The sequence below is a fragment of the Arthrobacter sp. Y3222053 genome, from assembly GCF_059092805.1.
The window spans coordinates 337,588-448,847 of the sequence record NZ_JBNHIA010000003.1; the positions used below are offsets into that span (position 1 = coordinate 337,588).

At 69.4% G+C, this 111,260-nt stretch carries 109 protein-coding genes, 1 tRNA gene, 1 pseudogene and 1 riboswitch (1 of these 112 running past the window's edge); of the genes and pseudogenes, 37 read left to right on the plus strand and 74 right to left on the minus strand.

Annotated features, from left to right (window positions below):
- Positions 1-135: 135 nt before the first annotated feature.
- From AC5RUW_RS09580 to AC5RUW_RS09665, 18 genes and pseudogenes are all read right to left on the minus strand, one after another.
- Positions 136-209: transfer RNA gene (locus AC5RUW_RS09580), tRNA-Leu, on the minus strand.
- 133 nt (positions 210-342) lie between these two features.
- Entirely contained in the window at positions 343-1,740 is a 1,398-nt protein-coding gene (locus AC5RUW_RS09585; RefSeq protein WP_494160481.1) for an NAD(P)/FAD-dependent oxidoreductase, read from the minus strand.
- A gap of 84 nt (positions 1,741-1,824) precedes the next feature.
- Complete coding sequence (locus AC5RUW_RS09590; RefSeq protein WP_494160482.1) at positions 1,825-3,195, minus strand: S8 family serine peptidase; 1,371 nt, start codon at positions 3,193-3,195, stop codon at positions 1,825-1,827.
- Positions 3,196-3,203: 8 nt separating this feature from the next.
- A complete protein-coding gene (locus tag AC5RUW_RS09595; protein WP_494160801.1) occupies positions 3,204-4,166 on the minus strand; it encodes a Ppx/GppA phosphatase family protein in 963 nt (320 codons plus the stop codon).
- A 102-nt stretch (positions 4,167-4,268) separates the two neighbouring features.
- Positions 4,269-4,838 (minus strand): annotated as a pseudogene (locus tag AC5RUW_RS09600) (DUF501 domain-containing protein); the annotation flags it as partial.
- Between the two features lie 158 nt (positions 4,839-4,996).
- On the minus strand, positions 4,997-5,758 hold the full coding sequence (locus AC5RUW_RS09605) for a septum formation initiator family protein (RefSeq protein WP_494160483.1): 762 nt from the start codon (positions 5,756-5,758) through the stop codon (positions 4,997-4,999).
- 113 nt (positions 5,759-5,871) lie between these two features.
- On the minus strand, positions 5,872-7,152 hold the full coding sequence (gene eno, locus AC5RUW_RS09610; protein ID WP_494160484.1) for a phosphopyruvate hydratase: 1,281 nt from the start codon (positions 7,150-7,152) through the stop codon (positions 5,872-5,874).
- Between the two features lie 110 nt (positions 7,153-7,262).
- A complete protein-coding gene (locus tag AC5RUW_RS09615; protein ID WP_494160802.1) occupies positions 7,263-8,042 on the minus strand; it encodes a MazG nucleotide pyrophosphohydrolase domain-containing protein in 780 nt (259 codons plus the stop codon).
- Positions 8,029-9,186 carry an adenosine deaminase gene (locus tag AC5RUW_RS09620; RefSeq protein WP_494160485.1) on the minus strand — a complete coding sequence of 386 codons (1,158 nt, stop codon included), beginning with the start codon at positions 9,184-9,186 and terminating at the stop codon, positions 8,029-8,031. The genes AC5RUW_RS09615 and AC5RUW_RS09620 overlap by 14 nt, the downstream gene beginning before the upstream one ends.
- A 38-nt stretch (positions 9,187-9,224) precedes the next feature.
- On the minus strand, positions 9,225-9,878 hold the full coding sequence (locus AC5RUW_RS09625) for a DedA family protein (RefSeq protein WP_494160803.1): 654 nt from the start codon (positions 9,876-9,878) through the stop codon (positions 9,225-9,227).
- A gap of 147 nt (positions 9,879-10,025) precedes the next feature.
- Positions 10,026-11,315, minus strand: a complete 1,290-nt coding sequence (locus tag AC5RUW_RS09630) for a thymidine phosphorylase (protein WP_494160486.1) — start codon at positions 11,313-11,315, stop codon at positions 10,026-10,028.
- Positions 11,312-11,728 carry a cytidine deaminase gene (locus tag AC5RUW_RS09635; RefSeq protein ID WP_494160487.1) on the minus strand — a complete coding sequence of 139 codons (417 nt, stop codon included), beginning with the start codon at positions 11,726-11,728 and terminating at the stop codon, positions 11,312-11,314. Before AC5RUW_RS09635 ends, AC5RUW_RS09630 begins: the two co-directional genes overlap by 4 nt.
- Before the next feature lie 83 nt (positions 11,729-11,811).
- Positions 11,812-13,104, minus strand: coding sequence for an ABC transporter permease (locus tag AC5RUW_RS09640; protein ID WP_494160488.1), 1,293 nt, complete (start codon positions 13,102-13,104; stop codon positions 11,812-11,814).
- Complete coding sequence (locus tag AC5RUW_RS09645) at positions 13,101-14,381, minus strand: ABC transporter permease (protein WP_494008091.1); 1,281 nt, start codon at positions 14,379-14,381, stop codon at positions 13,101-13,103. The genes AC5RUW_RS09640 and AC5RUW_RS09645 overlap by 4 nt, the downstream gene beginning before the upstream one ends.
- A gap of 74 nt (positions 14,382-14,455) precedes the next feature.
- The gene (locus AC5RUW_RS09650) at positions 14,456-16,015 is read right to left on the minus strand and encodes an ABC transporter ATP-binding protein (RefSeq protein WP_494160489.1); all 1,560 of its coding nucleotides are present in this window, start codon (positions 16,013-16,015) and stop codon (positions 14,456-14,458) included.
- Positions 16,016-16,138: 123 nt separating this feature from the next.
- Entirely contained in the window at positions 16,139-17,173 is a 1,035-nt protein-coding gene (locus tag AC5RUW_RS09655; RefSeq protein WP_494160804.1) for a BMP family lipoprotein, read from the minus strand.
- A gap of 264 nt (positions 17,174-17,437) precedes the next feature.
- Positions 17,438-18,628 carry an amidohydrolase gene (locus AC5RUW_RS09660; protein WP_494160490.1) on the minus strand — a complete coding sequence of 397 codons (1,191 nt, stop codon included), beginning with the start codon at positions 18,626-18,628 and terminating at the stop codon, positions 17,438-17,440.
- A gap of 135 nt (positions 18,629-18,763) precedes the next feature.
- On the minus strand, positions 18,764-19,900 hold the full coding sequence (locus AC5RUW_RS09665) for a mannose-1-phosphate guanylyltransferase (protein ID WP_494007713.1): 1,137 nt from the start codon (positions 19,898-19,900) through the stop codon (positions 18,764-18,766).
- A 227-nt stretch (positions 19,901-20,127) separates the two neighbouring features.
- On the opposite strand from AC5RUW_RS09665, the gene sdhC reads away from it, so the two are divergent.
- The 5 genes from sdhC to AC5RUW_RS09690 all read left to right on the plus strand — a co-directional run bounded on the left by sdhC (position 20,128) and on the right by AC5RUW_RS09690 (position 24,458).
- On the plus strand, positions 20,128-20,508 hold the full coding sequence (sdhC, locus tag AC5RUW_RS09670; RefSeq protein WP_494007714.1) for a succinate dehydrogenase, cytochrome b556 subunit: 381 nt from the start codon (positions 20,128-20,130) through the stop codon (positions 20,506-20,508).
- Between the two features lie 3 nt (positions 20,509-20,511).
- Positions 20,512-20,979, plus strand: coding sequence for a succinate dehydrogenase hydrophobic membrane anchor subunit (locus AC5RUW_RS09675; RefSeq protein ID WP_494160491.1), 468 nt, complete (start codon positions 20,512-20,514; stop codon positions 20,977-20,979).
- A gap of 60 nt (positions 20,980-21,039) precedes the next feature.
- Entirely contained in the window at positions 21,040-22,806 is a 1,767-nt protein-coding gene (gene sdhA / locus AC5RUW_RS09680; RefSeq protein WP_494007716.1) for a succinate dehydrogenase flavoprotein subunit, read from the plus strand.
- Positions 22,806-23,582, plus strand: a complete 777-nt coding sequence (locus AC5RUW_RS09685) for a succinate dehydrogenase iron-sulfur subunit (protein WP_494007717.1) — start codon at positions 22,806-22,808, stop codon at positions 23,580-23,582. The genes sdhA and AC5RUW_RS09685 overlap by 1 nt, the downstream gene beginning before the upstream one ends.
- Before the next feature lie 78 nt (positions 23,583-23,660).
- Positions 23,661-24,458 carry an alpha/beta hydrolase gene (locus AC5RUW_RS09690; RefSeq protein WP_494160492.1) on the plus strand — a complete coding sequence of 266 codons (798 nt, stop codon included), beginning with the start codon at positions 23,661-23,663 and terminating at the stop codon, positions 24,456-24,458.
- A 53-nt stretch (positions 24,459-24,511) separates the two neighbouring features.
- On the opposite strand, the gene AC5RUW_RS09695 is transcribed toward AC5RUW_RS09690, so the two are convergent.
- From AC5RUW_RS09695 to AC5RUW_RS09715, 5 genes are all read right to left on the minus strand, one after another.
- The gene (locus tag AC5RUW_RS09695) at positions 24,512-25,081 is read right to left on the minus strand and encodes a 2'-5' RNA ligase family protein (protein ID WP_494160493.1); all 570 of its coding nucleotides are present in this window, start codon (positions 25,079-25,081) and stop codon (positions 24,512-24,514) included.
- Between the two features lie 3 nt (positions 25,082-25,084).
- Positions 25,085-26,119: a tryptophan--tRNA ligase gene (gene trpS / locus AC5RUW_RS09700; protein WP_494160494.1), complete on the minus strand. Its 1,035-nt coding sequence runs from the start codon at positions 26,117-26,119 to the stop codon at positions 25,085-25,087.
- A gap of 10 nt (positions 26,120-26,129) precedes the next feature.
- Complete coding sequence (locus AC5RUW_RS09705; protein WP_494160495.1) at positions 26,130-26,993, minus strand: exodeoxyribonuclease III; 864 nt, start codon at positions 26,991-26,993, stop codon at positions 26,130-26,132.
- A 44-nt stretch (positions 26,994-27,037) separates the two neighbouring features.
- Positions 27,038-27,556, minus strand: a complete 519-nt coding sequence (locus tag AC5RUW_RS09710) for a hypothetical protein (RefSeq protein WP_494160496.1) — start codon at positions 27,554-27,556, stop codon at positions 27,038-27,040.
- 81 nt (positions 27,557-27,637) lie between these two features.
- Positions 27,638-28,024: a VOC family protein gene (locus tag AC5RUW_RS09715; protein ID WP_494160497.1), complete on the minus strand. Its 387-nt coding sequence runs from the start codon at positions 28,022-28,024 to the stop codon at positions 27,638-27,640.
- A gap of 82 nt (positions 28,025-28,106) precedes the next feature.
- Between AC5RUW_RS09715 and AC5RUW_RS09720 the strand changes: the two genes are divergently transcribed.
- Complete coding sequence (locus AC5RUW_RS09720; RefSeq protein ID WP_494160498.1) at positions 28,107-28,628, plus strand: O-acetyl-ADP-ribose deacetylase; 522 nt, start codon at positions 28,107-28,109, stop codon at positions 28,626-28,628.
- Positions 28,629-28,667: 39 nt separating this feature from the next.
- On the opposite strand, the gene AC5RUW_RS09725 is transcribed toward AC5RUW_RS09720, so the two are convergent.
- The 5 genes from AC5RUW_RS09725 to glyA all read right to left on the minus strand — a co-directional run bounded on the left by AC5RUW_RS09725 (position 28,668) and on the right by glyA (position 33,721).
- Positions 28,668-29,501, minus strand: a complete 834-nt coding sequence (locus AC5RUW_RS09725; RefSeq protein WP_494160499.1) for an ABC transporter permease — start codon at positions 29,499-29,501, stop codon at positions 28,668-28,670.
- On the minus strand, positions 29,498-30,397 hold the full coding sequence (locus tag AC5RUW_RS09730; RefSeq protein WP_494160500.1) for an ABC transporter permease: 900 nt from the start codon (positions 30,395-30,397) through the stop codon (positions 29,498-29,500). Before AC5RUW_RS09730 ends, AC5RUW_RS09725 begins: the two co-directional genes overlap by 4 nt.
- Entirely contained in the window at positions 30,390-31,367 is a 978-nt protein-coding gene (locus AC5RUW_RS09735; protein WP_494160501.1) for an ABC transporter ATP-binding protein, read from the minus strand. The genes AC5RUW_RS09730 and AC5RUW_RS09735 overlap by 8 nt, the downstream gene beginning before the upstream one ends.
- Before the next feature lie 65 nt (positions 31,368-31,432).
- Positions 31,433-32,329 (minus strand): bifunctional methylenetetrahydrofolate dehydrogenase/methenyltetrahydrofolate cyclohydrolase, encoded by an 897-nt coding sequence (locus AC5RUW_RS09740; protein ID WP_494160805.1) that lies wholly within the window; start codon positions 32,327-32,329, stop codon positions 31,433-31,435.
- Positions 32,330-32,437: 108 nt separating this feature from the next.
- A complete protein-coding gene (gene glyA, locus AC5RUW_RS09745; RefSeq protein WP_494007728.1) occupies positions 32,438-33,721 on the minus strand; it encodes a serine hydroxymethyltransferase in 1,284 nt (427 codons plus the stop codon).
- A gap of 89 nt (positions 33,722-33,810) precedes the next feature.
- Positions 33,811-33,900, minus strand: a riboswitch (ZMP/ZTP riboswitch).
- Positions 33,901-33,963: 63 nt separating this feature from the next.
- Here glyA and AC5RUW_RS09750 point away from each other — a divergent pair.
- Positions 33,964-35,109, plus strand: a complete 1,146-nt coding sequence (locus AC5RUW_RS09750; protein WP_494160502.1) for an FAD-dependent oxidoreductase — start codon at positions 33,964-33,966, stop codon at positions 35,107-35,109.
- On the opposite strand, the gene AC5RUW_RS09755 is transcribed toward AC5RUW_RS09750, so the two are convergent.
- Entirely contained in the window at positions 35,022-35,576 is a 555-nt protein-coding gene (locus AC5RUW_RS09755) for a GNAT family N-acetyltransferase (RefSeq protein WP_494007730.1), read from the minus strand. The two genes, AC5RUW_RS09750 and AC5RUW_RS09755, sit on opposite strands and share 88 nt — an antisense overlap.
- Before the next feature lie 46 nt (positions 35,577-35,622).
- Here AC5RUW_RS09755 and purU point away from each other — a divergent pair, with 46 nt between their 5' ends.
- The 3 genes from purU (at position 35,623) to AC5RUW_RS09770 (ending at position 38,320) form a co-directional block, all read left to right on the plus strand.
- Positions 35,623-36,510 carry a formyltetrahydrofolate deformylase gene (purU, locus tag AC5RUW_RS09760; protein WP_494160503.1) on the plus strand — a complete coding sequence of 296 codons (888 nt, stop codon included), beginning with the start codon at positions 35,623-35,625 and terminating at the stop codon, positions 36,508-36,510.
- Positions 36,511-36,573: 63 nt separating this feature from the next.
- Positions 36,574-37,116, plus strand: a complete 543-nt coding sequence (locus tag AC5RUW_RS09765; RefSeq protein ID WP_494160504.1) for a gamma carbonic anhydrase family protein — start codon at positions 36,574-36,576, stop codon at positions 37,114-37,116.
- 109 nt (positions 37,117-37,225) lie between these two features.
- Positions 37,226-38,320 carry a Gfo/Idh/MocA family protein gene (locus AC5RUW_RS09770; protein WP_494160505.1) on the plus strand — a complete coding sequence of 365 codons (1,095 nt, stop codon included), beginning with the start codon at positions 37,226-37,228 and terminating at the stop codon, positions 38,318-38,320.
- Between the two features lie 76 nt (positions 38,321-38,396).
- On the opposite strand, the gene AC5RUW_RS09775 is transcribed toward AC5RUW_RS09770, so the two are convergent.
- The 4 genes from AC5RUW_RS09775 to AC5RUW_RS09790 are packed head-to-tail and all read right to left on the minus strand — an operon-like array spanning position 38,397 to position 40,600.
- Positions 38,397-38,675, minus strand: coding sequence for a hypothetical protein (locus AC5RUW_RS09775; protein WP_494160506.1), 279 nt, complete (start codon positions 38,673-38,675; stop codon positions 38,397-38,399).
- Positions 38,676-38,709: 34 nt separating this feature from the next.
- Positions 38,710-39,306, minus strand: coding sequence for a DUF3618 domain-containing protein (locus AC5RUW_RS09780; RefSeq protein ID WP_494160507.1), 597 nt, complete (start codon positions 39,304-39,306; stop codon positions 38,710-38,712).
- Positions 39,303-39,725, minus strand: a complete 423-nt coding sequence (locus tag AC5RUW_RS09785; RefSeq protein WP_494160508.1) for a phage holin family protein — start codon at positions 39,723-39,725, stop codon at positions 39,303-39,305. Before AC5RUW_RS09785 ends, AC5RUW_RS09780 begins: the two co-directional genes overlap by 4 nt.
- Entirely contained in the window at positions 39,722-40,600 is an 879-nt protein-coding gene (locus tag AC5RUW_RS09790) for a hypothetical protein (protein ID WP_494160509.1), read from the minus strand. Before AC5RUW_RS09790 ends, AC5RUW_RS09785 begins: the two co-directional genes overlap by 4 nt.
- 223 nt (positions 40,601-40,823) lie before the next feature.
- Here AC5RUW_RS09790 and AC5RUW_RS09795 point away from each other — a divergent pair, with 223 nt between their 5' ends.
- Positions 40,824-42,293: a glutamate-cysteine ligase family protein gene (locus tag AC5RUW_RS09795; RefSeq protein WP_494160510.1), complete on the plus strand. Its 1,470-nt coding sequence runs from the start codon at positions 40,824-40,826 to the stop codon at positions 42,291-42,293.
- 171 nt (positions 42,294-42,464) lie between these two features.
- On the plus strand, positions 42,465-43,034 hold the full coding sequence (locus tag AC5RUW_RS09800; RefSeq protein WP_494160511.1) for an Hsp20/alpha crystallin family protein: 570 nt from the start codon (positions 42,465-42,467) through the stop codon (positions 43,032-43,034).
- Between the two features lie 104 nt (positions 43,035-43,138).
- Here the strand turns inward: AC5RUW_RS09800 and AC5RUW_RS09805 are convergent, their stop codons facing one another.
- From AC5RUW_RS09805 to purH, 3 genes are all read right to left on the minus strand, one after another.
- Positions 43,139-44,125, minus strand: a complete 987-nt coding sequence (locus tag AC5RUW_RS09805) for a bile acid:sodium symporter family protein (RefSeq protein WP_494160512.1) — start codon at positions 44,123-44,125, stop codon at positions 43,139-43,141.
- A gap of 119 nt (positions 44,126-44,244) precedes the next feature.
- A complete protein-coding gene (locus AC5RUW_RS09810; protein ID WP_494007741.1) occupies positions 44,245-45,465 on the minus strand; it encodes an NADP-dependent isocitrate dehydrogenase in 1,221 nt (406 codons plus the stop codon).
- Positions 45,466-45,664: 199 nt separating this feature from the next.
- On the minus strand, positions 45,665-47,266 hold the full coding sequence (purH, locus tag AC5RUW_RS09815; RefSeq protein ID WP_494160513.1) for a bifunctional phosphoribosylaminoimidazolecarboxamide formyltransferase/IMP cyclohydrolase: 1,602 nt from the start codon (positions 47,264-47,266) through the stop codon (positions 45,665-45,667).
- A gap of 221 nt (positions 47,267-47,487) precedes the next feature.
- Here purH and AC5RUW_RS09820 point away from each other — a divergent pair, with 221 nt between their 5' ends.
- Positions 47,488-48,840: an MFS transporter gene (locus AC5RUW_RS09820; protein WP_494160514.1), complete on the plus strand. Its 1,353-nt coding sequence runs from the start codon at positions 47,488-47,490 to the stop codon at positions 48,838-48,840.
- Positions 48,841-48,871: 31 nt separating this feature from the next.
- On the opposite strand, the gene purN is transcribed toward AC5RUW_RS09820, so the two are convergent.
- A complete protein-coding gene (gene purN / locus AC5RUW_RS09825; protein ID WP_494160515.1) occupies positions 48,872-49,450 on the minus strand; it encodes a phosphoribosylglycinamide formyltransferase in 579 nt (192 codons plus the stop codon).
- Between the two features lie 39 nt (positions 49,451-49,489).
- Here purN and AC5RUW_RS09830 point away from each other — a divergent pair, with 39 nt between their 5' ends.
- Positions 49,490-49,918, plus strand: coding sequence for a hypothetical protein (locus AC5RUW_RS09830; protein WP_494160516.1), 429 nt, complete (start codon positions 49,490-49,492; stop codon positions 49,916-49,918).
- Positions 49,919-49,960: 42 nt separating this feature from the next.
- On the opposite strand, the gene AC5RUW_RS09835 is transcribed toward AC5RUW_RS09830, so the two are convergent.
- Both AC5RUW_RS09835 and AC5RUW_RS09840 read right to left on the minus strand, forming a co-directional pair.
- Complete coding sequence (locus AC5RUW_RS09835; RefSeq protein WP_494160517.1) at positions 49,961-51,244, minus strand: cell division protein PerM; 1,284 nt, start codon at positions 51,242-51,244, stop codon at positions 49,961-49,963.
- Between the two features lie 122 nt (positions 51,245-51,366).
- Positions 51,367-52,119 (minus strand): TSUP family transporter, encoded by a 753-nt coding sequence (locus AC5RUW_RS09840; protein WP_494160518.1) that lies wholly within the window; start codon positions 52,117-52,119, stop codon positions 51,367-51,369.
- A 22-nt stretch (positions 52,120-52,141) separates the two neighbouring features.
- Here AC5RUW_RS09840 and AC5RUW_RS09845 point away from each other — a divergent pair, with 22 nt between their 5' ends.
- Positions 52,142-52,783: a DUF1684 domain-containing protein gene (locus tag AC5RUW_RS09845; protein ID WP_494160519.1), complete on the plus strand. Its 642-nt coding sequence runs from the start codon at positions 52,142-52,144 to the stop codon at positions 52,781-52,783.
- Positions 52,784-52,823: 40 nt separating this feature from the next.
- Positions 52,824-53,627, plus strand: coding sequence for an MSMEG_6728 family protein (locus tag AC5RUW_RS09850; protein ID WP_494160520.1), 804 nt, complete (start codon positions 52,824-52,826; stop codon positions 53,625-53,627).
- A 13-nt stretch (positions 53,628-53,640) separates the two neighbouring features.
- On the opposite strand, the gene AC5RUW_RS09855 is transcribed toward AC5RUW_RS09850, so the two are convergent.
- Both AC5RUW_RS09855 and AC5RUW_RS09860 read right to left on the minus strand, forming a co-directional pair.
- Positions 53,641-54,702: a LacI family DNA-binding transcriptional regulator gene (locus AC5RUW_RS09855; RefSeq protein WP_494160521.1), complete on the minus strand. Its 1,062-nt coding sequence runs from the start codon at positions 54,700-54,702 to the stop codon at positions 53,641-53,643.
- Between the two features lie 5 nt (positions 54,703-54,707).
- A complete protein-coding gene (locus AC5RUW_RS09860; RefSeq protein ID WP_494160522.1) occupies positions 54,708-56,432 on the minus strand; it encodes a glycoside hydrolase family 13 protein in 1,725 nt (574 codons plus the stop codon).
- 278 nt (positions 56,433-56,710) lie between these two features.
- Between AC5RUW_RS09860 and AC5RUW_RS09865 the strand changes: the two genes are divergently transcribed.
- From AC5RUW_RS09865 to AC5RUW_RS09875, 3 genes are all read left to right on the plus strand, one after another.
- The gene (locus AC5RUW_RS09865) at positions 56,711-58,000 is read left to right on the plus strand and encodes a sugar ABC transporter substrate-binding protein (protein WP_494160523.1); all 1,290 of its coding nucleotides are present in this window, start codon (positions 56,711-56,713) and stop codon (positions 57,998-58,000) included.
- Between the two features lie 72 nt (positions 58,001-58,072).
- Complete coding sequence (locus AC5RUW_RS09870) at positions 58,073-59,680, plus strand: ABC transporter permease subunit (protein WP_494160524.1); 1,608 nt, start codon at positions 58,073-58,075, stop codon at positions 59,678-59,680.
- On the plus strand, positions 59,677-60,594 hold the full coding sequence (locus AC5RUW_RS09875) for a sugar ABC transporter permease (protein WP_494160525.1): 918 nt from the start codon (positions 59,677-59,679) through the stop codon (positions 60,592-60,594). The genes AC5RUW_RS09870 and AC5RUW_RS09875 overlap by 4 nt, the downstream gene beginning before the upstream one ends.
- A 113-nt stretch (positions 60,595-60,707) precedes the next feature.
- Here the strand turns inward: AC5RUW_RS09875 and AC5RUW_RS09880 are convergent, their stop codons facing one another.
- The 5 genes from AC5RUW_RS09880 to AC5RUW_RS09900 all read right to left on the minus strand — a co-directional run bounded on the left by AC5RUW_RS09880 (position 60,708) and on the right by AC5RUW_RS09900 (position 64,460).
- Entirely contained in the window at positions 60,708-61,382 is a 675-nt protein-coding gene (locus AC5RUW_RS09880) for a DUF6318 family protein (protein WP_494160526.1), read from the minus strand.
- A gap of 12 nt (positions 61,383-61,394) precedes the next feature.
- A complete protein-coding gene (locus AC5RUW_RS09885; protein ID WP_494160527.1) occupies positions 61,395-62,084 on the minus strand; it encodes a DUF6318 family protein in 690 nt (229 codons plus the stop codon).
- A gap of 2 nt (positions 62,085-62,086) precedes the next feature.
- Positions 62,087-62,482: a hypothetical protein gene (locus AC5RUW_RS09890; RefSeq protein ID WP_494160528.1), complete on the minus strand. Its 396-nt coding sequence runs from the start codon at positions 62,480-62,482 to the stop codon at positions 62,087-62,089.
- A 481-nt stretch (positions 62,483-62,963) separates the two neighbouring features.
- Complete coding sequence (locus AC5RUW_RS09895; protein ID WP_494160529.1) at positions 62,964-63,827, minus strand: DUF6318 family protein; 864 nt, start codon at positions 63,825-63,827, stop codon at positions 62,964-62,966.
- 30 nt (positions 63,828-63,857) lie between these two features.
- Positions 63,858-64,460 (minus strand): hypothetical protein, encoded by a 603-nt coding sequence (locus AC5RUW_RS09900; RefSeq protein WP_494160530.1) that lies wholly within the window; start codon positions 64,458-64,460, stop codon positions 63,858-63,860.
- A gap of 199 nt (positions 64,461-64,659) precedes the next feature.
- Here AC5RUW_RS09900 and AC5RUW_RS09905 point away from each other — a divergent pair, with 199 nt between their 5' ends.
- Positions 64,660-66,261 (plus strand): stealth family protein, encoded by a 1,602-nt coding sequence (locus tag AC5RUW_RS09905; RefSeq protein ID WP_494160531.1) that lies wholly within the window; start codon positions 64,660-64,662, stop codon positions 66,259-66,261.
- On the opposite strand, the gene AC5RUW_RS09910 is transcribed toward AC5RUW_RS09905, so the two are convergent.
- A complete protein-coding gene (locus tag AC5RUW_RS09910; RefSeq protein ID WP_494160532.1) occupies positions 66,239-67,015 on the minus strand; it encodes a gamma-glutamyl-gamma-aminobutyrate hydrolase family protein in 777 nt (258 codons plus the stop codon). The genes AC5RUW_RS09905 and AC5RUW_RS09910 overlap by 23 nt on opposite strands.
- 143 nt (positions 67,016-67,158) lie before the next feature.
- Positions 67,159-68,832 (minus strand): catalase, encoded by a 1,674-nt coding sequence (locus tag AC5RUW_RS09915; protein ID WP_494160533.1) that lies wholly within the window; start codon positions 68,830-68,832, stop codon positions 67,159-67,161.
- Positions 68,833-68,973: 141 nt separating this feature from the next.
- Between AC5RUW_RS09915 and AC5RUW_RS09920 the strand changes: the two genes are divergently transcribed.
- Positions 68,974-69,405, plus strand: coding sequence for a pyridoxamine 5'-phosphate oxidase family protein (locus AC5RUW_RS09920; protein ID WP_494160534.1), 432 nt, complete (start codon positions 68,974-68,976; stop codon positions 69,403-69,405).
- Here the strand turns inward: AC5RUW_RS09920 and AC5RUW_RS09925 are convergent.
- The gene (locus AC5RUW_RS09925; RefSeq protein WP_494160535.1) at positions 69,393-70,313 is read right to left on the minus strand and encodes a phosphodiesterase; all 921 of its coding nucleotides are present in this window, start codon (positions 70,311-70,313) and stop codon (positions 69,393-69,395) included. The two genes, AC5RUW_RS09920 and AC5RUW_RS09925, sit on opposite strands and share 13 nt — an antisense overlap.
- A gap of 181 nt (positions 70,314-70,494) precedes the next feature.
- Between AC5RUW_RS09925 and AC5RUW_RS09930 the strand changes: the two genes are divergently transcribed.
- Complete coding sequence (locus AC5RUW_RS09930) at positions 70,495-71,043, plus strand: hypothetical protein (protein WP_494160536.1); 549 nt, start codon at positions 70,495-70,497, stop codon at positions 71,041-71,043.
- A gap of 125 nt (positions 71,044-71,168) precedes the next feature.
- Here the strand turns inward: AC5RUW_RS09930 and AC5RUW_RS09935 are convergent, their stop codons facing one another.
- Genes AC5RUW_RS09935 through AC5RUW_RS09950 form a run of 4 tightly spaced genes read right to left on the minus strand, consistent with a single transcriptional unit; the run spans position 71,169 to position 75,926 of the window.
- Positions 71,169-72,794, minus strand: a complete 1,626-nt coding sequence (locus tag AC5RUW_RS09935) for a glycoside hydrolase family 13 protein (RefSeq protein WP_494160537.1) — start codon at positions 72,792-72,794, stop codon at positions 71,169-71,171.
- 8 nt (positions 72,795-72,802) lie between these two features.
- Positions 72,803-73,648: a carbohydrate ABC transporter permease gene (locus tag AC5RUW_RS09940; protein WP_494160538.1), complete on the minus strand. Its 846-nt coding sequence runs from the start codon at positions 73,646-73,648 to the stop codon at positions 72,803-72,805.
- A complete protein-coding gene (locus AC5RUW_RS09945; RefSeq protein ID WP_494160539.1) occupies positions 73,645-74,598 on the minus strand; it encodes a carbohydrate ABC transporter permease in 954 nt (317 codons plus the stop codon). The genes AC5RUW_RS09940 and AC5RUW_RS09945 overlap by 4 nt, the downstream gene beginning before the upstream one ends.
- Positions 74,598-75,926, minus strand: coding sequence for an ABC transporter substrate-binding protein (locus AC5RUW_RS09950; RefSeq protein WP_494160540.1), 1,329 nt, complete (start codon positions 75,924-75,926; stop codon positions 74,598-74,600). Before AC5RUW_RS09950 ends, AC5RUW_RS09945 begins: the two co-directional genes overlap by 1 nt.
- Before the next feature lie 173 nt (positions 75,927-76,099).
- On the opposite strand from AC5RUW_RS09950, the gene AC5RUW_RS09955 reads away from it, so the two are divergent.
- From AC5RUW_RS09955 to AC5RUW_RS09985, 7 genes are all read left to right on the plus strand, one after another.
- Positions 76,100-77,149: a LacI family DNA-binding transcriptional regulator gene (locus tag AC5RUW_RS09955; RefSeq protein ID WP_494160541.1), complete on the plus strand. Its 1,050-nt coding sequence runs from the start codon at positions 76,100-76,102 to the stop codon at positions 77,147-77,149.
- 71 nt (positions 77,150-77,220) lie between these two features.
- Positions 77,221-77,523 (plus strand): urease subunit gamma, encoded by a 303-nt coding sequence (locus AC5RUW_RS09960; RefSeq protein ID WP_494160542.1) that lies wholly within the window; start codon positions 77,221-77,223, stop codon positions 77,521-77,523.
- An 8-nt stretch (positions 77,524-77,531) separates the two neighbouring features.
- A complete protein-coding gene (locus AC5RUW_RS09965; RefSeq protein ID WP_494160806.1) occupies positions 77,532-77,864 on the plus strand; it encodes an urease subunit beta in 333 nt (110 codons plus the stop codon).
- Between the two features lie 3 nt (positions 77,865-77,867).
- On the plus strand, positions 77,868-79,574 hold the full coding sequence (locus tag AC5RUW_RS09970; protein ID WP_494160543.1) for an urease subunit alpha: 1,707 nt from the start codon (positions 77,868-77,870) through the stop codon (positions 79,572-79,574).
- A 2-nt stretch (positions 79,575-79,576) separates the two neighbouring features.
- A complete protein-coding gene (locus AC5RUW_RS09975) occupies positions 79,577-80,272 on the plus strand; it encodes an urease accessory protein UreF (protein ID WP_494160544.1) in 696 nt (231 codons plus the stop codon).
- Positions 80,265-81,005 carry an urease accessory protein UreG gene (ureG, locus tag AC5RUW_RS09980; protein WP_494160545.1) on the plus strand — a complete coding sequence of 247 codons (741 nt, stop codon included), beginning with the start codon at positions 80,265-80,267 and terminating at the stop codon, positions 81,003-81,005. The genes AC5RUW_RS09975 and ureG overlap by 8 nt, the downstream gene beginning before the upstream one ends.
- Positions 80,986-81,915 carry an urease accessory protein UreD gene (locus AC5RUW_RS09985; RefSeq protein WP_494160546.1) on the plus strand — a complete coding sequence of 310 codons (930 nt, stop codon included), beginning with the start codon at positions 80,986-80,988 and terminating at the stop codon, positions 81,913-81,915. Before ureG ends, AC5RUW_RS09985 begins: the two co-directional genes overlap by 20 nt.
- 140 nt (positions 81,916-82,055) lie before the next feature.
- Here the strand turns inward: AC5RUW_RS09985 and AC5RUW_RS09990 are convergent, their stop codons facing one another.
- Positions 82,056-82,706, minus strand: a complete 651-nt coding sequence (locus AC5RUW_RS09990) for a hypothetical protein (RefSeq protein ID WP_494160547.1) — start codon at positions 82,704-82,706, stop codon at positions 82,056-82,058.
- Positions 82,707-83,018: 312 nt separating this feature from the next.
- Between AC5RUW_RS09990 and AC5RUW_RS09995 the strand changes: the two genes are divergently transcribed.
- Positions 83,019-83,963 (plus strand): alpha/beta fold hydrolase, encoded by a 945-nt coding sequence (locus tag AC5RUW_RS09995; RefSeq protein ID WP_494160548.1) that lies wholly within the window; start codon positions 83,019-83,021, stop codon positions 83,961-83,963.
- Between the two features lie 32 nt (positions 83,964-83,995).
- On the opposite strand, the gene AC5RUW_RS10000 is transcribed toward AC5RUW_RS09995, so the two are convergent.
- The 14 genes from AC5RUW_RS10000 to AC5RUW_RS10065 all read right to left on the minus strand — a co-directional run bounded on the left by AC5RUW_RS10000 (position 83,996) and on the right by AC5RUW_RS10065 (position 97,729).
- On the minus strand, positions 83,996-85,456 hold the full coding sequence (locus AC5RUW_RS10000) for an SLC13 family permease (protein ID WP_494160807.1): 1,461 nt from the start codon (positions 85,454-85,456) through the stop codon (positions 83,996-83,998).
- A gap of 174 nt (positions 85,457-85,630) precedes the next feature.
- The gene (locus AC5RUW_RS10005; protein WP_494160549.1) at positions 85,631-86,650 is read right to left on the minus strand and encodes a zinc-binding dehydrogenase; all 1,020 of its coding nucleotides are present in this window, start codon (positions 86,648-86,650) and stop codon (positions 85,631-85,633) included.
- 264 nt (positions 86,651-86,914) lie between these two features.
- A complete protein-coding gene (locus tag AC5RUW_RS10010) occupies positions 86,915-87,970 on the minus strand; it encodes a zinc-dependent alcohol dehydrogenase family protein (protein ID WP_494160550.1) in 1,056 nt (351 codons plus the stop codon).
- A 179-nt stretch (positions 87,971-88,149) separates the two neighbouring features.
- Positions 88,150-88,557 (minus strand): YchJ family protein, encoded by a 408-nt coding sequence (locus tag AC5RUW_RS10015; RefSeq protein ID WP_494160551.1) that lies wholly within the window; start codon positions 88,555-88,557, stop codon positions 88,150-88,152.
- Between the two features lie 41 nt (positions 88,558-88,598).
- Positions 88,599-90,281: a serine/threonine-protein kinase gene (locus AC5RUW_RS10020; RefSeq protein WP_494160552.1), complete on the minus strand. Its 1,683-nt coding sequence runs from the start codon at positions 90,279-90,281 to the stop codon at positions 88,599-88,601.
- Positions 90,173-91,483 (minus strand): Nramp family divalent metal transporter, encoded by a 1,311-nt coding sequence (locus AC5RUW_RS10025; RefSeq protein ID WP_494160553.1) that lies wholly within the window; start codon positions 91,481-91,483, stop codon positions 90,173-90,175. The genes AC5RUW_RS10020 and AC5RUW_RS10025 overlap by 109 nt, the downstream gene beginning before the upstream one ends.
- A gap of 209 nt (positions 91,484-91,692) precedes the next feature.
- Entirely contained in the window at positions 91,693-92,145 is a 453-nt protein-coding gene (locus AC5RUW_RS10030; protein ID WP_494160554.1) for an HhH-GDP family DNA glycosylase, read from the minus strand.
- Between the two features lie 112 nt (positions 92,146-92,257).
- Complete coding sequence (locus AC5RUW_RS10035) at positions 92,258-92,461, minus strand: cold-shock protein (RefSeq protein WP_494007793.1); 204 nt, start codon at positions 92,459-92,461, stop codon at positions 92,258-92,260.
- Between the two features lie 363 nt (positions 92,462-92,824).
- Positions 92,825-93,028 carry a cold-shock protein gene (locus AC5RUW_RS10040; RefSeq protein ID WP_494007794.1) on the minus strand — a complete coding sequence of 68 codons (204 nt, stop codon included), beginning with the start codon at positions 93,026-93,028 and terminating at the stop codon, positions 92,825-92,827.
- A 223-nt stretch (positions 93,029-93,251) separates the two neighbouring features.
- Positions 93,252-93,797 (minus strand): DUF421 domain-containing protein, encoded by a 546-nt coding sequence (locus AC5RUW_RS10045; RefSeq protein ID WP_494160555.1) that lies wholly within the window; start codon positions 93,795-93,797, stop codon positions 93,252-93,254.
- Between the two features lie 143 nt (positions 93,798-93,940).
- Positions 93,941-94,411, minus strand: coding sequence for an acyl-CoA thioesterase (locus tag AC5RUW_RS10050; RefSeq protein WP_494160556.1), 471 nt, complete (start codon positions 94,409-94,411; stop codon positions 93,941-93,943).
- A 112-nt stretch (positions 94,412-94,523) separates the two neighbouring features.
- Positions 94,524-95,513, minus strand: coding sequence for an LLM class flavin-dependent oxidoreductase (locus tag AC5RUW_RS10055; RefSeq protein WP_494160557.1), 990 nt, complete (start codon positions 95,511-95,513; stop codon positions 94,524-94,526).
- 147 nt (positions 95,514-95,660) lie between these two features.
- Positions 95,661-96,158, minus strand: a complete 498-nt coding sequence (locus AC5RUW_RS10060; RefSeq protein WP_494160558.1) for an SRPBCC family protein — start codon at positions 96,156-96,158, stop codon at positions 95,661-95,663.
- Positions 96,159-96,172: 14 nt separating this feature from the next.
- Positions 96,173-97,729: a DUF4389 domain-containing protein gene (locus tag AC5RUW_RS10065; protein WP_494160559.1), complete on the minus strand. Its 1,557-nt coding sequence runs from the start codon at positions 97,727-97,729 to the stop codon at positions 96,173-96,175.
- A 243-nt stretch (positions 97,730-97,972) separates the two neighbouring features.
- Between AC5RUW_RS10065 and AC5RUW_RS10070 the strand changes: the two genes are divergently transcribed.
- A complete protein-coding gene (locus AC5RUW_RS10070; RefSeq protein ID WP_494160560.1) occupies positions 97,973-98,434 on the plus strand; it encodes a universal stress protein in 462 nt (153 codons plus the stop codon).
- A 9-nt stretch (positions 98,435-98,443) separates the two neighbouring features.
- Here the strand turns inward: AC5RUW_RS10070 and AC5RUW_RS10075 are convergent, their stop codons facing one another.
- The 4 genes from AC5RUW_RS10075 to AC5RUW_RS10090 are packed head-to-tail and all read right to left on the minus strand — an operon-like array spanning position 98,444 to position 102,538.
- Positions 98,444-99,247, minus strand: a complete 804-nt coding sequence (locus tag AC5RUW_RS10075; protein ID WP_494160561.1) for an ABC transporter permease — start codon at positions 99,245-99,247, stop codon at positions 98,444-98,446.
- A 2-nt stretch (positions 99,248-99,249) separates the two neighbouring features.
- Positions 99,250-100,179, minus strand: coding sequence for an ABC transporter permease (locus AC5RUW_RS10080; RefSeq protein ID WP_494160562.1), 930 nt, complete (start codon positions 100,177-100,179; stop codon positions 99,250-99,252).
- The gene (locus tag AC5RUW_RS10085) at positions 100,179-101,324 is read right to left on the minus strand and encodes an ABC transporter ATP-binding protein (protein WP_494160563.1); all 1,146 of its coding nucleotides are present in this window, start codon (positions 101,322-101,324) and stop codon (positions 100,179-100,181) included. Before AC5RUW_RS10085 ends, AC5RUW_RS10080 begins: the two co-directional genes overlap by 1 nt.
- Positions 101,324-102,538 carry an ABC transporter substrate-binding protein gene (locus tag AC5RUW_RS10090; RefSeq protein WP_494160564.1) on the minus strand — a complete coding sequence of 405 codons (1,215 nt, stop codon included), beginning with the start codon at positions 102,536-102,538 and terminating at the stop codon, positions 101,324-101,326. The genes AC5RUW_RS10085 and AC5RUW_RS10090 overlap by 1 nt, the downstream gene beginning before the upstream one ends.
- Positions 102,539-102,770: 232 nt before the next feature.
- Between AC5RUW_RS10090 and AC5RUW_RS10095 the strand changes: the two genes are divergently transcribed.
- From AC5RUW_RS10095 to AC5RUW_RS10105, 3 genes are read left to right on the plus strand one after another with little or no spacing between them, the layout of a single operon-like run.
- Positions 102,771-103,244, plus strand: coding sequence for an Lrp/AsnC family transcriptional regulator (locus tag AC5RUW_RS10095; RefSeq protein WP_494007805.1), 474 nt, complete (start codon positions 102,771-102,773; stop codon positions 103,242-103,244).
- On the plus strand, positions 103,241-104,638 hold the full coding sequence (locus AC5RUW_RS10100) for an aspartate aminotransferase family protein (RefSeq protein ID WP_494160565.1): 1,398 nt from the start codon (positions 103,241-103,243) through the stop codon (positions 104,636-104,638). Before AC5RUW_RS10095 ends, AC5RUW_RS10100 begins: the two co-directional genes overlap by 4 nt.
- Positions 104,635-106,050, plus strand: coding sequence for an NAD(P)/FAD-dependent oxidoreductase (locus AC5RUW_RS10105; protein ID WP_494160566.1), 1,416 nt, complete (start codon positions 104,635-104,637; stop codon positions 106,048-106,050). The genes AC5RUW_RS10100 and AC5RUW_RS10105 overlap by 4 nt, the downstream gene beginning before the upstream one ends.
- A gap of 57 nt (positions 106,051-106,107) precedes the next feature.
- Here the strand turns inward: AC5RUW_RS10105 and AC5RUW_RS10110 are convergent, their stop codons facing one another.
- Together AC5RUW_RS10110 and AC5RUW_RS10115 are read right to left on the minus strand one after the other, a co-directional pair.
- Positions 106,108-106,416, minus strand: a complete 309-nt coding sequence (locus AC5RUW_RS10110; protein WP_494160567.1) for a cupin domain-containing protein — start codon at positions 106,414-106,416, stop codon at positions 106,108-106,110.
- A 9-nt stretch (positions 106,417-106,425) separates the two neighbouring features.
- On the minus strand, positions 106,426-108,051 hold the full coding sequence (locus AC5RUW_RS10115) for a PucR family transcriptional regulator (protein ID WP_494160568.1): 1,626 nt from the start codon (positions 108,049-108,051) through the stop codon (positions 106,426-106,428).
- Between the two features lie 149 nt (positions 108,052-108,200).
- On the opposite strand from AC5RUW_RS10115, the gene AC5RUW_RS10120 reads away from it, so the two are divergent.
- The 3 genes in view from AC5RUW_RS10120 to AC5RUW_RS10130 are tightly spaced (at most 27 nt apart) and all read left to right on the plus strand, a layout consistent with a single transcriptional unit that may run on beyond the window.
- The gene (locus AC5RUW_RS10120; protein WP_494160569.1) at positions 108,201-109,691 is read left to right on the plus strand and encodes a CoA-acylating methylmalonate-semialdehyde dehydrogenase; all 1,491 of its coding nucleotides are present in this window, start codon (positions 108,201-108,203) and stop codon (positions 109,689-109,691) included.
- A 27-nt stretch (positions 109,692-109,718) separates the two neighbouring features.
- Positions 109,719-111,098 (plus strand): aspartate aminotransferase family protein, encoded by a 1,380-nt coding sequence (locus AC5RUW_RS10125; protein ID WP_494160570.1) that lies wholly within the window; start codon positions 109,719-109,721, stop codon positions 111,096-111,098.
- A gap of 3 nt (positions 111,099-111,101) precedes the next feature.
- On the plus strand, positions 111,102-111,260 hold the 5' end (the start) of the coding sequence (locus tag AC5RUW_RS10130; RefSeq protein WP_494160571.1) for an NAD(P)/FAD-dependent oxidoreductase. 1,287 nt of this gene lie beyond the right edge of the window; 159 of the gene's 1,446 nt are visible here — the first part of the coding sequence; the start codon lies at positions 111,102-111,104; its stop codon lies beyond the right edge, outside the window.

The window sequence follows — 111,260 nt, forward strand, 5'->3', positions numbered from 1 at the left end:
ACACCAGCAACTTGCGCAATGACGGAGGACGGGGCGCGAAGGGCGCGGACACAGGGCGCGCGCCACGGACAGAGGCCGGGCGCACGGGCCCGGGAGGGCGACCAGGGCGGCCCAAAGGCAGCCACGGCTCAGGGGTACCCCAGGTGGGACTCGAACCCACAACACGCGGATTTTAAGTCCGATGCCTCTGCCAATTGGGCTACTGGGGCGTGCCGTCCGGGCATCTGCCGGACATCAGTCCAGCCTAATGTACGGCTGCGGGCCGGGGAAAAGCGGGGCTGGAAACGGCAGCGGCGGCGGCCCCCGAAGGGAACCGCCGCCGTCAACAACCGGCCGGGGCCGTTACTTCTTTTCGGCGGGCTTCTTCGCCGGAGTCGCCGCCGCTTCGAACGCCGCGCGCGGGGTCTTCAGGTGCAGCAGCTGGGTGAGGTCGCGGCCGAAGGCCACGTTCAGCAGCCAGCCGGAGATGACCCGGGCCTTGCGCTCGTACATCGGCATGGCCAGGCCGTGGTAGCCGCGGTGCGCCAGCCAGGCCGGGAAGCCCTTCAGGCCGATGGCCTTGCCGAACGGCTTGAGGTTGGCCACGCCCTTGTACTGGCCCATGCCGGCCACCGCACCGAGGTTCTCGTGGCGGTATTCCTTCACGGTGCCCTCGCCGAAGCGTGCGGCGTAGATGTTCTTCGCCAGCAGCTTGGCCTGGCGGACGGCGTGCTGGGCGTTCGGCACGCAGAAGCCGCCCACGCCGCCGCCGGTGAGATCCGGCACGGCCGCGACGTCGCCGGCGGCCCAGGCGCCCTCAAGGGGGCCGTCGTCGCCGGTGATCCGCAGCTCGGCGTTGGCACGCACGCGGCCGCGGTCATCGATCGGGAAGTCGGTGGCGCGCACCATGGGGTTGGCCTGCACGCCGGCGGTCCAGATCAGGGTGTCGGTGGCGAACTCCCCGGCCGGGGACTTGTCGGCCATGTTGATGAGCTTCAGCTCACCGTTCTCGGCGGAGGCGAGGGAGGTGTTCAGCAGCACCTCGATGCCGCGGGAGCGCATGTCGGAAACAACCCACTCGGCCTGTTCCTGGGTCACCTCGGGCATCACGCGGCCCATGGCCTCGATCATGACGAAGCGCAGGTCCTCGCGCTTGAGGCGGTCGTTCTCGCGGACGGCGGCGCGGGCCATGTCCTCGATCTCGGTGAGGGTTTCGATGCCGGCAAAGCCGCCGCCGACGACGACGAAGGTCAGCGCGCGCTTCCGGGCGGCTTCGTCCTCCATCAGGGAGGCGGTTTCGATCCGCTCGAGGATCTTGTTGCGCAGCGAGAGGGCTTCCTCGATGGTCTTCAGGCCGATGCCGCTCTCCGCCAGGCCCGGAATCGGGAAGGTGCGGGTGATTGAGCCCGCTGCCATCACGACGTCGGTGTAGGGCAGCTGGAAGGACGGGCTGCCGTCGGCCGGCTCGACGGTGGCGGTACGCGCGGCGTGGTCGACGCCGGTGACCTTGCCTGCGATCAGCTCGGTGTCCTTCAGGTGCATCCGGTGCGAGACCACGGCGTGGCGGGCCTCGATGGTGCCGGCTGCCACCTCGGGCAGGAAGGGCTGGTAGGTCATGTACGGCAGCGGATCCACTACCGTGACAATGCCGCCCTGGGCCTTGACCTTCTTCTGGAGGTTCTTGGCCACGTAGAGACCAACGTATCCGCCGCCGACCACAAGGATCCGCGGGCGATCAGAGAACTGGGTGTTCGATGCCATGAGTCCAATCCTAACGCTATTTGTGAAAAGCTTCACGAGCTGTGTCGGCGCCGTCCCGGCGCTGCTTTTCGTGCCGCCCGCCGGTCAGCTGCCGCCGCCGTCCGGGCCTGCTCCGGGCAGGGTTTCCGGCGCTTCGCCTCCATCCCGGCGTACCCGGCGGATGCGGACCGCTCCGGCCGCCGCGATGCCCGCCGTCAGGGCGCCGAACCCCAGTACCAGCACGGCGGGGAGCGCCTCGGATTCCAGTCCGGAGGCCTTCGGCTCGGGTGCCGCGGCGGCGGGGATGTCCGGCGCCGGCTCGCCCACCGGCGGGGGTACCGCGGCGTCGTCCGGGGTGCTGCCGCGGCGGTGGATGCGGATCCACTCTTCGATGGTACCCAGCGGATTCACGGCCGCGCCGGGCAGGCCCGGGCCCACCGCGGCTGCGGCGTCCAGGACGCCGTAGCCGTAGATCGGATCCAGGCCCGGATCCCCCCGATCCTCTGCGGTGGTGATGATCCGGTTGATGACATCGGCGGCGCTGAGCTCGGGGTAGGCCGAGCGGATCAGGGCCGCGACGCCGGCGACGATGGGCGCTGCGGCGCTGGATCCGCTCCACCGCGCGTAGCGGGAGGCGCCCTCGGGCATCCCGCCGATCAGCTCCTCCGCCGGGGCGGCCACGGCAATGCTGATGCCCTGAGCCGAGGAGTCCACGCTGGCTTCGCCCCCGCGGTCCAGGCCGGCGACGGTCAGCACGCCCGGAATGGTCGCCGGAGCGCCCACCTGGGTGATGCCGCCGCCGCGGTTGCCTGCGGCGGCCACAATCACGACGTCGTTCTGTTCGGCGTAGAGGAAGGCGTCGTCCCAGCTTTCGGGCCAGGCGGTGCTGGTGCTGCCCAGGGACATGTTGATCACCTTGGCGCCGCTGTCCACCGCCCAGCGCACGGCCTGCGGTATCTGCTCCTCGATGGGTATGCCTCCAGGGTTCGATCCGCCGATCCAGGCCGAGACGGAGAGCAGCTCCGCCGCCGGGGCGACGCCGATGACGCCGTCGGGGTTCGGCTTGCCGTCCTTCGGTTTCTCGCTGTCCTCCCCCACATGGCCCCGGCCCGCCAGGAGGGTGGCGACCAGGGTGCCGTGTTCGCGGTTCGGCCCGAGGCTGGAGGTCCCGTCGGGCGCACCGGCGCCGGAGACATCGGTGCCGGCCGTCACGGCGCCGGCGAGATCGGGGTGGCTGGAGTCGATGCCGGTGTCGATGACGGCCACCTTGACCCCTTCCCCGCGGGATATCTTCCACGCGTCGGTGATGCCGTAGTCGGACAGCCAGTACTGCCGGTCCCGCCATTCGTCCGCCTGCGCCGCCGGTGCCTGCAGCAGCGGCAGCAGCAGGACGGAGGCCAGCACCGCGGCGGCCCGGACCGGGCGGACGGCGTTTCCGCTCCTGCGGCGGGCGGGCGGGTGCGGATCCTTCGCCATGCCGGGCGTCACCGGGCGGCGCTCAGGGCAATGCCGTCGAGGATGTCATGCTCGCTGGCCACCGCCGTCGCCACCCGCCCGTCGGTGAGTTCGTGGACCCGGTCCACGATGGTGGCCCAGATGAGCGCGCCGGCACCGATCACGTCGACGCGTCCCGGATGCATGTACGGCAGGCGGGCGCGGCTGTCGCGGTCCATCGCCAGCAGGTCCTGTGCGGCGGCGGTGACCTGGTCGACGGCGAGCTCGGCGCCGTTGATCCGGGCCGGCTCGTAGCCCGGCAGCTGCAGGGCATGCGCGGTGACGGTGGTGATGGTCCCCGCCACGCCGACCAGCCGGTCGGCATCGGCCAGCGGCACGGTCTCCAGCGTCTGGGCGATCTGGTCCAGGACGTCGGCCCGGGCCGCGGCGATCTCCGCCTCCGTGGGCGGGTTGGACCGCAGGTAGCGCTCGGTGTAGCGCACGCAGCCCATGTCCGTGCTGCGGGCGGCGGTGACGCCGTCGGCGGTGCCGAGGACGAACTCGGTGCTGCCGCCGCCGAGGTCGACGACGAGGGTCCGGGCGCTTCCGGTGTCACCGAACACGCTGGCCGCCCCGGCGAAGGACAGTGCCGCTTCCTCGTCTCCGCTGATGACTTCAGGCTCGACGCCGAGCCGGGCCCGGATGCCGTCAACGAACTCGCTGCGGTTCTCCGCGTCGCGGCTGGCCGAGGTGGCGACGAAGCGGATCCGTTCCGCCCCGTGCTCGCGGATCATCGCCGCGTAGTCTTCAGTGGCCGCGAAGGTGCGCTCGAGGGCTTCGGGGGCGAGACGTCCGGTGGCATCGACGTCCTGCCCCAGGCGCACCACCCGCATCTGGCGCACGACGTCGGTGAGCGTGCCGGCGGCCGGGTCCACGTCGGCGATCAGCAGGCGGATCGAGTTGGTGCCGCAGTCCACTGCGGCCACCCGGATGGTGCTGTTCGACGCGTCCATGTTCTCCCCCTCGTTGTTCGGATCGGTGCCGGCAGGCCTGGCGGAGCGGCGGGCGGCCCGCTTGGCCTCGATCTCCTCGGCGGTCAGGCCCTGGGTGCGGGTATGCCGGCTCAGATCGCGGGAGGGCGCCTCGCCTGCGGTGTCCCAGGCTCCGTCACAGTAACAGCGCTCGGGCGTCCACCATTCCGCGATCGCGTCCAGCGCCTCGTCGCCGAGCGGGTTGACTCCCCGGCCGGCGGCCAGCGAGTGTCCGACCAGCACATGGAGGCACTTGACCCGGTTGGGCATGCCGCCGGCGGATACGCCGGCGATCTCCGGCACCGCCCCGGTGCCGGAGCGCTCACCGATGTCGTCGCGCATCTGCAGGTAGTGCTCGTGGGCGGCGCGGTAGCGCTCGGCGAGCTCGGCGTCCTGTTCGAGGCGTTCGGTCATCCGGGTCATCAGCCCTGCCGCCTCCAGCCGTGACACGGCCGCGGTGATGACGGGGTGGGTGAGGTAGAAGGTCGTCGGGAAGGGAATCCCGTTGCCCAGCCGCGGCGCCGTGGTGGCCACCAGCGGATTGCCGCAGACGCAGCGGGCACCGATTTCGACGACGTCGCGGACCGGTCGCCCGAGCTGCCTGCTCAGGGTCTCCAGGTCTTCCTGGCTGGGCGTGCGCTGGTTGCGGGTCATGCCGGGGCATCCTTCCTGGGGGCCGTAGCGGCCCGGGTGGGAACAGGGCGCGCCGAAAAGGCGCAGCTACCAGATTACTTCGCCCGGAGCCTCGGGGCGCCTTCCTCCGGGACCGCCACGATCTTCCGCGGGCGGCGCAGCCTTCGCGGGGCCTGCCGTCAGGGAGCAGTGGCCGCCTGGCGGACGGACTCCCAGAGTTCATCCACCCACTGCAGGTCCTCGGCTTCCTGCGCCGCGGCGTCCTGCTCCACGGCCTGGACCCCGTCCTCGCCCTTGACCAGGTAGGTGCGGTCTCCCGGCAGGACCAGGAAGATGCGGTCCCGTGCCTGCTGCCGGACGAAGGCGGGATCCTCCCAGCGCTCCAGCTGGTGTTCGAGGCCTTCCTGCTCGGCCCGGGCGGCGGCGATCTCGGCTTCCAGGGCGGCGATCTCGCTGCGCTGCTGGGCCCAGGTGTGCACCGACGGCGCCAGCAGCACCGTGATGGCCAGCATCACCAGCCCCAGCGCCAGCAGCCGCCCGGAAAAGGCCTTGGCCGGAACGGGCCGGAAGTCGCTGTCCTGGACGCCCGCGCCGCCCGAGGGGGCCTTCTGCCCGGATCCGTCCACGCCGGTGCGGATGGCCCCTTCGAGCTCCGCCCTGGCTTCGGCCCTGCGGCGGGAACGTTCCTCGCTCCGCGCCGCACGCCCGGCTGCCGGCGTGTCCGTGTCGCGCGGACGACCGCCGCGCCCGGTGCCCGCCGTCCGTTCCGTCTGCGGATCCCGGCCCGTCCCGGTGCCCTCCCCCGGGCCCTCCGCAGCGGCCTTGGCGCGCCGGACGTCGGCACCGGCGGGCGGCCGGGGGCGGGCCGGTGCGCCGGGTTCCGGCCGGTGGGACGCTGCTGCCGCCGGCTGCCGGGGCACTTTGGGCCGTCGGGTGGACATGGAACTCCTCTGCGCTGGGCCGTCGGCCGCCTGCCGGCCGGCGGGAGGTGCGGCGGATACGCAAAAGGCCGCCGGGTGCCCTCCCTTCGAGGGTACCCGGCGGCCCCGGTGCGCTAGGCCGAGAAACGCGGGAAGGCGCTGCGCCCGGCGTAGCGTGCCGAGTCGTCCAGCTCCTCCTCGATGCGCAGCAGCTGGTTGTACTTGGCCACGCGCTCGGAGCGGGCCGGTGCACCGGTCTTGATCTGGCCGGCGTTGGTCGCAACGCAGATGTCGGCGATCGTGGTGTCCTCGGTTTCACCGGAACGGTGCGAGGTGATCGTCGTGTACCCGGCGCGCTGGGCCATGGTGATCGCGTCCAGGGTCTCGGACAGGGTGCCGATCTGGTTGACCTTCACCAGCAGCGAGTTGGCGGCGTTGTTCTTGATGCCGGTCGCCAGGCGGGCCGGGTTGGTGACGAACAGGTCATCGCCCACCAGCTGGACCTTGTCGCCCAGGCGGGCGGTCAGGGCCTGCCAGCCGTCCCAGTCCTCTTCGTCCAGCGGATCCTCGATGGAGACCAGCGGGTAGTCGCGCACGAGCTCCTCGTAATAGGCGCTCATCTCCTCGGCGGAACGGTTGGTGCCCTCGAAGACGTAGGCGCCGTCCTTGTAGAACTCGGAGCTGGCCACGTCCAGGGCCAGCGCGATGTCGCGGCCAGGCTCGTAGCCGGCCCGGCGGATCGCCTCGAGGATCAGGTCCAGGGCGGCCCGGTTGGAGGGCAGGTTCGGGGCGAAGCCGCCCTCGTCGCCCAGGCCGGTGGACAGGCCCTGTTCCTTCAGGACGCTCTTGAGGTTGTGGTAGACCTCCACGCCCCAGCGCAGCGCCTCGGAGTAGGTGGACGCACCGAGCGGAACGATCATGAATTCCTGGATGTCGACGTCGGAGTCGGCGTGCGAGCCGCCGTTGAGGATGTTCATCAGCGGCACCGGCAGGATGTGGGCGTTCGGGCCGCCCAGGTACCGGTACAGCGGCAGGGCAGCGGACTCGGCGGCGGCGCGGGCCACGGCCAGGGACACGCCGAGGATGGCGTTGGCGCCGAGGCTGGACTTGTTGTCGGTGCCGTCCAGGTCCAGCATGGCCTGGTCGATGGCGCGCTGATCGGCGGCATCGAAGCCCAGCAGGGCGGGCTGGATCTGCTCGATCACGGCCTCCACGGCCTGCAGCACGCCCTTGCCCTGGTAGCGGTTCTTCTCGCCGTCGCGGCGCTCGTTGGCTTCGAACGCGCCGGTGGAGGCGCCGGAGGGAACAGCGGCGCGGCCGAAGGTGTCGTCGTCGAGCAGCACCTCGACCTCGACCGTGGGGTTGCCACGGGAATCAAGGATCTCGCGGGCGTGGATGGCATCGATGATGGCCATGGAAATGCTCCTGTCGTTGGAACTTGGAATGGCACCAGCGCCGGTCCCATGTCAGGGACCACGCTGTCTGCTCCCAGCCTAGTTGACGCAGCCCACCCCGTAAGCTCCCTTTACGCCAATGGGTCCCCGTGGCCCGAGGCTCCGTCCTCAGGTTGCGGACGGCTGTTCCCGCCCGCGTCGGCGGTGAAGCGGCGGACCGCCGACCGCAGGGCCGCCTCGGCGTCCAGCCCCTGCTCTCCGGCCCGGCGGACCATGTCGAACAGGTCCTCGCCCAGCTGGTCCTCGTCCGCCCAGCGGCCCGCACCGGCGGGCGTCTCCCGGGTGGAGGGCGCTTCGTCCTCCGCCGGCCCCGGCCGGCCCCGTGCAGGCACCGGCACGCCGGCACGGCGGGCCCTGGACTGCACCTTTGCCGCCAGCAGCAGGGCCGGCAGCGAGGCCGGGACGCCGTCGAAGACGTTCCGCCCGGGTGCCTCGGTGCGCTTGGCGGCGTCCCAGGCCCGTTCGATTTCGGCCGGGTCCTGCGGGATGCCGCCGCGGACGGCGCCGTCGGGGGTGAACACGTGCGGGTTGCGGCGGATCATCTTCTCCGTGAGCGCGTCCAGCACGTCCCCGACGCCGAAGTGCCCGGCTTCCTCCTGGATGCGGGCGTGCAGCAGGACCTGCAGCAGCACGTCGCCCAGTTCGCTGCGGAAGCCCGCTGCGTCTTCCCTGTCGGTCGCGCCGGTTTCGACCTGCTCGACCACCTCGTAGGCTTCCTCGACGAGGTACTCCAGCAGCGACCGGTGGTCCAGCTGCCGGGTCCACGGGCAGTGCGTGCGCAGGTCGGCGATGACCCGGGCGAGGCGCTCGAAGCGCCCGCCCAGGCCGTCGGCCGGCTCAGCCGCGGGCAGCGGTGAACCCTTCGGTGATGTACGCGGCCAGCACCTCGCGCTCCTCCAGCGGCAGGAACGCGGCGTTGACGGCGTTCATGGTCAGCTCGAGGATGTCGTCGAGGTCGTAGTCGAAGGTCTCGACGAGCAGTTCGAACTCGTCGGTGAGGCTGACGCCGCTCATCAGGCGGTTGTCGGTGTTCACCGTGACCTGGAATCCGGTCTGGAACAGCAGGTCGATCGGGTGCTCGTAGATGCTCTCGCCGAAGCCGGACACGGCGCCGGTCTGCAGGTTCGAGGACGGGCAGATCTCCAGGGCGATGCCCCGGTCCCGCACCCAGGCGGCGACCCGGCCCAGGGTGACCATGCCGACGTCGGCGTTCTGCTCCTGGGCGGTCAGCTCCTCGTCCTCGAAGTCCACCTCGATGTCCTCGGCGATGCGCACGCCGTGGCCCAGGCGCAGCGCCCGGCCGTGCACGAGCGCGTCCACGATGGACTCGACACCGGCGGCCTCGCCGGCGTGCACGGTGGCGGGGAACTGCTGCTCGGCCAGGTAGGTGAAGGCGTCCTTGAAGCGCGAGGGCGGGAATCCGTCCTCGGCGCCGGCGATGTCGAAGCCGACGACGCCGCGGTCGCGGTGCCGGACGGCCAGTTCGGCGATCTCCATGGCCCGGTCGGCGTGCCGCATGGCGGTGATCAGCTGCCCGACCTGGATCAGCCGGCCCTGCTGCTCAGCCGCCTCCACGCCCTGCTCCAGGCCTTCCTGCACGGCCTCGACCGCTTCGTCCAGGCTCAGGCCGGCGCGCAGGTGCTGTTCAGGCGCCCAGCGGACTTCTCCGTAGACGACGCCGTCGTCGGCCAGGTCCTCGACGAACTCGCGGGCCACGCGGATCAGGCCCTCGCGGGTCTGCATCACGGCGATGGTGTGGTCGAAGGTTTCGAGGTAGCGCACCAGGGAGCCGGAGTCCGCGGAGTCGCGGAACCACTGGCCGAGCGCGACCGGATCGGTGGAGGGAAGGTCGTGGCCGATTTCGGCGGCCAGCTCGATGATGGTGGCCGGCCGCAGGCCGCCGTCGAGATGGTCGTGCAGGGACACCTTCGGCAGCGAGCGGATGTCCAGGCCGGCGGCGGAGGCGGTGTTTTCGGAGGTAAGAGGCTCAGTCACAGCTCCACTCTACGGGAGCGTTGGTCCAGGCCGGCGGTTCAGGCGGCTTCCTCGGCCTCCTCGGTCCCCTCCTCCGCCGGGTTGTCCCGGCGCATCGGCGTGGTGCCGCGCAGCCTGCTGATCACCTTGTCAATCAGCACGCCCAGGACCAGGGCCACCGCGACGGCCACCACCACGCCAAGCATCTGGTTGTCCTTGAACCACGCCCCGGCGAGGACGCCGATCGCGGTGCTGTACCCGGCCCAGGCGAGGGCGGAAAACCCGGTGAGGGGAATGAACCAGGTCCGCGGATAGCGGGTGGCCCCCGCGCCCAGGTTCACGACGACCCGGCCGATGGGGATGAAGCGCGCCACCAGGATCAGCGATACGGCGCGGCGGTCAAGCTCACGCCGGGCCCAGACGATGCCGCGCTGCATGCGCGGGCTGCGCATCCAGCGCCAGCGGTCGGTGCCGATGCCGCGGCCGATGGCGTAGGCCAGGTTGTCGCCCAGGAACGCCCCGGCGGCCGCGACGCCGAAAATCGCCCAGGCGTTCGGTCCGTCCGCCGCGTAGACCAGTGCGGCCAGGCCCACCACCAGCGATTCGCTGGGCACCGGCGGGAAGAACCCGTCGATCAGGCACCCGGCGAAGAGCACCGCGTACACCCACGGCTGGCCGGCATGGGTCAGGACAAAGGTGTTGATGCTGTCCATCAAGGCGTTCAGGACGTCCAATGGGGCGGCGCTCCTAGTGCTGGGGGTCTGACTCGTCCAACGACGCCGGCATCCGTTTGGTTTCCGCGGATTTCCGGACTGTGGAAATCCGCGGAAACCAACCGCGTGGATGCCGGCGATCCAGGCCTAGGCGATGCGGTCGATGACCAGCCGGCGGCCGCTCCGTGCGCCCTCCGGAGCGATGGTGACGGCCTCGGCCAGCGCTTCCCGGGCGCGGTCGAACTTCTCCGGGGTGTCGGTCAGCAGCGTCATCAGCGGCTCTCCCGCCCGGACGACGGCGCCGGGCTTGGCGTGCATCCGCACGCCGGCACCGGCCTGCACCGCGTCCTCTTTGCGGGCCCGCCCGGCGCCGAGGCGCCAGGCCGCGACGCCCACCGCGAGGGCGTCGAGTTCCACCAGGACGCCGTCGGCCGGCGCGTAGATGGTCTCCGATTCCTTCGCCACGGGCAGCTTGGCGTCCGGGTCCCCGCCCTGGGCAGCGATCATCCGCCGCCAGACGTCCATGGCCCGGCCGTCCTTCAGCGCCGCTGCCGGGTCGGCGTCCGGCCGCCCGGCAGCGGTCAGCATTTCCTCGGCCAGGCGGACGGTGAGCTCCACGACGTCCTCGGGCCCGCCGCCGGCCAGGACCTCCACGGACTCCTCGACCTCGATGGCGTTGCCGGCGGTCAAACCCAGCGGGGTGGACATGTCGGTCAGCAGCGCCACGGTGCGCACGCCGGCATCGGTGCCCAGCGCCACCATGGTCTCGGCGAGCTCGCGGGCCTTCGCCTCGTCCTTCATGAAGGCGCCGGAGCCGACCTTGACGTCCAGCACCAGCGAGTCGGTGCCTTCGGCGATCTTCTTGCTCATGATCGAGGAGGCGATCAGCGGGATGGCCTCGACGGTGCCGGTCACGTCGCGCAGGGCGTAGAGCTTCTTGTCGGCGGGGGCGAGTCCGGCGCCGGCCGCGCAGATGACGGCGCCGACGTCGGACAGCTGGCGCATCAGCTCATCGTTGGAGAGGGCGGCCCGCCAGCCGGGGATGGCCTCGAGCTTGTCCAGGGTGCCGCCGGTGTGGCCGAGGCCGCGGCCGGAGAGCTGCGGAACGGCGACGCCGAAGACGGCGACCAGCGGTGCCAGCGGCAGGGTGATCTTGTCCCCCACGCCGCCGGTGGAGTGCTTGTCGGCGGTGGGCTTGCCCAGCGAGGAGAAGTCCATCCGCTCCCCGGAGGCGATCATGGCGGCCGTCCAGCGGGAGATTTCGGCGCGGTCCATGCCGCGCAGCAGGATCGCCATGTTCAGGGCCGCCATCTGCTCATCGGCGATGGTGCCGCGGGTGTAGGCGTCGATCGTCCAGTCGATGGCTTCGGGGCTCAGGGTGCCGCCGTCGCGCTTGGTGCGGATGATGTCGACGGCGTCAAAGTCCTTGGGGTTCATGCGGGGGTGTTTCCTTCCAGATGCTGGGGGCCGAAGGCGTCGGGCAGGACCTCGTCCATGCTGCGGATGCCGCTGACGGTGAGCAGCTGCATTCCGGGGGCACGGAATTCGTAGAGCAGCTGGCGGCAGCGCCCGCACGGCATCAGGATGGCGCCTTCGCCGTCCACGCAGGTGAAGGCGGCGAGCCGTCCGCCGCCGGTCATGTTGAGCTGGCTGATCAGCGAGCATTCAGCGCACAGTGTCAGCCCGTAGGAGGCGTTCTCGACGTTGCAGCCGGAGACGATCCGGCCGTCCTCGGTGAGGGCGGCGGCGCCGACCGGGTACTTGGAGTAGGGCACGTAGGCGTGGGCCAGGGCGGCGCGGGCGTGCTCCAGGAGCACGTCCCAGTCCACGGCGGGGATGTTCTCGGTCATGGTTTCCTTCCCTCGCGGCCGGAACGGCCGCGATGCGCAGCGGGACCGGCTGCCGGTTGCCCGGCCGCCGGTCCCGCGTGCGGTTATCCCTTGATGTACGGCACGCCGCTGGCCGCCGGGCCACGGGAGCGGCCCACGACGCCGGCGACGGCGAAGATCGTGACCACGTAGGGCAGCATGGCCAGGAACTGGCTGGGCACCGAGGTGCCGAGCAGCCCGAGCACGTACTGCAGGTTCGTGGCGAAGCCGAACAGCAGCGCCGCGGCCACGGCGCCGAGCGGGTTCCAGCGGCCCAGGATGAGGGCGGCGAGGGCGATGTAGCCCTGGCCGCCGGTCATGTCCCGGCCGAAGCTGGAGACCGAGACCAGCGTGAAGAACGACCCGCCGATGCCCGCCACCGCACCGGCCATGAGCACGTTCGTGAACCGGGTCCGGTTCACGTTGACGCCCAGGGTGTCGGCCGCCTTGGGGTGCTCGCCGACGGCACGGGTGCGCAGGCCCCAGCGGGTGTGGAAGAGCCCGAACCAGATCGCCGCAACCGCGAAGTACATCAGGTAGCCGATCAGTGACTGGTCGAACAGGATCGGGCCCAGGATCGGAATATCGGCCAGGAACGGGATCCGGATGTTGGGCAGCCGGGGTGCGGAGTTCAGCTCGGAGGGGTTGGCGCTGAGCACCGTGGAGAACAGGAACCCGGTCAGGCCGGAGACCAGGACGTTCAGCACCACGCCCACGATCACCTGGTTGACGATGTACTTGATGCTGAACACCGCCAGCACCAGGGACACCAGCACACCGGCGACCGCGGCGGCCAGCAGGCCGACGAACGCGTTGCCGGAAACGGTGCCGGCCACGGCGGCGGCGAAGGCACCGAAGAGCAGCTGCCCCTCGATGGCGATGTTCACCACGCCGGCCCGCTCGCACAGCACGCCGGAAAGCGAGCCGAAGATCAGCGGAATGGCCAGCGAGATGGACCCGGCGAGCAGCCCGTACAGCGCCACGTTGGGGGTGTTGGCGCTGCCGACGGCCCAGGACAGGAACGCGGCGACGAACACCACGCCGAAGATGATCGGCAGCCAGATCGGAATCCGGCGGCCGCTGCGGACCAGCACGAAGGCCCAGGCCGCCGCCAGCACCAGGACCACGGCCGCAGCCCAGCCGAAGGCTGCGGCGGAGAACACGAGGTCGGGCAGGGTCAGCGCGGCGTTGGGGTCGGTCAGGCGGAAGGTGACGTCGCTGTCCGGCGCGCCCAGCGCGAAGCCGCCCAGGCCCAGCAGTGCCAGCACGCCGAGCAGGATGGGCGTCTTCCAGCTGCGGACGACGGCGGCTTCAGGCGCCGGTGCGGGCGCGGAGGATGTGGTGGTGGCGGTGCTCATGCTGCTCCTCCGGCTGCTTCAGCGGCATCGGTGCGCTTGCGGGTGGTGCGGAACGCACCGGGCGGCGGGATCCTGAACAGGGAGCGCACCAGCGGCGGGGCCGCGATGAACAGCACGATCAGGGACTGCACCACCAGGACAATGTCGATGCTGGTGCCCGTGTTGGTCTGCATGGCCACGCCGCCGGCACGGAAGGCGCCGAACAGCAGCCCTGCCGCGAAGGTGCCCCACGGGGTGGAGCGGCCGAGCAGGGCGACGGTGATCGCGTCGAAGCCGAAGCTTGCCGCCACTTCGCTGGTCAGCACGCGTTCGGTGCCGGAGACCTGGGAGACGCCGGCCAGGCCGGAGAGCGCGCCGGCGATGAGCATGACCACCACGTAGCCCTTGGTGGTGCTGATGCCCGCGTTGCGGGCAGCGTCGGGGTTGGCGCCGACGGCGCGCAGCTCGAAGCCGACCGTGGAGCGGTTCAGCAGCCACCAGACGAAGACGGTGGCCAGGATGGCCAGCACGAAGCCCCAGTGCAGGCGGAAGCTCTCGCCCAGCAGCTTGGGGAACATGGCGGTGTCGTTCAGCTGGGGGCTGATCGGGTTGTTCGACCCCTCCCGCTGGAAGCCGGGGGTGGTCAGCAGGAAGGCCACCAGCTGGATTGCGACGTAGTTGAGCATGATCGTGACGATCACCTCGTGGGCACCAGTGCGGGCCTTGAGCAGGCCGGCGATGCCGCCCCAGATGGCCCCGCCCAGCAGGCCGGCGATAATCACCAGCAGCAGGTGCAGCCCGAAGGGCAGCTGCCAGGTGAACCCGACCCAGGCAGCCAGCGCGGCGCCCATCACGATCTGCCCCTGGGCGCCGATGTTGAACAGGCCGGCGCGGAAGGCCAGGGCGACGCCGAGGCCGGCGCAGATCAGCGGGGTGGCTGTGGTCAGCGTCTGGGTCAGCGGATAGATCATCCGGGTGAAGGTGTCAGCCTCCAGGTTGATGATCGAGCCCTGGAACAGGGAGTAGTAGGCTCCCGCAGCGGCGTCCCAGGCGGCGCCGAAGAAGTCGCCGGGGCGGGCGAACAGGTATCCGGCGGCCTCCGTGGCCTCTTCGTTGGTCAGGGCGATCAGGATGCCGCCGACCACCAGCGCCATGAGCACGGAGAGCACCGAAACCAGCGCGCTGCCGGTGACGATGCGTTCAAGCACTCCGCGCGGGGCGTCGGTCTCCGGGGCAAGGGTGGCGCCGACGGCGGCGGCCGGCGGCGGCAGCTGCCCGCCGGCCGTTTCGGCGGCCATCTCCAGGCGGACCTCGTCGGCAGCCGATGTGCTGCGGTCTGGTGTCTGCCCGCTTGTGGTGGACTTGTCCGGGCTCACTGCGCCCCTCCCTCGGTGTGGGTGTCCTCGGGCGCGGCCTCGCGGGCCAGCGCCTCATCTGCGGTCATGCCGGCCATCATGAGGCCGAGCACGTTCCGGGAAGTGCCGGCGGGTACGATGCCCATCAGCCGGCCGCCGTACAGCACGGCGATCCGGTCCCCGAGTTCGAGGACCTCGTCAAGTTCGGTGGAGACGATCATCACCGGGGTGCCGACTTCCCGTTCGGCGACGATGCGCCGGTGCAGGAACTCGATGGACCCGACGTCGACGCCGCGGGTGGGCTGGGAGGCGATGAACAGGGACAGCGGCCGGGACAGCTCACGGGCCATGACGACCTTCTGCTGGTTTCCGCCGGACAGGGTGCCCGCCGGGGTCGAGGCCGACTGCGTGCGGATGTCGTACTCGGCGATCTTCTCATCCGCGTTTGCGGTCACGACGCCGGGCTTCATGGACAGGCCGGCGGCGAAGGGCGCCTCGTCATAGCGGTTCAGCACCAGGTTCTCGGCCACCGAGAACGTGCCGACCAGGCCGTCCACGCTGCGGTCCTCGGGGACGAAGCCGACGCCGGAGTCGATGATCTGCCGGGTCTTCAGCCCCACCAGCTCGCGGCCGTCCAGGGTGATGGATCCGGTGACGTGCTCCTGCAGGCCCATGATGGCTTCAGTGAGCTCGGTCTGGCCATTGCCCTGGACACCGGCGACGGCCAGGATCTCGCCCTTGGCGATGCCGAAGCTGAGCTTGTCGACCACGGGCTGCCCGGTGGCGGAAAGCACGGTGAGGTCGGTGACGCGGAAGGTCTCCTCCCCCGGTTCCGCCGGGGCCTTGTCCAGGCTCAGGCTCACCGACCGGCCGACCATCATGGCGGCCAGTTCGGTGGTGGAGGCGGAAGGCTCGGCTTCCCCGACGACCTTGCCGCGGCGGATCACCGTGATGACGTCGGAGACGGCCTTGACCTCACGCAGCTTGTGGGAGATGAAGACGACGCCTTTGCCGTCCGCGGTGAGCTGGCGCATGATCGAGAGCAGCTCGTCGGTCTCGCGCGGGGTGAGCACGGCGGTGGGCTCGTCGAGGATCAGGACCTCCGCGTCGCGGATCAGCGCCTTGATGATCTCCACCCGCTGCTGCACGCCGACCGGGAGGTCCCCGACGACGGCGTCGGGATCGACGTCGAACCCGTACTGGTCGGAGATTTCCCGGATGCGGGCGCGGGTGACGTCGAGGTTGAGCGCCCCGCCGAGGCGGGTGGATTCGTTGCCCAGCGCGACGTTTTCAGCCACGGTGAACACGGGCACAAGCATGAAGTGCTGGTGCACCATGCCGATGCCCGCGGCCATGGCGTCGGAGGGGCCGTTGAAGGTGACGGGCCGGCCGTCGAGGAGGATCTGCCCCTCGGTGGGCTCGTAGAGGCCATAGAGGACATTCATCAGCGTGGACTTGCCGGCGCCGTTTTCGCCCAGCAGGCTGTGGACCTGTCCGGGCTCGACCACGAGGTCGATGTGGTCGTTGGCCACCAGGGAACCAAACCGCTTGGTGATGCCCTTCAGTTCGAGTTTCAAAACCCCAACCAATCTGTTCGGAAATGCTGTGTGGGAGGAACTGTTGCCCGGCACAGACAAACCGCCATGTCCCGGCAGCCGCGGCTGCGGGACATGGCGGTCGCCTGCGGGCGGTCCGGTCCGTTACTGGGGGCTGGACTCGGACTCGACGGTGATCTCACCGGAGATGATCTTCGCCTTCAGGTCCTCGATGGCGTTCTTCACCTCTTCGGGGACGTTGGCTTCCTGGTCGTGGAACGGAGCGAGGTCGACACCGCCGTTTTCCAGCGTACCGACGTAGGGCTCGGCGTTGAAGTTGCCCTCGGCGGACTCGGTGACGACCTCCTGGACTGCTTCGCCCATGAGCTTCATGACCGAGGTCAGGATGTACTCCTGGCCGATGCCTGCGGTCTCGTAGCCGTCGGAGTCAACCCAGACGGCCTTGACGTCCCTGCCGCCTTCGTTGGCCTCGACCACGGCCTCCATGGTGCCCAGGCCCACCGGTCCGGCGACCGGCATGATGACGTCGGCGCCTTCGTTGATGAAGTTCTGGGTCAGGGTCTTGCCGGCGGCGCGGTTCTCGAAGCTGTCGACGAAGGAGTCGGCGCCGAGGAGCTTGACGTCTGCGCCGTTCTCCTCGTTGTAGTACTCCACGCCCTGCGCGAAGCCGTCCATGAAGATGGTCACGGTCGGGATGTTCATGCCGCCGTAGGTGGCGACGGTGCCGGTCTGGCTGGAACCCGCGGCGACGTAGCCGGCCAGGAACGCGGCCTGCGCCGTGTCGTAGATGATCGGCTTGACGTTGTCGAGCTCGATGGCGTTGTCGTCAACGATCGCGAAGTTCACGTCGGGGTTCGCCTCGGCGGCGGCCTTGGTGGCGTCGGAGAGCAGGAAGCCCACGGTGACGGTCAGGTCGCAGCCGCCCTGGACCATGCTGTCGACGTTGTTGGCGAAGTCGGTGGGAGCCTGGGACTCAGCTTCCTTGGTGTCGATGCCCAGCTCTTCCTTGGCGGCCATCAGGCCCTCGTAGCTGGACTGGTTGAACGAACGGTCATCCCATCCGCCGGAGTCCGAGACGATGCAGCCGGTGAAGTCGGTGGCCGCAGCCTCCGAGCCGCCGTTCTCCTCTTCCGGAGCAGCACCGCAGCCCGAGAGCAGGAGAGCGGACACGCCCAGCATGGCGGCGGAGACGCCCGCGTTGCGCTTGATGCGCGGGAAATTCTTCAAGGTTCCTCCAGGAAAGAAGTGGTTGTTCCACCCGTGTTGTTCTTCAGGATCCGCCGCCGGCCGTTGGGGCCGTTCCGGGGCTGAAAGGCGCGTGTGGTGCATCCTTCGGCTCAGCCGTTTCGGACGCCAGCACTTACCCTAACGTTAGCGCAATCACAGCAGTCCCAATTCGGGGGCGCGTTCCCAATTGTTTACATGTTGTTATCATCATCGGCCTTAGCGCCGCAGCCCGCGGGCCGCCCTCAGCGCCGCCGATGCCATGACCAGGACGCCGCTGCTGATGGCCCGCTCGTCGGGCCGGTAGTCGCCGCGGTGCAGGTCATAGGTCTCTCCCCCGGGGGTGCGCGTTCCGAGGCGCATCATCGCGCCCGGCACGGCCTGGGTCATCCACGCGAAGTCCTCGCCGCCCATGGACTGCGGGGCGAGGACGACGGAATCCTCGCCCAGTTCGGCCCGCGCGGCCGCCTCCAGCAGCCCGGTTTCCGCTTCGGCGTTGATCACCGGCGGAACGCCCCGGGTGTGCTGCAGGGCTACCTCCACGCCGTAGGGCGCGGCGATCTGCCGCACGACGTCGTCGAGCAGGTCGCCGGCGGCGTGCCAGGCCTCGGTATCCAGGCAGCGCATGGTGCCGGAGAGGCTGCCGGCGGCAGGAATGGCATTGGGTGCGGAGCCGGCGTGGATCTGGCCCCAGACCACGGACACGCCGCTGCGCACGTCGATCCGTCGGGACAGGACGGCAGGCACGCCGACGGCGATCTCCGCCAGGGCGAACACCATGTCCTCGGTCAGGTGCGGACGGGAGGTGTGGCCGCCCCGGCCGGTCAGTTCGAGGCGGATGGTGTCAGAGGCCGAGGTGATGGCCCCGATGCGGGTGCCGACCTTCCCGGCGTCGATCCGCGGATCGCAGTGCAGGGCCAGGATCCGGGGCACGCCTTCAAGGGCCCCCTGCTCGATGACGGTAAGTGCCCCGCCGGGCATGACCTCCTCCGCGGGCTGGAAGATCACCCGGACCCTGCCGCCCAGCTTGCCTTCGGCGTCGAGGGCAGCCAGCACCCGGGCGACCCCGAGCATCACGGTGGTGTGGATGTCATGGCCGCACGCATGCGCGATGCCGGTATGCGTCGAGGCGTAGGGCAGGCCGGTTTCCTCGAGGACAGGCAGGGCGTCGATGTCCGCCCGCAGGGCCAGGCTCAGCGGACCGTCACCGATGTCGACCACCGCCCCGGTGTTCTCCAGCCGCTTGGGCGCGAGCCCGGCGGCCTCCAGATGCGCAATGATCTGGTCGGTGGTGCGGAACTCCTTGTTGGAAAGCTCGGGGTGGGCGTGGATGTCGCGCCGGAACCCGATCAGCTCCTCCAGCAGGGGCACCACCCGTCCGCGGATCGATGGTACCGGTGAGCTGCTCAAGGGGATGGTCTGCACATCCTCCAGATTAGCCAACCCCGGCCCGGCGGCGTGAACCGGCCGCGTTAATAAAGGTACGGGCCGTTCACATGAGGCTGCCGGTTCCGCTCCGGCGCGACGGCGTTCGTCACACTCCCGCTACAGGACGTCGGTGTCGCCGCTGGCCTTGAGGTGCTCCACGGCCTTCTTGACCTCCTGGGCGTGCTCCTTCGTGGTCACCAGCAGGGCGTCGGGGGTGTCCACGATGACGACGTCCTCGATGCCGATCAGCGCGATGACGCGCTTGGTGTCGGAGACGACGATGCCCGAGGCGTTTTCCGAGTACACCCGGGCTCCCTCGCCCATGACGCGCAGCTCGGTGTTCTCCGCGGCCGGGTTCAGCCGGCCGATCGCGGCGAAGTCCCCGACGTCGTCCCAGGTGAAGGCGCCCGGGATCATCGCGACGTCGCCGGCCGCGGCGGCCGGTTCGGCCACCGCGTAGTCGATGGCCGTCTTGGGCAGGGTGGGCCAGATCCGCCGGACCACGTCCCGCCGGCGGGCGGTGTCCCAGGCCTCGGCGATCTCGGTCAGTCCGGCATGGAGCTCCGGCTCGTTCGCCTCAAGGTGCTTGAGCATGAGGCTGACCGGGGCCACGAACATGCCGGCGTTCCAGCTGAACGAGCCGTCACGCAGGTAGCTGCGGGCCACGTCTTCGCTCGGCTTCTCGACGAACTCGGCGACGGCGCGGGCGTTCGGGGCGCCGTCGATCGCCAGGCTTTCGCCGGCACGGATGTAGCCGAAACCGGTGGAGGGATGCGTCGGCTGGATCCCGATGGTCACGATGTAGCCGCGTGCCGCGGTCAGGATGGCCTCGCGGACCGCTTCCTGGAACACCTCAACCGGGGTGATCACCTGGTCCGCCGCGAAGGAGCCCATGATGATCTCCGGGTCGCGCCGGTACAGGATGGCGGCCGCCAGGCCGATCGCCGCAGCAGAGTCCTTGGGCTCCAGCTCCAGGACCAGGTTGTCGTTGGATATCTCCGGCAGCTGCTGCTTGACGGCACGGCGGTGCAGGGTGCCGGTCACGACCATGACCCGGTCGCCCGCCAGCGGGCAGAGCCTGTCGTAGGTCGCCCGGATCAGCGTGCTGCCGGATCCGGTCAGGTCGTGCAGGAACTTCGGCGCCGCGGCGCGGGAAAGAGGCCAGAGACGGGTTCCGGTTCCGCCCGCGGGAATCACCCCGTAGAAACGGCTGAACGCGTCACGGTCGCTTGTGCTGTGCATCTCGGTAGTCATCAGACCCCAAGGCTAGCCGAGTGTGCGCGGCGTCGGCTGCGAGGCGCATAAGGGGTGTCGGTCACCCCGCGCAAGCAGGTGTGATCAGGGCCACATGATAGGCCGTCCTAAATTGAAAGACCCGGAACACCGGCCTAGATTATGCTGGAGCTTATAGTGCTCGCACCGGCGTCAACACTGCGTGGAAGACGCGCTAGCGCCGCTGCGCAGCAGGGAGGAATATTTCAGTGTCGAAGTTACCAGCAGGCACTCTCTACCGCGGCCGTGAAGGCCAGTGGTCGTGGGTTGCACATCGCATTACCGGCGTGGTGATCTTCTTCTTCCTTTTGGTTCACGTTCTGGACACCTCGCTCGTGCGCGTTTCGCCCGAGGCCTACAACGTGGTGATCAACGCCTACAAGAACCCGATCATGGGCCTTGGCGAGCTGGGCCTCGTGGCAGCCATCGTGTTCCACGCCTTCAACGGCCTGCGTGTGGTGCTGATCGATTTCTGGAAGAAGGGCCCCAAGTACCAGCGGCAGATGCTGTGGGGAGTCGTCGGCCTCTGGGCCGTGACCATGATCGGCTTCTCCATCCGCCACCTTCCCATCGTTTTCGGGGGTCACTAAACCATGAGCGCTCCTTCCATCGAAGCACCCCGTTCCGGGCGCATTGCTCCCCGGTACACCCGCACCGGCAACTCCCGCGGCAACTTCGAGATGATCGCATGGCTGTTCATGCGCCTCTCCGGTGTCCTGCTGATCGTGCTGATCTTCACCCACCTGTTCATGAACCTCATGGTGGGCGACGGCATCAAGGCCATCGATTTCGGCTTCGTTGCCGGCAAGTGGGCCAGCCCGCTGTGGCAGGTCTGGGACCTGGTGATGCTCTGGCTGGCCATGCTCCACGGCGCCAACGGCGTGCGGACGATCATCAATGACTACGCGGACAAGAACTCCACCCGCATGTGGCTCAAGACCGTCCTGTACATCTCGACGGTGGTCATCGTCGTGCTCGGCACCCTGGTGATCTTCACGTTCGATCCGTGCCCCGCCAACGCGACGGCGGATCAGCTGGCCTCGTTCTGCTCCTCCCGCTAAGGCGGAGAAGCAGCCCGCAGCCCCGCCCCCACAACAGTTTCAACAGAAAGAGCATCTGGTATGCAGGTCCATAAGTACGACGTCGTCATTGTCGGCGCCGGCGGCGCCGGTATGCGCGCCGCGATCGAATCCGGACAGCGCGCGCGGACGGCGGTACTGACCAAGCTGTACCCGACCCGGTCCCACACGGGTGCGGCCCAGGGCGGCATGTGCGCCGCGCTGGCAAATGTGGAAGAGGACAACTGGGAGTGGCACACCTTTGACACGGTCAAGGGCGGCGACTACCTGGTGGACCAGGACGCCGCGGAGGTGATGGCCAAGGAGGCCATCGACGCCGTCCTCGACCTGGAGAAGATGGGCCTGCCGTTCAACCGGACCCCCGAAGGCCGGATTGACCAGCGCCGCTTCGGCGGTCACACCCGCGACCACGGCAAGGCGCCCGTCCGCCGCGCGTGCTACGCGGCCGACCGCACCGGCCACATGATTCTGCAGACCCTGTACCAAAACTGCGTCAAGCACAACGTCGAGTTCTACAACGAGTACTACGTGCTGGACCTGCTGATGGTCGAGGACACCTTCGGCCGCAAGCGGACCGCCGGCGTCGTCTCCTACGACCTGGCCACCGGTGAGCTGCACGTCTTCCAGGCCAAGTCCGTGGTCTTCGCCTCCGGCGGTGCCGGCAAGGTCTTCAAGACCACCTCCAACGCCCACACCCTGACCGGTGACGGCATGGCCATCGCGTTCCGCCGCGGCATCCCGCTGGAGGACATGGAGTTCTTCCAGTTCCACCCGACGGGCCTGGCGGGCCTGGGCATCCTGCTCTCCGAGGCCGCCCGCGGCGAAGGCGCGATCCTGCGCAACTCCGAGGGTGAGCGCTTCATGGAGCGCTACGCCCCGACCATCAAGGACCTCGCCCCGCGTGACATCGTGGCCCGGTCCATGGCGAACGAAGTGCGCGAGGGCCGCGGCTGCGGTCCGAACAAGGACTACGTGCTGCTGGACCTGACCCACTTGGAGCCGGCGCACATTGATGCCAAGCTTCCGGACATCACCGAGTTCGCCCGGACGTACCTCGGCGTCGAGCCGTACACGGAGCCGGTGCCGGTGTTCCCGACGGCGCACTACGCCATGGGCGGCATCCCGACCAACATCAAGACCGAGGTGCTGGCGGACAACGAGACCGTGATTCCGGGCCTGTACGCCGCCGGTGAGGTCGCCTGTGTGTCCGTGCACGGCTCCAACCGCCTGGGCACCAACTCCCTGCTGGACATCAACGTCTTCGGCAAGCGTGCCGGCATCTACGCCGCCGAGTACGCCCTGCAGGCCGATTTCGTGCCGCTGCCGGAGGACCCGGAGTCCAAGACCATCGAGCTGCTGGACATTGCCCGCAACTCCGAGGGCACCGAGCGGGTCTCGGAGATCCGCCGCGACCTGCAGAACACGATGGACGCCAACATGCAGGTGTTCCGCTCCGCGGAGACCCTGAACCAGGTGCTGTCCGACATCGCTTCCTTCGAGGAGCGGTACAAGAAGATCAATGTCCAGGACAAGGGCAAGCGCTTCAACCTCGACCTCCTCGAGGCCGTGGAGCTGGGCTTCCTGCTGGACCTCGCGAAGGTCATGACCGTCGCCGCGCTGCACCGCGAGGAATCCCGCGGCGGCCACTACCGCGAGGACTTCCCGGAGCGGGACGACGAGAAATTCATGAAGCACTCGATGGCCTACAAGGTTGACGAGGCCGACAACGCCGAGCACACCGCCGGCATCCGCCTCGACACCAAGCCCGTCGTGTACACGCGCTACGAGCCGATGGTGAGGAAGTACTGATGACAACGGAAATTGCCGAGCCGGCCTCCAAGGTCGAACTCCCGGAGTCCGTCGGCGGACAGATCGAGTCCTTCGAGATCACTCTGAAGGTCCGCCGCTACAACCCCGAGGTTTCCGACGAGGCCTACTGGGACGAGTGGAAGCTCACCATGTACGGCACCGACCGCGTGCTGGACGCCCTGCACAAGGTGAAGTGGGAGCATGACGGTTCCGTCTCCTTCCGCCGCTCCTGCGCCCACGGTGTCTGCGGCTCCGATGCCATGCGCATCAACGGCCGCAACCGCCTGGCCTGCAAGACGCTGCTCAAGGACCTGGACACGTCCAAGCCCATCCTGGTCGAGCCCATCAAGGGCCTGCCGGTGGAGAAGGACCTGATCGTGGACATGGAGCCGTTCTTCCAGTCCTACCGGGAGATCATGCCCTTCCTGGTCACCAAGGGCCACGAGCCGACCAAGGAGCGCCTGCAGTCCCCCGAGGACCGCGAGCGGTTCGACGACACCACCAAGTGCATCCTCTGCGCTGCGTGCACCTCGTCCTGCCCGGTGTTCTGGACCGACGGCCAGTACTTCGGTCCGGCTGCGATCGTGAACGCGCACCGCTTCATCTTCGACTCCCGCGATGATGCCGGCGACATGCGCCTGGAGATCCTCAACGACAAGGAAGGCGTGTGGCGCTGCCGCACCACCTTCAACTGCTCGGAGGCGTGCCCGCGCGGCATCCAGGTCACCAAGGCCATTGCCGAGGTGAAGCAGGCGATCCTCAGCCGCTCCGTCTAGCCACGGCTGCACAGCGTCGGAAGGCGCCGGTCCCCATGCGGACCGGCGCCTTCCGACGTTTTCGCTAGAGTGAAGTCCATGTCCCGTTCCGAGCGTGTCACTTTTCCCGGCGTCAACGGCACCACCCTGGCCGGGCGGCTCGAGCTGCCCCACGACGGCCGGGTCCGGGGCTGGGCAGTGTTCTGCCATGGATTTGCGCTGGGCAAGAACAGCGCCGCCGCCTCACGCATCTCCCAGGCCCTGGCGGAGCACGGCTTCGGGGTCCTGCGGTACGACGCCGCCGGCCTGGGCGGGTCCTCCGGCAGCTGGGAGGACGGCACCTTCAGCACCAAGGTGGCCGACGTCCGCAGCGCGGCGGCCTTCCTCGACGGCCGGGGAACCCCGGCCACCCTGCTCATCGGCCATTCCCTGGGCGGCGCGGCGGTCCTGGCCGCTGCCGCCGGCCTGCCCGACGTCGCCGCCGTCGTGACCATCGGTGCGCCCGCGGATCCTGCGCATGTGTTGGAGCTCTTCGCCGAGGAGGAGCTGCAGGCCGTTCGGGAGTCCGGTCAGGCGCGGGTGGACCTGGGCGCGGGCCCGCTGCCGATCCGGCGGGAACTGGTTGACGACCTGCAGGGCCACGACCTCGCCGGCTGCATCGCATCACTGGGCCGGCCGCTGCTGGTCCTGCACTCCCCCGACGACCGGGCGGTACCGATGGACAATGCCTCGGAGATCTTCGCGGCGGCGCGCCACCCGCGCAGCTTCGTGTGTTTGGAGGGCTGCGACCACTTGATGACGGACCGGGACCACACGGACCGCGCTGCGGGCATCATCGCCGCCTGGGCTGCCGCCTACGTGGACGGGCGGCACTCCCCCGACCCGGAACGCTCCTGAATCCCGACGCGCGCGCCTGAGCGGCCGGTACGGCCCACCGGGGGGCGGCACCGTCAGCCGCCGAGCGGCATCTCCTCGCGCAGCCGCCAGATCCCGCTCGGGTCGTGCTCGTAGAGGCCTACGCTGTTGACGGTGAAGCTGGTCTCGTAATCCCGCAGCCGCTCGACGGCATGGTCCATGCCGGCCTCGCTGACGTCGTGGGCCACGGTCACATGCGGGTGGTAGGGGAAGGCCAGGTCCCTGGCCAGCGGTCCGGTCTGCAGCTCCTTGTGCAGCGAGGTGCACTCCTCGAACCCGTCCTCCACGCGCAGGAAGACCACCGGGGAGACCGGCCGGAAGGAATCGGTGCCGCGGAGGGTGATCCGGAAGGCCTGCTGGCGCCTGGTCACCTCGCGCACGTGCCGCACTGCCGCGTCCCAGTCCTCGGCCTCGGTGGTGGTGACCAGCGTGATGTGCGCGGGGACAACCGATGCCATGGGGTCGCCGAAGGAGGCACGTGCGTGCTGCAGGTGGGTGGCCATCGGCTCAGGCACTGCGATCACGATGCCAACGCAGCGCGCCTGCACCGCGCAGCCGGCGGCGGCTGCGGGAGGGTTCGCGACGGACGGATTCACGGTGCGCATGGTTCAGATGCCGGAAGATCCAACGGGTAGGAAGCCTACTTTGTTGTACACATCGGCCAGTGTAGCCGACGCCGTCTGCCTGGCTTTGCCGGCGCCTACCGCCAGCAGCCGGTCCAGCTCGGCGGGATCGTCCAGCAGCTCCAGCGCGCGGGTGCGGATCGGACGGAGATGCTCGGTGACCACCTCGGCGAGGTCCACCTTCAGGTGGCCGTACATCCGGCCTTCGTAGTCCTGCTCCAGGGTGGGGATGTCCTTGCCGGAGATCAGCGAATAGATCGACAGCAGGTTGGAGACCCCGGGCTTGGCCTCACGGTCGAAGCGGATCTCCGTTCCGTCGTCAGTGACCGCGGACTTGATCCGCTTGGCGACCGTCTTGTCGTCGTCAAGCAGGTTGATCAGGCCGGCCGGGGAGGCGGCGGACTTGGACATCTTCGCCGTCGGGTTCTGCAGATCGTAGATCTTCGCGCCTTCCTTCTGGATGAAGGCCTCGGGCACGGTGAACGTCTGGCCATAGCGGGTGTTGAAGCGCTTGGCGAGGTCGCGGCTCAGTTCGACGTGCTGGCGCTGGTCCTCGCCGACCGGCACGCCGTGCGGCTGGTAGAGCAGGATGTCGGCGACCTGCAGGATGGGGTAGGTGAACAGCCCCACCGAGGCGGCGTCGGCGCCGAAGCGCTGCTGCTTGTCCTTGAACTGGGTCATCCGGGAGGCCTCGCCGAAGCCGGTCAGGCAGTTCAGCACCCACGCCAGCTGCGCGTGTTCGGGCACCTGGGACTGGACGAACAGGGTGGCACGGTTCACGTCGACGCCGCCGGCGATGTACTGGGCGGCGGTGACCCGGGTGCGCTGGCGCAGGTCGGCCGGGTCCTGCGGCACCGTAATGGCATGCAGGTCGGGGATGAAGAAGAACGCGTCGTACTGTTCCTGCAGCCGCACCCAGTTCACCAGCGCGCCGAGGTAGTTGCCCAGGTGCAGCGAGTCGGCGGAGGGCTGCATCCCGGACAGGATGCGTTGGCGTGGTTCGGCAACAGGGGTGCTCATGCGGATTTCCTCAGAACTGGTAGTCGACCACAAGCGGCGCGTGGTCGGAGAAACGTTCGGCATAGGTGGGGGCGCGGTCGACGACGGCGCTGACCGCGCGCTCGGCGAGGCCGGGCGTGGCCATGTGGTAGTCGATGCGCCAGCCGGCGTCGTTGTCGAAGGCCTGGCCGCGCCAGGACCACCAGGTGTACGGGCCGTCGACGTCGCCGGCGAGCTGCCGGGCGACGTCGCGCCAGCCGATCTCCTCGCCGAAGAAGCGGTCGAAGTAGGCGCGTTCCTCGGGGAGGAACCCGGCCTTCTTGACGTTGCCCTTCCAGTTCTTGATGTCGAGCGTCGTGTGCCCCACGTTAAGGTCCCCGACCACCAGGCCGAAGTCGCTGGCCTGGGCCAGGGCGGGCAGCCGTTCGCTCATCACATCGAGGAACCGGTACTTGTCGACCTGCTTGGGCGTGTCCGCCTCGCCGGAGTGGACGTAGGCGCTGACCACCGTGAGGGTCTTTTCCGCCCCTTGGGCGGAGACCTTGAAGTCGGCCTCGACCCAGCGCCCGGAGAGCTCGAAGTACTCGTCGCCGATGTGGTGGCGCTCAGCCGACGGCGCCTGCCGGGAGGCGATGAGCACCCCGGCGCGGCCCTTGTTTTCGCACTCCGCGTGCAGGATGTGCCAGTCCTCGCCCAGCAGCTGGCGGACGATCGCGTCGGGTGCCCGCACCTCCTGCAGGCAGAGGATGTCGACGTCGCGGGCCGCCAGCCAGTCGGCCATGCCGCGCTTGTACGCGGCCCGGATTCCGTTGACGTTGACGCTGGCGATGCGCAGCGCCCCCTCGGGTTTGGCTGTCGCCGCCGTCTCCTGCTGCCCTGTCAATGCCGCGTTCACCTGATCAACCTTACCAACTTCGCCGACTGCTCCCGGTCAGTTGCCTAGTCGACGACGGTGCCCTCGACGGGCCCGCCCTCGTCGCGGCGGATCATGCCGCGGGCATTGTGCGCGGTGATCTCGATGGTCTCGATGGCGCGGTCGACCATGTCCTGGTCCTGGCCCAGCTGTTCACGGATGACCCGCGTCTGCACCTGGACGATCTTGAAGCTGTGGTCCAGCTTGCGGTCCCTGATCACCGTCTCCTCGTCGACGACGGTGGTGACGCCGGGGCCTGTCCCGCCGGCGGCGCGGTTGAGGGACTCCTGCGCTTCGGCCAGTTTGGCTCCGGCCCGCTTGGCGGCGCCCCGGACGCTGAAGACCACGAAGCCTGCCAGCAGCAGCCAGCCGAAGGCGATAATCACCACGAGCCAGCCGATGACGTCGTTCTCATTGGCGGCGAAGATGACGGCAACCAGGAAGGCCAGCAGCAGCAGGCTCATTCCAATAGTGGCCATGCGGCTGCTGATTCCGCGGCCGGGGAAGGACGTAGAGGGCGTTTTGCCTTTGCTCAGGGACTGCATGCTTCCATTCTCGCAGAGCCGCGGAGTGTCCCGCGCACGGGTTCGCTCAGGCTGAACATGCCCTGCGGGGTCCGCGCACGCTCAGGGACCGGCCCAGTCCCCGGGATCCTCTGCCTGCTGCACCAGGCAGAACGGGTGGCCGGCCGGATCCGCGTAGACACGGAAGTCCTCCGCCCCGCCCGGCAGCCGCCGGGCGCCCCTGGCCAGGACCTCCTTCTCGGCGTGGTCCAGGTTCCGGACGTGCACATCCAGGTGCATCTGCTGCGGGACCCCCTGGCCCGGCCACTCGGGAGCCCGGTAGTCCTCCACCTGCTGGAAGGACAGCGACGGGCGCTGCACGTCTCCGCCGATCGCGACCCAGTCCGATTCGGTCAGCAGCCGGGGCAGGTCCAGCAGCTCCTGATAGAAGGAGGCGAGCGCGTCGGCGTCGGGACAGTCGATGACGAGGGTATGCCAGGAATAGATCATGGTTATTGGTCTCCCGTCCCCCGGGCGTCCCCCCGGGCTGTGTGGTGCCCGGAATCCTACCGGCGGTGGCACACTGGAGGCCATGCGGATCGAGCTGGTCACCGGGGACATCACCGAAAGAAACGTCGACGCGGTGGTCAATGCCGCCAATTCCTCCCTCCTGGGCGGCGGCGGGGTCGACGGCGCGATTCACGCCGCCGCGGGCCCGGAGCTGCTCGAGGCCTGCCGCCGGCTGCGCCGCACCTCCCTGCCCGCCGGGCTGCCGACCGGGGCGGCCGTGGCGACCCCCGGCTTCCGGCTGCCGGCACGGTGGGTGATCCACACCGTCGGCCCGGACGCCCGGGCCGGGCAGACCGACCCGGCGCTGCTGGCCTCGGCCTTCACCTCCAGCCTTGACGTGGCGGCGGAGCTCGGAGCCGCGAGCGTCGCCTTTCCGGCCATCAGCGGCGGCGTGTACGGCTGGCCCGCCGACGACGTCGCCCGGATCGGGGTCCAGGCCGTGCGGAGCCATCCGCAGCCGCCGCAGCGGGTGGAGTTCGTGCTCTTCAGCAGGCCGATGGCCGAGGTTTTCCGGGCGGCGCTGGGCGGGGCGGACGGCGGGTAGGCCTGCCCGGCGTTCCGTCCGGCTTCCGCAACCGCCGCCCTATTTCAGGAACAGTGCGCGCAGCCGTGCGGTCGTCACCGTCAGCCCGACGGCGATCATGACCGCGAAGTAGGCCAGGTGCCCGGCGGTTGCCCAGCTGAACATGCCCACGCTGATCTGCCGCAGCATCTCCACCCCGTGCCACAGCGGCAGCGCCTGGATGACCGCCTGGACCGGAGCCGGGTAGACGCTCAGCGGGTAGAAGGTGGCGGAGAGCAGGAACATGGGCAGCATGACGAAGTTGACCCAGTCCAGCTGCTGGAAGGTCTTCATGTAGCTGGTGACGGCCATGCCGAAGGACGCGAACCCAAAGGCCACCACCACGGCTGCCGGGATCATGAGCAGCGCCCACGGGGTGGTGATCAGTCCCATCGCGCCCATCACGGCTGTGAAGCCGGTGGCGTACAGGGCCCCCCGGAGCAGGGCCAGGAAGATCTCCCCCAGCGCCACGTCCAGCGGCCCCAGCGAGGTGGCCAGCATGCCCTCGTAGAGGCGGGCGTAGTTGAGCTTGAAGAACACGTTGAGGGTCGAGTCGTAGACGGCGCCGTTCATGGCCGAGACCGCGAGCAGGGCCGGCGCAATGAAGTTGGCGTAGCCCATCTCGGTGCCGCCGGGACCGGTTACCGTCCCGACCAGGGCGCCGAGGCCGATGCCCATGGCCACCAGGTAGAGCACCGGTTCAACGAACCCGCTGATCATGATGCTCCAGTTGGTGCCCCAGGTCGCCTTCAGCCCACGGGCAATCACCGCGCGGGTGTTGCGTCCATACAGGGAGCCGAGGAACCGGTCCCGTGGCTGCAGGGAGACCGGGGCGGTGCGGTCGACGGCGCTCATCCGGCCAGCCTCCGGGTGAAGCTGCGCCGCGCCAGGACCATGCCTGCCGCCGCGAGGATCAGCAGGTACGCCAGGTGCACCAGGCCCAGGCCGGCCGGTTCGGGCTGGGCGTAGCTGAGCACCCGCCCCAGTTCGGCGGAGTGCCAGAGCGGAGAGATCCAGCCGATCCAGCGGACGCCGATCGGCAGCGAGTCCAGCGGAAAGAAGGTGCCGGAGAAGAGGAACAGCGGCATCACGATGAACCGCTGCACCATGGCGAACTGCCCCTTGTCCTCCTTCAGCGTGGCGCTGAAGGCCAGCAGCGGCAGGCCGAAGGCCAGGCCGCCGAGCAGGGCGGTGAAGATCATCAGCCAGCCGGTGCCGGGCAGCGGAACCGCCCCGAAGAGCAGCAGGAAAAGGTAGTAGATGCCGGTGGTCAGCAGGATCCGCACGGTCAGGCCCAGCACGTGGCCGGCCGCTATCTGTCCGCTCGACAGCGGCGAGGCGTTGGGCCCGTAGTAGGTGCGGTGCCACTTGAACCCGTCCATGACGGTGTAGGTGTTTTCCTCGCTGCAGATCATGATGGCGGCGGTCGCCACCAGGGCAGGGCCCAGGAACACCAGGTACGGCACCGGCCCGCCTCCTCCTCCGAAGGCCGCCGGGGAGTTCGCGTCGACCAGCATGCCCAGGCCCATCCCCATGCCCAGCAGGTACACCAGGGGCGTGCCGACGGCGGTCATGAGCACGGTCCAGCGGTAGCCGCCCATCCGCCTGATCCAGTGCTCGGCGTAGTAGAAGGCTCCGAAGCGCCGCGCCCTGGCGGCCGTCTGCTGTGGAGCCAGCGGTGAACGCAGCCCCAGGACGGGGTGCCGTTCGGCCGCTGCCGTGCCGGGTCCGGTTCGCGGCTGCTCAGTCAACGAGGCTCCGTCCGGTCAGGCGCAGGAACACGTCCTCCAGCGAGGAGCGCCGCACCAGCGAGGTGATGGGCCGCAGCCCGCGTGAGGTCACGGCCTCCAGGGCGGCCTCGCCGTCGTCGGCATAGATCAGCACCCGGTCCGGCAGGGTCTCCAGGCGTTCGCCGATTCCGTCCAGCTCGGCGGCCACCGTGGTGTTGCGTTCGGAGCCGAACCGCATTTCCACCACTTCCCGGGTGGAGTGTTCGCGGATCAGGGCCGCGGGCGATCCCTCGGCCATGATGGTGCCCTTGTCCACCACGATCAGCCGGTCGCAGAGCTGCTCGGCCTCGTCCATGTAGTGGGTGGTGAGGATCAGGGTGACGCCTGCCTCCTTGAGCCGGAAGAGCCGGTCCCAGAGGATGTGCCGGGCCTGCGGGTCGAGGCCGGTGGTCGGTTCATCCAGCAGCAGGATCTTCGGATCGTTGATCAGCGAGCGGGCGATGGTCAGGCGGCGCTTCATGCCGCCGGACAGGGCATCGACGCGGGCACCTGCCTTGTCGGTCAGCTGGGCAAACTCGAGCAGTTCGTCGGCCTTGGGCTGCAGGTACGTTTTGGGCAGTCCGAAGTAGCGCCCGTAGGCCAGCAGGTTCTCCCGTACCCGGAGCTCTTCGTCCAGGTTGTCCTGCTGCGGGACCACGCCGAGGTGCGCGCGGACCTCCGGTCCGTGCTCGTTGGGGTCCAGCCCCATGATGCTCAGCTCGCCGGCCGTGCGCTGCGAGACGCCGCCGATCATTTTCATGGTGGTCGATTTGCCGGCGCCGTTGGGTCCGAGCAGCCCGAAGGACTCCCCCGGCGCGACGTCGAAGCTGATCCCGTCGACGGCTGTGAAGTCCCCGTACGCCTTGGTCACGGCACGGGCCGAGATGACGGACTGCAGTGCAGTGCGGGCCGCCTGCTGCGGCGATGTGGTCCAGGACACGCCTGCCAGCATAGTGCAAACGGCAGGGCCCGTCCCCCGGAACGGGAACGGGCCCTGCGGCGCAGCTTCGCCGGCGGTCAGGAGGGCAGGATGCCCACGCGGCGCTCGGCGGCCTCGACGACGTTGGCCAGCAGCATGGCGCGGGTCATCGGGCCCACGCCGCCCGGGTTCGGCGAGATCCAGGAGGCGACATCGGCCGCGGCCTTGTCCACGTCGCCGGTCAGGGTGGTCTTGCCGGTCTCCGGGTCCGTGACGCGGGTGACCCCGACGTCGAGCACGATCGCCCCGGGCTTCAGTTCCTCCGCCCGCACCATTTCCGGGAAGCCGGCGGCGGCGATCACGACGTCGGCCTCGGCCAGGTGCTGGTAGAGGTCGGCGGTGCCGGTGTGCGCCAGGGTGACGGTGGCGTTGATCGGGCGGCGGGTCAGCAGCAGCCCGAGCGGCCGGCCGACGGTGACGCCGCGGCCGATGACCAGCACCTTCTTGCCGTTGAGGCTGATGCCGTTGCGGACCAGCAGCTGCACGATGCCGTGCGGGGTGCACGGCAGCGGCGAGGTCATGGGTTCGCTGACGTTGAGCACCAGCCTGCCGAGGTTGACCGGATGCAGCCCGTCGGCGTCCTTGGCCGGATCGATCCGCTCCAGGATGGCGTTGGTGTCGATGTGCGCCGGCAGCGGCAGCTGGACAATGTACCCGGTGGTTTCCGGATCGGCGTTCAGCTCGTCCAGGACGGCTTCGAGTTCCTCCTGGCTGATGTCGGCGGGCAGGTCCCGGCGGATGGAACGGATGCCCACCTGGTCGCAGTCCTTGTGTTTGCCGCCCACGTAGGAGTGGCTGGCCGGGTCGTCGCCGACCAGCACCGTGCCCAGGCCCGGCGTCACGCCGTGCTCGTCCTTCAGCACCTGAATGCGCTGCTTCAGCTCGTCCTTGATGTCAGCGGCGGCCTTGCGCCCGTCCAGGATCTGCGCCGCCACCGGGGTGCCCAGCGGGGTGCGTTCCTTCTTTTCCCAGCCCAGGTTGGCGGAGGTGTCCTCAGCCGTGTCGGAGACGGCGCCCTCCATGTTGGAGCCCTTTTCCACGGCCTACCACTCTTCCTGGCCGGGGTAGAGCGGGAAGTTCTCGGCCAGCACGCCCACCCGGGCCCGCAGCGCGTCGACGTCGGCCCCGGGCTTCAGGGCGGCGGCCAGGATCTCGGCGACCTCGGAGAACTCGGCTGCGCCGAATCCGCGGGTGGCCAGGGCCGGGGTGCCGATGCGCAGGCCGGAGGTGACCATCGGCGGGCGCGGATCGAACGGCACCGCGTTGCGGTTCACGGTGATGCCGACCTCGTGCAGCAGGTCTTCGGCCTGCTTGCCGTCCAGGGCGGCGTTGCGCAGGTCCACCAGGACCAGGTGCACGTCGGTGCCGCCGGTGAGGACCGAGACGCCGTGCTCGGCGACGTCGGCGGCGTTGAGGCGCTCGGCAATGATCCGGGCGCCCTCGAGCACACGTTCCTGCCGCTCGCGGAACTCCTCGCCCGCGGCGACCTTGAAGGCCACGGCCTTCGCGGCGATCACGTGCATCAGCGGACCGCCCTGCTGGCCGGGGAACACGGCCGAGTTCAGCTTCTTCGCGTAGTCCTGCTTCGCCAGGATCAGGCCCGACCGCGGTCCGGCCAGGGTCTTGTGGACGGTGGAGGTCACGACGTCGGCGTGCGGCACCGGGTTCGGGTGCAGGCCGGCGGCCACCAGGCCGGCAAAGTGGGCCATGTCGGTCCAGAAGAAGGCGCCGACCTCGTCGGCGATCGAGCGGAACGCCTCGAAGTCCAGCTGCCGCGGGTAGGCGGACCAGCCGGCGACGATGACCTGCGGCTTCTCGGCCAGGGCCTGCTCGCGGACCCGGTCCATGTCGATCCGGTGCGTGTCCTCTTCGACGCCGTACGCGGCTACTTCATAGAGCTTGCCGGAGAAGTTCAGCTTCATGCCGTGGGTCAGGTGGCCGCCGTGGGCCAGGGACAGGCCCATCATCTTGTCGCCGGGCTTGATCATCGCGGCGAGCGCGGCGGCGTTGGCCTGCGCGCCGGAGTGCGGCTGGACGTTGGCGAACTCGGCGCCGAACAGTGACTTCGCCCGGTCGATGGCCAGGTTCTCGGCCACGTCCACATGCTCGCACCCGCCGTAGTAGCGCCGCCCCGGATAACCCTCGGCGTACTTGTTGGTCAGGACCGAGCCCTGCGCCTCGAGGACGGCGCGCGGAGCGAAGTTCTCCGACGCGATCATTTCGAGGGTGTTGCGCTGGCGGGCCAGTTCGTCGTTGAGGACGGCGGCGATCTCCGGGTCAATCTCCGACAGCGGAGCATTGGTGACCGGCTGGGTTGAAAGTCTCACGAGTTGTTCTCCCGGGGGTGGTATTGACAAGGTCAGGCTACCTGCCAGGCACGGCCGCCTGCGGGGCATGACCAGAAGATGACTGCGTGACCCTCGGCCCAGGCGTGCGATCCGTGGTTGGTCTTGAGCTTTGCCGCTTCCCGGTGGTGACCCACCCGACGCCAGTCGCGGCCATCCCATCCTAGCCTGCCTTCCGGCGCTGCCGCAGGAATAGCCGTCACAGGCAGCCTGTTCCATCTGTCATGGAGCTAACGGGTTCGGCAGCGGCAGTCGACGTCGTGGTCATCGGTGCGGGGCAGGCGGGACTGAGCGCGGCATGGCATCTGCGGCGGCGCGGACTCGACCCGGGGTGCGGCTTCACGGTGCTGGACGCCAGCGAGGGCCCTGGCGGGGCCTGGCGCCACCGCTGGGACTCACTCACCCTCGGCGCCGCCCACCGGCTGCACGACCTGCCCGGGCTGCCGCTGGGCCCTGCGGACCCGGCCGAGCCGGCGTCCGCCGTCGTCGCCCGCTACTACGGACGGTACGAGCAGCAGTTCGAGCTGCCGGTGATCCGTCCGGTGCGGGTTGATTCGGTCCGCCGCGACGGCGACGCCGGGCTGCTGGTCTCGGCCGCCGACGGCCGGCACTGGCGGGCGCGGACGGTCATCAACGCCACCGGCACATGGGACCGGCCATACTGGCCCTGGTATCCGGGCCGGGAGGCCTTCACCGGCCGGCAGCTGCACACCCACGACTTCCGCTCCGCCGGGGAATTCGCCGGCCGGCGGGTGCTGGTGGTCGGAGCGGGAACCTCCGCGGTGCAGTTCCTGCTGCAGCTCGATGCCGCCGGTGCCCGCACCCTGTGGTCCACCCGCCGCCCGCCGCAGTTCACCCGCAGCCCGTTCGACGCCGAGTGGGGCCGGGAGGTCGAGTCGAAGGTCCGGGAGCGCACCCGGGCCGGGCTGCCGCCGCAGAGCGTGGTGTCCGTGACCGGCCTGCCGCTGACGGAGCAGTACCGGGCCGGCATCGAAGCCGGCGTCCTGGTCTCCCGCGGACCGCTGCGCCGCCTGCACGAGGATGCCGCGGAGTTCGCCGACGGGTCGGTGGAGCCGGTGGACGCGGTGCTGTGGGCGACAGGCTTCCGCGCCGCACTGGAGCACCTGGCCCCGCTGCACCTGCGTGAACCGGGCGGCGGGATCCGGATGGACGGCGCCCAGGCCGCCCGCGAGCCGCGGCTGCTGCTGGTCGGCTACGGGGAGTCCGCATCGACCCTGGGGGCGACCCGGGCGGGACGCGCAGCGGCGCTGGCCGCCGTCGCTCAGCTCGGCGCGGACGGCTCCTCGAGGTCCTCCCACGGGAAGCGGGTGACGGTTCCCGCCTCCCAGTCGGAGCGCAGCAGGACGTAGGTCACGGCGTCGAGCGCCTGCCCGTCCTCCAGCTCCCAGGCCTGGCGGTGGTGGGATTCCTTGACGAACCCGGCGCGCAGCAGGGTCAGGCGCATGGCGATGTTGTCCGCCCGGGTGCGCCCGGCCAGTCGCTGCGTCTGCGGATAGGTGGTGAAGACATGGCCGGCGAGCGCCTTGGCGACCGGCACGCCGTAGCCGTGCCCGCGGAACTCCTCGACCAGCCTCAGGTCGAACGCCGGGCGGGGCCCGTCCAGGTCCTCCAGGATCACCAGGCCCATGCGGTGGTTGTCTCCAATGAGCCAGAAGGTGCGGACGGCGTCGGATTCGAAGCGGCCTTCCAGCAGCAGCTGCCGCACCAGGGCCTCGGAGGGCGCGGCGTTGCGGTGGAACGGAAAGCTGTTGGTGGTCAGGAACTTCACCAGCTCTTCCTCGTCCTTGTCGGAGAGCTGCACGAAAGTTACGTCCATGGCGCCAGCCTAAGCCAGCTCCCGTGCCTGACGGTAACCTTGTCGGGTGAGTGATCCCGTGCTTCCCCCTGCTTCCGCCGTTTCCGCCGACTCCGGCGCCTACACGCTGACCTTGTCCTGCGCGGACCGGCCCGGCATCGTCGCCGCCGTCGCCGGCGCCCTGGCCTCGGCCGGCGGAAACATCACCGAATCGCAGCAGTACGGATCCCCCGAAACCGGCTCCTTCTTCATGCGGGTGGCCTTCACCTCCGGGTCCGGGCGCGACGTCGTGCACTCGGCCCTGGCCGAGGTGGCCGGCCGCTTCGGCATGGACTGGCAGCTGCACCGCGCCGGGGTGCCGGTGCGCACGCTGATCATGGCTTCCAAGGCCGGGCACTGCCTCAACGACCTGCTGTTCCAGCAGCGCGCCGGGAACCTCCCCATCGAGGTCCCGGCCATCGTCTCCAACCACCGGGACCTGGAGGGCATGGCGGACTTCTACGGCGTCCCCTTCCACCACGTGCCGGTGACCGCCGACTCCAAGGCCGACGCCGAGGACCGCCTCCGCGCGCTGATGGCGGAGCTCGACATTGAGCTGGTGGTGCTGGCCCGCTACATGCAGATCCTGAGCGACGGGCTGTGCCGGGACCTGGCGGGGCGCGCCATCAACATCCACCATTCCTTCCTGCCCTCCTTCAAGGGCGCGCGCCCCTACCACCAGGCCCATGCCCGCGGGGTGAAGCTCATCGGCGCCACCGCGCATTACGTGACCAGCGACCTGGACGAGGGCCCGATCATCGAACAGGAAGTGGTCCGGGTGGACCATGCCCGCACCACGTCGCAGCTGGTGGCCATCGGCAGCGGCGTGGAGGGCCGCACCCTGTCCAAGGCCGTGCAGTGGCACGCCGAGCACCGCGTCCTGCTGGACGGACGCCGCACCATCGTCTTCAACTGACCCGATCCTCCGGGGCACCCGCCTGCGGCTCCACGCGGCAGAACGCCGGGTAGGGTCTATGGCATGGCTCACATCATTTCCCTCCGCGGGCACACGCCCGACGTCGATCCCTCCGTGTTCCTGGCCCCCACCGCCTCGCTGATCGGCGATGTGGCCATGGGGCCGCGGTCCAGTGCGTTCTACGGCGCCAGCGTGCGCGGCGACAGCGCGCCCATCCGCATCGGCGCAGACACCAACCTGCAGGACAACGTGGTGGTGCACGCCGACCCCGAGTTTCCGGCCACGCTGGGCAACGGGGTCACCGTGGGCCACGGCGCCGTCGTGCACGGCTGCACGGTGGAGGACGGCTGCCTGATCGGCATGAGCGCAACGGTCATGAACGGCGCGCACATCGGCGCCGGGTCGCTGGTTGCCGCCGGGGCCCTGGTCCTGGAAGGCACGGTCGTGCCGCCCGGCTCGCTGGTTGCGGGCGTGCCCGCCAAGGTCCGGCGGGAGCTGACCGAGGCCGAGGCCGCCGCCCTGACCCGGAGCGCGGAACACTACGTCGAGACCGCGGCGGCCCACCGCGAGGCCGTGGCCGCGCCCGGCTCCCCCGCTGCGCGCTGACCGGCGGCAGCGTCCCAAGGGCGGGAAACACCCCGGACGGTAGGCGGCCCGGCCGACGGGGCGCACAATGAGTGAAGCCGGTGTCCAGGAGAAAGCGAAGTCAACGACGATGTACGCGCAAACACGCATCCCCACCCCTCCCTGTGTCCTGCCGGGAGCCCCAAGTCCCGTCCAAGCCACCGGCCGGACCCTGCGATGGGGCGTGGTCGCCACCGGCGGGATCGCCGGCCGGGTCACTGAGGACATTGCACGCCTGGAGGACGCCGTCCTGCAGGCGGTGAGCTCGCGCAGCCGTGCAAATGCCGAGGAGTTCGCCGAACGCTTTGGTTTCGCCCGCGCCTATTATGACGGCCCCGAGGGGAAGGGCTACTCACGGCTCTTCGAGGACCCGGACGTGGACGTCGTCTACATCGCGGCGCCGCACGGCCAGCATTACGAGATCGCGCGTGAGGCCATCGAGGCCGGCAAGCACGTGCTCTGTGAAAAGTCGCTGACCATCAACGCTCGGGAGGCCGAGGACCTGGTCGCCCTGGCCGAAGCGCGGCAGGTCTTCCTCATGGAGGCCGCCTGGACACGGTTCCTTCCCTGCATCAACCGGATCTGGGAAATCATTGCCTCCGGAGAATTGGGCGAGATCCGCTGGGTGCAGGCGGACCTGGGTTTCCCCGCACCCTATGATCCGGCCAGCCGGCTGTGGAATCCGGCGGCCGGCGGCGGCGCCCTGCTGGACCTGACCGTCTACCCGCTGACCCTCGCCGTCGGTGCCCTGGGCTTCCCCGACGAAGTCGGCGCCGTCGGCGTCCTGAACCAGGACGGGGTGGACGTGCAGAACGCCCTCACCTTCCGATACGCCTCCGGCGCCATCGCGCAGCTCATGTCGTCCCTGGCGGCATCGGGTCCGAGGACGGCCACGATCAGCGGCAGCGCCGGGTGGCTGCGGACCGGCGCGCCGCTGCACAACCCGGTGGAGCTCACCGTCGCCCCGCACGGCGGAAGCGAACGGGTGGAGCGCTTCCCGCAGGTCGGCAACGGCTACACCTACGAGGTCCGCGAGGTGACCCGCTGCGTCCAGGACGGGCTGCTGGAAAGCCCCACCATGCCCTGGTCGGAATCCGTGCGGACCCTGCAGCTGTTCGACGCCGTGCGCGCCGACCTCGGGGTCCGGTATCCCAACGACGAGGCCCTGCCGGCGCGCAGCGCCTGACCGGTGGCAGACAGAGCGGCGAGGCCGCAGCCAAAGCTGCGGCCCCGCCGTCGTCCCTCGTGATGGAGTCCGTCTCCTAGACGGGGCTGCCGCCTGGATGGGGCTCCGTGGCACCGCCGTCGGCTCCGGGAACCGGCGGGAGCTTATCCTCTTCGGTCCGCCGGTCCGGCCCCGAGATTTCCGCGAAATTGTCGATGGTGGGCTCCGCGTCGCCGCTGTCGGCACCGGAGGTGTCCGCCGCGCCGGCCGGCGCGCCGGCGCCGGCGCTGCCTGACGCTCCCGCTGCCGTCTCAGCCGCCGCGGCCTCAGAGCCGCCGGCTGCAGGCTCTTCGGTGTGTTCGTTCCGTTCCGTCATGCTGCCTCCTGTCGTGGGTCCGTTGGGCGTCGCGCTAGGAGCCGCGGACGTCGTCGGCGGCGCCGGCCGCGTGGTCACGTACGTCGGACGCCGCGGCCTGTCCTTCGCCGCGGACAGTGTCCGCGGCGCCCGCTGCCGTTTCCTTCACGTTCTCCACGGCTTCCTGGGCCGGTTCCTTCAGGCCCTCGGCCACTTCCCGGGCGGCGTCGGCGAGCTGGCCGGTCATGGGCTCCGCGGCCGTCTTCAGGTTGTCGGCCGCCTCGCGCTCCTTCTCGCTTGCCGGAATCAGGGACGCGGCCAGCAGTCCGGCGCCGAAGGCGATCAGTCCGGCGGCCAGGGGGTTGCCCTGGGCCTTGTCCGCTGCCCTCCGCGGGGCACCGGTGACGGCGTCGGAGGCCTGGGACAGGCTGTCCTGGGCGCTGGCGGCCTGGCCCTGCACCGAATCACTCATGTCTGACGCCTTTCCCATGACCTTGTCCTTCGCGCCGAATACGGCGTCCCTCACCTTGTCCTTCTGGCGGTTCACCACGTTGGACGGGGTGACCTTGTCCGCGACGGCGTCCACATTGGTTCCGAGCCGGCGTCGGGTCGCTTCGATCTCGGCACGGATGGCATCCGGGTTTTCGCTCATGGTGTCTCCTCGTTCGGCTTGAGGGTCGGGGGAATCTCCTGGAGTGTCTGCTGGGTCTGGGGCATGCCGCGGACAGCCTTGAGTTCCGTCCGCCCGCGGGCGGCGAGAACGGCCGCGACGACGGCCCAAATGACGGCCACGATCACGGCGGACCAGCCCAGGCCCAGCCAGAGCCCAAGCGCCCACCACAGGGCGACGGAGAGGAACAGCAGGACAAACCAGCCGGCAACCGCGGCGCCGGTCAGCAGGCCCGCTCCCTTGCCGGCGCGGCCGGTGGTCTGCTTCAGCTCGGCTTTCGCCAGTTCCAGCTCCTGGCGCATCAGGGTGGACATGTCCTGGCTGACCTGGCCCAACAGGTCACCCAGGGAGGTTGTGTCCGCCTTCTGCTGGGCGGCGGTGGGAGGTACTTCCGAACTCATGAGTGACGACCGCCTGCGTAGGGGTCAACGGGGCCGCGGTCACCGGGCTGCGTCGGCGGGAGCAGGTCCTCGGGCACCCGGTGCTGCGGCGACGGGGTCTCGGGGAACCCATGAGTCCCGTCGGCGGGGGGAACGGGAGCGGGCGGCACGGGCGCAGCGCCGGCCGGACCGGCGCTGGCTGCCGGTGCGGGAGCCGGCGGCACCGCCGGGCCCGGCGGTGCCGCCGGCGTGGCCGGTGCGGCGGCGGGGGGAACGGCGGGCGCAGCCGGAATGGAGGCAGTCGGAGCCGACGGCTGCGCGGTGCCTGAGCCGGGGGCCCCGGCGCTCAGGCTCTTCGTCAGGCGTCCGGCGAGCAGCCCGGCTCCGGCGGCGAGGGCGAGGAAGGCTCCCGGGCGGCGTCGGGCGAAGTCCTTGACCTCGCTGACAAGGGAGCCGGGGTCCCTGCCGTCCAGCCATGAGGCTGCGGAGGAGGTGCGGTCGGCGACCTGGCGGACCAGGTCCGCGGCGACGCCGGGCTGGTCGGACGAGCGCGCCATGCTCTGCAGCTCGTCGGCCACCGAACGCAGGCCCTCGGCCACCTTCTGCTGCTGGGCGCCGGCCTGCTCGGTCAGGTCCGCGCGGGCCTGGTCATATAGGTCCCTGGCGTTGGTCTTCACCTCGGAGGCGACTTCCGCCGCCTGTTCCTTGGCGGTGGAGGCAACCTGCTGGGCGCTGTCCGCAGCGTGCTGGGCGACGTCGCCGGCCTGCGCCTTCGCGGCGTCGGCCTGCTGCTTCACGGCTTCGGTGCGGGACTGGCCTTCGGCGCCATCAGTGGTATCTGCCGGCAGCGGTGCCGCTGCGTGGCTTCCCTGGCCGGGATTGGCGTTCTCTGTCATCTTCGCCCTTTCTCGTCAAACGACTGCATCTGGGATTCCGATGTTCCGGTGGGATGATCATAAGCACACTTATGATCATCCGGGCAACTCGCTCCCCTTGATCCCTGGCCCTCCAAGCGGTCTGCGCTGCTCCTCGCGGGGCGGGTGTTGACCGGAACGCGACGGTGTATTTCCGGTTCCCGGAACGCTATACATCCCCTATCCGCCGTGGTTATCTTCATCCATGGGCGCGGAAGTCAACAGCAGGGAATTCAGCCGTGAGCAGCGGACCCGGTACCGGCAGCGGCTGTTGGAGAACCTCGACCGCTTTGCCAGGTTCCTGGGCACGGCAGAGTTCGCGGATTCGGCCTGCATCGGGCTTGAGCTGGAGCTGAACCTCATCAACAAGGACGGCTCCCCCGCCATGCGCAACGACGCCGTCCTGGACCGTATCGCCGATCCCGCCTTCCAGACGGAGATCGGCGCCTTCAACATCGAGATGAACCACCCGGCCCTCGGGATCGCCGGTGACGGACTGCAGCGCCTCGAGGACAGCCTGCGGAGTCAGCTGAACCGGGCCGAGGAGCAGGCGTCGGGCCTGGAGACGGGGATCCTGATGGTGGGCATCCTGCCTACCCTCAGGCCTGAAATCCTCACGACGGATGAATGGCTCAGCAGCGGCCACCGCTACGCCGCCCTCAACACCTCCGTGCTCCAGGCCCGCGGCGAGGACGTGCTGCTGAACCTGACCGGACCGGAAACCCTGTCCTTCTATGCCGCGAGCATCGCGCCCGAGGCTGCCTGCACCTCGGTCCAGCTGCACCTGGAGCTGCGGCCGGAGGAGTTCGCACCGGCATGGAACGCGGCTCAGGTGATCGCCGCTCCCCAAGTGGCGCTGGCCGCCAACTCTCCGGTTTTCCTGGAGCGCCTGCTCTGGCAGGAGACGCGCATCGAGCTGTTCAAGCAGGCCATCGACACCCGCCCTCCGGAGATGCGCAATCAGGGCGTCCGCCCCCGGGTCTGGTTCGGCGAACGGTGGATCACCTCGATCTTCGACCTGTTCGAGGAAAACGTCCGCTATTTTCCCGCCCTCCTGCCCGAGCTCTCAGACAACTCCGGCGTCCACACGGAGGCGGGGGCTCCCCTGCTGCCGGAACTGAGGCTGCACAACGGAACCGTGTACCGCTGGAACCGGCCGATCTACGACCCGGGGGGCCGGGTGCCGAACCTCCGGCTGGAGAACCGGGTGCTGCCGGCCGGGCCGACGGTCCTGGACGTGGTGGCGAATGCGGCCTTCTTCTACGGGCTGATGCAGGTGATGCGAACCTCGGAGCGACCCCTGTGGACGCGCATGGCATTCAAGACCGCCACCGAGAACTTCCTGGCCTGCGCCCGGCGCGGACTGGCGGCGTCGGTGTACTGGCCGGGCATCGGAGAGATCCCGGTGGCGGAACTGATCCTCCGTCACCTGCTACCCGAGGCGGAGCGCGGGCTGCGCGAACTCGGCGTGGACGACGCCCTGGTGGACCGGTACCTGAACGTGCTCCGCGAACGGGCCCGCACCGAGCGCAACGGCGCCGCGTGGCAGTCCGAGACGGTCCTGGCCCTGGAGGCGGAGGGAATGGACCGCCCCGACGCCCTGGCGGAGATGACCCGGCGCTATCGGGAGCTCATGCACAGCAACGATCCGGTCCATCTGTGGCCCGCGGCATGATTTCCGTTCCGGCGCCGGGCGTTTTTGGCGCGGAGTCTGGCACTCTACACACCCGAGTGCTAACGTTATTGCCATCTTGAGCCCTTCGGACTCAAGTTATCGACCCTTCTGCAGCGCTAAGAACTACCACCGGCCCGACCGGCGGGCGGTGTGAACAAGGAGTTGATGACAATGGCCATGAAATTCGATCCGTTCCGGGAACTCGACCGGATGGCGGGCGCCCTCCTGGATCCCCGCCAGCGGCTGCGGCTGATGCCCATAGACCTGTACCGGCAGGGCGACCACTACATTCTCAACGCCGATTTGCCCGGCATCGACCCCGGCTCCGTGGACGTCGACGTGGACGGGCAGCTGCTGACGATCCGCGCCGAGCGGACCATCAATGTGCCTGACGGCGCGACCTGGCTGACCCGCGAGCGGGAATCCGGCACCTTCCTGCGGCAGCTGAACCTCGGCCAGGGCATCGATATCGACAACATCTCCGCACGTTACGAAAACGGCGTGCTGAGCGTGCACATCCCGGTATCAGAGCGCGCCAAGCCGCGGAAGATCGAGGTCTCGGCGTCCTACAAGGACGGCGAGACGATTTCCGGCTCGGCCACCAGCGAACCGGCGTCGGTCAGCAGCAGCTCCTCCTCGGGCAGCGGCATGTCCTCCGGCGGATCCGGGTCCATGGGCGGGGGCTCCGAAGGCGGCTCCGGCGGCCATGGCTCAGCCGGAACCCCGGGGTCGGGCAGCTGAGGCCGGAAATCGGCGCATTGACACGCTGATGCAGTGATCACGGCAGGGAGCCGGGGCGAAGGCACATGCTTTCCCCGGCTCCCTGCCGTGTCCGGCCGCCGGGGTCAGCGCGGAGCGGGTTCCTCCACCCGGGCGGCGGCGCCGCTGCGTCGCCAGATGGCGGCCATCAGGGCGCCGGAGACGTTGTGCCAGACGGAGAACACCGCGCCCGGCAGCGCGGCCTCGGGGGCGAAGTAGGTCTTGGCCAGCCCGGCTGCCAGCCCCGAGTTCTGCATGCCCACCTCCACCGCCATGGTGCGGCGGGACGGCACCGGCAGCCGGAAGGCCTTGGCCGCGCCGTAGCCGAGCGCATAGCCCAACGCGTTGTGCAGCACCACGGCCAGCAGGATCAGCAGGCCGGCGCTGAAGATCGCCTCGGCGCTGCCGGCGACGACGGCGATCACCACGAAGGTGATCGCTGCCACCGAGACCCAGGGCAGGGCGGGCAGGACGCGGTCCACCAGCCGCGGCAGGAGTGCCCGCACGGCCAGCCCCAGGACCACCGGGACCAGCACGATCTGCACGATCGACAGCGCCATGGACGCCGGATCCACGGGCAGGTACTGTCCGGCCAGCCAGAGAGTGAGCAGCGGGGTGAACAGCGGGGCCAGCAGCGTGGAGACGCTCGTCATGGCCACTGACAGGGCGACGTTGCCGCGGGCCAGGTAGGTCACGACGTTGGAGGCGGTGCCGCCCGGCGCGCAGCCGACGAGAATGACCCCGGCGGCCAGGGCCGGCGGCAGTCCCAGGGCGGCGGAGATCGCCCAGCCGAGCAGGGGCATGATCAGGTACTGAGCCAGCACTCCGAGGAGCACGGGAAGGGGCTGGCGGACCACGAGCCCGAAGTCCGGCAGGGTCAGGGTCAGGCCCATGCCGAACATGATGAGCATCAGGCCCGGGTTGATGAACGGGGACAGCCCTGTGAAGGGATCCGGAAAGAACAGGGCCACCGCTCCTCCGGCCAGGATGAGCAGGGGGAAGAGCGTGACGGCCACCCGGGCGCTGCGTTCCTCGGCGCGGCGGGCGGTCTCCGCAGGCTGGTTCGTTGGCATCCCCATATGCTGGCACCGCACCCGGGGGCCTGCGACTTTGTTACGGGCGCGTTAACGCCGTTCGGCGCGGCCCCTTCCGCGGGGCCGCGCCGAACGCGGTTGCACTGATCCGGTCGGATCTAGCCCAGGCGGGCCTTGAGGTTCTCGTCCAGTGCGGCGAGGAAGTCCTCGGTGGTGAGCCATTCCTGGTCCTTGCCCACGAGCAGGGCCAGGTCCTTGGTCATCTTGCCGGACTCGACGGTCTTGACGACGACGTCTTCCAGGGTCTCGGCGAAGTTGATGACCTCGGGGGTGTTGTCCAGCTTGCCGCGGTGCATCAGGCCACGGGTCCACGCGAAGATCGAGGCGATCGGGTTGGTGGAGGTGGGCTTGCCCTGCTGGTGCTGGCGGTAGTGGCGGGTCACCGTACCGTGGGCCGCTTCAGCCTCGACGGTCTTGCCGTCCGGGGTCATCAGCACGGAGGTCATCAGGCCGAGCGAGCCGAAGCCCTGGGCCACGGTGTCGGACTGGACGTCGCCGTCGTAGTTCTTGCAGGCCCAGACGTAGCCGCCTTCCCACTTCATGGCCGAAGCGACCATGTCGTCGATCAGGCGGTGCTCGTAGGTGAGGCCGGCGGCTTCGAACTGGTCCTTGAACTCGTTGTCGAAGACCTCCTGGAACAGGTCCTTGAACTGGCCGTCGTAGGCCTTCAGGATCGTGTTCTTGGTGGAGAGGTACACCGGGTAGTTGCGCTGCAGGCCGTAGGCGAAGGAAGCGCGGGCGAAGTCCTTGATGGACTCGTTGAAGTTGTACATGCCCATCGCCACGCCGCCCTCTTCGGGGTAGGTGACAACCTGCTGCTTGATCTCCTCGCCGCCGTCGGCGGGGGTGTAGGTCAGCGTCAGGGTGCCGGCGCCGGGAACCTTGAAGTTGGTGGCCTTGTACTGGTCGCCGTGTGCGTGGCGGCCGATGATGATCGGCTTGTTCCAGCCCGGAACCAGACGCGGGATGTTGGAGATGATGATCGGCTCGCGGAAGACCACGCCGCCCAGGATGTTGCGGATGGTCCCGTTCGGGGACACCCACATCTTCTTCAGGCCGAATTCCTCGACGCGTGCCTCGTCAGGGGTGATGGTGGCGCACTTGACGCCCACGCCGTGTTCCTTGATGGCGTTCGCGGCGTCGATGGTGACCTGGTCGTTGGTCGCGTCGCGGTTCTGGATGGAGAGGTCGTAGTACTTCAGGTCGACATCCAGGTAGGGGTTGATCAGGCGGTCCTTGATGAACTGCCAAATGATGCGGGTCATCTCATCGCCGTCGAGCTCGACGACGGAGCCTACGACCTTGATCTTCTCAGCCACACAAACTCCTAGTGTGATTCGTGGGCCCCGGACATGACTTTTGGCATGACGGAGCCCGTCCATTCTTGGTCTGGTTTCTGCCTCAACTATGCCACAGCGCACGTTTGCGCCCCTAAACCGGGTCGCCGGCGGAACGCCATTGCGGCGCCGGACTGCGGCGGCCGGCGGGGCGGGCCCTCGGCCCGCCCCGCCGAACTGCTTAGTGGAAGAAGTGCCGGGCGCCGGTGAAGTACATGGTGATGCCGGCGGCCTGAGCAGCGTCGATGACCTCATGGTCCCGCACCGACCCGCCCGGCTGGACGACGGCGCGCACGCCGGCGTCGATCAGGATCTGCAGTCCGTCGGCGAAGGGGAAGAAGGCGTCCGACGCCGCCACCGAGCCGCGGGCGCGGTCCGCGCCGTCGGGCCCGAGCGTGTTGGCCCGCTCCACGGCAAGGCGGCAGGAATCCACCCGGTTGACCTGGCCCATGCCCACGCCCACCGATGCACCGTCGCGGGCCAGCAGGATGGCGTTGGACTTGGCGGCGCGCACCGCGCGCCAGGCGAACGCGAGGTCCGCCAGTTCGGCGTCGTCGGCGGCCGGCCCGCTGGCCAGGGTCCAGTTCGCCGGGTCATCGCCCTCGGCCTGCAGCGCGTCACGCTTCTGCACGAGCATGCCGCCGGAGACCTGGCGCAGCTCGGCGTCGATCTTCCCGTATCCCTCGGGCAGGGCGAGCAGGCGGATGTTCTTCCTGGCCGAGAGGATCTGCACCGCTTCCGGTTCGAAGTCCGGGGCGATGACCACTTCGGTGAAGATGTCCTTGACGGACTCGGCCATGCCGGCGGTGACGGTGCGGTTGGCGGCGATCACCCCGCCGAAGGCCGAGACCGGATCGCAGGCGTGGGCCTTCCGGTGTGCGTCGGCAATGGGGTCGGCCGCGCCGGTAGTCGCGACGGCGACCCCGCACGGGTTGGCGTGCTTGATGATGGCCACGGCCGGCTCGTCAAAGTCGAAGGCGGCGCGCAGCGCGGCGTCGGCGTCGACGTAGTTGTTGTAGGACATGGCCTTGCCGTGCAGCTGGTCGGCCTGCGCGATGCCCTGCGCAGCGGCCTTGTCCACGTAGAGGGCGGCGTCCTGGTGCGGGTTCTCGCCGTAGCGCAGCACCTCGGAGCGCTCCAGCGCCAGGCCGGCATAGGGCGGCCAGGCGCCGTCGCCGCCGAACTGCTCGGCGGTCCAGGTCGCGACGGCGGTGTCGTAGGCGGCGGTGTGGGCGAACGCGTCGGCGGCGAGGCGGCGGCGCTGGCCCAGCGTGAAGCCGCCTTCGGCCGCGGCGGCCACGACGTCGCCGTAGCGGGCCGGGTCGACCACGACCGCGACGGAGGGGTGGTTCTTGGCGGCGGCGCGCACCATCGAGGGGCCGCCGATGTCGATCTGTTCCACGACCTCGTCCTGGCCGGCGCCCGAGGCCACGGTCTCCACGAACGGATACAGGTTCACCACCACCAGGTCGAAGGCCTCGATGCCCAGCGCCTCGAGCTGCTCTACATGGTCGGCGCGGCGGCGGTCGGCCAGGATGCCGGCGTGCACCCGCGGATGCAGCGTCTTGACCCGCCCGTCCAGGCATTCCTCAAAGCCGGTCACTTCGGCGACCTCGGTGACCGCGACGCCTGCCGCCGCAATCTGCTTCGCGGTGGAACCGGTGGAGACGATGCTGACGCCGGCGGCGGCCAGGCCCGTGGCGAGCTCGGTGAGCCCCGTCTTGTCATAGACCGAAATCAGGGCCCGGCGGATGGGAACACGGTCAAGGGGGGCGTTGTTCACGAAGGCACTCCAGATGATGGGGTTCGGCGATACGGACCCTCCGGCGCCTCGGATCGGGGCCGGGCGGGCCTGGGGCCAGTCTATGCCGGGGCCGGCGGCGGGCTGCAGGCCGCTGGTAACAGAACCTCGCCGGAGGGTCGCAATCGTACCGAATCATCCGGCCGTCGGCCGGTAGAGTACTGCCGTCCTGCTTCTTCCTTCCTCCTTCCGGAAAGCTGTCCATGACGACATCCCAGCTCCTGCCCACCGGCGACCAGGTGGTGCAGGACCTGCCCTGGCGCTGGCGTGTCCAGGGCCGCATCTTCCTCATCGGCGGCCTCGGCTTCATGTTTGACGCGTGGGACGTGACGCTCAACGGCGTGCTGATTCCGCTGCTCTCGGACCACTGGGACCTGGCCCCGGCCCAGGCGGCCTGGATCGGCACCGCCAACCTGCTGGGCATGGCGATCGGCGCCTTCGTGTGGGGCTCGATCGCGGACCTGATCGGCCGGAAGGCGGCCTTTTCGGCAACCCTGCTCGTGTTTTCAGTCTTCACCGTGGCCGGCGCTTTCGCCCCGGACATCGCCTGGTTCTGCGTCTTCCGATTCCTGGCCGGCTTCGGGCTCGGCGGATGCGTTCCCGTGGACTACGCGCTGGTGGGCGAATTCACGCCCCGGCGGCAGCGTGGCAGGGTGCTGGCGGCGATGGACGGCTGGTGGCCGGTGGGTGCGGCCCTGTGCGGCGCCGTCTCCGCCCTGATCATGGCGACGGTCGCCGACTGGCGCTGGACCATGCTGATCATGGTCCTGCCGGCACTGCTGGTGTTCTGGGTGCGCCGTTCCGTCCCCGAATCGCCGCTCTTCCTGGTGCGGCGGGGCCGGACGGAGGAGGCCCGCGCCGTCATCGACGGGCTGGTCCGCGCCACCGGCGCCGAAGAGCGGCCCTGGCGGATGCCCGACGCCGCTCCCGCCGAACGCGTCGGGCCGGCGGCCCTGGGCCATCAGCTCTCCGAGCTGTGGCGCTGGAACTGGAAGGTCACCGGGGTGGCCTGGGCGCTGTTCATGACCATCCTGCTGGTGTACTACCTCGCGAACCAGTGGATGCCGAAGATCCTGGTGGATGCCGGCTTTGCGGTGTCCGCCGCGTTCCTCACCACCTCCGTCATGGCGGCCGCCGGGCTGGTCGGCGTGGTCGTGGCTGCCCTGCTCGTGGACCGATTCGGCCGGAAACCGGTGCTGAGTCTTTCGGCGCCGGCCGCTGCGGGGCTGCTGATCGTGCTTGGGCTGGTTACGGACGTGCCTGCGGCAGTGGTGGCCTGCGTGGTCGTCTTCGGGGTGGTCATCCAAGTGGCCATCCCGGTGCTGTACACCTATGTCTCGGAGCTGTATCCGACCCACCTGCGCGCGGCAGGGTTCGGCTGGGCATCCACGGCCTCCCGGGTTGCGGCCGGGTTCGGCCCGCTGCTGTTCGTTTCCGTGCTCTGGCCCTACCTTGGGCTGCCGCTGTCATTCGCGCTGGCCGCGGCCCTGGTACTGCTGGCCGTGCTGTGGATGGCCCGGAGTGCCCCGGAGACCCGCGAGGCGGCGCTGGCCTAGCTTCCCGGCCGGATCGGCCGGGACGGCCGGTTCAGGCAGCCGGCAGCCCGTCGGCCGCAAACCGGGCCAGGGTCTCGATCAGCAGCTGCCGCTCCTGGACCTTGATCCGCTCGTGCAGGCTTTCCTCGGTGTCCCCGTCGCGGACCTCGACGGCGGCCTGCGCGATGATCGGGCCGGTGTCCACCCCGGCGTCGGCCCAGTGCACGGTGCAGCCGGTGACCTTCACACCGTAGGCCAGCGCGTCCCGCACGCCGTGCGCGCCGGGGAAGGAGGGCAGCAGTGCCGGATGGGTGTTCAGGTAGCGGCCTGCGAAGGTGTCGATGAAGTCCGCATCCACTATCCGCATGAACCCCGAGGACAGCACCAGGTCCGGCCGGTATGAGGCGACCTGTGCGGTCAGCGCCCGGTTCCACTCGGCGCGGTCGGCGTAGTCGCGGAAGTTCACCACGAAGGTTTCGCAGCCGGCGTCGGCCGCCCGCTGCACCCCTCCGGTGCCGTGCCGGTCCGCGCCGACCGCGGCGATCTCCACGTCCAGGCTGCCCTCCGCCACGGCGTCGAGGACCGCCTGGAGGTTGGACCCGGTGCCGGAAACGAGGACGACGATGCGCATGCGTCAACCTTAGGCGAGCCCGTCGCCTACCCTTAAACCATGACCGCACCCGGCCAGACTCCCCCGCCCGCCCGCCCTTCGGCCCCTCGCCGTCCTCCCGAGGACCAGGCGCGGGAGGCCCGCAACTACCTCGGTTTGTTCACGCTGCTGGTCCTGGGCCTGGCCCTTTCCAGCAACCTCGTGCTGCCGTGGAAGCTGGTGCCGCTGGTGCTCGGCGTCGCGGCGCTCGTGATCGGGGTCATGACGCTGGTCAAGCTGGTCCGCCTGAAGTCGCGGCCGCTGCTGACGGTCACCACGGTGCTGCTGCTGGGCATGAGCGCCATGATGACGCTGCTGATGGCCGTCATGGTCGCGGCGTGGCCGCTGACCGCGTCCTGGGAGCAGTGCCGTACCGGCGCGCTGACGCTGCAGGCGCAGGAGGCGTGCGACGCCGAGCTGAGCGAGTCCGCCGGCGTCAGCATGCCCTGAGGCCTTCGCAGGCCTGACGCCGCGCCGGCTCCGGTGAGGCGGCTACCGCTTCTCCCGCTCCAGCCAGGGACCGGCCGCGTACCCGATGACCACGCCCACCGCGACCTCCGCGGCGATCAGGAGCCCGGTCCACAGCGGGTCCGGCCCGAGCTCGGTGAAGCGCCCGATGCCCAGTGAGCCGCGGCTGACCAGGGCCACGGCCGCCGCCAGCAGGCCGCTGACCAGCCCCACCAGGATCCCCAGCACCACGGTGGAGGCCGGAGCGGTGAACCAGCGGGCATGGATGCGGATGGACAGCCATTCATCGAAGTGGTTCTCGCCTTCGCGCAGGAACCACCAGCCCGCCAGCACTCCGGCCAGCACCGGAAGCAGGAGTGCGGCGTACCCGTATTCGAGGGTTCCGCCGGGCAGCGCGGCAAGCACCGGCACCGCGGGCAGCGGGCCGACGGCGGTCTCCAGGGGGCTGACGCTGCTGCCCGCGCCCAGCGCGAACCCGGCGCCCGAGGACCAGCCCAGCGCCCAGCCCACGAAGTTGGGCATCAGGCCCAGCTGGGCCACCGTCAGCACGACGCCGCCGATCAGCCCGGCGTCCAGGTGCTGGTATACGGTTGCCACCTCGGCCCAGTGCAGGCCGAGGCAGACGGCCAGCAACGCCGCCGCCAGCCCTGTCGCGGCAACGGCGCCCACGGTTCCCGCACGCACGACCGCCCACAGGTAGGAGCCTGCCCACCGCGAATGCTGGCTGGTGCGGGAGACCCAGGCGGCCACATCCACGCCGAAGAGCCGTTCCCAGGACCCGGCTTCCCGCCGCAGGCCGATGACCAGCCCCAGCCCGGAGGCCAGCAGGGGCACCAGCGCCCCCGCCACCGGCGAGATGCTGACCTCCTCGTTGGAGGAGAACCAGGCGGTGACGCCGCCGGCCGCCGCATAGATGCCGAGCGCGCCGAGCAGCGCCTGCCAGAGCTGGTCCGTGTAGCTGGCGCGGGCCAGGCGGCGCCCGGCCCGCCAGGCCAGGAAAAACGGCAGCAGGGTCAGGCCGAGCGGAACCAGCGAGAGCAGGCCGGAGGCCGCCTCGGGGGCGACTTCTCCCGGCGCGAAGGTCAGGGTCAGCGGTACACCGTGGATCAGCAGCCAGGCCTGCCCGGCCAGGCGGGCCAGGGAGCCGAAGTCCCGGTCGGTGAATCCGTCGGCAAACCAGACGCCGGTCAGCGGCAGCACGACCACCAGGGCGGAGATCACGGCGGCCTGGCCAAGCTCAAAGGCGCCCTGCAGCCACAGCGGCATGGGTAGAACGCCCGGCCCCTTGGGGCGGGTAAAGAGTTTCATCCCCTCTATCGTGCCACCAGCGGCCCGGCCCGCGGCTGAGGAGGCCGGCGTGAGTCCACATCCGCCTTCCCCGGCGGGACCGCGGCAGCCGGCGGCAGCCGCCGGCGCGCCCGCCCGGCCGGTTAGCCCGCCAGGTCCAGGATGCCCTTGATCAGGGCCGCGCCGGCGCCGAAGAACGCAAAGACGATCACGGCGGCGCGGGCCTGCTCGTCCCGGATCCGGCGCTGGAGCCGTTCACCGGCGTAGATGCCGCCGACGATCATCAGGATGATCAACGCCCAGGCCCAGGGCGCGAACGGGGGCATGTGCCCGGGATCCAGCGAGAGCTTGGTGGCGAGCGTGACCGCCGCGATCGAGACGAAGAAGGGCTGCAGCGTCGCGGCGAACGGCCGCTGCGGCCAGCGCGACAGCAGCGCATAGGCGCTGACGGAGGGCCCGCCGACGCCGGCGACGGCGTTGGTCACTCCCGAGGTGAAACCCGCGACGACCTTGGCGGTGTTGCCCCTGACGACCACGCTGGTCCGGGTCAGCAGCAGCGAGACGGACAGGGCCGCCAGCACGACCGACCCGACGATGACCGCCATCGGCGCGGCGGGCAGGTAGACCGCCGCCACGGAGGCCGGGATGCTGCCCAGCACCGCGGGAATCACCAGCCACCGGAACATGCTCCAGTCCACGTCCCGGTGCACCCGGAACAGGATCAGCAGCGAGGAAACCATTCCGCACACGTTCACCATCAGCACCCCGCCGTGGGCGCCCAGGATGATGACCAAGAACGGTGAAATCAACAGCGCAAAGCCAAGGCCCGCGATCCGCTGCGCCATGGCGCCCAGGAAAATCGCCGCCAGCACAATGATCAGCAGTCCCACACTCACCAGCACATCCTAGGCTGGTTCCATGGTTTCCCCGCTTTTGGCACTTCACACGGCCGATTGGCGCCTGCGCGTCTTCGAGCTGTACGCCCGGGTGCGCGAGGCCGCTGCTGACTCGCCGCCGGCGGCCCACCGGATCTGGCGCGAGGGCCGGGACCGGCTTTTCGCCGACCATCCGGCGTCGCCCCTCTCCCCCGCCGCCCGCGCGGACTTCGGGGGTCTCGCCGTCGCGCCCTATGATCCGTGGCTGCGGGTGCAGGCGGTGCCCGACGAGGACGGCGCGGGCCAGGTGCGCGAGGTCCCCACCGGCACCGACGGCACCGTCCGGTTCGAGCGGCTGGGCACGCTGGCGGCGGACGGCGTCGGCCGGCTGGCGCTGTGGCGCCTGGCCTCGTACGGCGGTGGACTGTTCCTGCCCCTGCATGACGGCAGCTCCGGCCGGCCGGCGGCTGAGGGCGGCAGCTACGGCGGCGGCCGCTACCTGCTGGACACGATCAAGGGCGCGTTCCTGGGCGCCGGCGCGCGGGAGGGCTCGCTGATCCTGGACTTCAACTTCCTGTACAACCCCTCCTGCGCCTACGACCCGGCCTGGGCCTGTCCCCTGCCCGGGCCGGAAAACCGGGTTCCGGCCCCGGTGACGGCCGGCGAGCTGGCCGCCGGGTACTGAGGCCCGCGGGCGGGGCGGGGGCTGCTGGCACACTGGTGGGATGCAGACCTTCCTCCCCTACGCCGACTTCGGGCGCAGCGCGGCCGTGCTGGACCAGCCCCGGCTGGGCAAGCAGCGGGTGGAGACCCTGCAGATCCTGCGCGCGCTGGTGGTGCCGGACTACGGCTGGCAGAACCATCCGGCGACGCTGATGTGGATGGGCCATGTGCCCGCCCTGGTCGCCTACGGCCTGGCGATGGCGGATGAATGGATCCGCCGCGGACATGCCGACACCACCCGGGAGCAGATCCTGGAGTTCGCCCCGGAGGCGGACGCCGGAGACGTCGGCCTGCCGTACTGGGTCGGCGATGAGCGGGTGCACCGCAGCCACCGCTCCAACCTGATCGCCAAGGACCCGGCCTTCTACGGCCCGCGGTTTCCGGACACCGACGGCGGGCTGCCCTACGTCTGGCCGGAACCGCGCACGCTGATCCGGCCACAGGATCCGCCCCGGGGGATCTGGGCGGCGCGGACGGGGCCGCCCGAGCGGGGCCGGGCGCTGATCCGGTTGCCGATGCTCTCGGTGAAGGGCACGCCGGTCACCGGGAAGCGCGGCCGCCAGCTTGCGCGGCTGCTGGAGGACATGGCCGACGGCGATCCGGTGGCGGTGCTGGCCGGGGACCCGTCCGTCGTGCTGCTGGGAACGGCCGGACCGGTGCGGCTGACCAACGACACCGCGGAGCGGGAGGTCCTCCTCACCGGGCAGGCCGCCCGCAGCGACTTCGCCAGCCCGGCACTGCTGCAGGATCCTCGGACGCTGTTCCGGATTCCCGCCCCGCAGCCGGCCGCCGGCCGCACGGACTGAGGCCCCGGCGGCGTCAGGCGTTGGCGTCCGACTCGGCCGGCGGCGTCCGCGGCACGGCGGTGCTGGAGCGGACCACGAACTCGGTCGGATAGTAACCGTGCAGCAGGTCCGGGGCGGGAGCACGGTTCTGCAGCAGCGAGAGGACCGCCGCGACTGCCGCAGCGCCCTGACCGGCCGGATCCTGGCCGATGGTGGTCAGCCCGAAGACCTCCGCCAGCTCATGGTCGTCAATGCCGATCACGGACAGATCCTCCGGCACGCGCAGGCCCAGCTCGCGGGCCGCCAGCAGCGTCCCGACGGCGATTTCATCCGCCGCGCAGAAGATCCCGGTCACCCGGGTGTCCGGATCGGCGAGCAGCCGCTTCGCCGCGGTCCGTCCTCCGGCCACGCTGAACTCCGAGCTTGCCAGCCACTGCGGCTGCACCTCGATTCCCGCTTCGGCCATCGCGTGCAGGTAGCCGTCCTGCCGGGTGCTGCCCATCCGGAAATCACGCTCCAGCTCTTCGCCGCCGCCGATGTGGGCGATGCGCCGGTGCCCCAGGGAGATCAGGTGCCGGGTGGCCAGGGCGGAGATGCTGAACTCATCCACCCGGACCGTGGGGGTCTCCGGCAGCGGGCCGCCGATCGCCACGATCGGCTTGTCCACGGCCCGCAGCTGGCCGAGCTCCTCCTCGGTGAGCCGCAGCGCCACGGTGATGACGGCGTCGAGCCGCTTGCGCCGCAGCATCTCCTTCAGCACGCTTTCCCGGTGGCCCGGCCCGTCGCTGGTGTTGTACAGGGTCAGGTCGTAGCCGGCCTCGATCAGCGCCGACGCCGCCCCCTCCAGGACCTGCGAGAAGTACCAGCGGCCCACGCTGGGCATGACGATGCCGATGTTGCGGCTGCGCCCGGAGGCCAGCGAGGAGGCGTTGTAGGAGATGACGAACCCCAGTTCGTCCGCTGCCTGCTGCACCTTCCTGCGCGTGGCCTCCGAGACCCGTCCGTTGCCGCTCAGCGCCCGGGATACGGTCGCCGCCGACACGCCGGCGCGGGCGGCGACCTCCTTGATGCCGGCTCCCCGGGCATGTTTTTCCACGGATGTCAGGCTAGCCGAAGCCAGACGCTGGTATCCGGGTGGAGCATCCCGTCCCGCCCGGCTTCCGGGTGGCTGCCGAGCAGCAGCTCGCCGGCGGGCAGCTGCACGGGGCCGCCGCCCATGTTCATGACGGCCAGCACGTCGCCGTTCACCAGGGCGATGACGCCGGCGTCGTCGTGCTCCGGCCACCAGGCCAGCGTGCCGTGCCCCAGCGCCAGTTTCCGCCGGAGCCGCAGCGCGGCCTTGTAGAGGTTCAGCGTGGACCCCGGGTCCGCCGCCTGCCGGTCGCGGGCCAGGCCGGCCCAGTCCCCGGGCTGGGGCAGCCAGCTGGCGCCGGAGCTGCTGAACCCGTAGGCGGGCGCATCGGCAGTCCAGGGCAGCGGCACGCGGCAGCCGTCGCGGCCCAGGCGCTCCCCTGAGGTGCGGTGGAAGGTGGGGTCCTGGCGGTGGTCATGGTCGAGCGTGGTGTGGTCCGGCAGGCCCAGTTCCTCGCCCTGGTACAGGTAGACCCCGCCCGGCAGCGCCAGCATGAGCAGCGTCGCGGCGCGGGCCCGGGCCAGGCCGAGCCAGTAGTCGGGCTGCGGATCCGCCGGGCCCAGGCCGTCGCCGGGCCGGGCGTGGCCGCCGGTCATGCCGAAGCGGGAGACGTGCCGGACGACGTCGTGGTTGGACAGCACCCAGGTGGTCGGCGCGCCCACGCGGTCGAAGGCCCGCAGGGAGGACTCGATGATCCGGCGCAGGTCCCAGGCGTTCCACGGGTGGTGCAGGTAGGCGAAGTTGAACGTCTGGTGCATCTCGTCTGGACGGACCCAGTCCGCCAGCCGGTCCAGCGGATCGATGGTGGCCTCGGCGCAGAGCACCCGCTCGCCGTCGTACTCGTTCAGGATGCTGCGCCAGCGGCGGAAGATGTCGTGGATGCCGTCCTGGCCGAACATCGGCGCCTCATGGCCAGGGAAGCCTTCGCTGGAGGAGCCGTCGGCGCGTCCGCCCCAGTCCGGCAGCCCGGACTTCTTGATCAGGGCATGCGCGACGTCCACCCGGAAGCCGCCGACGCCGCGGTCCAGCCAGAAGCGCAGGATCCGTTCGAACTCGTCATGCACGGCGGGGTTGTCCCAGTTGAAGTCCGGCTGCGAGGAGTCGAACAGGTGCAGGTACCACTGCCCCGGCGTGCCGTCCGGTTCGGTGACGCGGGTCCAGGCGGAACCGCCGAAGTGCGACTGCCAGTTGTTCGGGGGCAGCTCGCCGTGCTCGCCCCGGCCGTCGCGGAAGATGAACATCTCGCGGGCGGCGGAGCCGGCCGGCGCGGCCAGGGCGGCCTGGAAGAGCGCGTGCTGGTCGGAGCAGTGGTTCGGCACCAGGTCGACGATGACGCGGATGCCGTGCCGGCCCGCCTCGGCCGTGAGGGCGTCGAAGTCCTCGAGGGTGCCGAAGATCGGATCGACGGCGCAGTAGTCGGCGACGTCGTATCCGGCGTCCTTCTGCGGAGACTTGAAGAAGGGCGAGAGCCAGACGGCGTCGACGTCGAGTTCAGCGAGGGCGGGAATCCCGGCCGTGATGCCGGGCAGATCGCCGATGCCGTCGCCGCGCAGGTCGCGGAAGGAGCGGGGGTAGATCTGGTAGATGACCGAGGAGCGCCACCAGTGGCGGTCCCGTTCGGCCCGCGCGTCATGCACGGGCACGAGGGAGGCTCCCGGCAGCGGTGCGGGGGGAGCGGCAAGAGAGCTAGGCATGCCTTGCATCCTAGGGGAACTACTCACCACTAGTGCAAACGCTTACATAACGAAATGGGCGTGTCTCACTCGGCGGCCCGAGCGCTCCCTTCCTTGCCAAGTGGGCTGATTATGCACCTGTCTGTTCCAGGGGATACTGCCGCTTGGGGACCGCATATTGGGGAACTGGACGAGGGATGTGCACGCGCTTACACTTTCCCCATGCCGCCGTCCGGCCACCGGACCGGCTAACCACGCTTCCCCGTTTCTCACGGGGCCAACACAGAAGAGGTACACCAATGAAGGTGCACACAATGGGTGGGGCTGCCCGCGGCCGCCGCACCCTGGCTCTCGGTGCGGTATCCGTCACCGCCGCCCTCGTCCTCAGTGCCTGCGGCGGATCCGACGCCGGCGAAAACGCCGGGAGCGAAGACCTCGCCTCGGCCGGCGCCACGACGCTCACCATGTGGGTTGACGCCGAGCGCTCCCCCGCCCTGACCGACGTCGCCGCCCGTTTCAAGGAGGACACGGGCATCGAGGTCAAGCTGGTCACCAAGGACTTCCAGCAGGTCTCGGACGATTTCATCACCCAGGTCCCGACCGGCAAGGGCCCGGACCTGATCGTGGGCCCGCACGATTGGCTGGGCAAGTTCGTCCAGAACGGTGTGGTCGCGCCCGTCGAGCTGGGCGACAAGGCGGAGCTGTTCCAGGATTCGGCCATCCAGGCGATGACCTATGAGGGCAACACCTACGGCGTCCCCTACTCCATCGAGAACATCGGACTGCTGCGCAACGCCGACCTCGTTCCCGAGGCCGCGGCCACCATGGATGAAGTCATCGCCAACGGCAAGGCCGCGGTGGCCGACGGCGCCGCGGAGTTCCCGTTCCTGGTGGGCCTGGATCCCAAGCAGGGCGACCCGTACCACCTGTACCCGTTCCAGACGTCCATGGGCGCTCCGGTGTTCGGCACCGACGAGACCGGCGGCTATGACGCCTCCAAGCTCGAGCTGGGCAACCCCGGCGGCGCCGAGTTCGCCGCCAAGCTGCTCGCCTGGGGCGAAGCCGGCGAGGGCATCCTGAACTCCAACATCTCCCCGGACATTGCCAAGGAGAAGTTCAGCGCCGGCGAGTCCCCGTACTTCCTGACCGGCCCGTGGAACGTGCCGGACGCCGTCGACGCCGGCATCAACGTCGTCGTGGATCCGCTGCCTACCGCCGGCGACCTGCCGGCCCAGCCGTTCATCGGCGTCAACGGCTTCTTCATCAGCGCCAAGAGCCAGAACGCGCTGGCCGCGAACGAATTCGCCCTGAACTACCTCACCACCGAGGCCGTGCAGGACGCCATGTTCGAGGCCGGCGGCCGTCCTCCGGCCCTGACCGCCTCCTTCGAGAAGGCCGCCTCCGATCCGGTGGTTGAGGCATTCGGCGCGATCGGTGCCAACGGTGTTCCCATGCCCGCGATCCCGGAAATGGAAGCCGTGTGGGCCGACTGGGGCGGCACTGAGCTGGCCCTGATCAAGGGCGAGGGCGAGCCGGCGTCGGCCTGGGCCGCCATGGTCTCCAACATCGAATCCAAGATCGCCAAGTAGCGGTATTCCGCTCAGGCGGACATCGGGCGGGCGGGGCTGGTGCCCCGCCCGCCTGCGCCGAAGGAAGAAATCATGGTCGTATCCGTGGACACTGCCGTCCGCCCCTCAAAACCCGCTCCGCCGCGCCCGCCGCGCCGCGGCCCCGACTCCGTGGCCGGAACTTTGGCCAAAATCCTGCTGCTCGGGCTGGTGGACGCGTTCGCCGTCTACGTCCTGATCACGTTATTCATGGCGGAGAAGTGGCTGATCCTGGCCATCGCCGCCTCGGTCACCCTGCTGATCAACTGGATCTACCTGCGCCGCGGCGGACTGCCCGCCAAGTACCTGGCCCCCGGCGTGCTGTTCCTGATGGTCTTCCAGGTCTTCGTCGTGGCCTACAGCGGCTACGTTGCCTTCACCAACTACGGCGACGGGCACAACAGCACCAAGGATGACGCGATTGCGGCCATCTCCCTCACCGCCCAGCAGCGCGTCCCCGACTCCCCCGCCTACCAGGTCTCGGTCCTGGAACAGGATGATGACCTGTTCCTGCTCGTCACCGACCCCGACGGCGAGGTGCAGCTGGGTGGCAGCGAGGTTCCCCTGGCCGCCGTCGACGATCCGGAGATCGGGTCCGCCGGCAAGGCCGTGGGCGCCGACGGCTACCGGACGCTCGCGTTCAACGAACTGCTCAACCGGCAGTCGGAGATCCTGGCGCTCCAGGTTCCGCTCACCGATGACCTCGACGACGGCACCCTGCAGACCGCCGACGGCTCCAACGCCTACGTCTACAAGCCGGTGCTGGTCTACGACGAGGCAGCGGACACCTTCACGAACATCGACACCGGGACCGTGTACCGCGACGGCGGTGAGGGCTCCTTCGTGTCCGACAGCGGCGAGGCGCTCGCCACCGGCTGGAAGATCAACGTCGGCTTCGAGAACTTCGAGCACGCGCTGACCGACCCGAACCTGCGCGATCCGCTGCTGAGCGTGATCGTGTGGACCTTTACCTTCGCTGTCGCCTCGGTGGCCCTGTGCTTCGGGCTCGGGCTGTTCCTGGCGATCACCTTCAACCACCCCACGCTCAAGGGCAAGCGGATCTACCGGGTCCTGATGATCCTGCCCTACGCCTTCCCGGCCTTCCTGGCCGGTTTGGTCTGGTCCGGCATGCTGAACGAGGAGTTCGGGTTCATCAACCAGGCCCTGCTGGGCGGAGCTTCGATTCCGTGGCTGAACGACCCGTGGCTGGCCAAGGCCAGCGTGCTGCTGGTGAACACGTGGCTGGGCTTCCCCTACATGTTCCTGGTCTGCACCGGTGCGCTGCAGTCGCTGCCCGAGGAGGTCAACGAGGCGGCCCGGATGGACGGGGCGAGCGCCTGGCGCATCTTCCGCTCCATCAAGCTGCCGCTCCTGCTGGTCTCCACCGCCCCGCTGCTGATCTCCACGTTCGCGTTCAACTTCAACAACTTCAACGTGATCTTCATGCTTACCGGCGGCGGGCCGCGCTTCCCGGACACCAGCCAGGACATCGGAGCCACCGACCTGCTCATCACGGTGGTGTACAAGGTGGCGTTCGGTCAGGGATCGGGCCGTGACTACGGTCTGGCCAGCGCGCTGGCCATCCTGATCTTCATCATCGTCGCCGTTATCTCCGCAATCAGCTTTAGGCAGACCAAATCGCTGGAGGAAGTGAACTCATGAGCGCAGCTACAGAGTCCCGTCCCGCTGCCATCCAGCGGGCGCCGCACCCCCGCCGACGCCGCTTCGCCGCGTGGTTCCGCGATACAGGATGGCGTCATCTCGTGGGCTGGGTGACCGCGGCCTTCGCGCTGCTGCCCCTTGTCTATGTGCTGTCCGCAGCGCTGAGCCCCACCGGCACCCTCGTCTCCTCCGGCGGACTGTTCCGGAACGTGGGCCTGGACAACTTCCAGGCGCTGTTCTCGGATCCGCAGAAGCCGTTCGCCCGGTGGTTTATGAACACCCTGGTGATCGGACTGGTCACCAGCGCCGCGACGGTCTTCCTGGGGGCGCTGGCCGCGTACAGCTTCTCGAGGATGCGGTTCAAGGGCCGCCGGATGGGCCTGCTGAGCCTGCTCCTGCTGCAGATGTTCCCGCAGATGCTCGGCGTGGTGGCGATCTTCCTGCTGCTGTCGGGAATCAGCGACATTATCCCGGCGCTGGGCCTGGGCAGCCAGCTGGGCCTCATCATGGTGTACCTGGGCGGCGCGCTGGGCGTGAACACGTACCTGATGTACGGGTTCTTCAACACGGTGCCTCAGTCTCTCGATGAAGCGGCGCGAATTGACGGTGCCGGCCATTTCCAGATCTTCTTCACCATCATCCTGCGCCTGGTCACTCCGATCCTCGCGATCGTGGGGCTGCTGACGTTCATTACGACCACGGGCGAGTTCATGATCGCCTCGATTGTGCTGAACGATCCGGACTCGCAGACCCTGGCCGTGGGGCTGTATTCGTTCGTGGGCGACAACCAGTCCCGCACCTGGGGTGTTTTCTCCGCCGGCGCCGTGCTGGCGGCCGTTCCGGTGATGGCGTTGTTCCTGTTCCTGCAGCGATACATCTCCTCCGGCCTGGTGGCCGGCGCCGTCAAGGGCTGATCCGGCTCCGCGAGGCGGCGTGGGCCGCGGAAGGCTTCGGCTTTCCGCGGCCCTGCCGTTTTAGGGGCCTCGCAGCAGCAGAAGCGGTAAGAAGAGGGAACAGACAGGCCGATTTATTGGCTGACCGTGACAACGTCTTCGGCCGTCCAATTGCCATTTGTGTGCCGGCCTTCAATCATCTGGACGGCAGGCCGGTCGTCACCGGGGTAGGTCGAGAGGTGCCCTTCGGGCGAATGGTATTCCAAGTCGTCCTGCATATATTGGACCAGCACTTGGAACCGCCCCTCCGGTGTTTCGACGAAATTAGACGCCACGCTTTGTATGTTGATGCGTGCCCCAGCCATCCAGTCGTTTCCCGCATATCCTGTTTGCACGGCCGGATAGTAACTGTTACAGGCAACGCAGGCAGGGCCGCTGACAGCCCGGAGAGGGGCTGTATCGCCCGTCTCGTAGCCGTAGTTCGCCAGCGCGTACCAATGCCGTGCAAAGGCTTCCAGCCCCTCCTTGGAGAATTCCTTGGCCTCTTCAGGCATCACCGGAAGAGGGACGTTCTGCGCCGGCCCCTCAGCGGACGCACGAACGTATGCCCCAGGAGGCGAGGGCGCTGCCGTTGCACTGACAGCTGCCGGTCCGGATTCGTCGGAAACAGCACGTTGTGTTCCCGCGCTGGACGTTGAAGGGGGCAGGTCGGATTCCCTGTCGCTGCCAGCGCAAGCGCTTATGCCCGGCAAGAGCGACGCGAGCAGGGCAGCTCCGGCCAGCGACCGAAGCTTGGCACGCCAAACCATTTGAACCCCCGGCTAGTATTCAATCGTGACGACGTCTTCGGCAACCCAGCCAGACCCGGTGTAGGCCGCTTGGATCATCTGGACGGCTGGTGTTTTCCTTCCTGCAGTTGATTCGAGGATCCCGGTCTCGGCATGGAACTCGAGAGGGTCTTGAATCAGCTGAATAAGGACCTGATAACGCCCCTCGTTCGTGGGCGAAAACTTCGTGCCGACGGACATGACCTCAAGCTCTCCTCCCACCAGCCATTTTCCATCGGCGTACCCCCGGTCAATGACCGGATACCAGCTATTGCACGCTGTACAAGCAGGACCGCTGATGTCACGGATCAACTTGGTTTCTCCGCTTTCATATCCGTGATTTACGAGGGCAAACCAATGCCTCGCAAAGGCCTCCAGCCCCTCCTTGGAGAATTCCTTCGCCTCTTCCGGCATCACCGGAAGAGGGACGTTCTGCGCGGGGCCGGCGGCAGAAGCGGGAACGTAGCGGACCGTCGGTGAAGGTATCGAGGATGCGGAGGGACGTCCCGCCGAAGGGCTGGAGGTCGAGCCCCTGGACGAGGACGCCGCGTCAGACGGCCGCTCTTCGGCCCCCACGTCTCCGTCACCGCAGGAGCTGACGCCCAGCATCAGGGACGACAGCAGGACGGCCGAGGTCACTGACTTACCAACGGTTCGACGCACAGAGATGACCTGGCCTTCCATTTTCAGCAGCCGAAGCCGGCTGGATTCACCAAGCAGTTGTCCGCCACGTTTCGGGACTCGGACCGCCAGATACTCAGCAGCTGCGGCGGTGAAGCGACCTGGGCCCGTCCGTCAATGGCGATCATCGGACCGCCGTTGACCGAATACTCGCCGGAGAAGTACGTGGTGACTGAGACCTGGTAGTCCCTAGTGGCGGTGTACACGTGGCTGGTCTGCGTCGGTTCACCCCATCGTTCCTCCGGCAGCGGGCCGCCGGGCACGGGGCTCGGTCCGTATGAGGTGCCGTCGCCGTAGTTCCACTCATACTCGGTCGGCGCGGCCACGATCCGCAGGTTTTGCCCCAACAGGGTCATGTCGAAGACCTGCTCCCGGGCATCCACGAACATGTTGGTGTGCATTCCGACCAGGGAATGCGGTCCGGGCTGAATGACAAGCTCACCCGCCGCGATCGGCCGCTGCTGAAACTCGGAAAGAATGACCGCACGGATCCGTTCTTCCAAGCTTTCTGGTTCCTCCGAGTACACGCAGGTGGGTCCACCGTATGGCAGCCACGTTGCCGGATCAGCTGACTTCAGGCCGCTGTACCACTGCACTGCCGTTCCGCCCTCAGCCTCGTCGCAGCTGAACCCCAAATCCGCGAAGCACTTGATGCTTCCCACGTCTCCTTCAAAACACAGGGCAACAAACCGGAATCCATTCAGTTTGTCAGCTGCGCCTATTGGGACATCGGTATACAGGCCTGACTCCGGATCCTGCTGCCACACACCCGCGGTTACCGAACCGTCGCCGAACCCCCCGCCTGCATTCTTTCCTGCCTTGGCAGTGCCTGACCCCCCGAGGAGTATGCACGCTATGAGCATGAGAGCCGTGCATATCCGGCTAGCGCTGAATAGTGACGAGCTCATCGGTGAACCAGCCTTCTTCTCTATACGTGGCTTCCATCATCTGCACGTATAGCCGATCGTTCCCCGGCTCTGACCCCAGATATTCTTCAGGGCTATAAAACTGCAATGGTTCCTGGGTCATCTGAATGAGAACTTGATAGCGCCCCTCTGGGGTGCGTATGAACTCCGATACCACCGATCTGGCCTCAATCTTTGCACCAGCCATCCAGTCGTCCTCCACGAAGCCTTCTTCTACGACCGGATACCAGTTGTTGCATCCGAAACAATCCGGACCACTGAGCGCACGTACTGGTTGCGTATCACCGGTTTCATATCCGTAATTGAGCAGTGCATAGAAGTGCCTCGCAAAGGCCTCCAGGCCCTCTTTGGAGAACTCCTTCGCCTCTTCCGGCATCACGGGAAGGGGAACGTTCTGCGCCGGCCCGGCGGCGGACGCGGGAACGTATCGGCCGTTGGATGATGAGGAAGGGCCCGCAGCCGGCGTCCCGGGCCCCGGCGCAGAGGCAGACGATGGCCCTGCGGGAGTCGGCGTTGACGACGGAGCCCCGTCAGCCCCCGCTTCGCCGCCAGAGCAGCCGCTGACGGCCAGCAGAAGCGACGACAGCAGTGCAGCCGCCGCCAGGGAGCGGACCTTGTCACACGGAACCATGCAAACCCCCGATGCGGACGGACCGCCGGCTTGGGCGACGGTCAGAGACTGCCGCCGAAGGTACCCGTCTGCGCCGAAAACACCAGCGTGGGCGGGGAAACGACCCTCCCCGGCAGCCGAATTGGAATCCACCCTAAGCCCTTGGGCGCTCCCGCAGTCCTTATCCACAGGAGGAGGTTTCGCCTGCATTCACCGAGCCGGGTTCTGCCGTGCCGGCCCCTACCCGGCGTTCCGCAGGGAGGTGAGCATGCGCAGCACGTCCCGGTACTCCTCCGTCTGCGGATAGGCCGCGGCCTCTTCCAGGAACTCCGGGCTCTCCGGCGGCTGCCCGCTCACGAACTCTCCCATGAACCGCCCGCCGCTGCTCTCGGTAAGGCGGAAGAAGTCGAACAGCCCGCATTGGCCGGTTTCCTCGGCTCCGCTCACCACCGCATAGGTGGCCTTGGACGGCCCCTCCGCCGGATCCACGGAGTGGTACACGAACCGCTGCTGCGTTCCGCCCGACGCGGTCAGGTCGGGCATCGGACGCGCCTCGTACTCGGTGTACTGCGTGGGTTCTGCGGGCGGGCTGCATTCCTGTCCGACGATGAGGCCGGTGTCCAACGCGGCAATAATCCGGCCTGCGCCGTCCCGCACCCTGACGGATACACCGCCGTCGGGATCGTTGGCCAGCGGTTCGACGGCGCTCACGGACCAGTCGCCCGGATATTCGAAGGCCAGCCGCCTGTCGGCCGTGGTGTAGGTGCTCCACTGCGCCGGCTGCGATGCCGCCGACGACCGGTCTTCCTGGGCCGGCGGTGCGGCGCATGAAGACATAGTCATCACGGCAATCAGCACTGCGGCGGCGCTGGTGTTACGGTATCCCACATCGGCTCCCCGGAGATCTCCGCCTCGGGCACTCATGCTATCGGGACAGTACGGGGCATCCCAGACCAACGGCGTTTTCACGCCTGGAGCCAGCTCTTTCACGTGCAGCGCCGCACAGGTCCCTTATTCCACCGGCGCCGCGGCGCCGTGACTGTTGGAGGTTCCGATTACCGACATCTCAGCTGAACACGACGTCTACTTCGGCACGCCGGAGGAAACCCCGGAGGCGGAGGACCTGCAGACCGCTTCGCTCGCCGTCCTCCGCCGGGTCGGTGAGCGGCCGGACGTGGCCAAGGTCAAGGGGCGCCTGACCCTGATGGATACCGGGCTCACCCCGCATCAGGCGATGGTCGAGGACCTGCTGTTCGTCCGCCGGGTGCTCGACGACGCCGGCATCCCCTTCCTGCTCGTACGCGGCAACGACGAACGCCCGGTGCTCGCCGTGGACCTCGGCGCCCGCGGGCAGCTCGCCAAAGCCATGGTCGAGGCCTGCCGCGAGGAGCCCTTCTACTCCCGCAGCGTGGACCGCAAGGCCCGCACCCGTCTGATCGCCGACGGCGAGCTCGCCCCCGCGGAAAGCCGCATCATCCGCGTCTTCCGGCCACGCAGTGTAAGCGGCACCAACCTGGTCTACGGCGCCTCCGCCGGCGTCCAGCTTGAACTGTGGGACCTGTCCGGTGAACAGATCACCCTGCCGGTGGAGAACTCGCTCACCCGCCGCACCCTGCCCGCTTCCGAGGTGGTCCGCGGCACGGTCGAACGGCACGGGCTGATCTGGCCGACCATCGAGAACATGTTCGCCGACCACGCCACCGACATCCGGTTCGACGTCGACCTCGTCTTCTCCTGGGTGGACGGCAGCTCTCCCGAGTTCCAGGCGGCCCGCGCCGCCCGGATGAAGAACGCGGTGGTGGGCGAGGGCGACGATCACGAAGCCCGGTACCGGCAGATCAACGAACTCAAGTACGCGCTGCGCTCGGTGTACATGTTCGCCCCGTGGATCCGGCGGATCTTCATCGCCACCGACTCCCCCGCCCCCGCCTGGCTGGCCGAGCATCCCTCAGTCACCCTGGTCCCGGCGGTCGAGCACTTCAAGGACCCCTCGGTGCTGCCGACCCACAACTCGCAGGCCGTGGAGTCCCAGCTGCAGCACATTCCGGACCTGGCCGAGCACTTCCTGTACTCCAACGACGACATGTTCTTCGGCCGCCCGGTGGGCCCGGACATGTTCTTCTCCCCCGGCGGGATCACCAAGTTCATCGAGGCCAGCACCCGGATCGGCCTGGGCGCCAACGACCCGGAGCGCAGCGGCTTCGAAAACGCCGCCCGGGTGAACCGGCGCCTGCTCTGGGAGCGGTTCGGCCGGATCACCACCCGGCACCTGGAGCACTGCGCTGCGCCGCTGCGCCGCAGCGTGCTGCTGGAATTGGAAGCGGTCTTCCCGGACGAGTTCGCCGCGACCGCCGCCAGCACCTTCCGCGCCCAGGACAACATCTCGGTGACCAACTCGCTGTACCACTACTACGCGCTGCTCACCGGGCGCGCCGTCACCCAGGAGACGGCGAAGGTGAAGTACGTGGACACCACCACCCGTGCGGGTCTGCGCAGCATGGACAAGCTGCTGGCCAAGCGCAACAAGGACATGTTCTGTCTCAACGACGGCTCCTTCCCCGAGGTCTCCGCCGACGAGCGGGCCGAGCGGGTGACCGCGTTCCTGGAGGCCTACTTCCCGATCAAGGCACCCTGGGAGAAGTAACCCGGGAACGCGCCGCGGCCAGGAAGGCCTCCAGCAGGGCCGGGAACTGGCCGGGCGCCGTTCCCGGCGCCTCCGGGTGCCACTGCACCCCCAGCAGCCACCCGGCGTTGGGGTCCTGCCCCTCGATGCCTTCCACCACGCCGTCTCCTGCCGTCGCGCTGACGCTGAGCCCCTGACCCAGCCCGCGGACCGCTTGGTGATGTCCGGACTGCACCGGAACCCTGCCGTCCTTCGCGACCTTTTGCAGGACGGCCGCCAGCAGGGTGCCGGGGCGGACGACGACGTCGTGCGCCGCCATGCCGGCGGTGTCCCTGTCCGTGTGGTCGGCGAAGACCTTGTGCACCGACCCGGGGCCGAGGTCCTCCACCAGGGTGCCGCCGAAGGCTACGTTGAGCAGCTGCATGCCCCGGCAGATGCCCAGGACCGGCAGGCCCCGCTCCGCGGCCTCCCGGATCAGGGCCAGCTCGGCCTCGTCGGCGTCGCGGCAGACGTTGCCGAGGCTGGGATGGCCGGCATCCCCGCCGTACAGCCGCGGGTCCACGTCACCGCCGCCGAGCACCAGCACGCCGTCGAATCCGTCGACGCCGGCGGGTCCGGCGGCGGCGTCGACCTCCACCGGATCCGCGCCCGCCGCAGCCAGCCCCGCCACGGCGGCGGCGGCCAGCCGCCCCAGTTTGGCGGAGAACTGCGGGCTGTGGGACGCGGCGGTCCGGGCCCAGGAGACGGCGATGCGGCGTGCGGGCGAAGCGGCCATGGCCCGAGCCTACTCCGTGCCGCGGCGCGGTTCGAGGCACCGCGGAACGGCGGAAGGGGAACCGGGGAACTGTCCCGGGAGTGTTAACGCCGACGGCGGCGGCCCGCCGAAGCGAGCCGCCGCCGTCGCTCGTCACTCAAGGACTAGCGGGTGACCACCACGTGCTCGTTGGGCACGCAGTGCGTCATGGTGAGGCCCTCGACGTTGCGCGGGCCGTTGTGGCCCAGGTTCTTCATGCGCTCAGTCTCCTCCTCGTTCAGGGTCTGGGTGGCCAGCGGGCCGAGGTCCTTGACCTCGTCCAGGGTGATGCCCAGGCCCTCGCCCACCCGGGCGCCCAGCTCGTCGTCGCACATGTAGAAGTGCCAGAGCATGCGCTCCTGCACTTCGCGCACGGCCTGGGAGATGTTGGCGACGAAGTTGGCGACCAGGTCGTCCTTCTCCCACTGCTCCATCAGCTGGTAGCGCTGGCCGGCCTGCATGTAGTCGTTGGTCCGCTCGATCCGGGCGCGCGTCAGGCGGCCCTGCAGCTCGGGGCCGACCTCGGCCTGGCCCGGCTTCGGAGCCTCCTGCAGCCCGCCGGTGATGTTCGGCTCGTAGTTCACGTGCGGGTTCTGGCCCGGCGCGAGATCGGTGCCGTAGGACATCTGGCCGCCGCGCTGGTTGGTGGCCACCTTCGCGTTCTTGGCCGAGTTGACCGGCAGCTGCAGGTAGTTCGGGCCCACCCGGTAGCGCTGGGTGTCGGAGTAGCTGAAGGTGCGGCCGACGAGCATCTTGTCGTCGGAGAACTCCAGCCCGTCCACCAGCACGCCGGTGCCGAAGGCGATCTGCTCGTTCTCGTTGTGGTGGTCCTGGACGTTGCGGTTCAGGGTCATCGTGCCGACGTACTTCGGCTCGAACTCCTGCTCAGGCCAGGTCTTGGTGTCATCGAGCGGGTCGAAGTCCAGCTCCGGGTGGTCGTGGTCGTCCATGAGCTGCACGTACAGGTCCCACTGCGGGTAGTCGCCGCGCTCAATCGCCTCGTAGAGGTCCTTGGAAGCGTGGCCGAGGTCCTGGGCCTGGATGTTCGCGGCGTCCTCTTCGGTCAGGGACTTCACGCCCTGCTTCGGCAGCCAGTGGTACTTGACCAGCTTGGACTCGCCCTGGGCGTTGACCCAGCGGTAGGTGTTCACGCCGAAGCCCTGCATGTGCCGGTAGTCGGATGGGATGCCGCGGGGGCTGAAGAGGTTCACCAGCATGTGCATGGACTCGGGAGTCTGCGACATGAAGTCGAAAATCCGGGCCGGCTCCTGCCGGAAGGTGACGGGGTCCGGCTTCAGGGAGTGGATGACATCGGGGAACTTGATGGCGTCCCGGATGAAGAAGACACCCAGGTTGTTACCGACCAGGTCCCAGTTGCCGTCCTCCGTGTAGAACTTCACGGCGAAGCCGCGCGGGTCGCGGGCCGCCTCCGAGGAGTCGCGGCCGCCGATCACCGAGGAGAAGCGGATGGCGACGTCGGTCTTCTTGCCGGGCTCCTGGAACAGCTTGGCGCGGGTGTACTTCGAGATCGGCTCGTCGCCCCACTTGCCGCTGGCTTCGAATTCACCGTAGGCCACGAAGCCGCGGGCGTGGACCACGCGCTCCGGAATCCGTTCACGGTCGAAGTGGCTGATCTTCTCCAGGAACTGGTAGTTCTCCAGCGTGGCCGGACCGCGGGAGCCGACGGTGCGGGTGTTCTGGTTGTCGTAGACCGGGTGGCCCTGCCGCGTGGTCAGGTGGTTCGCGGGTTCGCTCTGCCCGGCGTTGGAGGGATTGGGGTTCTGCTCTGCGTCTGTCATCACGTTCTCTCTAAGTAGAGTTTTGAGCTGATCAGGGTAAACAACTGCCCATCTACACTCTTATTGGCGGTTCCCGGGACCGTCAAGTTGGCTGGAAAGGCCGGGCTGGCGCGGCAGGGGGCAACGCTGCACACTGGGAGCATGAGAAACGATGACCTCCCTCCCGTCGTGGAACTCACCGCCGAAGAGTCGTGGAATTACCTCGAGCACACGGCCCACGGACGGCTTGCGGTCAGTGTGCAGAACCGCCCGCACATCTATCCGTTGAATTACGTTGCACGGGACGGCCGCATCGTGTTCCGCACCTCGCCCGGCACCAAGCTCGCCGAACTGGCCGTGAACTCGAACGTCGCCTTCGAAGCGGACGGCATCACCAGCGACCAGGCCTGGTCCGTGGTCGTCACCGGTACCTCCCGGCTGCTGGAGCGCTCCGCAGAAATCGAGGCAGCCGACGCGCTGCCGCTGGAGCCGTGGGTTCGCACATTGAAGTACCAGTACGTGGAGATCCGGCCGGAGCGGATCACCGGGCGGTTCTTCAACCTCGGCCGGGAGCCTGCGCGCTACGACATCTGAGGCGGATAATCCGGCGCACCCGCCATCTGCCGGGGCTCCGGGATCCGGACGCCGGCCCGGTCCAGGCGCCTGCGTGCCTCCTGGGGGCCCACCTGTTCCCCCACGGTCGGCGCCTCGTCGAGCGGCACCACCGAGTGCACCACGGTGTGGTCGTACACGTGCACCATGTTGAAGCCCTGCGCCGCGTCCTGCCCCCGGGTTCCCGGCGTCGCCAGGTCCTGGGTGTAGCAGGTGGCGGAGGCCACTGAGACGGGTATTCCGGCGAAGGTCGCGAACGTCGAATAATGCAGATGGCCGGCAATGATGGCCCGGACATCGGAGCCTTCCAGCGCCTCGGCCAGCCGCTCCTGGTCCCGCAGCTCCACCAGGACGCTGAGGTCCTGGACGCTGGGCACCGGCGGATGGTGCAGCGCCAGGATGGTGCCGTGGGGTGCCGGGACGGCGAGCTCGCTGCGCAGCCACCGCAGCTGCCCGGGGTCCAGCTCGCCGTGGTGGTATCCCGGCACGCTGGAGTCCAGCGTGATGATCCGCAGCCCGTTGACGTCGTAGCTGCGGTCCACCGGTCGCAGGTCCGGCGCCTCCCCGAGCAGCTCAGCCTTGAAGCCGGCACGGTCATCATGGTTTCCCACCGCGAAGATCAGCTGGGCGCCCATCTCCCGGGCCGCCGGCACCACCAGCTCCCGCAGGGCGGCGTAGGCGTCCCGCTCTCCGCGGTCGGCGAGGTCCCCCGTCAGGACCAGGGCGTCGGGGCGCATCTCCGAGTTCCGCAGCCGCTCGAACAGGCGGTGCAGCCGGGCGCGGCTGTCGACGTCGCCGTACAGCAGCCGGTTCTCACCCACCAGATGGGTGTCACTGAGATGGAGGATGAAATGTCGCGGCCGGGGGTGCTCGGCCGGGAGGAATTCCATGGGATTTCCTATTCGTCTCGACAGCTGCGGGCTACCTTCCTCCATGTAAGCAGAAACACATCCGGAAGGCGAAGCAGCGCCGCGGAGCGTGTTCCGCCTGAGGCCTCGTCTGGCGTTTCCGGGCAAAACAGCATTAGGCTCAGGGAAAGAAGCACCCTTACTTTCGAAGGAAGGACTTTCCATGAAGCTCAGCCAGATCCCGCTGCGCCTGACCACCGGCGCCTTCATCCTCAACTCGGGCCTGAACAAGCGCAACCTCGACGCCGACAGCGCCGCGGGGCTGCAGGCGATGGCCGCCAACGCTTTCCCGCAGGTCGCCGAGATGGAGCCGGAGAAGTTCGGCAAGCTGCTCTCCGCCGCCGAAATCGGCGTCGGCGCGACCCTGCTGGCGCCGTTCATCCCCGCACGGGTGGCGGGACTGGCCCTGGGCGCCTTCTCCGGCGGCATGATTGCCATGTACCTGAAGACTCCGGGCATGACCGAGGAGGACGGCATCCGCCCCACCCAGCAGGGCACCGGCCTGGCCAAGGACGTCTGGATGGCTGGCATCGCCGCCTCGCTGCTGATGGCGAAGAAGGCACGGACGAAGGTCAAGGTCGTCAAGGTTCCTGCGCCGGCCAAGGCCGGCGCGGCCGCCGCCGCCGTCAAGGGAGCCGGCAAGGCGACTCAGAAGGCCGCAGGCAAGGCAGCCGGTACGGCAGCGAAGGCCGCCAAGTCGGTCAAGTCCTGATCAACCACAGCTGAGACCGGCGCGGCGGCCGGCGTCGTTCCCCGCGGGCGACGCCGGCCGCTGCGTATCCGTGCGGTCTTGGTATCCCTACCGGCCGGCCGGGTTGTGGCCCGGCCGGCAGCGGCTCAGACCAGTACCCAGACCGATTCGTCGGCACCGAGCTCCTGCGGTTCGCCGCCGGTGCTGGACAGCAGCACGCGGCCGGCGGGCACCGGCACCGGAGTCGGGCCGAAGTTGAGCAGGCACTGCAGCGGACCGCGGCGGAAGGCCAGCACGTCCGGCCCGGCGTCGATCCATTCGATGTCGTCGCCGGGTGCCAGCGCCAGCAGCTGCCGGCGGGCCCGGACGGCGCGGCGGTACAGCGCCAGGAACGAGCCCTCGTCGCCTTCCTGTTCCGAAGCGGCATACCGGCCCCAACCCTGCGGCTGGGGCAGCCACGGCGTCCCCGCCCCGAACCCGAACCCCGGTTCGGCCGCATTCCAGGGCAGCGGCACCCGGCACCCGTCCCGCCCCTTTTCCCGGCCGCCGGTCCGCTCGTAAATCGGGTCGCGCAGGGCCGCCGCCGGAAGGTCCGGCACCTCGGGCAGCCCGAGCTCCTCCCCCTGGTACAGGTAGGCTGCACCGGGCAGGGCCAGCGTGAGCAGCACCGAGGCCCTGGCCCGCTTCTCTCCCAGGGCATCATCGGCCGGCGGTTCGGTTCCGTTGCCGGCCAGCCACTTGACCGGGTCGGTGCCGTTCGGCAGCCCGTAGCGGGTCCGGTGCCGCACGACGTCATGGTTGGACAGCACCCAGGACGTGGACGCCCCGACCGATGCGACGCCGGCGAGCGCCGAATCGATCACCCGCCGGAACTCGTCGGCCTGCCAGGGGCAGCGCAGGTAGAAGAAGTTGAAGGCCTGGTCCAGCTCGTCCTGCCGCACGTACAGCGGCAGCCGGTCCAGGCTCACGCCTGCTTCGGCGACCGCCAGCCGCGGCGGATCGTACTCATCGAGCACCTTGCGCCATTCGCGGTACACCTCGTGCACCTCGTCCCGGTCCCAGAAGGGGTGGTTGTCCCCCTCCGGCGGAGAGAGCAGCGGCGCGATGTCGGCGCCGTAGGTGTTGCGCAGCGGCAGGTCCAGGTCCTTCATCAGCCCGTGCGCGACGTCGATCCGGAACCCGTCCACGCCGAGGTCGGACCAGAAGCGCAGGGTCCGGTCGAAGTCCTCCCGGACCGCCGGGTTGCGCCAGTTAAAGTCCGGCTGCTCGCGGGAAAAGATGTGCATGTACCACTGCCCGTCAGCCACCCGGTCCCACGCCGGGCCGCCGAACTTGGACTGCCAGTCCGACGGCGGCAGCTCCCCGTTCTCACCCAGCCCGTCACGGAAGATGAACTTGTCCCGTTCCGGCGAGCCCGGCCCTGCGGCGAGCGCGGCCTGGAAATCCGGATGCGCGTCGGAGCAGTGGTTGGGCACAATGTCGACAATGATCCGGATCCGGCGGGCGTGCGCCTCGGCCAGCAGCGTCCGGAAGTCATCGAGGCTCCCGTACATGGGATCGACATCGCGGTAGTCGCTGACGTCGTACCCGCCGTCGGCCTGCGGCGAAGGGAAGAACGGGGTCAGCCAGAGCGCGTCCACGCCCAGCTCCTCCAGATAGTCCAGCTTCGACACGACGCCGGGCAGGTCCCCGGTCCCGTCGCCGTTCGAATCCGCGAAGCTGCGGACGTAGACCTGGTAGATGACGGCGTCGCGCCACCATGTGCTGTTCATTGTTGCTCCTAGCCTTTGACGGCGCCGGCGGTCATGCCTGAGACCACGGCCCTGCGGAATACCAGCACCAGGATGGCGACCGGAAGGATCGCCACCACCGATGCCGCGAAAATGGTCCCGTACGGAACTTCGAACTCGGCCCCGAACAGGGCGATGCCCACCGGCACCGTGCGGAAGCGGTCCTCGGCGTTGAAGGTCATCGCCATCAGGAACTCGGTGAAGCAGGCCGTGAAGGTGAAGATCCCGGCGGTGAACAGGCCCGGCCGGGCGGCGGGCAGGATGATCGAAAACACCGTGCGGGTGACCGAAGCGCCGTCCATCCGTGCGGACTCCTCCAGCTCGAACGGCAGGTCCTTGAGGTAGTTGCGCATGATCCACACCGCGAAGGGCAGGTTGAAGGCGATATAGGGCAGGATCAGCCCCTGGTAGCTGTTGAGCATGCCCAGCGAGCGCTCGAGGAGGTACAGCGGGGTGACCACGGCGATCGTCGGAAACACCGAGATGACCAGCAGGCCCACCAGCATGGGGCCCTTGCCGCGCACCGGCAGCCGGGCCAGGGCGTACCCGGCCAGCAGGGCCAGCAGCAGCACCACGGCCGTGGCCGTGAGCGCGATCAGGACGCTGTTGAACATGTACGTGCCGAAGGAGTACTGGCCGAACGCCTCACGGTAGTGTTCCAGGCTCGGCTCGCGGGGCAGCAGGGTGGGCGGCAGCGAGCCCAGCTCCGCGGAAGGCTTGAAGGAGCTGGCGAACAGCCAGTAGATGGGCGCGGCGGTCAGCAGGGCGATCACCGCGGCGCTGATGTTGATGGTGTTGATGTAGCGGCGCCAGCCCCTGCGGGTGCGGTTCCTCATGGCTTCTCCTCGTTGACCTGGGAGCGGAAGGCCCGCAGCGACAGCAGGCAGGCGATCAGGACCAGGGCGCCGGTGGTGACCGCCACCGCGGCCCCGGTGCCCAGGTTCAGGCTCTGGAACATGACTTTCCAGCCGAGCAGGGCCAGGGACTCCGTGGACGTCCCAGGGCCTCCGCCGGTCAGGACGAACGGCAGGTCGAAGACGCCGAAGGCCTGCAGCACCCGGAACAGGACGGCGATCGCCAGCGTCGCGGACAGCTGCGGCAGGGTGACCTGCCAGAAGGTCTGCCAGGCGTTCGCACCGTCGAGCTCGGCGGCCTCATAGATGTCGCCCGGGATGGCCACCAGCCCGGCGAGCACGATGATCGCCACGAACGGCGTGGTCTTCCAGATGTCCGCGACCATCATTGCGGTGATGGCCGACGCCGGTTCGCCGAGGATCACCGGGTCGCCGCCGAAGAGGTCGAAAACCCACGAGACGGCTCCATAAGCGGAGTTGTACAGGTAGGACCACAGCTGCGCGGAGATCACCGTGATCATGGCCCAGGGGATCAGCAGCAGGGCCATCATCCAGCCCCGCCAGCTGGTCAGCCGCTCCAGGACCAGCGCCACGAGGGTGCCCAGGATCAGTTCGATGACCACGGTGACCACGGTGTAGAAGATGGTGAACAAGGCTGCGTAGGCCCAGCGGCCGCTGCTGAACAGCGCCGCGTAGTTGTCGGTGGTGAACCCGGTGAGCGCGAAACCGGTGTAGCCCAGTTCCACCTTCGAGAAGCTCATCGCAATGGAGAAGGCAATCGGGAACAGGGTCACCAGACCCACAACGGCCAGCGTAGGGCTGAGGTAGATCCATCCGGTGCGGGCGGCCGAGCTGGAGAGCCTGCTGCGGCGCGGCGGTGCGGACGCCGGCCCGCGGGCCGGCTCCGGGCGGGCGGGGGCGGAGACGGCCATCAGAGGCTCCTTCCATCCAGCGCGGATCGGATGCCCCGCGTCACGGCCGCCAGCCCGTCGGCGGCGGGAGTGCTCCCGGCCAGGACGCCGTTGACGTTGCCGTAGACCGACTGGGAGATCTGGGCGTAGTAGGGCGAGGCGGTGGGCCGGGGCACCAGGTCGTTGTCCACGCTGGCCGCGATCACCGGCGACAGCTCCTGCACCTCGGGCGAGGTCCGCACCGCGTCCAGGGCGGGAACCACCGTGGACCGCTCGGCGAGCTGCTGCTGGGTCTCCGCGCTCGTCAGCCAGGTCAGGAAGGCCAGCGACGCGCCCAGCTGCTCGGTGTGGGGGTTGATGTACACGTTCCAGCCGCCCACCGTGGAGGCGCGGACGTCTTTGTCTCCGAAGGCCGGCATGGCCGTGACGCCCACGTTGCCGGCGACGGCGGAGCTTTCGGGGTTTTCGGCGCTGGCGTAGGCGTAGGCCCAGTTGCGCAGGAATGCCGCGTCGCCGTTGGTGAAGGTCTGCAGCGCCTGGGGTTCCTGGTAGGTGGGCACGCCGCGGGAGCTGACCCCGTCCTCGATCAGCCCGCGCATGAAGTCCACGGCCTCGGCGGCCTCGGGGCTGTCGGTGCCCGGCCCGCTGAGGTCCTCGGCGACCAGCGAGCCGCCGGCGGCCGCCACGAATTCGTTGGTCACGGCGGTCAGCCCCTCGTACGAGGCACCGGGCCAGGCGATGCCGTCGCTCACCTCGCCGGCGTCCTGCAGCTGCCGGGCCTGCTCCGCCACCTGCTGCCAGGTGGTGGGTACCGGCAGGCCGTGCTTTTCCAGCAGGTCGGTGCGGTAGTAGAGGAACGCCTGGTCCAGGGTCAGCGGCATGCCGTAGACCTGTCCCTCATAGCTGGCGCCCGCCACGATCGCCTCGTCAAACCCTTCAAACCAGTCCTCGGGCAGGTAGCTGTCGATCGGCAGCGCCAGCCCGGCGTCGGCCAGCTGGGCCGCCCAGGAGATGTCTCCGTTGTAGACATCCGGGGTGGCGGCGCCGCCCATGATCTGGGTGGCCAGGCTGGCCCGGTTCGTGTCCGTGTTGGTCGGAGCGCTGATGACTTCGACGTCGATGTTCGGGTGCTCCGCCTCGAACTGCTCGACGAGCCAGACGCGGGCGTCGTCGGCGCGGTTGCCGAACGGGGAGGCCTGCCAGGTGATGGTGACCGGGGAGGTCGGTTCGGACGTGCTCTGCCCGGCGACCGGGTCTTCGTTACCCGGGGGCGAACAGCCGGCGGTGCCCAGCAGGAGTCCCGCCGTCCCCAACACCGCCGCTGTCCGCAGGCTTCGCTTGTGCGCCATAGCCGTCGTGCTCCCTTCGCAAACGCTTGCGTAGTTCACGGATAATGATTGGGAGCGCCAGGCCGTGATTTGGCACACCCTTGATGCCGCACAGCAAAAACTAGCACGCCATCAGCACCCTGCAGCGGCGAAAACAGTACGCAAGCGTTTGCGAATCCGTCTAGCATTGTCTTGTGCCTCTCCCCCATCCCCCGCACTCGGGCCGGCAACACCGTCCGGTGACCATGGCCGACGTCGCCCGGGCCGCCCAGGTGGCCCTGTCCACCGTGTCCCGGGCACTGGGCGGAAAGCCGGGCGTCTCGGACGAGCAGCGCGAACGCATCCTGGCCGTGGCCCGCGAGCTGGACTACGCGGTCTCCCCGGCCGCCTCGGGGCTGGCCTCCGGCCGGACCGGGGCGGTAGGCGTGCTGGTGCCGCACATTGACCGCTGGTTCCACTCCACCGTGCTGGCGGGCCTTGAGGACGGGCTGCGGGAGACGGGAATGGACCTGCTGCTCTACCGCGCGGAAAGCGCCGGGGAACGGTCGGCCTTCTTTTCCGCCCTGCCTTTCCGCCGCCGGGTGGATGCCCTGGCCGTCGTCGCGATCTCGCTCTCCGAAGCCGAAACCGCGGCCCTGGCCGGCCACGGCATTCCCGTGATCGGCATCAGCTGCCGCCTGCCCGGGCAGCGCTTCGTGGGGATCGACGACGCCGCCGGCGCCGCGGCCGCCGTCCGGCACCTGACCAACCTGGGGCACCGCCGGATCGCCGTCATCCGCACCACCACCGTGACCGGCAGCTACGGAGCGGCCTCAGTTGAGCGCTACCGGGGCTACCGGCAGGCCATGGCCGAACGCGGTCTGGAGGTGCCGGACGCGTACGTGGCGTCCGCGCCCTGGGGCGTGGAAGGCGGAGCCGAGGCAATGGCGCAGCTGCTTGCCTCCTCCCGTCCCCCGACCGCCGTGTTCTGCGAGTCCGATGAGGTTGCCATCGGTGCGCTGCGCACGCTTCGGCGCTCCAACCTGGTACCCGGCCGGGACCTCTCCGTGATGGGTTTCGACGACCACCTGATGGCGGACCTGCTGGATCTTTCCACCGTGGCCCAGCCGGTCCAGGACCAGGGGCGCATCGGGGCGGACATGCTGCTCGCGGCCCTGGGCCGGGGTGAAGCGGACCGGCCCGAGGTCGTGCTGCCCACCCGGCTGCTGGTGCGCGGCACCACCGCCTCGCCCCAAGGCAGGTAGGCCGGGATCCGAAACGCGGCTGTACATCAGCTGCAACACGGCTGAAACATGCCGCTGACAAAATTCAGGCCATGTTCCTCACCCCGTCGGATACCGACAAGCTGCTGCTCAGCGTGGCCGGCATGGTGGCCCGGGACCGCCGCGGCCGCGGCGTCAAGCTGAACTATCCCGAAGCCGTCGCCCTGCTGTCCTGCTGGGTCATCGAACGCGCCCGCGAGGGGGCGCTCGTCACGGATCTGATGAGCGAGGGCCGCAAGGTGCTGGCCCGGGAGGACGTCATGGAAGGCGTGCCCGAGATGATTCCCGACCTGCAGATCGAAGCCACCTTCCCGGACGGCCGGAAGCTCGTCACCATCACGGATCCGATCTCATGAGCACCCCGATGGTCCCCGGCGAAATCCGCACCGGCACCGGCCCGCTGGAGCTCAACGCCGGCCGCGAGACCCGCACCCTCGTCGTCACCAACGACGGCGACCGGCCGGTGCAGATCGGCTCCCACTTCCACTTCGCCGACGTCAACGCCGCCCTGAGCTTCGACCGTGAGGCCGCCGTCGGCTTCCGGCTGGGCGTCCCGGCGGGCACCGCCGTCCGGTTCGAGCCCGGCGCCTCGCGCGAGGTCCTGCTCGTGCGCCTGGCCGGCACGGGCACGGTTCCGGGCCTGCGGCTGCCCGCCGGCCCGGCGGCCGCATCTTCCACTGACCCGTCAGGAGCCTGAGCCATGCAGATCAGCCGGCACGAATACGCCCACCTCTACGGCCCCACGGTAGGTGACAGCGTCCGCCTGGCCGACACGGACCTGTGGATCAGCCCGGAGAAGGACTACACCTTCGGCGGCGACGAATCGGTCTTCGGCGGCGGCAAGAACATCCGCGAGTCCATGGCCCAGTCCACCCGCACCTCCGACCAGGGTGCCCCGGACCTGGTCATCACCAACGTGCTCATCGTGGACCACTGGGGCATCGTCCGGGCCGACGTCGGCGTCCGCAACGGCAGGATCGCCGGGATCGGCAAGGCCGGCAACCCGGACATCATGGACGGCGTGGATCCGGCCCTGGTGATCGGCCCGGGCACGGAGATCATCGCCGGCGAGGGGCGGATCCTGACCGCCGGCGGCATCGATACGCACGTCCATCTGCTCGGCCCCGAGGCCCTGCGCGAGGCCCTGGCCGCCGGCATCACCACGGTCGGCGGCGGCGGCACCGGCCCGGCGGAGGGCTCCAAGGCCACCACCGTCACCCCCGGGCGCTGGAACCTGGAGACCATGCATCGGGCGCTGGACGGGCTGCCGCTGAATTTCCTGCTTTACGGCAAGGGCAACACGGTCAGCGCCGCGGCGCTGGAGGAACAGGCGCTGGCCGGCGCCGCCGGCTACAAGGTGCACGAGGACTGGGGCTCGACGCCGGCCGCGATCGACGCCGCGCTCACGGCGGCGGACCGGTGGGGCGTCCAGGTGGCCCTGCACGCCGACTCGCTCAACGAGGCCGGCTACGTGCAGGACACCCTCGCGGCGATCGGCGGGCGCGGCATCCACATCTTCCACGCCGAGGGTGCCGGCGGCGGACACGCCCCGGACATCATCACGGTGGCCGCGGCGTCGAACGTCCTGCCGGCCTCCACCAACCCCACGCTGCCGTTCACGATCAACACCGTGGCCGAGCACCTGGACATGCTGATGGTCTGCCATCACCTGAACCCGCGCATCCCCGAGGACCTGGCCTTCGCCGAGTCCCGGATCCGGGCGAACACCATGATGGCCGAGGACGTCCTGCAGGATCTGGGCGCCATGTCCATCACCTCCTCCGACGCGCAGGCCATGGGCCGGATCGGGGAAACCATCACCCGCACCTGGCAGATGGCGCACGTCATGAAGGACTACATGGGGCCGGCGGAATCCGCGCTCCCGGCGGACAACGAGCGGGTGCGCCGGTACATCGCCAAGTACACGATCTGCCCCGCGGTGGCGCACGGCATCGACCATGAGGTGGGCTCCGTGGAAGTCGGCAAGATGGCCGACCTGGTGCTCTGGAATCCGGCGTTCTTCGGCATCCGCCCGCATGTGGTGATCAAGGGCGGAGCCATCGTGGCCGGGCAGATGGGCGATCCCAACGCGTCCCTGCCCACCCCGCAGCCGGTCTGGATGCGCGAATCGCTGGCCGCGGCGCCGTCGTCGGCTCCGCATCTGTCCACCACCTTCGTCGCGCCGGCCGCGCTGGAGGACGGGCTGGCGGACCGTCTGGGCCTCACCCGGCGGCTCACGGCCATCCGGTCCACGCGCGGGATCACCAAGGCCTCGCTGCCGAACAACACCGCCCTGCCGGACATCCGGGTGAACCCGGAGACGTTCATGGTCAGCATCGACGGGCAGGTCATCGAGCCCCGGCCGGCCACTGAGCTGCCGCTGACCCAGCGCTACACGCTGTTCTAGCCATGGGTCCCACCACGCATCCCGATCCGGCGGGACACCTCGCCGGGTTCCTGCTCGCCGACTCACGGCTGCCCTCCGGCGCCTACTCGCATTCCGCGGGCCTGGAACCGGCCGTGCTGGCCGGCCTCGGCGTCGACGGCGTCTACCCGTATCTGCTTTCCCGGCTGAACACGGTGGTGCGGACGGAGACGGCGGCCGCCGTCCTGGCGCACCGGATCGCCTCCGGGCACTCCGGCTGCTCCTACCCGGAGCTGGAGCGGGCGCTGGATGCGCGCACGCCCTCCCCCGCCCAGCGGGACGCGTCCCGGCGGCTGGGCCGCGGCATGCTGCGCCTTGCCGGCACCGTGCGGCCGGACCACCCGGCGGTGATGGCGCTGCGCGCCGAGGTCCCGCGCCCGACCCGCCCGGTGGCGCTGGGCGTCACGGCCGCCGCGCTGGGCATGGGCGCCGAGCCGCTGGCCCGGCTGTGCTGCTACGACGACGCGCAGTCGGTGGTGGCCGCCGCGCTGAAGCTCCTGCCGGTGGATCCGATGCGTGGCACCGGCTGGATCCTGGACGCCGCCGCCGAGATGGACGCCGTGACCCAGGCCGCCCTGCAGACCTGCACGCCGGAGGACATTCCGGCGCTCAGCGCTCCCTGGATGGAGCACTGGGCCGAAGACCACACCGAAAGAACAAGGAGGCTGTTCGTTGCCTGAGAACACCACACCCGCCCGTTCCCTGCGCCTCGGCGTCGCCGGCCCCGTGGGCACCGGCAAGAGCTCGCTGATCGCCACCATCTGCCGGGCCATGTCCGGGGAACTGCAGATCGGCGTTATCACCAACGACATCTACACCGACGAGGACGCCCGGTTCCTGCGCTCCGCCGGCGTCCTCCCGGCCGAACGCATCCGCGCCGTGGAGACCGGCGCCTGCCCGCACACCGCCATCCGGGACGACGTCACCGCCAATCTGCTGGCGGTGGAGGACCTGGAGGCGGACTTCTCCCCGCTGGACCTGGTCCTGGTGGAGTCCGGCGGCGACAACCTCACCGCGACCTTCTCCCCCGCCCTGGTGGACGCGCAGATCTTCGTGCTCGACGTCGCCGGCGGCGGCGACGTCGCGCGCAAGGGCGGGCCCGGCATCGCGCGGGCGGATCTGCTGGTGATCAACAAGATCGACCTCGCCGAGCACGTGGACGTCGATGTGGAGCAGATGGTCGCCGACGCGACGGCGGCCCGTGAGGGCGGTCCGGTCCTGGCGCTGTCCCGCAAGCGCGAGGCCACCGTCGCGGAGCTGGCCGACTGGGTGCGCGGCATGGTGCAGCGCCACCGGGCCGGCGCGCATGTTCCGCAGGATCCGGGGCCGATGGCCCCGCACTTCCATGCCGATGAGGACGGCGGCTACGTGCACAGCCATGACGGGGAGCCCGGTGCCCTCCACAGCCACTGACACCGGCCTCACGGCGGACTGCCTGACGGCGGCCGGCCCGGACCTGCGCACCCGCCCGGGTGCGGAGTCCGGTGGAGCCGGTGCCGGGCCGGGTGCGGAGCCCGGCCCGGCGCCGTCGTTCCGGCCCACCCGGATCACCGCCGAGTGCCGCGGCGGGCGGGCCAGGTTCACGGAGCTGGACCAGGGACACTACCTCGCGCCCCGGCCGGTCCGCGGCGCGTTTCCGGCCGCCCCCAACCACGTCAGGGTGGCGTTGATCGGCATCCACATGATGCTGCTGGGCGGCGACGATGTGCAGCTGCAGGTCCGGGTCGGCCCCGGGACCGTGCTCGAGGTGGTCGAGCCTGCCGGCATGGTGGCCTACGATGCCGACGGCGTCGCCTCCCGCTGGACCCTCGACGCCCAGCTTGGGGAGGGCGCAGCCCTGATTTGGCAAGGTGCGCCGTTCATCGCGGCGGACGGAGCGAACGTGCGCCGCAGTACCCGGATCTCCCTGGCTGCCGGGGCCCGGGCTCTGATCCGCGAGACCCTGGTGCTGGGCCGTTCGGGTGAGCAGGGCGGGGACCTGCGGAGCATCACCCGGCTGACCGGACCCGACGGCGACCTGCTGTATGAGGACCTGGACCTGACCGGGCCGCGGCGGCGCGCCGTCGGCGTGCTGGGCGGCACCAAGGTCCTGGCGGGCGCCACCGCGGCCGGGTGGCGCCCCGCTCCCCTCCCGGTGGGGCCGACGTCGGAACTCCCCGGCACGGAAGTCCCCGGCGGCGGGACGGCGCGGCGCTTCGACCTCGCCGGGGACGGCGCCGTCCTGCGGGCCCTGACCGATAACGCGCATCGTGCCGACCGGCAGCTGGACGCGGGCTGGAACGTCTGGAAGGACGAGCTGCTGGGCCGGTCCGGGCCGGCCTGACCCGGAACGGTGGAAGGGTCCGGCAAGGGAGCCCTTCGCAGTGAGCGTTCCCCGCTATCCTTGCCAACTCCCGGCGGGATGAGGCCCCTTCAACCCTTCCAAAAACAGCCCCGGCCCTGGCCACCGCCGACGTCGGCGGGCTAGCCATCCGCGGTCGCCGGACGGGTGAACCGCTGGCGGGGCAGCCAGGCTGCCTGCTCGGCGGTCCCGTCCAGCAGGGCCACCAGGACGTCCACGCCGACGGCGGCCGTCTTTCCCGCCCAGCGGCTGGTGGGAAAACAGCAGGCACGCAGCACGGTGCCGTGCGGCGAGGGCTCCAGGTCGAGCCGCACGGCGAGGGCAAACCCCTTGGTCCGCAGGGGCGGACGCAGCCAGAGCGTGCGCCCCCGCTCCGCGAGGATGCTGAAGCCGAGTTCCCTGGCTGCCCGGGACACCGCCGTCTGCGTGTTCTCCGGTCCCGTCGTTACCGGCAGTTCCGCGCGGGCCACCTGCCTACGGCCGGAGGCAGCGGCGTGCCGACCGGTTCTCTCCACCCGCCGTCGTCCGCGACGTGCGGCCCAGGCCACGCTTCCCCAGAGGTACGCCGTGGTGAGGCCCGCGATGCCCAGGAAGACAGCGTCCGGCGGAGCGGGTACGAGCCACACTGCAACGGCGGCCAGTGTCACGGTGATCAACGCGTTAGCGGCGATCAGCAGCCACAGCAGCCTGTCGTTGTCCGTATCAAGCCCCCGGTCGCGCACGTAATCAGCGGGAGTGCGAGCCAGCCTGATGTACCGTCGCTCGCTCTCCACGGCAGTTCCGACGGCGAGCCCCAGCCCGTGGGCCAGCACCGTGGCTGTAAGTCAGGGGTCTTTGTCTCCCCATCCCAGCTGTTGATAGGCCAGTCCCAGCAGGTACCCCGCGCCGCCCGCGACCGGCAGCAGCACCAGGCCAAGCAGCTGCAGCTTCCGGATCCGGGACATGGCGCGGAGGCTAATCCGGGCTCTACGCGGCCGCAAGCGAGACAGGTGGGAGGACGGCGGACGCCGGACGGCGGCGTGCGCCGTCCGGCGGGGCGTGGTTGGCTGGGTGCACCCAGCTTCCGCCGCGAAAGGACCCGCACGATGAGCACAGGCATCCACGGCTTCACCCGTTACGAGGAGTTCGCCGTGCCGGTCAACGGAATCACCGTCACCGGACGGATCAGCCGCCAGGATCGACCGGCGCCGGGCACGGGCTCCCCGGCCAAGCCGCCCCTGCTGCTGCTGCACGGGCACCCGGAAACCCACTTGATGTGGCACCGGATCGCCGACGACCTGGCAGAGCACTTCACCGTCGTCGCCCCGGACCTACGGGGCTACGGCGGCTCCTCGAAGCCGGAAGGCGCCGCCGACCATGCCACCTACAGCAAGCGGGAGATGGCCCGGGACGCGGTGGCCCTCATGGAACACTTCGGCGCCGAACGGGGGTTCGACAGCTTCGCGCTGTGTGCCCATGACCGGGGTGCCAGGGTGGGCCACCGCCTGCTGCTGGACCATCCCGGCGCGGTCACCCGGGCCATGTTCCTGGACATCGCCCCGACCCTGGACATGTACGCCGCCACCAACCGTGAATTCGCAGAAGCGTACTTCCACTGGTTCTTCCTCATTCAGCCGTCACCGCTGCCCGAGGCGTTGATCGAAGCCAACCCGCGGGCCTACATCGAGAACATCATCGGGTCCCGCTACGCCGGCCTGGGCCCGTTCCCTGCGCCGGTGCTGGACGCCTATGTCGCGGCACTCTCCTCCCCCGGCGCCGTGGCCGCCATGTGTGAGGACTACCGGGCCTCCGCCACCATCGACCTGGAGCACGACCGGGCGGACCGCGACGCCGGTACCGCTCCGGATGTCCCGCTGCGCGTGCTGTGGGGCCGGCACGGCGTCATCGAAGCGCTCTTTGATCCACTGGCCCTGTGGGGCAGGGCAGTGCCCGGCGCCACCGGCAGGGCGGTGGACGCCGGGCACTATCTGCCTGAGGAGGCCCCGGAGGAGGTGCTTGCCGAGATCCTGGAATTCTTCCCGGCCCGGTAAGCTCCTCGCCCGTCAAGGCGTGCTTCCGGACGTCAGTAGACGATGCCGAAGACCCACACGGCCAGAGTGAAGGTCACCAGGGTGGTCAGCACCAGGGCGATGAGGTTCAGCCAGACGCCGGCCTTCACCATGTCCACGATCTGCACGTGCCCGGAGGAGAAGGCGATGGCGTTCGGCGGGGTCGCCACCGGCAGCATGAAGGCGCAGGTCGCCGCGATGGCCACCGGAATCACCAGGAGCAGCGGATCGACGCCCAGGCCCAGGGCCACGCCGCCGATCAGCGGCAGGAAGGTGGCCGCCGTCGCGGTGTTGCTGGTCAGCTCCGTCAGGAACAGCACCAGGGCTGCAATCAGCAGGACGATGAGGATCAGCGGCAGCGGTTCCAGCCCGGAGACCTTGGTGCCGATCCATTCGCTGAGCCCGCTCGCCGTGAACCGGGAGGAGAGGGCCAGGCCGCCGCCGAAGAGGATGAGAATGTCCCACGGAAGCTCCTTCGCGCTGGACCAGTCCAGCAGCGGGGTGCCCTTGCGGATGTTGGCGGGGATCACGAACAGCAGCACCGCCACGCCCATGGCGATGACGGCGTCGGCAATCAGCGAGTCCGGCCAGAGCAGCGGGACCGTGATCCAGGAGGCGGCGGCCAGCACAAAGATGGCCAGGACCTGGCGCTCCCCCACGGACATCCGGCCGAGCTTGCGGTATTCGCTCTGGATCATCTCCCTGCCGCCGGGGATCTCGGTGATTTCAGGCTTGAAGATGACGAAGGTCAGCAGGTACCAGGCCAACGCCATGAAGATGACCGCGAGCGGCACCCCGACCAGCATCCACTGGCCAAAACCGATGTTCACATCGTGGGCATCCGCCATGTAGCCGACCATGAGGGCGTTGGGCGGGGTGCCGATGATGGTGCCGAGGGAACCGATGGACGCGGCGTAGGCGATCCCGAGCATCAGCGCGATGCTGAAGTTCCGCGGCGCCTTCTTCTCCTCGTTGAGGTTGGCGACCAGGGTCAGCACGGACAGGCCGATCGGCAGCATCATGACCGCCGTGGCAGTGTTGGAGACCCACATGCTGAGGAACCCGGTGGCGACCATGAAGCCGGCGATCAGCTGCCGCGGCTTGGTGCCGACCAGCAGCACGGTGGCCAGCGCTATGCGCCGGTGCAGGTTCCAGCGCTGAAGTGCCAGGGCCAGGAAGAACCCGCCCATGAACAGGAAGATGATGGGGTCGGCGTAGGGGGCGGCCGTCTCCTTGATGGGCGAGACCCCGAGCGCCGGAAACAGCACCAGCGGCAGCAGCGCCGTCGCCGCGAGCGGAATCGCCTCGGTCATCCACCAGACGGCCATCAGCACGGCGACGGCGGCGGTGGCCCGGGCGGGCTGGGCCAGGTCCTGGGGCAGGACCAGGTAGATCACCGCGCCCAGCACGACGCCGAGCACCAGCCCCGTGCGTTTGCGCAGCAGGACGCGGCGGTCTTCGGCGGGGGCCAGCATCCCCGGCGCGGTTTCGTTGTGGGTCTCGGTTGCAGGGCTTGCCACGTTGCAGTCCTCCAGTCGGGTTCACGGGGGGTCCGTCCATCCAACCGCAGGTCTTCCCTCAGCGCAAAGAAGCCCGTGCCCGCCGTCCTGCTCGGAACGGCGGGCACGGGCCCGGTGTGCAGCCGCGGCCTACGGGATCAGTACCAGCCTGATCGGGTTGCCTTCCTTGCGGTCCAGGGCCATGACGGCTTTCTCGGCGTCGGCCAGGGGCAGGCGGCCGCTGACCGAGCGGGCGAAGTCCAGCCGGCCGAGCCGGGTCAGGTCGACCAGCTGCGGCACGTGCTGGGCTTCCGATCCGTAATGGCCCAGGATCTGCCGGCGGGCGTAGGAGAAGCCGGTGCTGTCCGCGATGGTGATGGGGGTGCCGCTCAGCCCCACCAGGACCAGCCGGCCCTTGAGCCCGAGGCTGGCCAGCGCCTGCGCGCGCACGGCATCCACCCCGGCAAAGTCCAGTGCGACGTCGAGCCCCCGGCCCCCGGTGGCGGTTTTCAGCGCTGTCGCAAAACCCGGGTCGAGCGGGTCCAGCGCGACGTCGGCACCGAAGTCGAGCGCACGCTGCCGGGCTTCGGGAAGCGGATCGACGGCGATGATCGGTGCGGCGCCGACCAGCCGGAGCAGCTGGACGCCGTGCGCTCCCAGCCCGCCGATGCCCCAGACGCCCACGGCTTCGCCGGCGCGCACATCGGCGGTTCCGGCGATGGCGCCCCAGGGCGTGGACACGGCGTCGGGAATGATGGCGGCCTGGTCAAAGGGAATCCCGTCCCCCAGCGGCACCAGCACTCCGGCCGGCACGCAGACATACTCGGCCCAGCCGCCGTCGTAGTCCACGCCCATGGTCAACGTGGCGCCGTTGTGTTCGTATCCGGCCTGGATCACCACCCGGTCGCCGGGGCTTACCCGGTGCCGGGTCCCCGGGCCGGGCAGGTCCACCGTGCCTGCGACCTCATGCCCGAGGGTGACTTCGCTGCCCTTGAGGAACTGCGGCTTCAGCAGCCCTTGGATCAGGTGCACATCGGAGAGGCACACTCCGGCAGCCTCCACCTTCACCCGCACGAACCCCGGCCCGGGTTCGGGAACCGGCACCTCCACCATTGCGAACGTCCCGCTTTCGACGTTCAGCCGCCCTGCCATCATGGTTGCTGCAGACACGCAATCTCCCCTTCTCCAGACGATCCGGACTTTGTAAGCCCGAGGCTACTCCCTTAAACGTCTGGCCAAGCGGACCATCACAACGCCTCACCTCCCACCCGGGGCCCGTCTCAGCAAACGGCCCGAGCATAAGTGAAAGCCCCGGGAGGGCTCGGAGGAAGGCGGCTTTAATATTCTTTGCGAGCCCTGCGAGCAAAGAATATCGTTGCCGCCGTTCCGAGCCCTCCCGCGGCGTCCCCGCCGCTAAGTGCGGGCCCGGCAGACCTACCCCTCCAAAATCACCTTCAGCGCCTTGGTCTCCGCCGCGTTTCCGAAGGTCTCATAGGCTTGCATGATGTCCTGCAGGGGGAAGCGGTGGCTGATGAACGGGTCCGCGTTCAGCTTCCCCTCCGCCACCAGCCGCAGCAGTGTGGCGAGGGTGTTGGTGTTCACCAGCCCGGTGCTGATGTTGATGTTCTGGATCCAGAGGTCCTGCATGTCGAGCGACACCGGAGAGCCGTGGACGCCGACGTTGGCCACGTTGCCGCCGGGGCGGACAATCTGCGTGCACATCTGCAGCGTCTGCGGGATGCCCACCGCCTCCACGGCGACGTCGACGCCCCATCCGTCGGTTTCGGCCAGGACCTGCTCGCGCCAGTTGGGACCGCCGGAGTTGACCCCGTGGGTGGCCCCGAATTTGCGGGCCTGCTCGATGCGGTTGTCATCCAGGTCCACGGCGATGACCTTGCTGGCGCCGTAGAGGCCTGCGGTGAGCATGACGGAGAGCCCGACCGGCCCGGCGCCTACCACGGCGACAACGTCGCCCGGCTTGACCTTCCCGTATTCGACGCCAATTTCGAAACCGGTGGGCAGGATGTCGCTGAGCAGGACCCCGTGCTCGCCTTTGACGTTCTCCGGCAGCGAATACATGGAGGTATCGGCGTAGGGAACGCGGACGTATTCGGCCTGGGTGCCGTCGATCAGGTGGCCGAAGATCCAGCCGATGCCGACCTGGCCTTCCTCGCCGAGGCAGTGCGAGTACAGGCCGTCCCGGCAGAAGGTGCACTGGGCGTCCGCGCACACGCAGGAGAGGATGACCTTGTCGCCGACCTTGAAGTTGGTGACAGAGTCGCCGAGCTCGGTGATGGTGCCCACGCCCTCATGTCCCAAAATGCGGCCGGGGGTCACCGCGGGCACGTCCCCTTTGAGGATGTGCAGGTCGGTGCCGCAGATGGTGGTGGTGTCGATGCGGACGATCGCGTCCCGCGGGTGCTGGAGGGTGGGATCCGGGACGTCCTTCCAGGACTTCTGGCCGGGACCTTCGTAAACGAGCGCTTTCATGGGAGTCCTTGTCTCGTTGCGGAATCCGACTCCGCCGGGGCTCCACCCGCGGCGCCGTCCGGGCGCCGGGATGGCGACGGCTGCCCGCCGGATGCGGGGCGACGTCGGCCTCATCCCAGCGTAGGGCGGGGCCGAGGGGACCGGAAGGGAAACCGCGGGCACTGCCAGCCCCGGGGCGGTTATCGTCCGTCGAGGTAGTACCAGCGTCCGTCGAGGCGGAGAAACCGGCTGTTTTCCTCCTGCACGCCCCGGCCCTCGGGAGCCCGCCAATAAGCCTTGAAGTGCACTGTTCCCTCCGTGTCCAGGGGCCCGCCGGCCGCAGTCCGAACAATGTCCAGCCGGCGCCACTCAAGGTCCGGATCCAGGTCCAGATCCCGGGGACGCGTGTCCGGGTGCCAGGTCTGCAGGAGGTAGGCGCTGTCGCCGAGGGCGAAGGCGCTGTACCGGGACCGCATCAGCGCCTCGGCCGTGGGAGCGGGTGCGCCGGCATGGAACCGGCCGCAGCAGGAGGGATAGTCCTCTCCGCTCAGGCAGGGGCAGCGGCGTGCATCCGTATGCGGTTCAGGGGGCAGGGCGGCATGGGTCACCCTTCCAGTATCCCCCGCGGGTCAGCGGCGCTGCCCGCGGCTCAGGGCGAGGCCGGCGGCCGGTCCAGGGAGCTGCCGGTCCAGCCGCTGCTGCCGGGCACCGGCTCTGCGTCCGCCGCCTGGCCGATCCGTCCGGAGGCCAGGATGACGGCCATGGTCAGCACCGTAACGGCCAGCAGGGCCAGCAGGGTGCGCCCGGCGGTGCGCCGTCCGGCAGGCACGGGCAGCGCCGCCGATGCGATGGACAGCCGGCCCGCCGGAAGCATGGCCCTGAAGGCAGCCGGGCCGGATCCCCGGCCGATGGCCCGGCCGGCGCCCGGCGCCCCGGCGGCCCCGGGAAGGCGGCCGATCGATGGAGGGGTGGGCGGCGGCGGGACGGCACGGCTGATCCCCTGCCTGATCCCGTCGGCTGTGGTCAGGGTGGGCAGCGGTACCAGCCCGGCGGCATCCACAGCCGCCTTACCGGCAGGCTCTTCCGCAGCCCGGCCAGCCCCGGGCGGCTCAGCGTTCGACGACGGGCCGGGCAGCGTTGTTGCCCGGGAGTCCGGGGGCTTGGCTTCCCCCCAGCGAAAGCCCAGCAGTTCGGCGGCCACCGCCCCTGCCTCAGGCCGCCGGGCAGGATCGCGGTCGGTCATGCTCGGGAGCAGGCGCCGCCAGGGCTCCGCCAGGCCCTCCGGAACGGCCGGATCCCGGCTGAGCCGGGCGACGGCGGATTCCACCGCACTGCCGCTGAACTCGACCCGACCGGTGAGGCACTCCAGCAGGACCAGCCCAAGGGAATACACGTCGCTGGCCGTCGTGGCGGAGGAGCCGGAGGCCTGTTCGGGGCTGAGGTAGTTCGCTGTGCCCAGGGTCGCTCCGGTGGCGGTCAGCCGGGCGCCGTCGATCATGCGGGCGATGCCGAAGTCAGTGAGCTGGGCACGCGGCGGCATGCCGGGGATCGTGGCGGGCAGCAGGATGTTCGCCGGCTTCACATCGCGGTGGATAACGCCGCGGGCATGAATGTACGCCAGGGCACCGGCGAGTTCCGCCCCCACGTGCGCGGCTTCGAAGGCCGTCATCGGCGGGCCCTCCCGCAGGCGCTTGCGCAGGTCCGGCCCGTCCACGAGCTCCATGACGAGGAAGGCCCGGGGTTCTCCGGCAGCCCCGTCATCACGGCCGGCGTCGTCCTTGCCTGCGTCGAACAGCGTCACCAGGCCGGGGTGGGAAAGCGAAGCCAGGAGCCGCATCTCCGTTTCCTGCCTGCCGACGTCGTCCGGATCGACGGCGCTTGCCCGGAACAGCTTGACCGCCACATGGCGTCCGAGGACTTCGTCCTGCCCCCGGAAGACGGTGGCCATGCCCCCGTGGCCAATGGGTTCGACGAGCCGGTAACGGCCTGCGATAAGCCTTGTCAGGCCATCTGCTGAGCTTGATTCCATAGCTGCAACCCTCTCTCGGCCCTTAAAGCGTAGCCGAGCAATTGAGCAGCGTAGATGGGCCGGAACCTCTTTTTTTTGCCCTGTTCCGCCCCCTCGTGCCGGGCCGTGTTCTGGGGTAAACTGCCCGGCCGCCGAACCCGGAAAGCCCCCTTCCACCGGCGGTGGAAGGGGGCTTTCCGGACAGCGTTCGAGAGCTACGAAACGGCGTCGAGGATGGCATCCACCACCTGGTAGACGCCCAGCACCACGAAGAGCGCGGCGGTCAAGCCCAGCGCGATGTTGGTGTGCAGCCGGTTGGCCCATTCCTTGGGAATCCGGCGGCCGTTGAGCAGGCCGATCAGGGTGACCGCCAGGAAGGGCATGAACAGCGAGCCGAGCACGCCGTAGATGAGGATCAGGGCGATCGGCTTGCCGAGGATGAACAGCAGCATGGGCGGGAAGGTGAGCCAGATCAGGTAGAACTTGAAGTACCGGCCGCCGACGCGGGTATCGGGGTGCCCGGATTCCTTGCCCCGCATGTTGCCCCAGAAATCTGCGAACATCAGCGAAACGCCGTTCCACACACCGATGATGGAGGAGAACGACGCGGCCCAGAAGCCGATCAGGAACCCGGTGCCGATGACTTCGCCGTAGCGTTCGTTGAGGACCTTGGAGAGGTCCAGCAGGCCTGCGTCACCGGCGCTCAGGGCCACTCCCGCGCTGCGGACAACCTCTGCGCCGACGATGAGCATCGCGATGACGAAGATGCCGGTCATGATGTAGGCCGCCGAGTTGTCGATGCGCATGACGCGCATCCACTTCGGCGTGTGCCAGCCCTTTTCGCGCAGCCAGTAGCCGTAGGCTGCCAGGGTGATCGTGCCGCCCACACCGCCGGCCAGCGCGAGGGTGTAGAAGACAGCGCCGTCGCCCGAGGGAATCATGGGCACCAGGCCGGTGAGCATCTCCGGAATGTTGGGCGCGGCGATCACCGCGAGGCCCACGACGGTGACGAACATCAGCCCGACGAGGACGGCGGTGATCTTCTCGAAGGTCGCGTAACGGCCGAACCAGACCATCAGGAAGCCGCCGAGGCCCATGAGGATGGCCCAGGCCCAAAGGGGCATGACCGGGAAGAGTGCGTGCAGGGGCAGCGCCGCGGAAGACATCGCCGTCGCGCCGTAGACGAAGCCCCAGATCATGATGTAGGGGCCGAAGTACCAGGTGGTCCAGCGGCCCAGTGAACGCCAGCCTTCGAAGATGGTGCGCCCGGTGGCGAGGCTGTAGCGGCCGGCGCCCTCCACCAGGATGATTTTCAGGATCACGCCGAGCACCACGGCCCAGAGCAGGCCGTAGCCGAACCGGGATCCGGCGACCAGGGTGGCGACCATGTCCGCCGCGCCGACGCCTGTCGCGGCCACGACGAGGCCGGGGCCGATGATCTTCCATTTAGCGGGCCGGCCGCCGTCGTTGTCGACCCGCTCGGCGGCCGCGGAGGGTCCGCCGGGGTAATTGCTGTCCACAGACACTGCAGAGTTCCTAACTCAATAAGGGTGCGTCCGGCGTACTCCTTTCGGCAGTGTGGCTGCCGTCACCGGACCGTATGCATTCTCTCACATGCATACATCGTCGCCGGTCCGGGCACGGGAGACCCTGTGGCAGGATGTGCCTGCCGATATCGGAGTCGACGTGCGGGGCCAAAGAGGTAGCAATTTTTCCGTGGACGGTGCCGTGTACGTCAGGCTGCCGGCATGGTGCCGTGCAGGGACGTCGGTATCCACTGCATGAAGATCCGGGCCGTGGTCGGCCCGACCCCGTCGAAGGCCAGCAGCCGGTGTTCCAGGTCCCCGGCGGAACCGGAGCTGCGCAGCATCGACTTGACGCTGCCGTACCGGCTGGCGACGGCGGCCATGGTCCGATGCAGTTCATCGTCCTCGAGCCACCGATAGTGCCGATATCCGCCTTCGACCAGCAGGCCGCTCAGGTCTTCCCGGCTGATGCCGGCGAATGCCTCGGGACTGGTCAGGCCGTGGTCGATGAGCACGTGGTACGTCCGCGCGGCTGTCGCCTGTTCGATGCGGTTGCCGAACAGCAGGCTGGCCAGGAACCAGCGGTAAAGCGCCTCGGGATCTCCGCCGGCGGTGTCGATGCCCAGGTCCGCGGGTGTCATGCGCTTCTTGGCCGTTGTCATTCCTTCACGGTACGTTCGGCCGGCTGAGGGCGACAGGTGCAGCGCCTGCCGGGGCAGGGAAAAGGCGGGGCACCGGCCCTTCGGCCGCCGCCCCGCCTCTGACAGTCCCTGCTCAGATGGCCTGGATGTTTACCGCCTGGGGGCCCTTGGGGCCCTGTTCGGTGTCGAAGGAGACCTTCTGGTTCTCCTCGAGGGACCGGTATCCGGTGGCGTTGATAGCGGAGTAGTGGGCGAAGACGTCGGCGCTGCCGTCGTCCGGCTCGATGAACCCGAAGCCCTTTTCAGCGTTGAACCATTTCACGGTGCCTGTTGCCATGTTCTTTTCATCCTTCTGTGCGAGCCCTCCGACCTTCGGAAGGCTCCCAAGCTGCTGCGGTTCCGCCGGCCATCCATATGAAAAAGCGGCTGCACCCGCTGCCGGGTATCGCCGCTGGAACTGCTTACATGCCGCGCAACAACTTGTCCGTGAGTCTACCGACGGGCCCCGGAGCGCAACACCCCCGCGGACGGTTTGCGCCGGTTGTTCGCAGATTGTCCTTCATCCGTTCATTTCCCGGCCGCCTCGGCCACGCCGGGGACGGCCCGGTCAATGAGGCACCGGCAGGACCCGGGACGGGCCGGCCCTTAAAACACGAAGGGCAGGACGCGAATGCGTCCTGCCCAACGGGTAAGCGGATGCTTACAGACCGGAGATGTTCACGGCCTGCGGGCCCTTGGGGCCCTGCTCGGTGTCGAAGGAGACCTTCTGGTTCTCTTCGAGGGAGCGGTAGCCATTGGAGTTGATGGCGGAGTAGTGGGCGAAGACGTCGGCGCTGCCGTCGTCGGGCTCGATGAAGCCGAAGCCCTTTTCAGCGTTGAACCACTTCACGGTACCTGTAGCCATTTTGTTCTTCTTTCTGCTCGAAACCGGCCCCGACCTTCGGGGCAGTCTCAGTCGCGGTGTCTCTTTGCCGCTTCTACAGAAAAAACGGCTTGCCCGGATGGGTTCGCCGCTTTGTAATACAAAATGCGCAACACAACAACTGCGTTCCACTATACACATGCAGCCGGGTTTCACCTAATCAGCGGGGCCCTGCGCTGTCCGCAGCGGGAGGAACCGCCGCTTTTCACCCCCGCCTGACCAGGTCCGACGGGATCAAATGGGCCATCGGGATGTCAGCAATGAGCGCCGGGTCCAGCAGCACGCCCCGGCGCAGGACGCTGACATCTCCCGTGGGCTCGATGATCACCGCGGCCACCTCGGACAAGTCCCGAATGCCCGCCTCCCGCAGTTTGGACATCAGCTCGACCCGCTGGACTCCGGCACGGGGCAGGTTTTCGTGCAGGATTTCCGCTCCGGCCATCAGCAGGATGGGGCGCACGGAGAGCATCGGGCCCCAGCGGGTGCAGCGCAGCGCATTCTCCAGGCGCATCATGCCGAACATCGTTGCCAGGCCGATGATGCCGGCTGCCAGCGACGGGGTGTACCCGAGCACGACGCGGCCCAGCACGGATCCGAGCGCGATGACGATGGCCGTGTCGAAGGTGGACCATCGGCCCAGCGCCCGCTGGCCCAGCACCCGGATCATCAGGTAGCAGGCCGTGTAGATGCCGACGGCGCTGATCACCACGAGCAGTGCGGCCAGCGGGGTAATGCCAAGGTTTTGCCACATGCTGTTCCTCCTAGCCGGCACCGGCGGACCAGGGACGCGGGAGGGCGGCCGGAGCAGGGTTGGAAGCGACCGGGCCAGGCCCTGATCGTAACGACGGGCGGCAGGGCGGCGGAAGGCGGCGGCGGGAAGGGACAGCGGAGCGGTCAGGGAAAGACCGCGGCGCCGAGGTAGGGGGCCACACGTTCCCGCTGTGCGGCGGTGAGGCGCTGCAGGACGCCGCTGCCTGCCTGGACAAAGGCCAGGGTGGTTTCCGCGCGGGCACAGACCAGCTCCGTCACCGGATCCCGGAGCAGGTAGGCGATGGTGAGGCTGGCCGGTTTCAGCGCGGCGATCCAGACATCGACCCGGGCCGGAATGTTCCGGTATTCCAGGGGCGCAGTGTATTTGACCCGGTGTTCGGCGACCAGGGCCTGCACGCCGTCGGGCACGTCGCTGAACAGCGCCGCAACCGGCTCCCTCCCGGGAGCGCCGGTTCCGCCCGGAGGCCCGAACGCATGGATCCGTGCCTCTTCGAGCAGGCGCAGCACCTCAACGTTGTTCACGTGGCCGTAGGCGTCCATATCGCCCCAGCGCATGGGTACGGAGCAGGTGATGACCTGCGGTTCTGTCGGCATGGCTTTGATTCTGGCACAGCAGCGCCCCGGGGCCGGAAAGGGAAACCCGGGCCCCGGGGCCGGAAAGGGAAACCCGGGCCCCGGGGCGCTGCCGAACCGCCATGCCGCCGGCTCAGGCGGCGGTGAGCTCCATGGCCTGTGCGAGCAGCTCATAGGAGCGAAGCCATGCCTGGTGGCTGGAGGCCTGGCTGGCAACGATCAGCTCGTCGGCCTGCGCGTGGCCGCTGAACCAGTCCAGATACTCCCGGACCTGGTCCGGAGTGCCGACGGCGGAGTACCGCACCATCTGTTCGATCTGCAGGCCGGCCGGGGACTTCAGGATCTGGTCCGCTTCCTCGTCGGTGAACGCCCGGTCCCGGCCCAGCAGCTGGGCCACCCGGCGGCGGCGCGTGTGCAGGAACTCGGCCTGGGCCTGCTCCTCGGTGTCCGCGGCGAGGACGTTCACGCCGGCGATCACGTAGGGCTCCTGCAGCTGCGCGCTGGGCTTGAAGTCCCGGCGGTAGAGGGCGACGGCGTCCTGCAGCGCCTGCGGGGCGAAGTGCGAGGCAAAGGAGTAGGGCAGTCCCAGTGCCGCCGCCAGGCGGGCGCCGAAGAGGGAGGAGCCGAGGATGTAGAGCGGCACATTGGTGCCCTTGCCGGGGGTGGCGTCGACGCCGGGGATCCGGGATTCACCGGTCAGGTACCCCTGCAGCTCCAGCACGTCCTGCGGGAAGGAGTCGGCGGACATCGGGTCCCGGCGCAGCGCCCGGAAGGTCTTCTGGTCGCTGCCCGGGGCCCGGCCGAGGCCGAGGTCGATGCGCCCGGGGTACAGCGTTTCCAGGGTGCCGAACTGCTCGGCGATGGTCAGCGGCGAGTGGTTGGGCAGCATCACGCCGCCGGCGCCCAGCCGGATCCGTTCGGTGTGCGCGGCGATGTGGCTGATCAGCACGCTGGTGGCGGAGGAGGCGATGGTCGGCATGTTGTGGTGCTCGGCGTACCAGATCCGCCGGTAGCCCAGCCGTTCGGCCAGCTGCGCCAGTTCAACACTGGCCTGGAAGGAATCACGGGCCGTCCTGCCCTCGTCAATGATGGCGAGATCGAGGATGGACAGGGGAACACTCATCTGCTGTGGCGGCCTTTCGTAGCGAAGCATCTGCGGCCGGTCGGGCCGCTGTGCCTTCTGCAACCACGCGTGCCCGGCACTTATTTCCCGTGGCCGTCCGCCGGCTGCAGGCGCCCGGCCCGGGCCGGGCTTCTCCTCCGGCGGCCCTCAGCCGCCCTCCCCCGCCTGCCGGGCCAGGTAGAGGGCGAGCCGGTCAAAGGCGTCCTGCCACCGGGCGGCGGTGTCATCCCGGGCGCTCCGGGAAGGAAAGGTGCCCTGCCGGAACTCCTGGCGGGTTCCGCCGTCGTGTGCCGTGAAGTCCACCTCCACCTGGCTCCGCGGGCCGGCCGGCCCGTCGTCGGCCTCCCAGAGCAGGCTGAAGGACAGGTGCGACGGCGGGCGCACCGCCCCGAACTCCCCGCTCCACCACAGTTCGGTGCCGGTCGCGGGGTCCACCATGCAGGCGCGGTAGCTGCCGCCGGGAACCGGGTGGAAGCCGGCCCGGTCCGCGGGAACGACGAACCCCTCCGGCGGCCACCAGCCGGCCAGGCCCTGCGCGCTGGTCCATGCGGCGTAGACGTCACCGGGCGATGCGGCGAGGGACCGGATGATCTCCAGGTCCAGGCCGCCGGGCTTCTGCCGCGGCTTTCCGCTCCGGTCGTCCATGTCGCCTCCTTTCCTTATGCCTCGGCCCGGCCCGGCGGTTCGACGTCGCCGGTGCCCGGTCCGGCCGGGACGGGGCGGGCCTGCGGTTCCTCCGGCCCCTGGTCCAGCCGGAAGGGAGGGTATTCGTCACGCAGCAGCAGCACGTAGGCGGCTACCCGGTAGATCCATCGGTTGATGCCGATGATCAGGTTGAACAGCTCATGCCGGTAGCGGCCGGTGATCAGCAGGATCACGGCGGCGATCAGGACGAGCAGGCCAAGCAGCGACCACCCCCAGTCCCCGGACCAGCCGCCCGGGCCTCGGCCCCAGCCCTCCCAGGCGTCCCCTCCGCGGTCCCCTCCGTTCCGCCAGCCGAACCCGGTGCCTCCGGTGAAGATGCCGATCACCAGCAGATGCGGAAGGGCGAGCAGCCACCATTTGACCAGGACCAGCCCCCGGGAGAGCCGTTCGGGCCGGGCCACGTCGAAGGACGCGGGGTAGTCGGCCGCGGCGAGGGTGAACGGCGGGTACCGGTCGGTGCCGAGGGCGGAGTAGCCGTAGAAGCCGACCCGCCAGGACCAGCGCAGGACTCCCACGGTGTACCAGAACCAGGACCGGGGATAGCGCCCGGTGAACAGGATGGCCACCCCGGCGGCCACGCTGGTGACCGCCAGCCCTACCCACAGCAGCGCCAGGATGAAGTAGTGGGGTATGGCCAGCAGCCATTTCACCAGCCACAGCCCGCGCGAGAGCCGGGCATCAAGGTATCCCGCCAGGCGGGCGGGATACGGCCATCCGGACCCGTCGGGGCCCGGGCCGCCGGAGCGGGCGGCACGCGCCGGGTCCACGTCGCGCCCCAGCCCGGCTGTTCCGAACAGCAGCAGCGGGAGACCGATGCCCAGGGCGATCAGTCCCCCGGTCAGCAGGCCGGACCCCAGCGGCCCGAGGAGGTCCGAGCGGCCCCCGACCTGAACATCCATCCAGACCGGCCGGCTGCCGTCGGCGTTCATCACCACGAGAGACCAGTCGCCCGGCTGCAGGTCCCAGGTCAGTTCCTGCTGCCCGGCACCCGAGCTGGAGACCACCCAGAAGTCCTGCTCCCCCGGAGGATCGGGAACCCGGCTGCCCTCGGTGACCACGTCATCGTCCTCCGACCACGGGTCATTCCAGTAAGGCCCCGGCTGCGGCCCGTCCGCGCGGCTGAAGGGCGTCGTCGCCACGCCCTGCAGGTAGTCGTCCACCGCGTCGGCGTCACCGATCCCGACGAAAACCTCCTGGCCGGGAATCACCGGCCGGGCCCGTACCTGCACTCCGGCCAGTTCCCCGGCGGGAACGGCCGACGTCGGACTGGACCCGAAGAGTACCGGCCCGCTGAGCAGGCCATAGCCGGTGCTTTCGTAGCGTTCCCGGGGGGCGGTGATGTAGGCGTTGTCCCCCTGGGCGGCGTTCCCGGCCAGCAGCGCGGCCCCGGCGGTGGCAACACCGGAGCCGGTGAGGACAAGGAGAACCCCAAGGACCAGCAGCACCCAGTGCCCCGGCTTCATCCGGGCAGGGGGGACATAGGCGGAAGCGGAAGCCGGGTATTCAGCCATGTCCTGTCCTTTCGACCGCGGACCGGGCCGTGCGCGACCAATCTAGTAACGGCGTCGGCCCGCCGGGAAGGGCTGCCGCCAATTACCGCCGAGGCGCGGGCATCGCGATGGTTGGCTGTTGCCGCCCCGGCTCGCCGCCGGTCTCTGGTCCGGCGGCCGGGCGCCGTGCTATGACGGCAGGCAGGGCAGAGATGCGGTCCCGGGCCAGCCGCCTTCAGGGGACGCCGACCGAAAGGAAGACCCATGAGCACTGATGCGCGCAGGGCGAAGGTCGTGGTCGGAGTGGACGGCTCCGACAACGCGGTGCACGCGCTTCGGATGGCACGACAGGCCGCCGAAGCGATGAACGCACGGGTGCAGGTGGTGATCGCCTGGCAGTACCCCGCCCTGCTCGGAGCCTACGACATGACCTGGGACCCGGAGGAAGCAGCCTGGGAGGCGGTGAAGCAGGCCGCGGACCAGGTCTGGCCGGAGGGCGCCCCCGAGGACCTGGAGCAGACCGTCGTCCGGGGCCAGGCGGCCCGGGCGCTGCTGGATGCGGGAAGGGACGCGGACCTGGTGGTGGTCGGTTCCCGCGGGCGCGGCGGGTTCGCCGGCCTGCTGCTGGGCTCGGTCAGCTCGGCGGTCGCGGCGCATGCCGGCACCTCCGTGCTGGTCACGCACCTCCCCGGCGACGCCGACCAGGCAGGCTCTGCGGAAGACTGAGGCCGCCCGCTACCGGGCGGCCAGCATCTTCCGCCGCCGGTGGGCGAGCAGCTGGCCGCCGATCACGATCAGCAGCGAGACGATGAACATGGCCGAACCGATCACGTTGGCCTGGGCCGGGATGCCGCGGGTGGCCGAGACGTAAATGAACTTGGGGAACGTGTCGACGTTGCCGGAGTTGAAGTTCGTGATGATGAAGTCGTCGAAGCTCATGGCGAAGGCGAGCAGCGCCGCGGCCGTGATGCCCGGCAGCAGCAGCGGGAAGGTCACCCGCCAGAAGGCCTGCAGCGGTGAGGCGTACAGATCCGCTGCGGCCTCCTCCAGCTTGGGATCCAGCCCGGCGACCCGTGCCTTGACGGTGACGACGACGAAGGAGATGCAGAACATGGTGTGGGCCAGGATCACCGTGCCCATGCCGAGCTGGGCTCCCACGTTGAGGAACTGGGCCAGCAAGGAGGCGCCCAGGACCACCTCCGGGGTGGCCAGCGGCAGGAAGATCAGCATGTTCGCGGTGGCGTTGAACCGGAACCGGTAGCGGACCAGGCCGATGGCGATCAGGGTACCGAGCACGGTGGCCAGGATAGTGGCCATGGCTCCGATCCGCAGGCTGTTGCCCAGTGCCTCGCAGACTGCCGGCGCCCCGCAGGGATTCGCCCAGTTGTCCAGGGTGAAACCGCGCCAGCTGAGGTTGGTCCGGCCGGCGTCGTTGAAGGAAAACGCAAAGACGTAGCCGATGGGCACCAGCAGGAAGAGGAAGGCCAGCGCTCCGAAGGCGGGGACCAGCCAGCGGCCGAACCGGGTTGCTCCTGCCATGGCTACATCAGCTCCTTGGTGCCGAACCGGCGGACGTAGAGGATCACCAGGGCCAGGATGGCCAGCATCAGGACGAAGGACAGGGCCGAGGCGCCCGGGTAGTCGACCACCCGGAAGAACCGCGAGTCGATCACCTGCCCGATCATGGTGGTGTTCTGGTTGTTGCCCAGCAGCGCGGCGTTAACGTAGTCGCCGGTGGCCGGGATGAAGGTCAGCAGGGTGCCGGCGGTGACGCCGGGCAACGACAGCGGCAGGGTGACCTTGCGGAACGTGGTGAACGGCGAGGCGTACAGGTCGCTGCCGGCCTCGATCAGCCGGGTGTCCAGCCGTTCCAGCGACGCGTAGATGGGCAGCGTCATGAACGGCAGGAAGTTGTAGGTCAGCCCGCACACCACGGCGAAGGCGGTGGCCGTGAGCCGTCCGTCCTCCGGCAGCAGGGACACCGCCCGCAGCACCCCGACCACCGGGCCCTCATCGGCCAGGATCTGCTTCCAGGCCTGCGTGCGCAGGATGAACGAGGTGAAGAACGGGGCGATGATCAGCACCAGCAGGATGCCCTTGAGCAGCCGCCGCTCGCGCAGCCGCACCGCCACCAGGTAAGCCATCGGATACCCGATCAGCAGCGCCGCGACGGTGGCGATCAGCGCGAACCCGAAGGAGCGGGCGATGGCGGGCCAGTAGTCGGTCAGCACGCGGAGGTAGTTGCCGAACTCCAACGCCGGAACGAACTGGCCGACGTCGGCGCCCTCGGGCTTGGTGTACAGCGAGGTGGCCAGCAGCGAGAACACCGGCAGCACGAAGAACAGCAGCATGAAGGCAAAGCCGGGCAGGATCAGCAGGTAGCCGACCCGGGAGCGGCGCTTGGCGGCGTCGTCCTCGGTGGCGCTGACCGGATTGGCGCTCTCCCGGGTGCGGCCGGTGAGCAGCGCCATCAGGCGTCTCCGTCCGTGGCTCCGGCCCGGGAATCCTCATCGCCGCGCAGCCCGAAGGCGTGTTCCGGATCCCAGGCCAGCTGCACCCGGTCTCCGTCGGCGAACAGCGTGCCGCCGTGGTTCTGCGCGAACACGCCCACGGTGCCGATGCCCTCGGCGTCCACCAGGTATTCGGTGCTGGCGCCGGTGAAGGAGACGTCGAGGACGACGCCGCGGATGCCCGGGCCCGCGGAGGCAGGCTCCATCCGCAGCTTTTCCGGACGGATGCCCACCAGCACCTGGCCGCTGTGGTCGGTGGCGCGGTCCCTGCGCAGGGCCACCGTGTTGCCGGCGATGTCCAGCTCCAGGTACTCCCCCGCCCCGCCGGTGACCCTGGCCTGCATGAGGTTGGACTTGCCCAGGAAGTTCGCGACGAAGGCCGTTCGCGGAAGTTCGTACAGTTCCTGCGGCGGGCCCATCTGCTCCACGCACCCGTTGTTCATCACGGCCACCGTGTCGGCCATGGTCATGGCCTCCTCCTGGTCATGCGTGACATGGACGAAGGTCAGGCCGACCTCGGTCTGGATTTTCTTCAGCTCCACCTGCATCTGCCGGCGCAGCTTCATGTCCAGGGCGCCCAGCGGCTCGTCCAGCAGCAGCACCGCGGGCCGGTTCACCACGGCCCTGGCCAGCGCCACGCGCTGCTGCTGGCCGCCGGAGAGCTGCGCCGGACGGCGGGCGCCGAGGTGCCCGAGCTCGACGAGGTCCAGGGCGGCACGGGCCTGCGCCTCGGCGTCGCGGACCTTGCGCCGCTTCAGCCCGAACGCCACGTTCTCCAGCACGCTCATGTGCGGGAACAGGGCGTAGTTCTGGAACACCGTGTTCACCGGCCGCTGGTGCGGGGCGGTGCCGGTGATGTCCTTCCCGCCGATGCTGAGCGTGCCCGACGTCGGGGCCTCCAGGCCTGCGACCATCCGCAGGGTGGTGGTCTTGCCGCAGCCGGAGGGGCCCAGGAGGGCGAAGAAGGAACCGGAGGGAATGACCAGGTCGAGGTTGTCGACGGCGGTGAAGTCGCCGAACCGCTTGGTGACGCCCGAGAGCACCAGGTCCGCACCCGCGGACCCGAATGCCGCCCCGGGATCCCGGGTGATGGCCGCGGTGCTCATCAGTTGCCGATCGCGGTCTGGAAGCGGTCGCTGAAGTCGGTTTCCTCGTCCGGCGTCAGGGTGCGCACCACGTGCGCCTTGGCCAGGAACTCCTCGTCGGGGAAGATCAGCGGGTTGTCCACGAGCTCGGGATCGATGTCGGCCATCGCCTCCCGCGCCCCCTCCACCGGGCAGACATAGTTGACGTAGGCGGCCACAGTGGCGGCGTTGACCGGGTCGAAGTAGTAGTCCATCAGCTTCTCGGCGTTGGCCTTGTGCCGGGCGCCGACCGGAACCATCAGGTTGTCGGACCACAGCGTGCCGCCGGCCTCGGGGAGGGCGAACTCCCACTTGTCGCCTTCCTCGAAGTTCAGCTGCGTGATGTCTCCGGACCAGCCGATCACCGCCAGTGCGTCGCCCGAGATCAGGTCCTCCTTGTAGGAGTTGCCCTTGACCTGGCGGATCTGCCCGTTGGCGATCTGTTCCTGCAGGACGTCCAGGGCGTTGTCGAACTCCGTGCCGCCCCACTTCCCTGTGACGTCGACGCCGTTGTCGAGCATCAGCAGGCCCATGGTGTCGCGCATTTCGTCGAGCACCTCCACCCTGCCCTTGAGCTCGGGCTGCCAGAGATCGGAGACGGTGCGCAGGCCTTTGGGGAACGCCTCCTTGTTCCACGCAATGCCGGCGAAGCCGGTCTGCCAGGTCAGGGAGTGCTTCCGCCCGGGATCGAAGTCCACGTTCTTCAGGCTGGAGAGCAGGTTGGCCGAGTTCGGAATGTTGGCCGTGTCCAGTTCCTGGGTATAGCCGAGCCGGATCATCCGCGCCGCCATCCAGTCGGTGAGGGTGATGATGTCCTGACCGATGTCCTGCCCGTTGGCCAGCTGCCCCTGGACTTTTCCGAAATACGTGTCGTTGCCGTCAATATCCTCGGAATACGTGACCTCGATACCGGTCTTTTCCGTAAAGGCATCCAGCGACGGGTAGGTGGCCGCGGCGTCGTCGTAGTCCAGGTAGAGGGTCCAGTTGGCCCAGCTGACCGTCTTTTCCGAAGCCGAGAGGTCTTCCGCCGCCCCCGTGGAGGTGGCGCCCGAGGTGCCGGTGCCCCCGGTTCCGCAGGCGGACAGGAAGGCTGCCAGCCCGAGGCCGCCGGCACCGGCCAGCAGCCCGCGGCGGGACATGCGGGCGGAGACCAGCCGCCGCATCATGGGATCGAGCGGGACGGGGCGACGGCTCATCGGAGGCTCCTTGCGTGCTGGGGAAAGGAAGTGATTGCCGTTGATATTGCCAGCCTTTGACGGACCCGGACAAGGTTTTCGTTGTAAATCTTTTGTTACGCAACGGTCCCATTGTTTCCGGTGCAATAACGCAACGGAATCCGCTCCGAGAAGCCTTGCCTTCCACGGAATTAGCGGTTTGAATGACTGAACCAGCAGCCCCTGAGGGGCGGCCCGACCTCGGAGGTGGCAGGTGATCCCGGAGCCCGGATCCGCAGCAGCGCCTGCGGTGGACGATGTCTCCAAGGCGATCATCGAACAGCTCCAGGCGGACGGGCGGCGGTCCTACGCCGCCATTGGCAAGGCCGTGGGCCTCTCCGAGGCGGCGGTCCGGCAGCGGGTGCAGAAGCTCACCGACTCCGGGATCGTGCAGATCGTGGCGGTGACCGATCCGCTGCAGCTCGGCTTTCCCCGGCAGGCGATGCTGGGCATCCGCGCAACCGGGGACGTGCGGGCCGCCGCCGACGAGGTGGCTGCCCTGGGCCAGGTCGACTACTGCGTGGTCACCGCCGGCTCCTTCGACATCCTTGCCGAGGTGGTCTGCGAGAACGACGACGACCTGCTGGGACTGGTGGACCGGATCCGGGCCCTGCCCGGCATCCAGGCCACCGAAACATTCATGTATCTCTCCCTGCGGAAGCAGGCCTACAACTGGGGCACACGATGACCGATACCTCCACCGGCAGCATCACGGCGCGCGGAACGGACCGCCAGCAGGCGGCCCGGGACCACCTGTGGATGCACATGGCCCGGCACTCCCACCTGGCCTCGGGCGGCACCGTGCCGGTGATCACCCGGGGCGAGGGGCACATGATCTACGACGACCGGGGCCGGGGCTACATCGACGGCCTGGCCGGGCTGTTCACGGTGCAGGTCGGCCACGGCCGCGAGGAACTGGCCGATGCCGCCGCCCGGCAGGCCCGCGAGCTGGCGTTCATGCCGCTGTGGTCCTACGCCCACCCCCAGGCCATCGACCTGGCCGAACGGCTCGCCGCCCATGCCCCCGGCGACCTGAACCGGGTCTTCTTCACCACCGGCGGCGGCGAAGCGGTGGAGTCCGCGTGGAAGCTGGCCAAGCAGTACTTCAAGCTGCAGGGCAAGCCGGGCAAGACCAAGGTCATTTCCCGCTCGGTGGCCTACCACGGCACACCGCAGGGCGCGCTGTCCATCACCGGCATTCCCGACATGAAGGCACCGTTCGAGCCGCTCGTGCCCGGGGCGTTCCGGGTGCCGAACACCAACCAGTACCGGGCGCCCGTGGGCCTGGAGGATCCGAAGGCATTCGGCCGGTGGGCGGCGGACCGGATCGGTGAGGCCATCGAGTTCGAAGGTCCGGACACCGTGGCCGCGGTGTTCCTGGAGCCGGTGCAGAACTCCGGCGGCTGCTTCCCCCCGCCGCCCGGCTACTTCGAGCGGGTCCGCGAGATCTGCGACGAATACGACGTGCTGCTGGTCTCCGACGAGGTCATCTGCGCGTTCGGCCGGATCGAGTCCATGTTCGCCTGCACCGACTTCGGCTACCAGCCGGACATCATTACCTGCGCCAAGGGCATGACCAGCGGCTACTCCCCGATCGGCGCGATGATTGCCTCGGACCGGCTGTTCGAGCCGTTCCGGCACGGCGACACCACCTTCTACCACGGCTACACCTTCGGCGGGCACCCGGTCTCCGCCGCCGTCGCCATGGCCAACCTGGACATCTTCGAACGGGAGGGCCTCAACGCCCGGGTCGCCGAGAACGCACCCGCGTTCCGCGCCACCCTGGAGAAACTGCTGGACCTGCCGATCGTCGGCGATGTCCGCGGCGAGGGCTACTTCTACGGCATCGAGCTGGTCAAGGACAAGGCCACCAAGGAGACCTTCAACGACGAGGAATCGGAGCGGCTGCTGCGCGGCTATCTCTCCACCGCGCTGTACGACGCCGGCCTGTACTGCCGGGCCGATGACCGCGGCGACCCCGTGATCCAGCTGGCGCCGCCGCTGACCGTCGGCCAGCCGGAGTTCGACCAGATCGAGTCCATCCTGCGGTCGGTGCTCACCGACGGGCTGAACCACCTTTGAGCGGCTCCGCCTCGGCCGGACCGCAGCCGGCCAACGGAGCGGTGTCCTTCTGGTACGCCGGGCAGGGCCTGCCCGCCCCGCGGCCGCCGCTGGCGGGAGACGCCGACGTCGACGTCGCGGTTATCGGCGCCGGCTACACCGGCCTGTGGACGGCGTACTACCTCAAGCGGGCCCGCCCGGACCTGGAGATCACCGTGCTCGAGCGCCGGTTCGCCGGATACGGCGCCTCGGGCCGGAACGGCGGCTGGCTGACCAACACCATGACCGGCGGCCGGGACAAGTACGTGCTCAGCCACGGCCGGGACCTGGTCGCCCGGTTCCAGCTGCTGCTGAACGAAACGGTCGACGAGGTGATCACCGTTGCCCGGGCGGAGGGGATCGACGCCGACATCGTCAAGGGCGGCGAACTGAACGTGGCACTGAACCCGGCTCAGCTGCACCGGCTGCAGGCCTGGGCGCAGTCGGAGGAACAGTGGCCCGGGTCCGGGGCACGGCTGCTCGACGCCGCCGGGACGGCGGAGCGGGTACGGATCGCCGGGGCGCTGGGCGGGCTGCACCAGCCGCACTGCGCCCGGATCCAGCCGGCCAAGCTGGTGCGCGGGCTCGCCGACGCCGTCGAGGCCCTCGGAGTGCGAATCTGCGAGCAGACGCCGGTCACCGAGATCCGCCCCGCCGCCGACGGCAGGCCCGCGGCCGCGGTCACGCCCCGCGGCACAGTGCGGGCCCGCTTCGTGCTGCGGGCCACGGAGGGCTTCACGGCGGGGTTCCGCGCCACGCACCGCGACTGGCTGCCGATGAACTCCTCCATGATCGTCACGGAGCCGCTTTCCGACGCCGCCTGGGAGCGGATCGGCTGGGAGCACATGGACACGGTCGGCGACCTGGCCCATGCCTACATGTACGCGCAGCGGACGGCGGACGGGCGCATCGCGCTGGGCGGGCGGGGCGTGCCGTACCGGTTCGGTTCCCGGACCGACGCCGACGGCGCGACCCAGCCGGGCACGGTCCGCTCGCTGGCGGCGCTGCTCCGGTCGATGTTTCCTGCTGCGGGCGGGGCACGGATTGAACACGCCTGGGCCGGGGTGCTCGGCGTTCCGCGGGACTGGCGGGCCAGTGTGGGCCTCGATGCGCGCAGCGGCATGGGCTGGGCCGGCGGCTACGTGGGCACCGGCGTGGCGGCGTCGAACCTGGCCGGCCGCACCCTGCGGGACCTGGTGCTCGGCGCGGACAGCGAGCTGGCCGCCATGCCCTGGGTCAACCGGAAGGTGCGGCGCTGGGAACCGGAGCCGCTGCGTTGGCTGGGCGTGCACGCCATGTACCGCGCCTACCATGCCGCGGACCGGGCCGAGCGCGACGGGCGGGCGGACACCTCACCGATCGCGCGGGCAGCGGACCTCGTGTCGGGACGCTAAGAGTCCGCGACAAACGGAGGGACGGGCCGGGCGCGCGGCGCCCGCCCGTCCCGGCGCTCAGCCCTGCGGCTTGAGTTCGATCTCGACGAACGCGAACTCGGTGTCGGTCTTGTTGATGACGTTGTGCTCGGCGCCGGCGGGGCGGGCGTAGGAGGCGCCGACCACCAGGTCGTTGGTGGCCTGGCCGTCCGGGGTCTCGTAGCTCATGTGTCCGGCGACGGTGGGAACCACCACGTAGTCCATCTCATGCCGGTGCCAGCCGGTCTCGGTGCCCGGAGGGAACCGCCACTCGGTCACCCGGACGTGGTCATTGTCGATCTGCACGGTGGCCACGGCCTGGCCGTAAACCGAGGTGGTGGAAGTCATGGCAGAAACCTACCCCAGCCCCTGCCGCTGCCGAAGCCGATGAAGCAGCACCGCAACATGCAGCGAGGTGCGTGATTCGGCGTCGTCCAGGCTGACGCCCAGCCGGGCCTGCAGGCGCTGCAGCCGGGCGTAGAGGGTCGGGCGGCTGAGGTAGCCGCTGCGCGCCAGCGCCGTCTTGTTGCCGCCGCTTTCCAGAAACCGTTCGAGCAGGTCCAGGTCCGCGCCGTCGCCCTCCGCCAGCCCGTGCAGCTCGGCCTCGGCGAAGGACACCGCCCGCGGATCCTCGCGCAGCAGGGACAGCAGCCCGCGCAGGCGGACGTCGGTGGAGCGGTAGTAGCGCCGCCCGCTCCGCGGCAGGGTCGCGGCGGTCTGCGCCACGTGCGCGGCCTCGTCGAGGCCGGCGGCGGCCGCGGCCAGGGAGGCAGCGGCCCGGCCGACGCCGGCGGTCCAGTCCAGCGGTTCATCGGCCGCCGCGGTGCGGGCCGCGAGGTCCCCGCAGATCCGCTCCAGCAGCCCGTCCTCGAGCATCCGGGCCGGCAGCGCCAGCAGCACCGCCACCTGGCCGGTCTGCAGCGCGGCGGCCAGCGCGGTGTTGCGGCTGGCGGCGAGGACGGAGCCGAGGACCTCCAGCAGGGCGCGTTCCTTGCGCTGCAGGGACATCGGATCGGTTCCGCTGCCGGCGGCCAGCTGCAGCACCAGCGGCAGGTAGGCCGGCGACGGCGCCAGGCCAAGCGCGACGGCGCGGGCCAGGGCCGCGGCGTCGTCCCGGGCGAGCGGGGCCCGCAGTTCATGGATCAGCCCGGCCTGGGCCTGCTGGGCCAGGCCTGCCTGGTCACGCTCGGCGAGCCGGTTGATGGACAGCGCCTGCCCGGCGCGTTCGAGCACCATGGCCGCCTCCGCCTCCACTGCGCCGCCGGGGGGAAGGCAGGGCGCCACCAGCCGCCCCCAGCGCTGGCTGCCCTGCCCCACCGGGGTCTGCAGCCAGCATTCATCCCCCGCCGTGCCGGTCTCCGCGGTGGCCCTGGCGGCCCGCGAGCGCCGCTGCCAGTCCTGCAGCAGGTCCTGGGCGGGAACCGCCGCCGCGGCGAAGGCCACCACCAGGTGCGCGGTGTCCTCCAGCACCACCGGCGTCCCGAGCAGCTGGGCCGCGCGGTCTACGATCTCCTGCACCCCGGCGCTCTGCAGGCTCAGCAGGGTAAACACCTCGTGCACCTGGCGGGCCTTCTCGACCTGCTCCAGCTGCTGCGCGACGATCCGCCGGTGCACCACCTCGGTGACCTCCACGAAGCGGATCTGCCGATGCAGCCGGATCACCGGGAGGCTGCTCCCCCGCGCGCCTTCGGCGAGCGCCGCCGCGGCGGCCGGGCGGGTGCCCGGTATCTCCACGAGCACCCCGGCGGCGCCGGCGCGGCCCAGGCCGTCGAGGTAGTCGGCGGCGGCCGTGCCGGACTCCCCGAAGGCCAGGCCCGTGGTCAGCACCAGTTCTCCGCCTTCCAGCAGGTCCGTCAGGCTCGGCAGCTCGGCGACGTGCGCCCACCGCACCGGCCGGTCCAGGGTCCCGGCGCCGGCCAAGACCTCAGGTTTTCCCGCGCGGACCACGTCCAGCGCCAGCACGTCCTCCAGGGTCAGGCTCATGGCTGGAGTCTAGGGCGGCGACACCCCGCCGTTCTTACACACTGTCAATGTTTCCCGATATTTCCTGACACTTCGGCCATTCTCAGCAGCGCAGCAGGCCGCGACGATGGTCGAAAGACTCATCACCGGCACGAGGACCAGGAGCACCCATGCAGACCACCCGGCACTGGATCAACGGGGCCTTCACCTCCCCCGCCGACTCCCGCCTGGCCGACGTCACCAACCCGGCCACCGGAAAGGTGACCTCCCGGGTGGCGCTGGCCTCCCCGGCCACCGTGGATGCCGCCGTCGCGGCCGCGGCCGAGGCCTTTCCCGGCTGGCGGGACACGTCCCTGGCCCGGCGGGTGCAGGTGCTCTTTGCGTTCCGTGAGCTGCTGAACTCCCGCAAGTCGGAGCTGGCGGCGATCATCACCGCCGAGCACGGCAAGGTGCTGGACGATGCCCTGGGCGAGATCAGCCGCGGCCAGGAGGTGGTCGAGTTCGCCTGCGGCATCCCGCACCTGCTCAAGGGCGGCTACACGGAGAACGCCTCCACTAAGGTGGACGTGCACTCCATCCGCCAGCCGGTGGGCCCGGCCGCGATCATCAGCCCGTTCAACTTTCCCGCCATGGTGCCCATGTGGTTCTTCCCGGTGGCCATCGCCTGCGGCAACACCGTGGTGGTCAAACCGAGCGAGAAGGACCCGACGGCCGCGAACTGGCTCGCCGAGCTGTGGCAGGAGGCCGGACTGCCCGACGGCGTGTTCAACGTCGTGCACGGCGACAAGGAGGCGGTGGACACCCTGCTGCACCACCCGGACATCCGGTCCGTCTCCTTTGTCGGCTCCACACCGATCGCGCAGTACGTCTACCGGGAGGCCACCGCCGCCGGGAAGCGGGTCCAGGCCCTGGGCGGGGCGAAAAACCACATGATCGTCCTGCCCGACGCCGACCTCGACCTGGCCGCCGACGCCGCCGTCAACGCCGGTTTCGGTTCCGCCGGCGAGCGCTGCATGGCGATCTCCGCCCTGGTCGCCGTCGAACCGATCGCCGACGAACTGGTCGCGAAGATCGCCGAGCGCACCCGCACCCTGCGCATCGGCGACGGCCTGCGCGGCACCGACATGGGCCCGCTGGTCACCGCCGCGCACCGCGACCGGGTGGCCGGCTACATCGACGCCGGCGAGGCGGCCGGCGCCTCCGTGGTGGTGGACGGCCGCGCCGTGGACGCCGACGCCGAAGGCGGGGGCTTCTTCCTCGGCCCCACCCTCTTCGACCACGTCAGCCCCGACATGTCCATCTACACCGACGAAATCTTCGGCCCGGTGCTCTCCGTGGTCCGCACGGCCAGCTACGACGAGGCGCTGGCCCTGATCAACGCCAACCCGTACGGCAACGGCACCGCGATCTTCACCAACGACGGCGGAGCCGCCCGCCGCTTCGAAAACGAGGTCGAGGTCGGCATGGTCGGCATCAATGTCCCCATCCCGGTGCCCATGGCCTATTACTCCTTCGGCGGCTGGAAGAACTCGCTGTTCGGCGACTCCCACGCCCACGGCGCCGAGGGCGTGCACTTCTTCACCCGCGGCAAGGTCGTCACCACCCGCTGGCTCGACCCCAGCCACGGAGGCCTGAACCTCGGCTTCCCGCAGAACGCCTGACCGCGCCACACAACGGAGCACCCATACATGAGCATTGCCGCAGACAACATCACCGTGACCGACGAGGAACTGGCCGCCGGACGCCGCGCCTATGAACTGGACCGCCGGCACGTCTTCCACTCCTGGTCCGCGCAGAAGCAGATCACGCCCATGGCCGTCACGAGGGCCGACGGCGCCTACGTCTGGGACGGGGAGGGCCGCAGGCTGCTGGACTTCTCCTCGCAGCTGGTCAACACCAACATCGGCCACCAGCACCCCAAGGTGGTGGCCGCCATCCAGGCGCAGGCCGCCAAGCTGTGCACCGTCGCCCCGCAGTACGTCAACGACGCCCGGTCCGAGGCCGCCCGCCTGGTCGCCGAGCTGACCCCGGGCAACCTGGACACGGTGTTCTTCACGAACGGCGGGGCCGACGCCGTCGAACACGCCATCCGCATGGCCCGGCTGCACACCGGCCGCTACAAGGTGCTCTCCGCCTACCGCTCCTACCACGGCGGCACCGCCCTGGCCGTGAACGTCACCGGCGACCCGCGCCGCATCCCGAACGACTACGGCACCGCCGGGACCGTGCACTTCCACGCCCCGTTCCTGTACCGCAGCCAGTTCCACGCCACCACACAGGAGGAGGAGTGCCGTCGGGCGCTGGACCACCTGGAGCAGCTGATCCTGCTCGAAGGCCCCGGCGCCTTCGCCGCGCTCATCCTCGAGTCCATCCCCGGCACCGCCGGCATCATGGTGCCCCCGCCGGGCTACCTCGCCGGAGTCCGGAAGATCACCGAAAAGTACGGCATCGTCTTCATCGCCGATGAGGTGATGGCCGGCTTCGGCCGCTCCGGCAAGTGGTTCGCCGTCGAACACGCCGCCGGCGTGGAGCCGGACCTGCTCACCTTCGCCAAGGGCGTCAACTCCGGCTACGTTCCCCTCGGCGGCGTCGCGATCTCCGACGGGATCGCCGCGACCTTCGCCGACGTCCCCTATCCGGGCGGCCTGACCTACTCCGGCCATCCGCTGGCCTGCGCCGCGGCGGTCGCCACCATCGGCGCCATGCGGGAGGAAGGCATGGTGGAAAACGCCGCCCGGCTCGGCGCCGAGGTGTTCGGGCCCGGCCTGGCCGCGCTCGCGGAAAAGCACCCCAGCGTGGGCGAGGTCCGCGGCACCGGCGCCTTCTGGGCCATCGAGTTCGTCACCGACCGCGCCACCCGGGAGCCGATGGCCCCCTACGGCGGGTCCAGCCCGGCCATGAACACGCTGATCGCCGCCTGCAAGGAGCGCGGGCTGCTGCCGTTCGCCAACTTCAACCGCATCCATGTGGCCCCGCCGCTGAACCTCACCGATGACCAGGCCCGCACCGGGCTGGGCGTCCTCGATGAAGTGATGGCCATCGCCGATACCTACACCACGGGCGGATAGGGCATGCTCACCTCCTACGACCTCGCCGAACGCGGCCTGTCCCCGCAGCGCACCGCCCGCTCCCTCGCCGACGCCTCCACCGAGCCGTACTGGCTGGACGACCCCGACCGGCCGGACCCGCTGCCCGCCCTCGCCGGCGACGCCGCGGCGGACCTCGCCGTC

Bases quoted from the DNA above. Each gene is read 5' to 3' on its own strand.
- AC5RUW_RS10110 (WP_494160567.1), bottom strand. From the start codon at position 106,416: ATGACTTCCACCACCTCGGTTTACGGCCAGGCCGTGGCCACCGTGCAG.
- AC5RUW_RS09645 (WP_494008091.1), bottom strand. From the start codon at position 14,381: ATGGCCGCCGAAACGGCCGGCGGGCAGCTGCCGCCGCCGGCCGCCGCC.
- AC5RUW_RS09890 (WP_494160528.1), bottom strand. From the start codon at position 62,482: ATGCACACCAACATGTTCGTGGATGCCCGGGAGCAGGTCTTCGACATG.
- AC5RUW_RS09800 (WP_494160511.1), top strand. From the start codon at position 42,465: ATGGCCATGAAATTCGATCCGTTCCGGGAACTCGACCGGATGGCGGGC.
- AC5RUW_RS09910 (WP_494160532.1), bottom strand. From the start codon at position 67,015: ATGGCCGCTTCGCCCGCACGCCGCATCGCCGTCTCCTGGGCCCGGACC.
- AC5RUW_RS10085 (WP_494160563.1), bottom strand. From the start codon at position 101,324: ATGAGCACCGCGGCCATCACCCGGGATCCCGGGGCGGCATTCGGGTCC.
- AC5RUW_RS09785 (WP_494160508.1), bottom strand. From the start codon at position 39,725: ATGAGTTCGGAAGTACCTCCCACCGCCGCCCAGCAGAAGGCGGACACA.
- AC5RUW_RS10020 (WP_494160552.1), bottom strand. From the start codon at position 90,281: ATGGGCCAACCGGCTGCACACCAACATCGCGCTGGGCTTGACCGCCGC.
- AC5RUW_RS09735 (WP_494160501.1), bottom strand. From the start codon at position 31,367: ATGCTGGCAGGCGTGTCCTGGACCACATCGCCGCAGCAGGCGGCCCGC.
- AC5RUW_RS09755 (WP_494007730.1), bottom strand. From the start codon at position 35,576: ATGGACGTAACTTTCGTGCAGCTCTCCGACAAGGACGAGGAAGAGCTG.
- AC5RUW_RS09795 (WP_494160510.1), top strand. From the start codon at position 40,824: ATGGGCGCGGAAGTCAACAGCAGGGAATTCAGCCGTGAGCAGCGGACC.
- AC5RUW_RS09860 (WP_494160522.1), bottom strand. From the start codon at position 56,432: ATGCCTAGCTCTCTTGCCGCTCCCCCCGCACCGCTGCCGGGAGCCTCC.
- AC5RUW_RS09885 (WP_494160527.1), bottom strand. From the start codon at position 62,084: ATGGAAGGCCAGGTCATCTCTGTGCGTCGAACCGTTGGTAAGTCAGTG.
- AC5RUW_RS09625 (WP_494160803.1), bottom strand. From the start codon at position 9,878: ATGGACAGCATCAACACCTTTGTCCTGACCCATGCCGGCCAGCCGTGG.
- AC5RUW_RS09585 (WP_494160481.1), bottom strand. From the start codon at position 1,740: ATGGCATCGAACACCCAGTTCTCTGATCGCCCGCGGATCCTTGTGGTC.
- AC5RUW_RS09915 (WP_494160533.1), bottom strand. From the start codon at position 68,832: ATGACAGACGCAGAGCAGAACCCCAATCCCTCCAACGCCGGGCAGAGC.
- AC5RUW_RS09790 (WP_494160509.1), bottom strand. From the start codon at position 40,600: ATGACAGAGAACGCCAATCCCGGCCAGGGAAGCCACGCAGCGGCACCG.
- AC5RUW_RS10115 (WP_494160568.1), bottom strand. From the start codon at position 108,051: ATGAGCCTGACCCTGGAGGACGTGCTGGCGCTGGACGTGGTCCGCGCG.
- AC5RUW_RS09845 (WP_494160519.1), top strand. From the start codon at position 52,142: ATGGTTTCCCCGCTTTTGGCACTTCACACGGCCGATTGGCGCCTGCGC.
- AC5RUW_RS09920 (WP_494160534.1), top strand. From the start codon at position 68,974: ATGAGAAACGATGACCTCCCTCCCGTCGTGGAACTCACCGCCGAAGAG.
- AC5RUW_RS09595 (WP_494160801.1), bottom strand. From the start codon at position 4,166: ATGGACGCGTCGAACAGCACCATCCGGGTGGCCGCAGTGGACTGCGGC.
- AC5RUW_RS09965 (WP_494160806.1), top strand. From the start codon at position 77,532: ATGGTCCCCGGCGAAATCCGCACCGGCACCGGCCCGCTGGAGCTCAAC.
- AC5RUW_RS09750 (WP_494160502.1), top strand. From the start codon at position 33,964: ATGGAGCTAACGGGTTCGGCAGCGGCAGTCGACGTCGTGGTCATCGGT.
- AC5RUW_RS10055 (WP_494160557.1), bottom strand. From the start codon at position 95,513: ATGAGTGTTCCCCTGTCCATCCTCGATCTCGCCATCATTGACGAGGGC.
- AC5RUW_RS09655 (WP_494160804.1), bottom strand. From the start codon at position 17,173: ATGCTGGGCGTGTCCGCTCTCCTGCTCTCGGGCTGCGGTGCTGCTCCG.
- AC5RUW_RS09685 (WP_494007717.1), top strand. From the start codon at position 22,806: ATGACAACGGAAATTGCCGAGCCGGCCTCCAAGGTCGAACTCCCGGAG.
- AC5RUW_RS09930 (WP_494160536.1), top strand. From the start codon at position 70,495: ATGAAGCTCAGCCAGATCCCGCTGCGCCTGACCACCGGCGCCTTCATC.
- AC5RUW_RS09895 (WP_494160529.1), bottom strand. From the start codon at position 63,827: ATGCAGGCGAAACCTCCTCCTGTGGATAAGGACTGCGGGAGCGCCCAA.
- AC5RUW_RS09820 (WP_494160514.1), top strand. From the start codon at position 47,488: ATGACGACATCCCAGCTCCTGCCCACCGGCGACCAGGTGGTGCAGGAC.
- AC5RUW_RS09630 (WP_494160486.1), bottom strand. From the start codon at position 11,315: ATGAACCCCAAGGACTTTGACGCCGTCGACATCATCCGCACCAAGCGC.
- AC5RUW_RS10060 (WP_494160558.1), bottom strand. From the start codon at position 96,158: ATGGACGACCGGAGCGGAAAGCCGCGGCAGAAGCCCGGCGGCCTGGAC.
- AC5RUW_RS09835 (WP_494160517.1), bottom strand. From the start codon at position 51,244: ATGAAACTCTTTACCCGCCCCAAGGGGCCGGGCGTTCTACCCATGCCG.
- AC5RUW_RS09900 (WP_494160530.1), bottom strand. From the start codon at position 64,460: ATGACTATGTCTTCATGCGCCGCACCGCCGGCCCAGGAAGACCGGTCG.
- AC5RUW_RS10050 (WP_494160556.1), bottom strand. From the start codon at position 94,411: ATGCCGACAGAACCGCAGGTCATCACCTGCTCCGTACCCATGCGCTGG.
- AC5RUW_RS09720 (WP_494160498.1), top strand. From the start codon at position 28,107: ATGCGGATCGAGCTGGTCACCGGGGACATCACCGAAAGAAACGTCGAC.
- AC5RUW_RS09880 (WP_494160526.1), bottom strand. From the start codon at position 61,382: ATGGTTTGGCGTGCCAAGCTTCGGTCGCTGGCCGGAGCTGCCCTGCTC.
- AC5RUW_RS10010 (WP_494160550.1), bottom strand. From the start codon at position 87,970: ATGAAAGCGCTCGTTTACGAAGGTCCCGGCCAGAAGTCCTGGAAGGAC.
- AC5RUW_RS09995 (WP_494160548.1), top strand. From the start codon at position 83,019: ATGAGCACAGGCATCCACGGCTTCACCCGTTACGAGGAGTTCGCCGTG.
- AC5RUW_RS10080 (WP_494160562.1), bottom strand. From the start codon at position 100,179: ATGGCGCTGCTCACCGGCCGCACCCGGGAGAGCGCCAATCCGGTCAGC.
- AC5RUW_RS09935 (WP_494160537.1), bottom strand. From the start codon at position 72,794: ATGAACAGCACATGGTGGCGCGACGCCGTCATCTACCAGGTCTACGTC.
- sdhA (WP_494007716.1), top strand. From the start codon at position 21,040: ATGCAGGTCCATAAGTACGACGTCGTCATTGTCGGCGCCGGCGGCGCC.
- AC5RUW_RS09775 (WP_494160506.1), bottom strand. From the start codon at position 38,675: ATGACGGAACGGAACGAACACACCGAAGAGCCTGCAGCCGGCGGCTCT.
- AC5RUW_RS09635 (WP_494160487.1), bottom strand. From the start codon at position 11,728: ATGACCGAGAACATCCCCGCCGTGGACTGGGACGTGCTCCTGGAGCAC.
- AC5RUW_RS09605 (WP_494160483.1), bottom strand. From the start codon at position 5,758: ATGTCCACCCGACGGCCCAAAGTGCCCCGGCAGCCGGCGGCAGCAGCG.
- AC5RUW_RS09945 (WP_494160539.1), bottom strand. From the start codon at position 74,598: ATGGCCGTCTCCGCCCCCGCCCGCCCGGAGCCGGCCCGCGGGCCGGCG.
- AC5RUW_RS09925 (WP_494160535.1), bottom strand. From the start codon at position 70,313: ATGGAATTCCTCCCGGCCGAGCACCCCCGGCCGCGACATTTCATCCTC.
- AC5RUW_RS09675 (WP_494160491.1), top strand. From the start codon at position 20,512: ATGAGCGCTCCTTCCATCGAAGCACCCCGTTCCGGGCGCATTGCTCCC.
- AC5RUW_RS09850 (WP_494160520.1), top strand. From the start codon at position 52,824: ATGCAGACCTTCCTCCCCTACGCCGACTTCGGGCGCAGCGCGGCCGTG.
- AC5RUW_RS10045 (WP_494160555.1), bottom strand. From the start codon at position 93,797: ATGTGGCAAAACCTTGGCATTACCCCGCTGGCCGCACTGCTCGTGGTG.
- AC5RUW_RS09960 (WP_494160542.1), top strand. From the start codon at position 77,221: ATGTTCCTCACCCCGTCGGATACCGACAAGCTGCTGCTCAGCGTGGCC.
- AC5RUW_RS10090 (WP_494160564.1), bottom strand. From the start codon at position 102,538: ATGAGCCGTCGCCCCGTCCCGCTCGATCCCATGATGCGGCGGCTGGTC.
- AC5RUW_RS09875 (WP_494160525.1), top strand. From the start codon at position 59,677: ATGAGCGCAGCTACAGAGTCCCGTCCCGCTGCCATCCAGCGGGCGCCG.
- AC5RUW_RS09665 (WP_494007713.1), bottom strand. From the start codon at position 19,900: ATGACTACCGAGATGCACAGCACAAGCGACCGTGACGCGTTCAGCCGT.
- AC5RUW_RS10040 (WP_494007794.1), bottom strand. From the start codon at position 93,028: ATGGCTACAGGTACCGTGAAGTGGTTCAACGCTGAAAAGGGCTTCGGC.
- eno (WP_494160484.1), bottom strand. From the start codon at position 7,152: ATGGCCATCATCGATGCCATCCACGCCCGCGAGATCCTTGATTCCCGT.
- AC5RUW_RS10100 (WP_494160565.1), top strand. From the start codon at position 103,241: ATGACCGATACCTCCACCGGCAGCATCACGGCGCGCGGAACGGACCGC.
- AC5RUW_RS10030 (WP_494160554.1), bottom strand. From the start codon at position 92,145: ATGACAACGGCCAAGAAGCGCATGACACCCGCGGACCTGGGCATCGAC.
- AC5RUW_RS10035 (WP_494007793.1), bottom strand. From the start codon at position 92,461: ATGGCAACAGGCACCGTGAAATGGTTCAACGCTGAAAAGGGCTTCGGG.
- AC5RUW_RS10070 (WP_494160560.1), top strand. From the start codon at position 97,973: ATGAGCACTGATGCGCGCAGGGCGAAGGTCGTGGTCGGAGTGGACGGC.
- AC5RUW_RS09725 (WP_494160499.1), bottom strand. From the start codon at position 29,501: ATGAGCGCCGTCGACCGCACCGCCCCGGTCTCCCTGCAGCCACGGGAC.
- AC5RUW_RS10065 (WP_494160559.1), bottom strand. From the start codon at position 97,729: ATGGCTGAATACCCGGCTTCCGCTTCCGCCTATGTCCCCCCTGCCCGG.
- AC5RUW_RS10075 (WP_494160561.1), bottom strand. From the start codon at position 99,247: ATGGCAGGAGCAACCCGGTTCGGCCGCTGGCTGGTCCCCGCCTTCGGA.
- trpS (WP_494160494.1), bottom strand. From the start codon at position 26,119: ATGAGCACCCCTGTTGCCGAACCACGCCAACGCATCCTGTCCGGGATG.
- AC5RUW_RS09590 (WP_494160482.1), bottom strand. From the start codon at position 3,195: ATGGCGAAGGATCCGCACCCGCCCGCCCGCCGCAGGAGCGGAAACGCC.
- AC5RUW_RS10125 (WP_494160570.1), top strand. From the start codon at position 109,719: ATGAGCATTGCCGCAGACAACATCACCGTGACCGACGAGGAACTGGCC.
- AC5RUW_RS10000 (WP_494160807.1), bottom strand. From the start codon at position 85,456: ATGCTGGCCCCCGCCGAAGACCGCCGCGTCCTGCTGCGCAAACGCACG.
- AC5RUW_RS09830 (WP_494160516.1), top strand. From the start codon at position 49,490: ATGACCGCACCCGGCCAGACTCCCCCGCCCGCCCGCCCTTCGGCCCCT.
- AC5RUW_RS10120 (WP_494160569.1), top strand. From the start codon at position 108,201: ATGCAGACCACCCGGCACTGGATCAACGGGGCCTTCACCTCCCCCGCC.
- AC5RUW_RS09805 (WP_494160512.1), bottom strand. From the start codon at position 44,125: ATGCCAACGAACCAGCCTGCGGAGACCGCCCGCCGCGCCGAGGAACGC.
- AC5RUW_RS09640 (WP_494160488.1), bottom strand. From the start codon at position 13,104: ATGAGCACCGCCACCACCACATCCTCCGCGCCCGCACCGGCGCCTGAA.
- AC5RUW_RS09770 (WP_494160505.1), top strand. From the start codon at position 37,226: ATGTACGCGCAAACACGCATCCCCACCCCTCCCTGTGTCCTGCCGGGA.
- purN (WP_494160515.1), bottom strand. From the start codon at position 49,450: ATGCGCATCGTCGTCCTCGTTTCCGGCACCGGGTCCAACCTCCAGGCG.
- AC5RUW_RS09970 (WP_494160543.1), top strand. From the start codon at position 77,868: ATGCAGATCAGCCGGCACGAATACGCCCACCTCTACGGCCCCACGGTA.
- AC5RUW_RS09765 (WP_494160504.1), top strand. From the start codon at position 36,574: ATGGCTCACATCATTTCCCTCCGCGGGCACACGCCCGACGTCGATCCC.
- AC5RUW_RS09950 (WP_494160540.1), bottom strand. From the start codon at position 75,926: ATGGCGCACAAGCGAAGCCTGCGGACAGCGGCGGTGTTGGGGACGGCG.
- AC5RUW_RS09715 (WP_494160497.1), bottom strand. From the start codon at position 28,024: ATGATCTATTCCTGGCATACCCTCGTCATCGACTGTCCCGACGCCGAC.
- AC5RUW_RS09940 (WP_494160538.1), bottom strand. From the start codon at position 73,648: ATGAGGAACCGCACCCGCAGGGGCTGGCGCCGCTACATCAACACCATC.
- AC5RUW_RS09690 (WP_494160492.1), top strand. From the start codon at position 23,661: ATGTCCCGTTCCGAGCGTGTCACTTTTCCCGGCGTCAACGGCACCACC.
- AC5RUW_RS09975 (WP_494160544.1), top strand. From the start codon at position 79,577: ATGGGTCCCACCACGCATCCCGATCCGGCGGGACACCTCGCCGGGTTC.
- AC5RUW_RS09865 (WP_494160523.1), top strand. From the start codon at position 56,711: ATGAAGGTGCACACAATGGGTGGGGCTGCCCGCGGCCGCCGCACCCTG.
- AC5RUW_RS09780 (WP_494160507.1), bottom strand. From the start codon at position 39,306: ATGAGCGAAAACCCGGATGCCATCCGTGCCGAGATCGAAGCGACCCGA.
- AC5RUW_RS09870 (WP_494160524.1), top strand. From the start codon at position 58,073: ATGGTCGTATCCGTGGACACTGCCGTCCGCCCCTCAAAACCCGCTCCG.
- AC5RUW_RS09695 (WP_494160493.1), bottom strand. From the start codon at position 25,081: ATGCGCACCGTGAATCCGTCCGTCGCGAACCCTCCCGCAGCCGCCGCC.
- AC5RUW_RS09710 (WP_494160496.1), bottom strand. From the start codon at position 27,556: ATGCAGTCCCTGAGCAAAGGCAAAACGCCCTCTACGTCCTTCCCCGGC.